The 113,268-nt window shown below is 66.4% G+C and carries 106 protein-coding genes and 3 tRNA genes; 50 read left to right on the top strand and 59 right to left on the bottom strand.

Going from position 1 to position 113,268, the window contains the following annotated elements:
• The first annotated feature begins 328 nt into the window (after positions 1-328).
• Positions 329-763 carry an Rrf2 family transcriptional regulator gene (locus CRO07_RS09085; RefSeq protein ID WP_097030431.1) on the top strand — a complete coding sequence of 145 codons (435 nt, stop codon included), beginning with the start codon at positions 329-331 and terminating at the stop codon, positions 761-763.
• Between the two features lie 31 nt (positions 764-794).
• Here CRO07_RS09085 and cueR read toward each other — a convergent pair whose 3' ends face one another.
• Complete coding sequence (cueR, locus tag CRO07_RS09080) at positions 795-1,223, bottom strand: Cu(I)-responsive transcriptional regulator (protein ID WP_097030379.1); 429 nt, start codon at positions 1,221-1,223, stop codon at positions 795-797.
• On the bottom strand, positions 1,220-3,658 hold the full coding sequence (locus CRO07_RS09075) for a heavy metal translocating P-type ATPase (protein WP_097030378.1): 2,439 nt from the start codon (positions 3,656-3,658) through the stop codon (positions 1,220-1,222). The genes cueR and CRO07_RS09075 overlap by 4 nt, the downstream gene beginning before the upstream one ends.
• A 128-nt stretch (positions 3,659-3,786) precedes the next feature.
• On the opposite strand from CRO07_RS09075, the gene CRO07_RS09070 reads away from it, so the two are divergent.
• Entirely contained in the window at positions 3,787-3,987 is a 201-nt protein-coding gene (locus CRO07_RS09070) for a heavy-metal-associated domain-containing protein (protein ID WP_097030377.1), read from the top strand.
• A gap of 236 nt (positions 3,988-4,223) precedes the next feature.
• A complete protein-coding gene (locus CRO07_RS19315) occupies positions 4,224-4,355 on the top strand; it encodes a hypothetical protein (protein WP_097030376.1) in 132 nt (43 codons plus the stop codon).
• 75 nt (positions 4,356-4,430) lie between these two features.
• Here CRO07_RS19315 and ndk read toward each other — a convergent pair whose 3' ends face one another.
• The gene (gene ndk, locus CRO07_RS09060) at positions 4,431-4,853 is read right to left on the bottom strand and encodes a nucleoside-diphosphate kinase (protein WP_097030375.1); all 423 of its coding nucleotides are present in this window, start codon (positions 4,851-4,853) and stop codon (positions 4,431-4,433) included.
• Positions 4,854-4,981: 128 nt separating this feature from the next.
• Here ndk and CRO07_RS09055 point away from each other — a divergent pair, with 128 nt between their 5' ends.
• The 3 genes from CRO07_RS09055 (at position 4,982) to CRO07_RS09045 (ending at position 8,115) form a co-directional block, all read left to right on the top strand.
• Positions 4,982-6,829: an ABC-F family ATP-binding cassette domain-containing protein gene (locus CRO07_RS09055; RefSeq protein WP_097030374.1), complete on the top strand. Its 1,848-nt coding sequence runs from the start codon at positions 4,982-4,984 to the stop codon at positions 6,827-6,829.
• A complete protein-coding gene (locus tag CRO07_RS09050) occupies positions 6,829-7,449 on the top strand; it encodes a MarC family protein (protein ID WP_407919623.1) in 621 nt (206 codons plus the stop codon). The genes CRO07_RS09055 and CRO07_RS09050 overlap by 1 nt, the downstream gene beginning before the upstream one ends.
• Before the next feature lie 90 nt (positions 7,450-7,539).
• On the top strand, positions 7,540-8,115 hold the full coding sequence (locus tag CRO07_RS09045) for a retropepsin-like aspartic protease family protein (RefSeq protein WP_097030372.1): 576 nt from the start codon (positions 7,540-7,542) through the stop codon (positions 8,113-8,115).
• Here the strand turns inward: CRO07_RS09045 and CRO07_RS09040 are convergent.
• Positions 8,107-8,571 (bottom strand): DNA polymerase III subunit chi, encoded by a 465-nt coding sequence (locus tag CRO07_RS09040; protein WP_097030371.1) that lies wholly within the window; start codon positions 8,569-8,571, stop codon positions 8,107-8,109. The two genes, CRO07_RS09045 and CRO07_RS09040, sit on opposite strands and share 9 nt — an antisense overlap.
• Before the next feature lie 109 nt (positions 8,572-8,680).
• Entirely contained in the window at positions 8,681-10,150 is a 1,470-nt protein-coding gene (locus CRO07_RS09035) for a leucyl aminopeptidase (RefSeq protein ID WP_097030370.1), read from the bottom strand.
• 155 nt (positions 10,151-10,305) lie between these two features.
• Between CRO07_RS09035 and lptF the strand changes: the two genes are divergently transcribed.
• The 6 genes from lptF (at position 10,306) to rsmA (ending at position 17,864) form a co-directional block, all read left to right on the top strand.
• Positions 10,306-11,436 carry an LPS export ABC transporter permease LptF gene (gene lptF / locus CRO07_RS09030; protein ID WP_097030369.1) on the top strand — a complete coding sequence of 377 codons (1,131 nt, stop codon included), beginning with the start codon at positions 10,306-10,308 and terminating at the stop codon, positions 11,434-11,436.
• A complete protein-coding gene (gene lptG / locus CRO07_RS09025) occupies positions 11,433-12,527 on the top strand; it encodes an LPS export ABC transporter permease LptG (protein WP_097030368.1) in 1,095 nt (364 codons plus the stop codon). Before lptF ends, lptG begins: the two co-directional genes overlap by 4 nt.
• The gene (locus tag CRO07_RS09020; protein WP_097030367.1) at positions 12,527-14,671 is read left to right on the top strand and encodes an LPS-assembly protein LptD; all 2,145 of its coding nucleotides are present in this window, start codon (positions 12,527-12,529) and stop codon (positions 14,669-14,671) included. Before lptG ends, CRO07_RS09020 begins: the two co-directional genes overlap by 1 nt.
• Before the next feature lie 90 nt (positions 14,672-14,761).
• On the top strand, positions 14,762-15,976 hold the full coding sequence (locus CRO07_RS09015; protein ID WP_097030366.1) for a peptidylprolyl isomerase: 1,215 nt from the start codon (positions 14,762-14,764) through the stop codon (positions 15,974-15,976).
• Entirely contained in the window at positions 15,973-16,941 is a 969-nt protein-coding gene (gene pdxA, locus CRO07_RS09010) for a 4-hydroxythreonine-4-phosphate dehydrogenase PdxA (protein ID WP_097030365.1), read from the top strand. The genes CRO07_RS09015 and pdxA overlap by 4 nt, the downstream gene beginning before the upstream one ends.
• An 86-nt stretch (positions 16,942-17,027) precedes the next feature.
• A complete protein-coding gene (gene rsmA, locus CRO07_RS09005) occupies positions 17,028-17,864 on the top strand; it encodes a 16S rRNA (adenine(1518)-N(6)/adenine(1519)-N(6))-dimethyltransferase RsmA (RefSeq protein ID WP_097030430.1) in 837 nt (278 codons plus the stop codon).
• A gap of 37 nt (positions 17,865-17,901) precedes the next feature.
• Here the strand turns inward: rsmA and CRO07_RS09000 are convergent, their stop codons facing one another.
• From CRO07_RS09000 to CRO07_RS08975, 6 genes are all read right to left on the bottom strand, one after another.
• Positions 17,902-18,690: a DUF4167 domain-containing protein gene (locus tag CRO07_RS09000; protein ID WP_097030364.1), complete on the bottom strand. Its 789-nt coding sequence runs from the start codon at positions 18,688-18,690 to the stop codon at positions 17,902-17,904.
• A gap of 258 nt (positions 18,691-18,948) precedes the next feature.
• Positions 18,949-19,779 (bottom strand): peptide chain release factor N(5)-glutamine methyltransferase, encoded by an 831-nt coding sequence (gene prmC, locus CRO07_RS08995; RefSeq protein ID WP_097030363.1) that lies wholly within the window; start codon positions 19,777-19,779, stop codon positions 18,949-18,951.
• Complete coding sequence (prfA, locus tag CRO07_RS08990; protein WP_097030429.1) at positions 19,776-20,831, bottom strand: peptide chain release factor 1; 1,056 nt, start codon at positions 20,829-20,831, stop codon at positions 19,776-19,778. The genes prmC and prfA overlap by 4 nt, the downstream gene beginning before the upstream one ends.
• A 131-nt stretch (positions 20,832-20,962) precedes the next feature.
• Complete coding sequence (locus tag CRO07_RS08985; RefSeq protein ID WP_097030362.1) at positions 20,963-21,415, bottom strand: DUF1499 domain-containing protein; 453 nt, start codon at positions 21,413-21,415, stop codon at positions 20,963-20,965.
• Positions 21,412-22,386: an agmatinase gene (gene speB / locus CRO07_RS08980; protein WP_097030361.1), complete on the bottom strand. Its 975-nt coding sequence runs from the start codon at positions 22,384-22,386 to the stop codon at positions 21,412-21,414. Before speB ends, CRO07_RS08985 begins: the two co-directional genes overlap by 4 nt.
• Before the next feature lie 63 nt (positions 22,387-22,449).
• A complete protein-coding gene (locus tag CRO07_RS08975) occupies positions 22,450-23,610 on the bottom strand; it encodes a M20 aminoacylase family protein (RefSeq protein ID WP_097030428.1) in 1,161 nt (386 codons plus the stop codon).
• A 124-nt stretch (positions 23,611-23,734) separates the two neighbouring features.
• Here CRO07_RS08975 and mazG point away from each other — a divergent pair, with 124 nt between their 5' ends.
• The 3 genes from mazG (at position 23,735) to CRO07_RS08960 (ending at position 26,754) form a co-directional block, all read left to right on the top strand.
• Positions 23,735-24,568 (top strand): nucleoside triphosphate pyrophosphohydrolase, encoded by an 834-nt coding sequence (gene mazG / locus CRO07_RS08970; protein WP_097030360.1) that lies wholly within the window; start codon positions 23,735-23,737, stop codon positions 24,566-24,568.
• A gap of 60 nt (positions 24,569-24,628) precedes the next feature.
• Entirely contained in the window at positions 24,629-25,636 is a 1,008-nt protein-coding gene (locus CRO07_RS08965; RefSeq protein WP_097030359.1) for a Fe(3+) ABC transporter substrate-binding protein, read from the top strand.
• A gap of 170 nt (positions 25,637-25,806) precedes the next feature.
• On the top strand, positions 25,807-26,754 hold the full coding sequence (locus tag CRO07_RS08960; protein ID WP_097030358.1) for a nucleoside hydrolase: 948 nt from the start codon (positions 25,807-25,809) through the stop codon (positions 26,752-26,754).
• A 40-nt stretch (positions 26,755-26,794) separates the two neighbouring features.
• On the opposite strand, the gene CRO07_RS08955 is transcribed toward CRO07_RS08960, so the two are convergent.
• Positions 26,795-27,862, bottom strand: a complete 1,068-nt coding sequence (locus CRO07_RS08955) for an ATP-binding protein (protein WP_097030357.1) — start codon at positions 27,860-27,862, stop codon at positions 26,795-26,797.
• 301 nt (positions 27,863-28,163) lie between these two features.
• Here CRO07_RS08955 and CRO07_RS19055 point away from each other — a divergent pair, with 301 nt between their 5' ends.
• Positions 28,164-28,499 (top strand): hypothetical protein, encoded by a 336-nt coding sequence (locus CRO07_RS19055; protein WP_235840960.1) that lies wholly within the window; start codon positions 28,164-28,166, stop codon positions 28,497-28,499.
• Between the two features lie 267 nt (positions 28,500-28,766).
• Here CRO07_RS19055 and CRO07_RS08945 read toward each other — a convergent pair whose 3' ends face one another.
• Genes CRO07_RS08945 through CRO07_RS08935 form a run of 3 tightly spaced genes read right to left on the bottom strand, consistent with a single transcriptional unit; the run spans position 28,767 to position 30,812 of the window.
• Positions 28,767-29,285 carry a gamma carbonic anhydrase family protein gene (locus tag CRO07_RS08945; protein WP_097030356.1) on the bottom strand — a complete coding sequence of 173 codons (519 nt, stop codon included), beginning with the start codon at positions 29,283-29,285 and terminating at the stop codon, positions 28,767-28,769.
• Positions 29,282-29,917, bottom strand: a complete 636-nt coding sequence (gmk, locus tag CRO07_RS08940) for a guanylate kinase (RefSeq protein WP_097030355.1) — start codon at positions 29,915-29,917, stop codon at positions 29,282-29,284. The genes CRO07_RS08945 and gmk overlap by 4 nt, the downstream gene beginning before the upstream one ends.
• Before the next feature lie 4 nt (positions 29,918-29,921).
• Positions 29,922-30,812, bottom strand: a complete 891-nt coding sequence (locus tag CRO07_RS08935; protein ID WP_097030354.1) for a YicC/YloC family endoribonuclease — start codon at positions 30,810-30,812, stop codon at positions 29,922-29,924.
• Between the two features lie 190 nt (positions 30,813-31,002).
• On the opposite strand from CRO07_RS08935, the gene CRO07_RS08930 reads away from it, so the two are divergent.
• Complete coding sequence (locus tag CRO07_RS08930) at positions 31,003-31,695, top strand: PAS domain-containing protein (RefSeq protein WP_097030353.1); 693 nt, start codon at positions 31,003-31,005, stop codon at positions 31,693-31,695.
• Positions 31,696-31,761: 66 nt separating this feature from the next.
• On the opposite strand, the gene CRO07_RS08925 is transcribed toward CRO07_RS08930, so the two are convergent.
• The gene (locus tag CRO07_RS08925; protein WP_097030352.1) at positions 31,762-33,132 is read right to left on the bottom strand and encodes a class II 3-deoxy-7-phosphoheptulonate synthase; all 1,371 of its coding nucleotides are present in this window, start codon (positions 33,130-33,132) and stop codon (positions 31,762-31,764) included.
• A gap of 145 nt (positions 33,133-33,277) precedes the next feature.
• Between CRO07_RS08925 and CRO07_RS08920 the strand changes: the two genes are divergently transcribed.
• The 7 genes from CRO07_RS08920 to CRO07_RS08890 all read left to right on the top strand — a co-directional run bounded on the left by CRO07_RS08920 (position 33,278) and on the right by CRO07_RS08890 (position 40,292).
• A complete protein-coding gene (locus CRO07_RS08920) occupies positions 33,278-34,294 on the top strand; it encodes a GlxA family transcriptional regulator (RefSeq protein WP_097030351.1) in 1,017 nt (338 codons plus the stop codon).
• Positions 34,295-34,489: 195 nt separating this feature from the next.
• Complete coding sequence (locus CRO07_RS08915; protein WP_097030350.1) at positions 34,490-35,674, top strand: ABC transporter substrate-binding protein; 1,185 nt, start codon at positions 34,490-34,492, stop codon at positions 35,672-35,674.
• A 122-nt stretch (positions 35,675-35,796) separates the two neighbouring features.
• Complete coding sequence (locus tag CRO07_RS08910; RefSeq protein WP_097030349.1) at positions 35,797-36,579, top strand: ABC transporter ATP-binding protein; 783 nt, start codon at positions 35,797-35,799, stop codon at positions 36,577-36,579.
• 83 nt (positions 36,580-36,662) lie between these two features.
• Positions 36,663-37,373 carry an ABC transporter ATP-binding protein gene (locus tag CRO07_RS08905; protein WP_097030348.1) on the top strand — a complete coding sequence of 237 codons (711 nt, stop codon included), beginning with the start codon at positions 36,663-36,665 and terminating at the stop codon, positions 37,371-37,373.
• A 3-nt stretch (positions 37,374-37,376) separates the two neighbouring features.
• Complete coding sequence (locus tag CRO07_RS08900; protein ID WP_097030347.1) at positions 37,377-38,387, top strand: branched-chain amino acid ABC transporter permease; 1,011 nt, start codon at positions 37,377-37,379, stop codon at positions 38,385-38,387.
• Entirely contained in the window at positions 38,384-39,679 is a 1,296-nt protein-coding gene (locus CRO07_RS08895; RefSeq protein WP_097030346.1) for a branched-chain amino acid ABC transporter permease, read from the top strand. Before CRO07_RS08900 ends, CRO07_RS08895 begins: the two co-directional genes overlap by 4 nt.
• Position 39,680: 1 nt before the next feature.
• Complete coding sequence (locus CRO07_RS08890; protein WP_097030345.1) at positions 39,681-40,292, top strand: nucleotidyltransferase family protein; 612 nt, start codon at positions 39,681-39,683, stop codon at positions 40,290-40,292.
• A gap of 57 nt (positions 40,293-40,349) precedes the next feature.
• Here the strand turns inward: CRO07_RS08890 and CRO07_RS08885 are convergent, their stop codons facing one another.
• Both CRO07_RS08885 and CRO07_RS08880 read right to left on the bottom strand, forming a co-directional pair.
• Positions 40,350-41,003, bottom strand: a complete 654-nt coding sequence (locus tag CRO07_RS08885) for a Hint domain-containing protein (protein WP_235840959.1) — start codon at positions 41,001-41,003, stop codon at positions 40,350-40,352.
• Positions 41,004-41,542: 539 nt separating this feature from the next.
• Positions 41,543-41,626 (bottom strand) — tRNA-Leu (locus tag CRO07_RS08880).
• A 240-nt stretch (positions 41,627-41,866) separates the two neighbouring features.
• On the opposite strand from CRO07_RS08880, the gene CRO07_RS08875 reads away from it, so the two are divergent.
• A complete protein-coding gene (locus CRO07_RS08875) occupies positions 41,867-42,331 on the top strand; it encodes a disulfide bond formation protein B (RefSeq protein WP_097030344.1) in 465 nt (154 codons plus the stop codon).
• Positions 42,332-42,335: 4 nt separating this feature from the next.
• Here CRO07_RS08875 and CRO07_RS08870 read toward each other — a convergent pair whose 3' ends face one another.
• On the bottom strand, positions 42,336-43,262 hold the full coding sequence (locus CRO07_RS08870) for a CehA/McbA family metallohydrolase (protein WP_097030343.1): 927 nt from the start codon (positions 43,260-43,262) through the stop codon (positions 42,336-42,338).
• Positions 43,263-43,384: 122 nt separating this feature from the next.
• On the opposite strand from CRO07_RS08870, the gene CRO07_RS08865 reads away from it, so the two are divergent.
• Positions 43,385-44,074 (top strand): DUF1045 domain-containing protein, encoded by a 690-nt coding sequence (locus CRO07_RS08865; protein WP_097030342.1) that lies wholly within the window; start codon positions 43,385-43,387, stop codon positions 44,072-44,074.
• 79 nt (positions 44,075-44,153) lie between these two features.
• Here the strand turns inward: CRO07_RS08865 and CRO07_RS18660 are convergent, their stop codons facing one another.
• From CRO07_RS18660 to CRO07_RS08810, 12 genes are all read right to left on the bottom strand, one after another.
• On the bottom strand, positions 44,154-44,327 hold the full coding sequence (locus CRO07_RS18660) for a hypothetical protein (RefSeq protein ID WP_176504529.1): 174 nt from the start codon (positions 44,325-44,327) through the stop codon (positions 44,154-44,156).
• A gap of 2 nt (positions 44,328-44,329) precedes the next feature.
• Positions 44,330-44,965 (bottom strand): SMC-Scp complex subunit ScpB, encoded by a 636-nt coding sequence (scpB, locus tag CRO07_RS08860; RefSeq protein WP_097030341.1) that lies wholly within the window; start codon positions 44,963-44,965, stop codon positions 44,330-44,332.
• Positions 44,965-45,750, bottom strand: a complete 786-nt coding sequence (locus tag CRO07_RS08855) for a segregation and condensation protein A (protein WP_097030340.1) — start codon at positions 45,748-45,750, stop codon at positions 44,965-44,967. The genes scpB and CRO07_RS08855 overlap by 1 nt, the downstream gene beginning before the upstream one ends.
• The gene (gene nagZ / locus CRO07_RS08850; protein WP_097030339.1) at positions 45,743-46,759 is read right to left on the bottom strand and encodes a beta-N-acetylhexosaminidase; all 1,017 of its coding nucleotides are present in this window, start codon (positions 46,757-46,759) and stop codon (positions 45,743-45,745) included. Before nagZ ends, CRO07_RS08855 begins: the two co-directional genes overlap by 8 nt.
• Positions 46,756-47,706, bottom strand: coding sequence for an SPOR domain-containing protein (locus CRO07_RS08845; RefSeq protein WP_097030338.1), 951 nt, complete (start codon positions 47,704-47,706; stop codon positions 46,756-46,758). Before CRO07_RS08845 ends, nagZ begins: the two co-directional genes overlap by 4 nt.
• Positions 47,707-47,775: 69 nt before the next feature.
• Positions 47,776-49,518, bottom strand: a complete 1,743-nt coding sequence (gene argS, locus CRO07_RS08840; protein ID WP_097030337.1) for an arginine--tRNA ligase — start codon at positions 49,516-49,518, stop codon at positions 47,776-47,778.
• Positions 49,519-49,597: 79 nt separating this feature from the next.
• Positions 49,598-50,086, bottom strand: coding sequence for a holin family protein (locus CRO07_RS08835; protein WP_097030336.1), 489 nt, complete (start codon positions 50,084-50,086; stop codon positions 49,598-49,600).
• Positions 50,077-50,688, bottom strand: coding sequence for a holin-associated N-acetylmuramidase (locus tag CRO07_RS08830; protein ID WP_097030335.1), 612 nt, complete (start codon positions 50,686-50,688; stop codon positions 50,077-50,079). The genes CRO07_RS08835 and CRO07_RS08830 overlap by 10 nt, the downstream gene beginning before the upstream one ends.
• 61 nt (positions 50,689-50,749) lie before the next feature.
• Entirely contained in the window at positions 50,750-51,202 is a 453-nt protein-coding gene (ccmE, locus tag CRO07_RS08825; protein ID WP_097030334.1) for a cytochrome c maturation protein CcmE, read from the bottom strand.
• A gap of 23 nt (positions 51,203-51,225) precedes the next feature.
• Positions 51,226-52,254, bottom strand: a complete 1,029-nt coding sequence (gene argC / locus CRO07_RS08820) for an N-acetyl-gamma-glutamyl-phosphate reductase (protein WP_097030333.1) — start codon at positions 52,252-52,254, stop codon at positions 51,226-51,228.
• Between the two features lie 25 nt (positions 52,255-52,279).
• Positions 52,280-53,092, bottom strand: coding sequence for a glutamate racemase (gene murI / locus CRO07_RS08815; protein WP_097030332.1), 813 nt, complete (start codon positions 53,090-53,092; stop codon positions 52,280-52,282).
• A gap of 88 nt (positions 53,093-53,180) precedes the next feature.
• Entirely contained in the window at positions 53,181-56,567 is a 3,387-nt protein-coding gene (locus tag CRO07_RS08810; protein ID WP_097030331.1) for an indolepyruvate ferredoxin oxidoreductase family protein, read from the bottom strand.
• Positions 56,568-56,722: 155 nt separating this feature from the next.
• Between CRO07_RS08810 and CRO07_RS08805 the strand changes: the two genes are divergently transcribed.
• From CRO07_RS08805 to grxD, 4 genes are all read left to right on the top strand, one after another.
• Positions 56,723-57,616, top strand: coding sequence for a LysR family transcriptional regulator (locus tag CRO07_RS08805; protein ID WP_097030330.1), 894 nt, complete (start codon positions 56,723-56,725; stop codon positions 57,614-57,616).
• A gap of 434 nt (positions 57,617-58,050) precedes the next feature.
• A complete protein-coding gene (gene purL, locus CRO07_RS08795) occupies positions 58,051-60,210 on the top strand; it encodes a phosphoribosylformylglycinamidine synthase subunit PurL (protein WP_097030329.1) in 2,160 nt (719 codons plus the stop codon).
• Positions 60,211-60,321: 111 nt separating this feature from the next.
• Complete coding sequence (locus tag CRO07_RS08790) at positions 60,322-60,564, top strand: BolA/IbaG family iron-sulfur metabolism protein (protein WP_097030328.1); 243 nt, start codon at positions 60,322-60,324, stop codon at positions 60,562-60,564.
• A gap of 68 nt (positions 60,565-60,632) precedes the next feature.
• The gene (grxD, locus tag CRO07_RS08785) at positions 60,633-60,998 is read left to right on the top strand and encodes a Grx4 family monothiol glutaredoxin (protein WP_097030327.1); all 366 of its coding nucleotides are present in this window, start codon (positions 60,633-60,635) and stop codon (positions 60,996-60,998) included.
• A 203-nt stretch (positions 60,999-61,201) separates the two neighbouring features.
• Here grxD and zapA read toward each other — a convergent pair whose 3' ends face one another.
• Together zapA and CRO07_RS08775 are read right to left on the bottom strand one after the other, a co-directional pair.
• The gene (zapA, locus tag CRO07_RS08780; RefSeq protein ID WP_097030326.1) at positions 61,202-61,576 is read right to left on the bottom strand and encodes a cell division protein ZapA; all 375 of its coding nucleotides are present in this window, start codon (positions 61,574-61,576) and stop codon (positions 61,202-61,204) included.
• Positions 61,569-62,036 carry a hypothetical protein gene (locus tag CRO07_RS08775; protein WP_097030325.1) on the bottom strand — a complete coding sequence of 156 codons (468 nt, stop codon included), beginning with the start codon at positions 62,034-62,036 and terminating at the stop codon, positions 61,569-61,571. The genes zapA and CRO07_RS08775 overlap by 8 nt, the downstream gene beginning before the upstream one ends.
• 247 nt (positions 62,037-62,283) lie before the next feature.
• Between CRO07_RS08775 and tkt the strand changes: the two genes are divergently transcribed.
• On the top strand, positions 62,284-64,302 hold the full coding sequence (gene tkt, locus CRO07_RS08770; protein WP_097030324.1) for a transketolase: 2,019 nt from the start codon (positions 62,284-62,286) through the stop codon (positions 64,300-64,302).
• Between the two features lie 91 nt (positions 64,303-64,393).
• Here the strand turns inward: tkt and CRO07_RS08765 are convergent, their stop codons facing one another.
• Positions 64,394-65,368, bottom strand: a complete 975-nt coding sequence (locus CRO07_RS08765; RefSeq protein WP_097030323.1) for a DUF808 domain-containing protein — start codon at positions 65,366-65,368, stop codon at positions 64,394-64,396.
• Positions 65,369-65,623: 255 nt separating this feature from the next.
• On the opposite strand from CRO07_RS08765, the gene CRO07_RS18655 reads away from it, so the two are divergent.
• Together CRO07_RS18655 and gap are read left to right on the top strand one after the other, a co-directional pair.
• Positions 65,624-65,767 (top strand): hypothetical protein, encoded by a 144-nt coding sequence (locus CRO07_RS18655; RefSeq protein WP_176504528.1) that lies wholly within the window; start codon positions 65,624-65,626, stop codon positions 65,765-65,767.
• Positions 65,768-65,876: 109 nt separating this feature from the next.
• On the top strand, positions 65,877-66,878 hold the full coding sequence (gene gap / locus CRO07_RS08760) for a type I glyceraldehyde-3-phosphate dehydrogenase (RefSeq protein ID WP_097030322.1): 1,002 nt from the start codon (positions 65,877-65,879) through the stop codon (positions 66,876-66,878).
• A gap of 79 nt (positions 66,879-66,957) precedes the next feature.
• Here gap and coaD read toward each other — a convergent pair whose 3' ends face one another.
• From coaD to CRO07_RS08745, 3 genes are all read right to left on the bottom strand, one after another.
• A complete protein-coding gene (coaD, locus tag CRO07_RS08755; RefSeq protein WP_097030321.1) occupies positions 66,958-67,449 on the bottom strand; it encodes a pantetheine-phosphate adenylyltransferase in 492 nt (163 codons plus the stop codon).
• Between the two features lie 68 nt (positions 67,450-67,517).
• Entirely contained in the window at positions 67,518-67,952 is a 435-nt protein-coding gene (locus CRO07_RS08750) for a CBS domain-containing protein (protein WP_097030320.1), read from the bottom strand.
• Between the two features lie 34 nt (positions 67,953-67,986).
• On the bottom strand, positions 67,987-68,895 hold the full coding sequence (locus tag CRO07_RS08745) for a LysR family transcriptional regulator (RefSeq protein WP_097030319.1): 909 nt from the start codon (positions 68,893-68,895) through the stop codon (positions 67,987-67,989).
• 90 nt (positions 68,896-68,985) lie between these two features.
• On the opposite strand from CRO07_RS08745, the gene CRO07_RS08740 reads away from it, so the two are divergent.
• A complete protein-coding gene (locus tag CRO07_RS08740; RefSeq protein WP_097030318.1) occupies positions 68,986-70,485 on the top strand; it encodes a CoA-acylating methylmalonate-semialdehyde dehydrogenase in 1,500 nt (499 codons plus the stop codon).
• A 54-nt stretch (positions 70,486-70,539) separates the two neighbouring features.
• Here the strand turns inward: CRO07_RS08740 and CRO07_RS08735 are convergent, their stop codons facing one another.
• Positions 70,540-71,019: a VPLPA-CTERM sorting domain-containing protein gene (locus tag CRO07_RS08735; RefSeq protein ID WP_176504527.1), complete on the bottom strand. Its 480-nt coding sequence runs from the start codon at positions 71,017-71,019 to the stop codon at positions 70,540-70,542.
• Positions 71,020-71,493: 474 nt separating this feature from the next.
• Here CRO07_RS08735 and CRO07_RS08730 point away from each other — a divergent pair, with 474 nt between their 5' ends.
• Both CRO07_RS08730 and CRO07_RS08725 read left to right on the top strand, forming a co-directional pair.
• Positions 71,494-72,150 carry a Crp/Fnr family transcriptional regulator gene (locus tag CRO07_RS08730; protein WP_097030316.1) on the top strand — a complete coding sequence of 219 codons (657 nt, stop codon included), beginning with the start codon at positions 71,494-71,496 and terminating at the stop codon, positions 72,148-72,150.
• Positions 72,151-72,245: 95 nt separating this feature from the next.
• On the top strand, positions 72,246-72,449 hold the full coding sequence (locus CRO07_RS08725; RefSeq protein ID WP_097030315.1) for a YgaP family membrane protein: 204 nt from the start codon (positions 72,246-72,248) through the stop codon (positions 72,447-72,449).
• A 150-nt stretch (positions 72,450-72,599) separates the two neighbouring features.
• On the opposite strand, the gene uvrA is transcribed toward CRO07_RS08725, so the two are convergent.
• From uvrA to CRO07_RS08690, 6 genes are all read right to left on the bottom strand, one after another.
• Complete coding sequence (uvrA, locus tag CRO07_RS08720) at positions 72,600-75,458, bottom strand: excinuclease ABC subunit UvrA (RefSeq protein ID WP_097030314.1); 2,859 nt, start codon at positions 75,456-75,458, stop codon at positions 72,600-72,602.
• 144 nt (positions 75,459-75,602) lie between these two features.
• Positions 75,603-76,997: a dihydrolipoyl dehydrogenase gene (lpdA, locus tag CRO07_RS08715; RefSeq protein ID WP_097030313.1), complete on the bottom strand. Its 1,395-nt coding sequence runs from the start codon at positions 76,995-76,997 to the stop codon at positions 75,603-75,605.
• Between the two features lie 63 nt (positions 76,998-77,060).
• A complete protein-coding gene (locus CRO07_RS08710; RefSeq protein ID WP_097030312.1) occupies positions 77,061-77,636 on the bottom strand; it encodes a DUF924 family protein in 576 nt (191 codons plus the stop codon).
• 57 nt (positions 77,637-77,693) lie between these two features.
• Positions 77,694-78,932: an MFS transporter gene (locus CRO07_RS08705; RefSeq protein WP_097030311.1), complete on the bottom strand. Its 1,239-nt coding sequence runs from the start codon at positions 78,930-78,932 to the stop codon at positions 77,694-77,696.
• A gap of 308 nt (positions 78,933-79,240) precedes the next feature.
• A complete protein-coding gene (queA, locus tag CRO07_RS08695; protein WP_097030309.1) occupies positions 79,241-80,278 on the bottom strand; it encodes a tRNA preQ1(34) S-adenosylmethionine ribosyltransferase-isomerase QueA in 1,038 nt (345 codons plus the stop codon).
• 21 nt (positions 80,279-80,299) lie between these two features.
• Positions 80,300-83,584, bottom strand: coding sequence for a YhdP family protein (locus CRO07_RS08690; protein ID WP_097030308.1), 3,285 nt, complete (start codon positions 83,582-83,584; stop codon positions 80,300-80,302).
• Positions 83,585-83,677: 93 nt separating this feature from the next.
• Between CRO07_RS08690 and CRO07_RS08685 the strand changes: the two genes are divergently transcribed.
• The 3 genes from CRO07_RS08685 (at position 83,678) to CRO07_RS08675 (ending at position 86,204) form a co-directional block, all read left to right on the top strand.
• On the top strand, positions 83,678-84,139 hold the full coding sequence (locus tag CRO07_RS08685; protein ID WP_097030307.1) for a peroxiredoxin: 462 nt from the start codon (positions 83,678-83,680) through the stop codon (positions 84,137-84,139).
• A 231-nt stretch (positions 84,140-84,370) separates the two neighbouring features.
• Positions 84,371-85,708 carry a M23 family metallopeptidase gene (locus tag CRO07_RS08680; RefSeq protein WP_097030306.1) on the top strand — a complete coding sequence of 446 codons (1,338 nt, stop codon included), beginning with the start codon at positions 84,371-84,373 and terminating at the stop codon, positions 85,706-85,708.
• A complete protein-coding gene (locus tag CRO07_RS08675) occupies positions 85,698-86,204 on the top strand; it encodes a bactofilin family protein (protein ID WP_097030305.1) in 507 nt (168 codons plus the stop codon). The genes CRO07_RS08680 and CRO07_RS08675 overlap by 11 nt, the downstream gene beginning before the upstream one ends.
• A 76-nt stretch (positions 86,205-86,280) precedes the next feature.
• On the opposite strand, the gene CRO07_RS08670 is transcribed toward CRO07_RS08675, so the two are convergent.
• From CRO07_RS08670 to CRO07_RS08650, 5 genes are all read right to left on the bottom strand, one after another.
• Positions 86,281-87,057, bottom strand: a complete 777-nt coding sequence (locus CRO07_RS08670) for a DUF2189 domain-containing protein (RefSeq protein ID WP_097030304.1) — start codon at positions 87,055-87,057, stop codon at positions 86,281-86,283.
• A 106-nt stretch (positions 87,058-87,163) separates the two neighbouring features.
• On the bottom strand, positions 87,164-88,291 hold the full coding sequence (gene prfB / locus CRO07_RS08665) for a peptide chain release factor 2 (RefSeq protein ID WP_097030303.1): 1,128 nt from the start codon (positions 88,289-88,291) through the stop codon (positions 87,164-87,166).
• 92 nt (positions 88,292-88,383) lie between these two features.
• On the bottom strand, positions 88,384-90,933 hold the full coding sequence (locus CRO07_RS08660) for a penicillin-binding protein 1A (protein ID WP_097030302.1): 2,550 nt from the start codon (positions 90,931-90,933) through the stop codon (positions 88,384-88,386).
• Between the two features lie 91 nt (positions 90,934-91,024).
• Positions 91,025-92,236 (bottom strand): N-acetylmuramoyl-L-alanine amidase, encoded by a 1,212-nt coding sequence (locus tag CRO07_RS08655; protein WP_097030301.1) that lies wholly within the window; start codon positions 92,234-92,236, stop codon positions 91,025-91,027.
• The gene (locus tag CRO07_RS08650; RefSeq protein ID WP_097030300.1) at positions 92,233-93,423 is read right to left on the bottom strand and encodes a pyridoxal phosphate-dependent aminotransferase; all 1,191 of its coding nucleotides are present in this window, start codon (positions 93,421-93,423) and stop codon (positions 92,233-92,235) included. Before CRO07_RS08650 ends, CRO07_RS08655 begins: the two co-directional genes overlap by 4 nt.
• 144 nt (positions 93,424-93,567) lie before the next feature.
• Between CRO07_RS08650 and CRO07_RS08645 the strand changes: the two genes are divergently transcribed.
• Complete coding sequence (locus CRO07_RS08645; RefSeq protein WP_097030299.1) at positions 93,568-94,305, top strand: DsbA family protein; 738 nt, start codon at positions 93,568-93,570, stop codon at positions 94,303-94,305.
• Positions 94,306-94,393: 88 nt separating this feature from the next.
• Here the strand turns inward: CRO07_RS08645 and ispG are convergent, their stop codons facing one another.
• The 4 genes from ispG to CRO07_RS08625 all read right to left on the bottom strand — a co-directional run bounded on the left by ispG (position 94,394) and on the right by CRO07_RS08625 (position 98,882).
• Positions 94,394-95,527: a flavodoxin-dependent (E)-4-hydroxy-3-methylbut-2-enyl-diphosphate synthase gene (gene ispG, locus CRO07_RS08640; protein ID WP_097030298.1), complete on the bottom strand. Its 1,134-nt coding sequence runs from the start codon at positions 95,525-95,527 to the stop codon at positions 94,394-94,396.
• A gap of 96 nt (positions 95,528-95,623) precedes the next feature.
• The gene (locus CRO07_RS08635) at positions 95,624-96,832 is read right to left on the bottom strand and encodes a helix-turn-helix domain-containing protein (RefSeq protein WP_097030297.1); all 1,209 of its coding nucleotides are present in this window, start codon (positions 96,830-96,832) and stop codon (positions 95,624-95,626) included.
• A 114-nt stretch (positions 96,833-96,946) separates the two neighbouring features.
• Complete coding sequence (gene hemA, locus CRO07_RS08630) at positions 96,947-98,167, bottom strand: 5-aminolevulinate synthase (protein WP_097030296.1); 1,221 nt, start codon at positions 98,165-98,167, stop codon at positions 96,947-96,949.
• A gap of 148 nt (positions 98,168-98,315) precedes the next feature.
• The gene (locus CRO07_RS08625; protein ID WP_097030295.1) at positions 98,316-98,882 is read right to left on the bottom strand and encodes a 5-aminolevulic acid synthase; all 567 of its coding nucleotides are present in this window, start codon (positions 98,880-98,882) and stop codon (positions 98,316-98,318) included.
• Between the two features lie 113 nt (positions 98,883-98,995).
• Between CRO07_RS08625 and CRO07_RS08620 the strand changes: the two genes are divergently transcribed.
• Positions 98,996-100,369: a M20/M25/M40 family metallo-hydrolase gene (locus CRO07_RS08620; RefSeq protein WP_097030294.1), complete on the top strand. Its 1,374-nt coding sequence runs from the start codon at positions 98,996-98,998 to the stop codon at positions 100,367-100,369.
• Positions 100,366-100,809 (top strand): GNAT family N-acetyltransferase, encoded by a 444-nt coding sequence (locus tag CRO07_RS08615; RefSeq protein WP_097030293.1) that lies wholly within the window; start codon positions 100,366-100,368, stop codon positions 100,807-100,809. The genes CRO07_RS08620 and CRO07_RS08615 overlap by 4 nt, the downstream gene beginning before the upstream one ends.
• A 211-nt stretch (positions 100,810-101,020) precedes the next feature.
• Here the strand turns inward: CRO07_RS08615 and CRO07_RS08610 are convergent.
• Together CRO07_RS08610 and CRO07_RS08605 are read right to left on the bottom strand one after the other, a co-directional pair.
• Positions 101,021-101,097: transfer RNA gene (locus CRO07_RS08610), tRNA-Asp, on the bottom strand.
• Between the two features lie 32 nt (positions 101,098-101,129).
• Positions 101,130-101,206 (bottom strand) — tRNA-Asp (locus CRO07_RS08605).
• Positions 101,207-101,504: 298 nt separating this feature from the next.
• Between CRO07_RS08605 and guaA the strand changes: the two genes are divergently transcribed.
• From guaA to CRO07_RS08570, 7 genes are all read left to right on the top strand, one after another.
• A complete protein-coding gene (gene guaA, locus CRO07_RS08600) occupies positions 101,505-103,061 on the top strand; it encodes a glutamine-hydrolyzing GMP synthase (RefSeq protein ID WP_097030292.1) in 1,557 nt (518 codons plus the stop codon).
• 395 nt (positions 103,062-103,456) lie between these two features.
• The gene (locus CRO07_RS08595; protein ID WP_097030291.1) at positions 103,457-104,344 is read left to right on the top strand and encodes a DMT family transporter; all 888 of its coding nucleotides are present in this window, start codon (positions 103,457-103,459) and stop codon (positions 104,342-104,344) included.
• An 85-nt stretch (positions 104,345-104,429) separates the two neighbouring features.
• Positions 104,430-105,527: an outer membrane protein transport protein gene (locus tag CRO07_RS08590; protein WP_176504526.1), complete on the top strand. Its 1,098-nt coding sequence runs from the start codon at positions 104,430-104,432 to the stop codon at positions 105,525-105,527.
• A 123-nt stretch (positions 105,528-105,650) separates the two neighbouring features.
• On the top strand, positions 105,651-106,520 hold the full coding sequence (locus tag CRO07_RS08585) for an ATPase (RefSeq protein ID WP_097030289.1): 870 nt from the start codon (positions 105,651-105,653) through the stop codon (positions 106,518-106,520).
• 28 nt (positions 106,521-106,548) lie between these two features.
• Entirely contained in the window at positions 106,549-107,466 is a 918-nt protein-coding gene (gene metA / locus CRO07_RS08580; RefSeq protein ID WP_097030288.1) for a homoserine O-acetyltransferase MetA, read from the top strand.
• Positions 107,456-108,409, top strand: coding sequence for an alpha/beta fold hydrolase (locus tag CRO07_RS08575; protein WP_176504525.1), 954 nt, complete (start codon positions 107,456-107,458; stop codon positions 108,407-108,409). Before metA ends, CRO07_RS08575 begins: the two co-directional genes overlap by 11 nt.
• Positions 108,410-108,491: 82 nt before the next feature.
• Positions 108,492-109,109, top strand: a complete 618-nt coding sequence (locus CRO07_RS08570; protein WP_097030286.1) for a TetR/AcrR family transcriptional regulator — start codon at positions 108,492-108,494, stop codon at positions 109,107-109,109.
• A gap of 114 nt (positions 109,110-109,223) precedes the next feature.
• Here the strand turns inward: CRO07_RS08570 and CRO07_RS08565 are convergent, their stop codons facing one another.
• From CRO07_RS08565 to CRO07_RS08550, 4 genes are all read right to left on the bottom strand, one after another.
• A complete protein-coding gene (locus CRO07_RS08565) occupies positions 109,224-110,321 on the bottom strand; it encodes an ABC transporter ATP-binding protein (RefSeq protein WP_097030285.1) in 1,098 nt (365 codons plus the stop codon).
• The gene (locus CRO07_RS08560) at positions 110,318-111,124 is read right to left on the bottom strand and encodes an ABC transporter permease (RefSeq protein WP_097030284.1); all 807 of its coding nucleotides are present in this window, start codon (positions 111,122-111,124) and stop codon (positions 110,318-110,320) included. The genes CRO07_RS08565 and CRO07_RS08560 overlap by 4 nt, the downstream gene beginning before the upstream one ends.
• Positions 111,121-112,008, bottom strand: a complete 888-nt coding sequence (locus CRO07_RS08555) for an ABC transporter permease (RefSeq protein ID WP_097030283.1) — start codon at positions 112,006-112,008, stop codon at positions 111,121-111,123. Before CRO07_RS08555 ends, CRO07_RS08560 begins: the two co-directional genes overlap by 4 nt.
• Before the next feature lie 224 nt (positions 112,009-112,232).
• Positions 112,233-112,493, bottom strand: coding sequence for a hypothetical protein (locus tag CRO07_RS08550; RefSeq protein ID WP_097030282.1), 261 nt, complete (start codon positions 112,491-112,493; stop codon positions 112,233-112,235).
• Between the two features lie 544 nt (positions 112,494-113,037).
• Here CRO07_RS08550 and CRO07_RS18885 point away from each other — a divergent pair.
• On the top strand, positions 113,038-113,268 hold a 231-nt coding region (locus tag CRO07_RS18885; protein ID WP_204839999.1), incomplete at its 3' end, for a hypothetical protein.

The raw sequence follows: 113,268 nt of genomic DNA, 5'->3' as shown, positions 1-113,268 counted from the left end.
TTCACGAGGCCATGCAAGGAATTTGCCAACATGGTGCCTGATCGCGATCCAAGCCGCTGCCATTGTCCCTTGATGCCGCGCGGTCGCGCCTTGCGCGCCCATCCCCCGCAGCAGGCCGGCGCCGATGCCGCGAAATCTGCGCCGATGCCGCCAAAACGGGCGCTTTTCCCCGATCCGGCACGGTTCAGGGCAGCCATGGAAGGGCTGCGACAAATTGCTTGTGCTGGATATGACTTTTCCTCTCCCCCGCGGGGCGGATCATCTGGATCATGTTGGCGCGGATGCCATGGGGATTCGCGGCGAAGGATTCACCGGCAAAGGCAGGCACATGCGATTGACCACCCGCACCAATCTGGCGATGCGCACGCTGATGTTCTGCGCGATCAACGATGGCCGCGTCGTCCGCAAGGCCGAGGTGGCGGCGGCCTGCAACGCATCGGAAAACCATCTGGCGCAGGTCATTCACGGGCTGGCGCAGAAGGGCTTTCTGCGCACCGTGCGCGGGCGTTGCGGCGGGCTGGCGCTGGGGCGGCCGGCGGAAAAGATCGTGGTGGGCGATGTGTTCCGAACCTTTGAATCGAACCTGCCCTTTACCGAGTGTTTCTCGAAAAAGGAAAACACCTGCCCGCTGACGCCATCCTGCCGGCTGAAATGCGCGCTCAACGATGCGCTGGCGGCGTTCTATGGCTCGCTTGACAAGCTGTCACTGCGCGACATGGTGCAGGAAAACACCGAACTTGAAGATCTGCTGAAGGTCGCCTGACCGCGACACCGCGCCGATTTTCCGGCTTGCGTCAGGCCGATGGCCCATGGGGCGGCCCGCCCGTCCGGTGGCAGCAGCCGGGCGCCAGCCCTTCAAGGATCGGACAATCGGGCCGGTCGTCGCCCGCGCAGGCCTGCACCAGATGTGACAGCGTGGCCTGCATCGCCTGGAGTTCGGCGATCTTGTCGGAGATCCGGACAAGGTGGCGTTCGGCCAACTGCTTCACGTCGGCGCTGGCGCGGGCGCGGTCCTCCCACAGCGCCAGCAGCGTGCGGCATTCCTCGATGGTGAAGCCAAGCGAGCGGGCCCGGCCCAGAAAACCCAGCTTGTGCAGATCGGCATCGCGGAACCTGCGGTAGCCGTTCGGGCCGCGCAGCGGGCGCACAAGGCCGATGTCCTCGTAATAGCGGATGGTCTTGGCCGGCAGGCCGGAACGGGCGGCCGCTTCCTTGATGTTCATGGGCGCACCTTTTCCGGGCCGATGCGGCGCAGCCGCAAGGCATTGGTCAACACAAAGACCGACGAAAACGCCATCGCGCCCGCCGCCAGCATCGGCGACAGCATCGGCCCGCCGAAGGGCGCCAGCACCCCCGCCGCCACCGGGATCAGCGCCACATTGTAGCCAAAGGCCCAGGCCAGATTCTGGCGGATGTTGCGCATGGTGCGCCGCGACAGCGCGACCGCCGTCGCCACCCCCATCGGATCGCCCGAGATCAGCACCACATCGGCCGCCTCGATCGCCACATCGGTGCCGGTGCCGATGGCCACGCCCACATCCGCCGCCGCCAGCGCCGGCGCGTCGTTGATCCCGTCGCCCACGAAAGCCACCCGGCCCATGCGGGCGACCTCGTCCAGCTTGCCGCTGGGCAGCACGCCGGCATGAATGTCGGTGATCCCCAACTCGGCCCCGATGGCCCGCGCCACCCCCGGCGCATCGCCCGTGACCATGGCCGAGGGCAACCCAAGCGCCGACAGCCCCGCCACCGCCGCCCGCGCCGTGGGCTTTACCCGGTCGGCCACCGCCAGAAGCCCGGCAAGCCGGCCCCCTGCCGCGACAAAGACCGGCGTGCGCCCCTGCCCGGCCAACTGGTCGGCCGCCGCCGCCAGCGGGGCAAGATCGATCCCGGCCATCATCCGCGCGCTACCCACCCGCACCGGCTGCCCCTCGACCAGCGCCTCGGCGCCATGACCGGCCGAGGCCACAAAGCCCGTCGCCTCGGGCAGCGCGATCCCCTTTGCCGCCCGCAGGATCGCGCCGGCCAGCGGATGTTCCGACCGCGCCTCGACCGCGGCGGCAAGGCGCAGCAGCGTGTCGGCATCAAAGCCGTTGACCGGACGGATGTCGGTCACCTGCGGGCGGCCCTCGGTCAGGGTGCCGGTCTTGTCGAAGGCCACCCGCTCGACCTCGGCCAGCCGTTGCAGCGCATCGCCCTTGCGAAACAACACCCCCAGTTCCGCCGCGCGCCCCGTCGCCACCATGATCGAGACCGGCGTGGCCAGCCCCATCGCGCAGGGACAGGCGATGATCAGCACCGACACCCCCGCCACCAGCGCCGCACCCAGACCGGGGCCAAGCGCCAGCCAGACCAGCACCGTCAGCCCAGCCGCCGCCATCACCGCCGGCACGAACCACAGCGTGATCCGATCGACCAGCGCCTGCACCGGCAACTTGGCGCCCTGCGCCTCTTCGACCATGGCGATGATGCGGGCCAGAACGGTTTCGGCGCCGACCTTGGTCGCCCGCATCACCAGCGCGCCGCGGCCGTTCATGCTGCCGCCCACCAGCACGGCGCCGGCCGTCTTGGCCACCGGCAGCGGCTCGCCGGTCAACATGCTTTCATCGACCGCGCTTTCGCCCGAGACGACCACACCATCCAGCGGGATACGCTCGCCCGGCCGGATATGCAGCACGGCACCCGAGGTGATACTCTCGATCGGCACTTCGATCAGCGCGCCCTCGCGCTCGATGCGGGCGGTGCGGGGCTGAAGCCGCATCAGACTGGCAATCGCCGCACCGGCCTGCCCGCGTGCCCGCGCCTCCATCACCCGGCCTGTCAGGATCAGCACGACGATCACCGCCGCGGCCTCGAAATAGACCGCGCGCTGGCCTTCGGGCAGCAGGGCGGGCGCAAAGGTGGCCACGGTGGAAAAGGCCCAGGCCGCCAGCGTGCCCACCGCGACAAGGCTGTTCATGTCCGGCGCCCCGCGGCGCAATACCGGCAGGCCCTTCAGGAAGAACCGCCGCCCCGGCCCCGCCAGAACCAGCGTCGCCAGCACGAACTGCACCATCCAGAAGGCGTCGGTGCCGATGGTCGCCGCGATCCAGTGGTGCAGCGCCGGGATCAGATGGCCGCCCATCTCGACCAGAACCACCGGCAGCGCCAGCACCGCCGCCACCAGCGCATCGCGCTTCAGCCGGCGGTAATCCTCGGCACGGCGGTCGGGCGCCTGACTGTCCAGCGGCGCGGAGGCAAAGCCCGCGCGCGTCACCGCCTGCACCAGCGCCTGCGCGGTGACCGCACCTTCCCACGCCACGACCTGCGCGCGGCGGCTGGCAAGGTTCGCGCTGGCCGAGACCACGCCCGGCTGCGCCGCCAGCACCCGTTCCACCCGCCCGGTGCAGGCCGCGCAGGTCATGCCCTCGACCGACAGCGTCACCCGTTCCTGCCGCGCGGGATAGCCCGCCCGCGCCAGCGCCTCGGCCAGCGCGCCCGGCGTCGCGGGGGCGGCATAGCGGATCTCGGCGCTTTCGTCGGCAAGGCTGACCCGGGCCTCGGCCACCCCCGGAACGGCGCTCAGGGCGCGTTCGGTCCGCGCCACGCACGAGGCGCAACTCATCCCCTCGGGGCGCAGGCGCAGCGAGTTCAGGCCGGCAGGCGGGGCGTTCGGCGTCATGGCGATCTCCTTCAAGGGGAAGATGGGCCCTCCCGACACTGGAAGGTCAAGGCCCGCGCGAAACTTTCGCGTGAGGCTTGACCTTCCCGCACGGGAAGCCCCTCATCTGAGCGGAAAAGGAGACCACCATGACCCGACTTTCCATTCCCGACATGTCCTGCGGCCATTGCCGCGCCGCGATTCAGGGGGCGCTGGCCCCGTTGCCGGGCTTCGACGGCATCAGCTTCGATCAGGAGGCCCGCACCGCCACTGTCGAAGGCACCATCCCCGCGGCAATGCTGATCTCGGCGCTTGATGTGATCGGCTTTCCCGCATCGGTGATCGACTGAGGCCGGACACGGCTTGCGGGCGCAATTCGGACAGGGCGTGACAAATCTGACGCAATGTCCGGCGACTTCGGTATTCGGCGGCATACAATCTTCTTGCCCGACTCGGGGATGAAGCATACACAAAGGGGAATGTGTCATCTTGCCGCCATCGCACCCGCCCAAGGCGCTGCATGGCGGGGGGATACAGACCGACGCAGACAGACTTTGTAACCCGTAGCCCGACCCGGAGCAGTCACATGGCCAAGGAAGCCTCGATCCCGCAACCGCAACAAGGCACCGCGCCGGCCTCGTCCCAGATGGGCGGCGCCGAAACCGTGCGCCAGCCCGTGCCCGCGCGGCCGGTGTTCAACGACTGGGCCTCGATCTGATCGGTCGCGGCGGCAGTTCGACATGAAAAAGGCCGGCGGAAACGCCGGCCTTTTCACTGTCTGACGGGTGGGCGATCAGCCGACCAGTTCAAGACCCGAGAAGAAGAAGGCGATTTCTTCCGCCGCGGTTTCCGGCGCATCCGAGCCGTGAACCGAGTTCTCGCCGACCGACAGGGCAAATTCCTTGCGGATCGTGCCGGCATCGGCGTTGGCAGGGTTGGTCGCGCCCATCACTTCGCGGTTCTTGGCAATCGCGCCTTCGCCTTCCAGAACCTGAACCACCACCGGCTCGGACGCCATGAACTCGGTCAGTTCGGCAAAGAAGGGGCGCTCGGCGTGGACGGCATAGAACTTCTGCGCCTGCGCCAGCGACAGGTGGATGCGCTTTTGCGCGACGATGCGCAGGCCGGCATCCTCGAACTTGGCGTTGATCTTGCCGGTCAGGTTGCGGCGGGTCGCGTCGGGCTTGATGATCGACAGGGTGCGTTCGATGGCCATTTCGGCGTCTCCTCGAAGGGGTGAAACTCTGCGCGTGGGCCTTAGCACGCGGCCGGTTGCGACAAAAGGGGGCAATCGGGGCCCGGCCCGCGTTGACAGCCGGGGCGGCGCAGTCCATCACCCGGCCCATGCTGCGCATTTCCGACATCTCTTATTCGGTTGAAGGCCGGCCGCTGTTCGCGGGCGCCTCGGCCACGATTCCCACCGGCCACAAGGTCGGCCTTGTCGGCCGCAACGGCACCGGCAAGACCACCTTGTTCCGCCTGATCCGGGGCGAACTGGCGCTGGAAGGCGGCGAGATCGCCCTGCCGGCCCGCTCGCGGATCGGGGGCGTGGCGCAAGAGGTGCCGTCGTCGGCGACCTCGCTTCTGGATACGGTGCTGGCCGCCGATACCGAACGCGCCGAGCTTATGGCCGAGGCCGAACACGCCACCGATCCCCACCGCATCGCCGATATCCAGCACCGTCTGGCCGATATCGACGCATGGTCGGCCGAGGGGCGGGCCTCGGCCATCCTCAAGGGGCTGGGCTTTGACGATGCGGCACAGCGGCGCCCCTGTTCGGACTTCTCGGGCGGCTGGCGGATGCGGGTGGCGCTGGCGGGGGTGCTGTTCGCGCAACCCGACCTGCTGCTGCTGGACGAGCCGACGAACTACCTCGACCTTGAAGGCGCGTTGTGGCTGGAAAGCTACTTGCAGAAATATCCCCACACCGTCCTGATCATCTCGCATGATCGCGGGCTTCTGAACCGCGCGGTGCAGGGCATCCTGCATCTGGACCAGAAAAAGCTGACCTACTGGACCGGCCCCTACGACCAGTTCGCCCGCCAGATGGCGGAAAAGCGCGCCGTGCAGGCCGCCGAGGCCAAGAAACAAGAGGCACGCCGCGCCCATCTACAAAGCTTTGTCGACCGCTTCAAGGCCAAGGCATCGAAAGCCGTGCAGGCGCAAAGCCGCGTGAAGATGCTCGAGAAGATGACCCCGATCACGCCCCCCGAAGAGGCGAAACGGCAGGTCTTCACCTTCCCCAAGCCCGAGGAACTGCCCCCCCCCATCATCACGATGGACGGCGTCTCGGTCGGCTATGACGGCAAGGCGATCCTGAAGCGGCTGTCGCTGCGCATCGATCAGGATGACCGGATCGCGCTTCTGGGCCGCAACGGCGAAGGAAAATCCACGCTGTCCAAGCTGCTGGCCGGCAAACTTCACCCGATGGACGGCAGGCTGGTCCGCTCGTCAAAACTGCGCATCGGCTATTTCGCCCAGCATCAGGTCGATGAGCTGCACATTGACGAGACGCCCCTGCAACATGTGATGCGCCTGCGCCCCGACGAAGGCCAGCCCCGCCTGCGCGCCCGACTGGCCGGCTTCGGGCTGATGGCCGATCAGGCGGAAACCGCGGTGGGGCGGCTTTCGGGCGGGCAGAAGGCGCGGCTTTCGCTGCTTCTGGCCACCATCGACGCGCCGCATCTGCTGATCCTGGACGAACCCACCAACCACCTCGACATGGAAAGCCGCGAGGCACTGGTCGAGGCGCTGACGGAATATGCCGGCGCTGTCGTGCTTGTCAGCCATGACATGCATCTTCTGGGACTGGTGGCCGACCGGCTCTGGCTGGTCAAGGGCGGCGCCGTCACGCCCTATTCCGAGGATCTCGACGCCTACCGCCGCCAGCTTCTGGCCGGGGACGACCCCCCGCCCGAGAAGAAGCCGGAAAAGCCCGCGCCCAGAAAGGCCGGCCGAGACGAGATGATGGCCCTGCGCGCCGATGTCCGCAAATGCGAGGATCGGCTGGAAAAGCTGACCGACATGCGCGACCGGCTGTCGGCAAAACTGGCCGACCCTGCGCTTTACGAACCGGAACGGGTGGCGGAAATGGCGGAGTGGCAGAAGAAATTCGCCGAAGTGGCCCAGGCGATCGACCGCGCCGAAGCACTCTGGCTTGAGGCGCAGGAACGGCTCGAGGCGGCTGGCTGATGGACCCGACCTTCATCGTCACCGCTTTCGCGACGCTGTTCGTGGTCATCGACCCGCTGGGCCTGGTGCCGCTGTTCATCGCACTGACGCCGGGCATGACGCGCGAACGCCGGCTTGCCATCGGCATCCGCGCCTGCCTTGTGGCGGCCGGCGTGCTGACCCTGTTCGGGCTGGTGGGTGAGGCCGCGCTGAACTTCATCGGCATCTCGATGCCCGCCTTCCGCATCGCGGGCGGGATCTTGCTGTTTCTGACCGCGCTCGACATGCTGTTCGAACGCCGCACCCAGCGCCGCGAAGGCCAGACCGCAGCCGAGCCGCACGATCACGACCCTTCGGTGTTCCCGCTGGGTATCCCGCTGATGGCCGGCCCCGGCGCGATCGCCTCGATGATCCTGCTGGTCGGCTCGGCCGGCGACTGGACCGGCACGCTGGCGGTGCATCTGGTGATGCTGGCCACGATTCTCACGGCGTTTTTGCTGTTTCTGGTGGCAAGCCCGCTGGAACGGCTGCTGGGCCGCACCGGAACGCTGGTCATCACCCGGCTGCTGGGGATGCTTCTCGCCGCTCTGTCGGTGCAGTTCGTGATCGACGGGATCCGCGGCTCGGGCCTGCTGGGCTGAAGATCCCGTGTCACCCCGACCGACAGGCACAATCCCGCTGGACGCGAAGGCCCTCCCGCCCCATATCGGACCGACACGCAGGAGAGCGCGATGGACGGGGATCTGATCGGCAGGCTGGCCTACCTTGGACTTCTGCTGATGGCCGTGGCCACATGGGTCATCGTGGAATACCGCAACCGCCTCGGCGCGGCCCTGCGGGCGGCGCTCGCCTGGGGCCTGATTTTCCTTGGCGCGGTGGCGGGCTATGGGCTCTGGCAGGACATCCGCAGCGATCTGATCCCCAGCCAGGCGATGATGCAGGACGGCCGGATCGAGATCCAGCGCGCGCCCGACGGCCACTTCTACCTGACGCTCGACATCGCCGGCACGCCGATCCGCTTCATGGCCGACACCGGCGCAAGCTCGGTCGTGCTGTCACAGGCCGACGCACAAAAGATCGGCATCGACCCGGCCGGCCTCGCCTATCTCGGGCAAGCCAATACCGCCAACGGCCCGGTCCGCACCGCCCGCACCCGCCTGCCCGAGGTGACGCTCGGCCCCTTCACAGACAGGAACCTCCCCGCCTGGGTCAACGAAGGCCGGATGGAGATGTCGCTTCTCGGCATGGATTACCTGCGACGCTTCCGGATCGAGATCGCCGACGACCGCATGGTGCTCTCACGCTGACCCGGTCTCGGCCTTCATCTCCCAGCGCCCCGAGTCTTCCGACCAGTATTGCGCCGCCAACCCCGCCCCGGTCAGCTCTTTCCACTGCCCCCGCGCCCGCTGAAGCTGAACCTCGTCCAGCCCGTCAAACAGCACCCATACCCGCTCCAATGGCCGCGCCTCCTCGGGCGAAACCGCGGCCCCATCGATCAGCATCAGCGCCTGCGCCGCATTGCCGATCGCGCCCAGCCCCAGCAACACCGGCTGCACCGCATCATGCGGCCCCCCTTCCAGCCCGTGCGGCAGAAACCCGTCCTCCGGCTCACGCCACAACGCCAGATCCAACGCCTCCAGCCGCAGCCGGTCAGTCCCGCGCAGCATGACCCGCCACTCGCGCGCCAAGGCACGCGACAACAGCAGACGCGCCGTCTCCTCCGCGCGCGACCGGGTCAGATGATAGAACATCACACACCCCATCGCCTGCCCGACCCCCCGCTTGCTGCTTTCAGTCTGGCCCAAATATCCTCGGGGGCGCGGGGGCAGACAGCCCCCGCTCCGACACGGGCCACAGCCGCCCGCCTCTGCGTCACTTCTCCAGCATCTCGCGCACCAGCCGGTCCAGCGCCAGCACCCCCCAGCCGGTCGCCCCCTTCGGCGCCAGCGCCGTATCGGCCTTCAGCAGCGCCGTCCCCGCAATATCCAGATGGATCCACGGCACTTCGGGCTTCACGAACCGCTTCAGGAAATGCGCCGCCGTGATCGAGCCCGCCTCGCGCCCGCAGGAATTGCGCATGTCCGCAATCCGCGACTTCAGCTTCTCGTCATAGGCCTCGCCCATCGGCATCCGCCAGGCGCCCTCACCCTCGGCATGGGCAGCCTTCAGGAACGCGTTGCAGAACGCATCGTTGTTGGAAAAGACGCCCGCATTCTCATGCCCCAGCGCCACGATGATCGCCCCGGTCAGCGTCGCCAGATCCACCATCGCCTGTGGCTGGAAGCGGTCCTGCGCATACCAAAGCACATCGGCCAGCACCAACCGCCCCTCGGCATCGGTGTTGATGACCTCGATCGTGTCGCCCTTCATGGACCGCACCACGTCGCCCGGCCGCTGCGCTTTGCCGTCGGGCATGTTCTCGACGATGCCCACCAGCCCCACGACATTGGCCTTTGCCTTCCGCATCGCCAACGTCCGCATGACCCCCGACACCACGGCCGCGCCGCCCATGTCCATCGTCATCTCTTCCATGCCGGCGGCGGGCTTGATCGAGATCCCCCCGGTGTCGAACACCACCCCCTTGCCCACAAGCGCCAGCGGCGCCTGATCGGCCGGCCCTCCCTTCCACTGCATCACCACCAGCTTTGACGGGTGTTCGGACCCCTGGCCCACGCCCAGAAGCGCGCCCATCCCCAGCTTTTCCATCTCTTCTTCTTCCAGGATCTCGACCTCGAGTCCCAGTTCGTGCATCGCCGCCAGCCGTGCGGCGAAATCGAAGGTGGACAGGATGTTGGCTGGCTCGTTCACCAGATCGCGGGTGAAAAAGATGCCTTCGGCCAGCGCGGCCATCGGGCCGGCCTCGGCCGCCACCGCCTCGGGCGCCGTCACCATCATCGTGACCGGGCCGGGCAGGGTTTTCTCGCCGCTCTTGTGCACGGCAAAGTCATAGGCCCGCAGCGCGATCCCGAACGAAACCTCGGCGGCGCGCTGGATCGTGTCGGCCAGCACCAGCGTGGCCAGTTTCGACAGCCCCCGCCCGATCGCGCCGCCCGCCTTGCGCGCGGTGGCCACATCGGCGCGGCGGTCCAGCTTCACCAGCAGCACCGCATCGGCCGCCAGCCCCACGGGAAACGCCAGTTCCATCGCCTCGCCCGGCTTCAGCTTGCCGAACGCCTCGGACGCCGCCGCCCGTTCCAGCGCCCCGCGGGTCAGGCGGTTCACACGCTTGGCCGTCGGTCCCATCGCGCCGCCGTCGCCGGCGAAGGCAACGATGCGGCCCGGTGCCGCGGCGAGCGCATCAAGATCAAGCGCCTGAAACTGGATCGGAACGGGATGGGTCATGGCGAAACTCCGCTTGAGACGTCCGGCGCTTCGGCGCCGTCTTCGGCGAGAGGCTAGCCCCGGTCCCGGCCGAAGGCCAGATAGCAGTTTTCCCGGCCCGCGATTTCCGCTAGCGTCACGATCAACGGGGCAGAAACAAGAAGGACGGGCGGGCGGTGTCGAAATTCGACAGATATCTTCTGTCGCAACTGGTTGCGCTGTTCGGGTTCTTCTCGCTGGTGCTGGTGCTGGTCTACTGGATCAACCGCGCGGTGGGTCTGTTCGACGAACTGATCTCGGACGGCCAGTCCGCGCTGGTGTTTGTGGAATTTTCGCTGCTGACGCTGCCCAACGTGATCCGGCTGGTGCTGCCGATCTCGGCCTTTGCGGCCACGGTCCATGTCGTCAACCGGCTCAGTCAGGAATCCGAACTCGTGGTGATGCAGGCCACCGGCTTTTCGGGCTTCCGGCTGGCGCGGCCGGTCGTGTTCTTCGGGCTGATCGTGGCGCTGATGATGCTGGCGCTGACCAACTATCTGGTGCCGGCCAGCCGCGCGGTCTACAGCGACCGCTCGGCCGAGATTGCCGACAACACCACCCAGCGTTTCCTGCGCGAGGGCGAGTTCCTGCATCCGGCGCGCGGCGTCACGCTTTACATCCGCGAGGTGTCCGAAGCGGGCGAATTGAGCGACCTGTTCCTGTCCGACGAACGGCAGGGCGTGCGCCCGACGATCTACAGCGCGCGGCGCGGTGTTCTGGTGCGCAGCGGGGATGCGCCGAAGCTGGTGATGATCGACGGCTCGATTCAGGGCCTGTCGCCCCAGACCCGGCGGCTTGAGGTGACGCAGTTTCAGGACTTCACCTTTGACCTCAGTTCCTTCGTGAAGAAACGCCGGAACCAGGGCCGCAGCCTGGACGAGATATCGACGCTGGAACTGGTGGCACCGACCAAGGCGCTGATCGACGAAACCCGCGAAAGCCGGGCCGCGTTGCTGTATGAGGGCCACAACCGGATCGCACAGCCCTTCCTTGGGCTGGCCGCCGCGCTGATCGGTTTTGGCGCACTGATCATGGGCAGTTTCAGCCGCTTCGGTCTGTGGTGGCAGATCCTGTTTGCCGTGGGGCTGCTGATCGTGGTGCAGACCGCCAATGTCGCGGCCTCGGGGCTGGCGGTGACCGACGACACACTTTGGCCGCTGGCCTATGGCGCGCCGGCTCTGGGGATCGGGATCGGACTGGCGCTGATCTGGATCTCGCAGCGGCCACGTCGGCTGCGGCGTGCCGTGCGGGGGGCGTTCGCGTCATGATCCTGTCCCGCTACATCGCCCGGCGCTTCCTGCGGATGGTGTTCATCGTCTTCGTCATCTTCCTGTGGCTGATGATGCTGATCGACATGCTTGATCAGATGCGCCGCTTTGCCAAGGACGGGATCACCGTCGGGCAGGCGGCCGTCCTGTCGGCCTTGCGGGTGCCCGAGTCGCTTTACACCATTTTGCCGTTGATCGTGATCCTTGGCGCGGTCGCGCTGTTTCTGGGCCTTGCGCGGTCAAGCGAACTGGTGGTGGTGCGCGCCGCCGGCCGATCTGGATTGCGCTTTCTGGTGGCGCCGGTGGTGACGGCGCTGCTGCTGGGCCTGTTTGCGGTCGCGGTGCTGAACCCGATGGTGGCCGGAACCTCACAGCGATACGAGGCCATGGCCGGGCGGCTGAAGCACAGTGGCGAGGATGTCCTTTCAATCTCGCGCGAGGGGCTTTGGCTGCGGCAGGGCACGGGGGCCGGACAGATGGTGATCCATGCCGAACGCTCGAATCCCGACGGCACCCGGCTTTTCGACGTTACCTTCCTGACCTTCGACGAAGGCGGTCGCCCCGCCACCCGGATCGAGGCCCCCGAAGCGCAGCTTGGCCGCGGGCACTGGCAACTGGTGCGCGCCAAGCAGTGGAACCTGACGCTGGCCAACCCCGAGGCCGCCGCCCGCCCCGAAGACAGCATCCGCCTGCCATCAGACCTGACGCGCGACCGCATCCGCGCCAGTTTCGGTGCGCCCTCGGCCATTCCCATCTGGAAGCTTCCCGAGTATATCGCCGGCCTTGAACGCGCCGGGTTTTCGGCGCGACAACACCGGATCTGGATGCAGATGGAGCTTGCCCTGCCGTTCATGCTGGCCTCGATGGTGCTGGTGGCCGCGGGCTTTACCATGCGTCATACCCGCTTTGGCGGCACCGGGCGGATGGTGCTTTACGCGCTTCTTGCCGGCTTTGGTCTGTTCTTCCTGCGCAGCTTCGCGCAGGTTCTGGGCGAGAACGGCCAGATCCCGATCCTTCTTGCCGCATGGAGCCCGCCGCTGATCGCGGCGATGGGTGCTTTGGGGCTTCTCTTGCATCTGGAGGACGGCTGATGCGCGTGCTGCGGCGGCTTCTGCTTTGCGCCACCATCCTTGTCCCCCTGCCGGTCGCCGCGCAGGAAAAGGCGGCACTGGTGGCCGACAGCGTTGCGATCACCGGCGATACGACGCTGGTGGCCGAAGGCCATGTCGAGGTGTTCTACAAGGGCACCCGGCTTACGGCCTCGCGTATCCTTTACGATCAGCCGACCGACCGGCTGACCATCGACGGGCCGATCGTGCTGGACGATGGCCGCGGCCAGATCGTGCTGGCCGATCAGGGCGCGCTGTCGGGCGATCTGGCCAATGGCGTGCTGACCAGCGCGCGGCTGGTGCTGAACCAGCAATTGCAGCTGTCCGCAACCGAACTGCGCCGGGTGGGCGACCGCTATACCGCACTGGGCCGCACCGTGGCCTCGTCCTGTCAGGTCTGCGACGACAATCCCACGCCGCTGTGGGAGATCCGCGCCGCCCGCGTCGTCCATGACGAACAGGAACGCCAGATCCATTTCGACCATGCCTCGCTTCGGATCGCGGGCGTGCCGGTGGCCTATATCCCGCGGCTGCGGATGCCTGATCCGACGGTGGACCGCGCCGACGGCATCCTGCGGCCCAGCTTCCGCACCACCAGCGCATTGGGTTTCGGTGTCAGCCTGCCCTATTTCGTCACGCTGGGCGACAGTCGCGACCTGACCTTTTCGCCGCTTCTGACCACCAAGGGCGGGCGCTCGCTGGGCCTGCGCTATCGTCAGGCCTTCACCACCGGCGCGATCGAGATCGAGGGCGCCTTTTCCCGCGACGACATCCGCCCCGACGACAACCGCGGCTATATCGACGCCCGCGGCACATTTGCACTGCCGCAGGATTTCACCCTGTCGTTCCAGTTCGAGGACGTCAGCGACCGCGCCTATTACCTGGACTATGGCCTTGGCGATCAGGACCGGCTGGCCAGCGGATTCGAGATCACCCGCACCCGGCGCGACGAACATATCGCGGGGCGGGTGCTGAAGTTCCGCTCGCTGCGCGAGGATGAAAACAACGACACCCTGCCCTCGCTGGTGCTGGATGCGACATGGGACCGGCGGCTGGATTTCGGCCGGCTGGGTGGCGAAGGCGGGCTGAACTTCAGCACCCACAGCCATTGGCGCGACTCGGGCGACGATCAGGACAGCGATCTGGACATCGATACGATCCCCGACGGGCGCGACATGGCGCGGCTGTCCGTGCTTCTCGACTGGCGGCGGAACTGGCTGCTGCCGGGCGGGGTGGTGGGTTCGGCACTGGCCGAGATCGGCGCCGACGCCTACCATGTCGCCGACGACCGGGCAGCGGCGGGTTCCGACACCCGGTTGCATGGCGCGGCGGGGGTCGAATTGCGCTGGCCATGGGTGCGTGCCGCGGCCAGCGGCGCCAGCGACGTGATCCAGCCGGTATTGCAACTGGTCTGGGCCGAGGCCGGCAACAGCAACGTCCCCAACGAAGATTCGGTGCTGGCCGAATTCGACGAAGGGAACCTGTTCTCGCTCAGCCGTTTTCCGGGGGCGGATGCGCTGGAGGACGGTGGTCGCGCCACATTGGGCATGAACTGGACCCGGATCGATCCCGCAGGCTGGAGCCTTGGCGCCACCCTTGGCCGCGTGTTCTGGCAAGAGGCCAACGCCGGCTATTCCTCGGCCTCGGGGCTGGACGGGACACGGTCGGACTGGCTGACGGCGCTGGACCTGTCACTGCCGGGCGGCATGACCGTGGGTCAGCGCGCCATCATCGACGAGGAATTCGGCGTGACGAAAGCCGAATGGCGTGTGGATTACCAGCAGGACCGCTACGGCATCACCTCGCGCTATGTGCGCTTCCGCGAAAGCGAGGAAGAGGACCGCCCCGACCCGCTGGCGGAACTGACGCTGAACGGCCGCTATCGGATCACCGACAACTGGACCGCCTCGGCCGGTGCCCGCTATGATTTCGAAAGCAACCACACCACCCGCGCCAGCGCGGGGCTGGTCTACCTGAACGAGTGCATGAAGGTGGATCTTTCCCTCTCGCGTCGGTTCTCGACCTCGACTAGTGTGACCGAAAGCACCGATGTCGGCCTTTGGGTCGATCTGATCGGCTTCGGCAGCAGCGTGAAACCCGGCCCCGCGCGCGTGTGCCGCAGATAGGCGGGCGGGCCGGACAAGTCACGACAATGGCCGCGCGCACCCGCGCGGCCGGACCAACGGGACCAAGAGCAGAAAACGGCTGACGGACAGATGAAGACCCTCGTTTCCCCTTGCCTCGCCCTTGTTGTGGCGACCGGCCTTTCGCTCTCGGTGCCCGGCGCTGCCCCGGCGCAGAGCCTGTTCGCGCCCTATCTGGTCGTGAACGACAAGGTCATCACCCAATATGAACTGGCGCAACGCACCCGGTTCCTGACCCTTCTCGGTGCCCCCGGCGATGTGGCCGAACAGGCGCGCAAGGCGCTGATCGACGACAAGCTGCGGCTGGATGCGGCGGAACTGGTGGGCATCAAGGCCACCGACAAGCAGATCCGCGACGGGATGGACGAATTTGCCAGCCGCGCCGACATGACCGGCGAACAATTCGTGGCCGAACTGGGCAAGGCCGGCGTCGATGCCGAAACCTTCCGCGACTTCGTCGAGGCCGGGCTGATCTGGCGCGAACTGGTGCGGGCGAAGTTCGGCGATCAGGCCCGGCCGACCGAAGTGGCGGTGGACCGTGCGATCACCAACCAGACCCGCCGCGCCGCGGTGAAGGTGTTGCTGTCGGAACTGATCATCCCCGCCCCGCCCGGACAAGAGGCCGAGGCGATGGCGCTGGCCGAACGCCTGCAACGCGAAGCCCGCGGCGAGACCGCCTTTGCGCAGGCCGCCCGCACCTATTCCGCGGCCCCTTCCGCCGAACGCGGCGGGCGCATCGAATGGCTGCCGCTTCAAAACCTGCCGCCGACGCTGGGGCCGATCCTGTTGACCCTTCAGCCGGGCGAAGTCTCTGATCCGCTGAAGATCCCCAATGCGGTGGCGATCTTCCAGCTTCGTGCTCTCGACGAGACGACCGAGCCCGCGCCGGATGGGGTCGAGGTGGATTATGCCGAACTGCGCCTGCCGAACGATGACGATTTCGCCGCGCAGGTGGCGCGGGTGCGCAGTGAAACCGACAATTGCGACGACCTTTACACCCTGTTCAAGGGCAGCGCGCCCGATCAGTTGCGCCGGGTGACCGCGCCGATGGCGTCGGTTGCGCAGGATGTGGCGCTGGATCTGGCAAAGCTCGATGCGGGCGAGGTGTCGGCCGGGCTGCAAGGCGCGTCGGGGCGAGTGCTGATGCTGTGCGCCCGCCGCCCGATCAGCGCCGAGCCGATCGACCGCGGCCGCATCGCGCAGGTTCTGGTGAACCAGTCGCTGGGCGCGCTGGCCGAGAGCTATCTGGCCGATCTGCGCGCCAACGCCATCATCCGCGAGCCGTGACCGCACCGATTGCCCTGACCTGCGGCGAGCCCGCAGGCATCGGCCCCGAGATCGCCGTCAAGGCGCGGCTTGCGTTGGGGCGGCGGCTGGATTTCTTCTGGATCGGCGATCCCGCGCATCTGCCCGCAGGCAGCGCGTGGCAGGCCATTCAGGCCCCGTTCGACGCGGCCAGCCTGCCCGAGGACGTCTTACCGGTGCTGGTCCATCCCTTCCCCGACCCTGCCGTGCCGGGCGCCCCCACCGCCGGCAATGCTGCCGAAGTGGTGGCGGTGATCGCGCGGGCGGTGTCGCTGGTGCAATCGGGCGCGGCCTCGGCGATCTGCACCGGGCCGATCCACAAGAAGGCGCTGAAGGACGGCGCGGGATTCGCCTTTCCCGGCCATACTGAATATCTGGCCGAACTGGCCGGCGGTGCGGCGGTGGTGATGATGCTGGCCTGCCCCGGTCTGCGGGTGGTGCCGGCGACGATCCACATTCCGCTGGCCGAAGTGCCCCGGACCCTGACGGCGGGCCTGCTGGAACAGGTGCTGCGGATCACCGAGGCCGCGCTGCGGCGCGACTTTGGCCTTGCGGCGCCGCGGATCTGGGTGACGGGGCTGAACCCTCATGCCGGCGAGGGCGGCGCGATGGGGCATGAGGAGGAGGCGGTGATCCAGCCGGTGCTGGATCGGTTGCGCGCCGAAGGCATGCGGCTGACCGGGCCGCTGCCCGCCGACACGATGTTTCATGCCGCGGCGCGGGCGCGCTACGATTGCGCGGTGGCGATGTATCACGATCAGGCGTTGATCCCGATCAAGACCATCGATTTCGCGGGCGGGGTGAATGTGACGCTGGGCTTGCCGTTCATCCGCACCTCGCCCGATCATGGCACGGCCTTCGATATTGCCGGCCGCGGGCTGGCCGATCCGGCCAGTCTGGTGGCGGCGCTGGAAATGGCGGCCGGAATGGCCGCGTCGCGCGGGTAAGCGATCGCGGAGCGGGGGTTTTGCACCCCCGCACCCCCGCAGGATATTTGAGCCAGAATGAAAAGGGATGGGCGGAGGAATGGTCTTTGGCCACGATTGACGGGCTGCCGCCGCTGCGCGAGGTGATCCGGGCGCATGGGTTGTCGGCGAAGAAACAACTGGGGCAGAACTTTCTGCTGGATCTGAACCTGACAGCGAAGATCGCGCGGTTGGCGGGCGATCTGAAGGGGGCGGACGTGCTGGAGGTGGGGCCGGGTCCGGGCGGGTTGACGCGCGGGCTTCTGGCCGAGGGCGCGCGGCGGGTTCTGGCGGTGGAGAAGGATGCGCGCTGTCTGCCGGCGCTGGCGGAGGTGGCGGCGGCCTGGCCGGGGCGGCTTGAGGTTCTGAACGCCGATGCGCTGGAGGTGGATGTAGCGGCGCGGTTGACGCCGCCGATCCGGATCGTCGCGAATCTGCCCTACAATGTCGGGACCGAGCTGCTGGTGCGCTGGCTGTCTTTGGACTGGCCGCCGTTCTGGGAGAGTCTGACGCTGATGTTCCAGAAGGAGGTGGCCGAGCGGATCGTGGCGAAGCCGGGATCGAAGGCCTATGGTCGGCTGGCGTTGCTGGCGCAGTGGCGGACCGATCCGAAGATCGTGCTGACGCTGCCGCCGGAAGCCTTCACGCCTCCGCCGGCGATCCATTCGGCGGTTGTGCATTTCACCCGGCTGGAGGTGCCGCGGTATCCGGCCGATGCCGCGGTTCTATCGCGGCTGACGGCTGCGGCCTTCAACCAGCGGCGCAAGATGTTGCGGTCGAGCCTGAAGGGGTTGGCGCCGGATATCGAGGCAATGCTGCGCGACTGTGGCATCGAGCCGACCCAGCGGGCCGAGGAGATATCGCTGGAACAATTCTGCGCGCTGGCCCGAAGGTTGGCGGGCTGAGGGACGCTGCGGGGCCGAAGGCGGCCCCGCAGCCGGATCATTCGGCCGCTTCTCGCGGGCCGTCGCCGTCGGGCGTTCCGTTCTCGTCGCGCGGTTTGGGTTTGCGCGGGCCGCGCGGGCGGCGGGGGCGGTCAGCCTTGGGCTGGTCTTCCGCGGCGGGTGCGGCGGCCGGCTCATCGGCCGTGGGCTCGGGGGGCTGGGGGGGGGCGGGCTCGGCAGCGGGCTCGGGGCGGCGGCGCGGGGCCGGCCGATGACGCGGGCGCGTCTCGGGCGTCTCGACAAGTCCGCTGTCGTCATCCGAACGCTCGTCGAGGTCGATCACTTCGTGCGAACTGGTTGGCGGCTCGGACGGGGGAGCGGAGTCGTGCTGGCGCGGCTCACGCTCGGCCCGGGGCTGTTCGGCGCGGTCATCACGCGGGCGATCGTCGCGGCGGTCTTCGCGCGGGCGGTCATCGCGGGGACGGTCATCGCGTGGGCGGTCGTCACGGCGATCCTGACGCTGGTTGCCATGCTGGGGTTGACCGCCGCCGTTCTGGCCCTGCGGGTGTTCAACCCGGCGTTGTTCCTGCTCGGCCGCAAGCTCGCGCTGCGCTTCGCCCAGCATCCGGGTGTAATGCTCGGCATGCTGAAGGAAGTTCTCGGCGGCCACCCGGTCGTTCGACAGCTGGGCGTCACGCGCCAGGAACAGGTATTTCTCGATGATCTGGGCAGGCGTGCCGCGAACCTTGCCTTCGGGGCCGGAGCTGTCGAAGACGCGGTTGACGATGTTGCCGAGGCTGCGCGGGCGGTTCGATTTCGAACGCGAGCGGGACTTGGAGGATCTCATCTTGTCCTTGTATCCAGATGAACTGGCCCTGCCGGTATGCCAGCAACTCGGAACGAGTCGCTCCCGGTTGCGGAGGATTGCACCGGGGCATATCGTGCATTTCATGCTTGGCCGCGCGGAGAACGATCCCGGACTGTCGGACCATCCCCTCGGCGCATGTCCGAGTAATCACGGCGCCGCACGAGTGGCAAGGGAAAAATGGGGCGCATCCCGGCTTTCGGCAAGGGCGCGACCAATTGACCGGCAAAGGACCGCCGGCTAGCCGGCACTGGCGGCCACGACGCGGTCGCGGCCATCGAGATCGGGAAGAATCCGGATCTGCGTCAACCCCGCCTGCGCAAACAGGTCTGCCACTGCCGCGCCCTGGGTCGGGCCGATCTCGACCAGAAGCCGGCCGGATGGTGCGAGATGGGCGGCGGCCCCGGCGGCGATGGCCCGGTAGGGGGCAAGACCGTCGCCGCCCGGGGTCAGGGCCAGGTGCGGCTCCCATTCGCGGACCTCGGGCGAGAGGTCGGCCATTTCGGCCGCGGCGATATAGGGCGGGTTCGAGACGATCAGGTCGAAGCGGCCGCGAACGTCGGAAAACCAGTCTGACTGGCGCAGGGTCAGCCGCTGGTCAAGGCCCAGCGACCGGGCATTGCCGCGGGCCACCTCGATCGCTTGCGGCGAAAGGTCGGTGGCAAGGCCCTTTGCGCCGGGGCGTTCGGCCAGCAGCGTCAGCGCAATGCAGCCGGTGCCGGTGCCCAGATCGAGAAGCGTGGCGAAGGGCTGGGCCAGCGCCGTCTCGATCAGGCATTCGGTTTCGGGGCGGGGGTCAAGCGTGTCGCGGGTGACCCGGAACGGCCGGCCCCAGAACAGCCGCTCGCCGACGATCTGCGAGACCGGCTGCCGGCTTTCGCGTTGGGTCAGCGCGCGGTCGAAGCGCGTCTGCGCTTCCGGCGGAATCGGATCGGCCAGATGCAGCGTCAGCCGTTCGGGCGAGATCTGAAGCGCATGGGCCAGAAGGCGACGGGCGTCGCGGGCGGAATCCTCGATCCCGGCCGCGGCAAGGCGCAGGATCGCGGCGCGCAGGGCGGCCTGCACGATCATGTCTCGATCTCGGCCAGACGGGCGGCCTGATCATGTGCGGTCAGGGCGGCGATCACCTCGGACAGGTCGCCCGCCATGATCTGCGGCAGCGAATAGAGCGTCAGGTTGATGCGGTGATCGGTCATCCGGCCTTGCGGGAAGTTGTAGGTTCGGATGCGTTCCGAGCGGTCGCCGCTGCCCACCTGCGCCCGGCGGTCGGCCGAGCGCGCATCCGCCAACCGCTGGCGTTCCATGTCGTAAAGCCGCGCCCGCAGCACCTGCATCGCGATCTCGCGGTTGCGGTGCTGGGATTTTTGCGACGAGGTGACGACAATCCCGCTGGGAAGGTGGGTGATGCGCACCGCAGAGTCGGTGGTGTTGACATGCTGGCCGCCTGCGCCGGATGAGCGCATGGTATCGATGCGGATATCCGAAGCGGGGATATCGATATCGACTTCCTCGGCCTCGGGCAGGACGGCCACGGTGGCGGCCGAGGTATGGATGCGGCCTTGCGCTTCGGTTTCGGGCACGCGCTGCACGCGGTGAACGCCGGATTCGTATTTCAGCCGGGCAAAGGCGCCCTCGCCTTCAACCCGGGCGGTGACGTCGCGGATGCCGCCAAGATCAGAGGCGGCAAATTCCAGGATCTCGAACCGCCAGCCCTGGGCTTCGGCGTAACGCTGATACATGCGCAAGAGATCGGCCGCGAACAGGGCGGCCTCTTCCCCGCCGGTGCCGGGGCGGATTTCCAGAATGGCGGGGCGGGCGTCAGCCGCATCGCGTGGCAGCAGCGCCACCCGAAGCGCCTGTTCCATCATCGGGATGCGGGCGCGCAGGCTGGGCAGTTCGTCCTCGGCCAGGGCGCGCATTTCCGGGTCATTCAGCAGCGCCTCGGCCTCGGCCAGATCGGCGAGTGCGCGGCGGTAGGCGGCGATTTCGGCCACGACAGGCTTGAGGTCGGCATATTCGCGGCTGAGGGCGGCGATGTCTGCGGGCGCGGCCCCGGCCGAAAGCCGCGCCTCGACGAATTCGAAGCGGGCGACGATCTGAAGAAGGCGGTCCATGGGCACCATGGCCGGGGTTTGGCCCATGGTGCGGATGCGGTCAAGAGGCTGGCGGTTGGCCGTGGTCGGGCGGCCGGTGTGGACGGGGGGCTGTCTGCCCCCCGAGCCGGCAGGGCCGGCCTCCCCCCGAGGATATTTGATCAGAGTGAAGGGGATTGCAGGCGGGCAAGCCAATCCTCGACCCGGGCGCGATTCACGCCGAGGTCGCTGTGGCCGAAGCGGGCGCGGGCGAAGATGGTGACGAAGGTGCCGCCGTCGGGGGCGGGGATCAGGCGGACCGAGGTGAAATCCGGGAACCCCCAGAGCCGGGTTCGGGTCAGCCATGTGCGGTGCAGCCCTTCGCCGGCGAAGGGGGAGGTGCGGGAGGTGGCCGCGGCCACGGTGTCGAGCCGGGCTGCGACCTGATCGGCGGGGAGCGGCAGGTGGAGTGGCGGCAGGTCGCCGCCGTCGGCGACGAGGATGCTGTTTGCGGTGTTGCGGCCGGCGACCGTGGCGGGATCGGCATGCCAGCGGGCGGGATCGTTCGGCGCCAGCCGGACATAGGCCGCGGCAGCGCCCGTCAGAAGGACGAGGGCCAGAAGCAGGGTGGTCATGCGGGACATTCCTTGCGCCTTTTCCATGCAAAGAGACAGATCAGTTCCTGGGCCACATGGGCAGCGGCGATGGCCGTGGCGCCGGTGGTGTCGTAGGCGGGGGCGACCTCGACCACATCGCCGCCGACGAGGGTGATGCCCGCAATGTCGCGCAGGATCGCCGCTGCCTGCCAGGAGGCCAGCCCGCCCCAGACCGGCGTGCCGGTTCCGGGCGCGAAGGCAGGGTCGAGAGCGTCGATGTCGAAGGTGAGATAGGTCGGATGGGGGCCCACGATCGTCCTGATCCGGGCAGCGGTGGCGGCGGGGCCGTTTTCATGCACCTGCCGGGCGTCGATCACGTTCATGCCTAGCCAGTCGGGCGTGTCGGTGCGGATGCCCACCTGCACCGAGCGCGCGGGATCGACCAGCCCTTCCTTCACCGCCTTGTACATGAAGGTTCCATGGTCGATGCGGGTGGGATCGTCATCGGCCCAGAGGTCGGAATGGGCATCGAACTGAATCACCGAAAGCGGGCCCGCATGTTCGGCATGGGCGCGCAGGATCGGCAGCGTGATCGAATGATCGCCCCCCAGGGTCAGCGTGCCCGCGCCGGCGGCAAGGATGGAGCGGATATGGCCCGTCAGCCGGTCGGGGAAATCGGCCACCTTCGCATAGTCGAAGGCGAGATCGCCGGTATCGACGACCGAGATCTCTTCCAGCGGATCAAAGCCCCAGCCGAAGGGGCGGTCGCAGGCTTGCAGCGCCGACGCCTCGCGGATCGCGCGCGGGCCGAAACGGGCGCCGGGGCGGTTCGTCACCGCCTGATCGAAGGCGATGCCGGTCACCGCCAGATCGACGCCGGCCAGATCCTTGGTATAGCGGCGGCGCAGGAAACTGGTGGCGCCGGCAAAGGTGTTCTCGAACGCATAGCCGCGCGGATCGGGGCGCGTGAAGGCGCCATCCACCTCATGTGCCGCATCTGCCAGTGCCATCCCTGCCCCCTGCCCCTTGGCGTTACTTCACGTCAGCCGCGTCTGTCCCTTGTGCCCGCCCTGTCAGAGCGGATGCGCCCGTTCCACCAGCCGCGCGAAGAAGCTGGCTCCGATGGGGGCGGCCTCGTCGTTGAAATCATAGGCCGGATGATGCAGCCCCGCGCCGGGGCCGGTTCCAAGGAACAGATAGGCCCCCGGCCGCGCCTCGAGCATATAGGCGAAATCTTCCGAGCCCATCTCGCGGTTGGCATTGGCCTCGACGCCGGCGGCACCGGCGATCTCGGCCGCCACCTCGATGGCAAAGGCGGCCTTTTCGGGATCGTTCACCGTGGGCGGATAGCCCAGTTCATAGTCGATCAGGGTCTCGACGCCATAGGCTGCGGCATGGCCCTCGACGATCTCGTGGAAGCGGCGGCGGACCATCTCGCGCACGTCGGGGGTGAAGGTGCGGATCGTGGCGCAGAACCAGCCGTCCTCGGGGATGATGTTCGAAGCGGTGCCGGTGTGGATCTGCGTGACCGACAGCACCAGCTCGTCCAGCGGATAGAGGTTGCGGCTGATGATGGTTTGCAGCGCCTGAACCATGCCGACGATGGCCACCACCGGGTCGACCGTCTCGTGCGGGGTGGCGCCGTGGCCGCCGCGGCCGATCACGCGGACGGTCGCGGTATCGACCGCTGCCATCAGCGGCCCCGGGGCGGTGACGAACCGGCCCAGGGGCACGTTCGGCGCATTGTGGATGCCATAGACCTGCGTGATGCCGAAACGCTCCATCACGCCTTCCTGCACCATGACCTCGCCGCCGCCACCGTCTTCTTCGGCGGGCTGGAACATCAGCGCCACCCGGCCCGAGAAGCGCCGCGTTTCCGCCAGATAGCGCGCAGCGCCCAGCAGCATGGTCACATGGCCGTCGTGGCCGCAGGCATGCATCCGCCCCGGTCGGGTCGAGGCATGGTCGGCCCCCGTCGCCTCGGTGATCGGCAGTGCGTCCATGTCGGCGCGCAGGCCGATGGTCGGCCCCTCGGCCTGCCCTTCGATGATCGCGACCAGACCCGAGGTGGCAATGCCCTGATGGATCTGGTCCACGCCGAACTCTTGCAGGCGCCGCGCGATGAAATCCGCGGTCTCATGGCAGTCGAATCGCAGTTCGGGGTGGCGGTGCAGGTGACGGCGCCAGTCCCTCATCTCGGCCGCGTAATCGGCGATGCGGTTCAGGACGGGCATGGTCGTGTGCTCCTGCTGGATCGGGCGGAAGGTCGCAGAGAAGCCGAAATTCCCCCCGCCCGCAAGACCATGGACCACCGCCCGCGCGGCGGCTATGCCGGGGGCATCCAGCAGCGGAGGGATCATGTCCGACAGCGCCTTCACCACCGGCCCCGGCCTTGCGCGCCTTCTGGCGATCATGGCCCGCCTGCGCGACCCCGAACGCGGCTGCCCGTGGGATGTGGAGCAGACCTTCGCCAGCATCGCCCCCTATACGCTGGAAGAGGCCCACGAAGTCGCCGATGCCATCGCCCGCGAGGACTGGGCCGAGTTGCGCAGCGAGTTGGGCGACCTGCTGTTGCAGACGGTCTTTCACGCCCGCATGGCCGAGGAACAGGGGCTGTTCGACTTCGAGGCGGTGGCCACGGGCATCGCCGACAAGATGATCGCGCGCCACCCGCATGTGTTCGGGGGCGAATCGCGCGACAAGACCGCCGAGCAGCAGACCGCCGACTGGGAAGCGATCAAGGCCGCCGAGCGGGCGGGACGGGCGCAGGCGGGCGTGCTGGACGGGGTGGCGCTGGGGCTTCCGGCGCTGACACGGGCGGTCAAACTGCAAAAGCGCGCGGCACGGGTGGGATTTGACTGGCCCTCGACCGATCAGGTGGTCGAAAAGATCATCGAAGAGGCGCAGGAACTGGTCGAGGCCCGCGACACCCTGACCGAGGCCGAAACCTTCGAGGAATTCGGCGATCTGCTGTTTGTCATCGCCAATCTGGCGCGGCATCTGAAGGTGGACCCCGAGGCCGCCCTGCGCGCGGCCAACGCCAAGTTCACCCGCCGCTTTGCCCGGATCGAGGCTCTGCTGGCCGAGGACGGCCGCCGCCCCGACGACAGCGATCTGGCCGAGATGGACGCGCTGTGGAACCGCGCCAAGGCCGAGGAACGCGGGCAATTTCCTGACAACAAGAGTCAGTGATTGACGGGGGCGCCGGACTGGCCTAGGGGTTGGACATATTTCCGACTAAAGAGGTCAACCATGCGCCCCAGCCTTCCGCTTCTCGCCCTCGCCCTCGGCTCGACCGCGCTTCCGGCCCTGGCCGATGAAGTGAACGTCTATTCCCACCGCCAGCCCGAGCTGATCCAGCCGCTGGTGGACGCCTTTACCGCCGAAACCGGGATCGATGTGAACGTGGCCTTCGTCGACAAGGGCATGGCCGAACGGCTGGTGGCCGAGGGCGACCGCTCGCCGGCCGATCTGGTGCTGACGGTGGATATCGCGCGGCTGATGCAGGTGGTCGATGCGGGCGTGACGCAGGCCGTCACCTCGGACGTGCTGGCCGCCAACATTCCGGCCGAATTCCGTGATCCCGCCGGCCAGTGGTTCGGCCTGACCACCCGCGCCCGCATCGTCTATGCCTCGAAAGAGCGCGTGGCGGATGGCGAGGTCACGACCTATGAAGATCTTGCCTCGGACAAGTGGAAGGGGCGGATCTGCACCCGGTCAGGAACCAACGATTACAACGTGGCGCTGGTCGGCGCGGTGATCGCCCACAAGGGCGAGGACGCGGCGAAGGGCTGGCTGGAAGGCGTGAAAGCCAACCTTGCCAAGAAGCCCGACGGCGGCGACCGCGATCAGGTCAAGGCGATCTGGGCCGGCGAATGTGACATCAGCCTGGGCAACACCTATTACATGGGCCAGATGGTCAGTGACCCGGAACAGAAGGCCTGGGCAGATTCGGTCCGCATCGTGTTCCCGACCTTCGAGGGCGGCGGCACGCATATGAACATCTCGGGTGTGGCGATGACCAAGGCCGCCCCCAACCGCGAGGCGGCGCTGAAGCTGATGGAATGGCTGTCCTCGGACGAGGCGCAGCGGATCTATGCCGAAACCAACCACGAATTCCCGGTCAAGCCGGGCGTCGCGCGCTCGGCGCTGGTGCAGGGCTGGGGCGAGTTCACGCCTGACAGCCTGAATCTGGCCGAGATCGCGGCGCAGCGCGCAGCGGCGCTGAAGCTGGTGGAAACCGTCGATTTCGACGGCTGAGCCCCCCGCGGCGGCGGGTGACACGGCGCACGCCGGCCCACACCGCGCCTGCGGGCGGTGGACAAGGTGCGCCGTGTGGGGTTTGCTGACCGGCAGGGCGAACGGGCCTGTCCCGGACCGGGGCAGCCCCCCGCGCGCCCTGTCCCAGCCCCATCTCGCAAGGAGACGCCATGACCACCCAGCCCCGCCGCATCATCATCGACACCGATCCCGGGCAGGACGATGCGGTGGCGATCCTGCTGGCGCTGGCCAGCCCGGACCTTGAGGTGCTGGGGATCACGGCGGTCGCGGGCAACGTGCCGCTGGCACTGACACAAAGAAACGCCCGCATCGTCTGCGAGATCGCCGGCCGCCCGGATATTCCGGTCTTTGCCGGCTGCGACGCGCCACTGGCCCGCCCGCTGGTCACGGCCGAACATGTCCACGGCAAGACCGGGTTGGACGGCCCCGCCCTGCCCGATCCGGTGATGCCGCTTCAGGATCGCCATGCCGTCGATTTCATCATCGACACCCTGCGGGCCGAACCCGCGGGCACCGTGACGCTGTGCCCCTTGGGGCCGCTGACCAACATCGCCGCCGCCTTCCGCCGCGCCCCCGACATCATCCCCCGCCTGCAACAGGTGGTGCTGATGGGCGGCGCCTATTTCGAGGTGGGCAACATCACCCCCGCAGCCGAGTTCAACATCTTTGTCGATCCCGAAGCCGCGGCCATCGTTTTTGCCTCGGGCGTGCCGCTGGTGGTGCTGCCGCTGGACGTGACCCACAAGGCGCTGACCACCCCGGCCCGCGTCGCCCGCTTTCGCGCGATGGGCAACCGCGCCGGGACCATGGTCGCGGAATGGGCCGATTTCTTCGAACGCCACGACCGCGAGAAATACGGCACCGAAGGCGCGCCGCTGCACGACCCCTGCGTGATCGGCTGGCTTTTGAACGCCGACCTGTTCCTTGGCCGCCACATCAACGTCGAGATCGAGACCGAGGGCCGCTTCACCACCGGCATGACCGTGGCCGACTGGTGGCGCGTCAGCGACCGTGCGCCGAATGCGCTGTTCATCCGCGATGTCGATGCCGACGGCTTCTTCGATCTGCTGACCGATCGCATCGCCCGGCTGGCATGATCCCGAGGCGTCCGGCGCGGACCCCGCGCAGGGCATACGGTCAGGATGCGACGGGCGTCTCGGCAGCACTTTCAACCGGCAGGATCACGGTGAACCGGCTGCCCTTGCCCGGCTCGCTTTCGATGCGGAAGCGGCCACGGTGCCGGTTCACGATATGCTTGACGATGGCCAGCCCCAGTCCGGTGCCGCCCTTCTCGCGCGAGCGGTGGGTGTCGACGCGGTAGAACCGCTCGGTCAGGCGCGGCAGGTGGATCGCGTCGATCCCCTCGCCGCGGTCGATCACCTCGATCCGCACCGCCGGACCCAGACGCGCGATGCCGTCGGGATCGTGCAACACCGCCACCGTCACCGGCTTGCCCGCACCGCCGTATTTCACCGCATTCTCGATCAGGTTGTGAAACACCTGCGTCAACTGATCGGCATCGCCCGGCAGCAGCACCGGCCCGGTCTCGCCCTCGCGCAGGATCTCTACGCCCGCCGCCTCGGCCAGCGGCTTCAGTGCCGCGATCGCCTGCCCGATCACAAGGTTCACGTCGATCCGCGCGGTGGGGCGCACACGCTCGTCCGCCTCGACCCGGCTCAGGGACAGCAGATCCTGCACCAGCCGGTTCATCCGTCCCGCCTCGCGCGCCATGATGCCAAGAAAGCGGGCGCGGGCGGCCGGATCGTCCTTGGCCGCGCCCTGCAACGTCTCGATGAAGCCCAGAAGCGCGGTCAGCGGCGTGCGCAGTTCATGGCTGACATTGGCCACGAAATCGCGACGGATCGCGCCCATCTGTTCCTGTTCGGTAATGTCCTCGAAGGCGCAGAGCGCGGCCCGCCCCTCGTCGCGGGAAAGCGGGGTGACGGTGACGCGAAAGATCGCCTCGCGCGAGGGGCCGGTGATCGACAGCCGCGCCCGGCCCTGCCGGTCTTGCCGCAGCGCCGCATCGACCGCATCCAGCAACGCGGGCTGGCGCATCGCCATGACATAGTGCCGGCCCACCGCGCCCGGCCCCAGCAAGCGGATCGCGGGTTGGTTCGCCGCGATCAGACGTTCGTCGCCATCGATCAGCATCAGGGGCAGCGGCACCCCTTCCAGCATCTGCGCGATCGTATACGACCCCATGGCGTCCCCCCAACCGTTGCCCCTTTCCTGCCATGCGCCGCAGCGCAGGGCCAGCCGCGCCTTTTGCGCAACAGCGACATTTCCGCGCAGGCAATCCCTTGGCAGCCCCCCTCATATCGACTAGGTAAGAATCACCATTTGACATCGACCGAACGAGGCTGACCGAGTGAAAAGGCAGGTGCCGGCGCGGGGTGCGCACCCTCATGTCAGGCTTGTTTGGTGCGCGGGGCAGACCGTTCCTGCCGCTTCAGCGCCGTTTGCCGACGACAGCGACAGCCTTCCGGTGCATGGAACGCTGGCATTGCGCCCCGCTCCGCAGTCCGGGCCGAACCTGTTGCTGATCGGCCTTGAGGGCGACGAGCCGCAGCTGGGGCGCTATCTTCCCGGCCGCCGGACCCGAAGCGACCTGTCGGATGTGACAGCAAGCCTGCTGCGCAAGCTGATGCCCGATGCGGTGGCGCTGCCGCTGATGGGGCTGCACTTCGACGCGACCGAGGCTCTGCGCCGCCTTTCCCGGCAAGGGTTTGCCGGCCCGGTTCTGGTTCTTTGCCCGCCCCTGCCAGAGCCGCGGATCGTCGAGCAGGAACTGTCGGAAGCCGGTGGCGAGATCCCGGTCTCGCTGCTGTTTGCGGCCTAGCTTCATCCCACGCCGCCTGACAGACCACGGCCCAACGGGGGCTGCATCAAGATGGCGGAGCAGGTCTTGTCTCACGCACGCCCCCCGCCACACGACGGCCCGGCAGTTTGATCCCGAGACGCCTGACGCCTTGACCGCGACGCCACAGCCGGGCGGCAGTCGCACGCTGAATGTCACGATTTCGACGCCCTGCACGCGGCATCACCACCGGGCGGCAATGGCAGACGGGTCACGGGCTTGGATCTGACGGCCCTGCCCGCGGCTTCGTCAAAGAGCCGTCAGCCCGGCCCGATAGCGCCGCGCATTGGCCTGATAGCCCTCGGCCGAGGCCAGCAACCGGGCGCGTTCTTCCTCGGTCAATTCGCGCACCACCTTGCCGGGCGTGCCCTTGACCAGCGAGAAATCCGGGATCTCCTTGCCTTCCGTCACCAGCGCGCAGGCGCCGATCAGACAGAACCGGCCGATCCTGGCGCCGTTCAGAATGGTGGCCCCCATGCCGATCAGCGTGCCCTCGCCGATGGTGCAGCCATGCAGCATCGCCTTGTGACCGATGGTGCAATTGGGCCCAACCGTCAGCGGATAGCCCCAGTCGGTGTGCAGGACCGAATTTTCCTGAACATTGGTGCCGGCGCCGATCACGATGTCTTCGTTGTCGCCGCGCAGGGTGGCGTTGAACCAGACCGAACTGCCGGCCTCGAGCACCACCTTGCCGATCACATTGGCATCAGGCGCAACCCATGCGTCCGGATCGATCCGCGGCGCCACCCCGTCCAGTGCATAGATCATCGCTTGTCGAACTCTCCGTTCAGGCCGCGCACGAAATCCGGCAGGTCGGGTTGCCGGTCGCGGCGCAGGCGTTCCGCCACAAGGATCATTTTCAACTGTTCCTCGGCAAGGTCCAGATCCTTGTTGATCAGCACATAGTCATATTCGGCCCAATGGCTGATCTCATCCCGGCTTTTCGCCATGCGGCCGGCGATCACCTCGTCGCTGTCCTGCGCCCGTTCGCGCAAGCGGCGGTCCAGTTCCGCGATCGAGGGCGGCAGCACAAAGACCGAGACCACATCGCGTCCAAGACTGGAGTTGCGGATCTGCTGCCCGCCCTGCCAGTCGATGTCAAACAGCGTGTCGCGCCCTTCACGCATCGCCTGTTCGACGGGCGCCTTGGGCGAGCCGTAGAAATTGCCGAACACCTCGGCATGTTCCAGCATCTCGCCGCCGCGGACCGCGGCCAGAAACTCGTCACGGGTGCGAAAGTAATAGTCGCGCCCGTCCACCTCGCCGGGGCGCGGCGCGCGGGTGGTGGCGGAAACCGAAAAGCGCAACGTCGGGTCCCACGCCATCAGCCGCTTGGACAGGGTGGATTTCCCAGCCCCCGAGGGCGAAGAGAGAATAAGAAGAAGTCCGCGCCGCGCCATGGGGTTATTCCACGTTCTGGATCTGCTCTCGCATCTGATCGATCACCGTCTTCAGGTCAAGGCCAAGCCGCGTCAGAGCCATCGACTGCGCCTTGGAACACAGGGTGTTCGCCTCGCGCATGAATTCCTGCACCAGGAAATCCAGCCGCCGCCCCACCGGCGCGCGGTCGTCCAGCAGCGCGCGGGCGGCGCTGACATGGGCGCGCAGGCGATCGATTTCCTCGGTCACGTCCTGCTTCACCGCCAACATCGCCAGTTCCTGCGCGACCCGCGTCTCGTCCAGCCCGTCCGAGGCCCCCAGCAACCGCGCCAGATTTTCGCGAAGCGTGACTGACGCGGTGGCGCGGCGGGCCTCGGCCTCGGTCGCGGCATCGGCCGTCAGCGCCTCGATCCGGTCCAGTTGCGCGCGGATCAGCCGTTCCAGCGCCTCGCCTTCGGACCGGCGCATGGCGGCGAACGAGGTCAGCAGGTCAGGCAGGTCTTCCAGCAGGGCCGCACGCAGGGGGGCGGTGTCTTCCTGCCCCGCGCCCTGTTCCAGCACGCCGCGCAGGCCCAGCACATCGGCCGCCGTGGCAGGCGCCAGTGCGACGCCGGTGCCCCGCGCCGCGGCCTCGACCTCGGCCATGCCGCGCAGCACCGCCTGAAGCGTCGAGACATTCACCCGCAGCCCTTCCGCCCCGCCTTCGGCCGCGACCTTCAGCGACAGGCTGACGCTGCCGCGTTGAATAGCCCGGCCCAGTTCGGCCCGCAATGCGGGTTCCAGGCCCTCGATCCAGTCGGGCACCCGAAGACGCAGGTCCAGCCCCTTGCCGTTCACGGAACGGATCTCCCACGTCCAGAGGTGGCCCACCGCCTGCCCCCGCCGCGTCGCAAATCCCGTCATCGAACTGATCATGCCTGCCTTCTCCGTTCCCGGGGCCGTTTACCAAACTGTCAGATTTTCCACCCGCGGATACGAAAGGAGGGGTAGATTAATCCTTGGGTAACCATTGCGGCCGGAGTCGGATCTCCGGGCCGGCGGGGAATAGCAGAGCGGGCCAGACGCGGCAAGTCGCGCCCCCGCCGAAGGAAACGGGAGTAGGGTCATGGGGCTTGGGATCGGTCATCCCGGCGGCGATCGGCCGGGGGCGAATGCTGCGGTGCTGGCGCAGGTGCGGGGCTACTGGCATACCTTGCGCAGCCAGCGCCGGGGGGCGCTGCCGCATCGGTCGGACATCGATCCGCGCGGCATCGCCAACGCGCTGACCTGCGCCTTTCTGGCCGAGCGGATCGCGCCCGGAATGGCGCGCTTCCGGCTGGCGGGCACGCATCTGGCCGATCTGATGGGGATGGATGTGCGCGGAATGCCGGTCGCCTCACTGTTCGACCTTGATGCCCGGCCGCGGCTGACCGAGGTGCTGCAACAGGTTCTGGCCATGCCGGGGATCGGCGATCTGTGGCTGGAATCGCCGCGAGGTCTGGGGCGCGGGCCGCTGCTGGGGCGGATGGTGTTCCTGCCGGTCGAGGGCGACGGCGAGGCGCCGCTGGTGTTCGGCTGTCTGGTGACGGATGGCGCCATCGGCCGCGCGCCGCGGCGCCTGACGATCACCCGTGCGGTGGTCGAGGCGCTGGACAGCGCACCTGCCAGACAGGTGAGCCGCCCCTATCTGCCCGACCTTGCCGAAAGCCCGGCCGCCTATACGCCCAACCGGCCGCATGAGCTGTTCAGCGCCCCGATGACCCCGCCGCCACGCGCCAAACCCGGGCGGGCACATCTGCGGCTGGTGAAATCGGACTGAGCCACCCGTAAACGCAAAGGCCGCCCCCCTGCGGGGGCGGCCCTGTTCATGCGGCAAAGGCCCGGATCAGAGGGCGATGCGCCGTGACGCTTCGCGCATCGCGCTGAGTTCCTCGGCCACAAGGAAGGCCAGTTCCAGCGATTGCGAGGCGTTCAGCCGCGGATCGCAGGCGGTATGATAGCGGCTGGACAGATCCTCGTCCGTCACCGCACGCAGGCCGCCGGTGCATTCGGTCACGTCCTGCCCGGTCATCTCGAAATGGACGCCGCCGGGGATCGTGCCCTCGGCCTTGTGGATCGAGAAGAACTCGCGCACTTCGCGCAGCACGGAATCGAAGGGGCGGGTCTTGTAGCCCGAAGCCGCCTTGATCGTGTTGCCATGCATCGGATCGCAGCACCACAGCACATTGGCGCCTTCCTCGCGGACGGTGCGGATCAGGCGCGGCAGATGCTCGCCCACCGTGCCCGCGCCAAAGCGCGCGATCAGGGTCAGGCGCCCGGCCTCGTTCTGCGGGTTCAGTTTCGCCATCAGGATCTTCAGGTCCTCGGCCGTGGTGGTGGGGCCGCATTTCAGCCCGATCGGGTTCAGCACGCCACGGCAGAATTCGACATGCGCGCCATCGACCTGCCGCGTCCGGTCCCCGATCCAGAGCATGTGCCCCGAACCCGCCACCGGCTGGCCGGTGATCGAGTCGATCCGGCACAGGGATTCTTCGTATTCCAGCAGAAGCGCCTCGTGCGAGGTGTAGAAATCCACCGTCGACAGGTTGTGCGAGGTCGAACCATTGACCCCTGCCGCGGTCATGAAATCCAGCGCGTCGGAAATCCGGTTCGACAGTTCGCGGTAGCGTTCGGCCTTGTCCTGCTCTGAAAAGCCCAGCGTCCAGGAATGGACGCGGTGGATGTCGGCAAAGCCCCCAGTCGAGAAGGCCCGGAGCAGATTCAACGACGCGGCGGCCTGGGTATAGGCCTGAAGCATCCGGTTCGGATCGGGGATCCGCGCGCCCGGCGTGGGATCGAATCCATTGATGATGTCGCCGCGGTAGGACGGCAGTTCCACCCCGCCGATCACTTCGGTCGGCGCCGAGCGCGGCTTGGCGAACTGGCCCGCCATCCGGCCCACCTTCACCACCGGCACCTTGGCGCCATAGGTCAGCACGACCGACATCTGCAACAGCACCCGGAAGGTGTCGCGGATGTTGTCGGCGGAAAATTCGGCAAAGCTTTCGGCGCAGTCGCCGCCCTGAAGCAGGAAGGCCCGGCCCTCGGCGGCCTCGGCCAGCGCCTTCTTCAGTTTGCGCGCCTCGCCGGCGAAGACCAGCGGGGGATATTTGGCAAGCTGCGCCTCGACCGCGGCGACCGCCCCGGCGTCGGGATAGTCGGGCATCTGGATGCGCGGCTTGGCGCGCCAGTCGGATTTGGTCCAGCCCCTGGTCATGAGGGTTCCTCCGGGCAGTTTGCTCTGTCGCGGGCGGTATACGGAAAGCCGCGACCGATGCAAAGGAGAATTGCCCAAATGAGCCGCTTGAAGGCCGGCTGGATTCCTGTTTCACAGGACGGTAAACGACACAAAAGGTCGCATCATGACCAGCACCCCACAGCGCGCGCCCCTTTCCGACAAAAGCAACCGTCCGCGCCGCTTCGTCTTTCTTCTGCTTGACCGCTTCACGATGATCTCGTTTGCGGGCGCGATCGAGCCGTTGCGCATCGCCAACCGCGTGGCGGGGCGCACGCTTTACACCTGGGCGCTGGCCGGCGAAAACGGCACCGAGGCGGTCTGTTCCAACGGGGCGGCCTTCCGGCTGGACATGGGGCTGGGAGAGATCGACCGCGAGGATGTGCTGCTGGTCTGCGGCGGGATCGATGTGCAGAAGGCCACGACCCGGGCGGTGGTGAACTGGCTGCGGCGCGAGGCGCGGCGCGGGGTGACCGTGGGCGGGCTGTGCACCGGGGCCTATGCGCTGGCCAAGGCGGGGTTGCTGGACGGCAGGAAAGCCACGATCCACTGGGAAAATCAGGATGGATTCACCGAGGAATTCGAAGAAGTGCGCCTGACGAAATCGGTGTTCGTGATGGATGGCAACCGTCTGACCACCGCCGGGGGCACCGCCTCGATCGACATGATGCTGAAGATCATCGCCCGCGATCATGGCGACGGGATCGCCAACACCGTGGCGGATCAGTTGATCTATTCCGCGATCCGCACCGATGTGGACACGCAGCGCCTGTCGATCCCGACGCGGATCGGGGTGCGGCATCCGAAACTGGCCCAGGTGATCCAGATGATGGAAACCGCGATCGAAGACCCGATCAGCCCGGCCGATCTGGCCGAGGAGGTGGGCATGTCGACCCGCCAGCTGGAGCGGCTGTTCCGCCGCTACCTCGACCGCTCACCCAAGCGATACTACATGGAGTTGCGGCTTCAGAAGGCGCGCAACCTGCTGATGCAGACCGACATGAGCGTGATCAACGTGGCGCTGGCCTGCGGCTTTGCCAGCCCGTCGCATTTCTCGAAATGCTACCGGGCGCATTACAACACCACCCCCTATCGCGAACGCGGGACGCAAGGGGAAACCGCGCCGGCCAGTCTGTCGGAGTGAGAGCCTTGGGCCGCGCGACGGGGGGCTTTCCGCCCCCCGCACCCCCCGAGGATATTTGTGCCAGAATGAAGAGAACGGGGCCGGAGTGGCGCGGGCTGGGGATCTGCGACGCGTTGGGCGCTTTGATCCCTTTTCTTTTGGCGCGGCGCAAAATAGGCTGAACGGCAGGATTTCGATCCAACATGGGAGTTTTCAATGAAAAAGCTGCTACTGGCCAGCGTGGCCACGCTGGCCCTTGGCGGAGCCGCGGGCGCGGAAGACGTCAAGATCGGCATCATCCTCGGCTTTACCGGACCGCTCGAATCGATCACGCCGAGCATGGCGGCGGGTGCGGAACTGGCGATCAACGAGGTGAATGCGGCGGGCACGCTGCTTGACGGGTCGAAGGTCACCGCGGTGCGCGGCGACTCGACCTGTGTCGATGCCGCCGCCGCCACCGCCGCGGCCGAGCGTCTTGTCACCTCGGACAAGGTGGTTGCGATCTTCGGCGCCGACTGCTCGGGGGTGACCGGGGCGATCCTTCAGGCCGTGTCGCGGCCGAACGGGATCGTGCAGATCTCGCCCTCGTCGACCTCGCCGGCGCTGTCGACCGTCGAGGATGACGGGCTGTTCTTCCGCACCGCGCCGTCGGATGCCCGTCAGGGCGAAGTGATCGCCGAAGTGCTGAAAGACCGCGCGATCAGCTCGGTCGCCATTACCTTCACCAACAACGACTATGGCAAGGGTCTGGCCGAAGCGATCCAGACCGCCTTTGAGGCGGCGGGCGGCAAGGTCACGATCTCGGCCGCGCATGAGGACGGCAAGGCCGACTATTCCGCCGAAGTCGCGGCACTTGCTGCGGCGGGTGGCGAGGTGCTGGTGGTGGCGGGCTATGTCGACCAGGGCGGCAAGGGGGTGATCCAGGCCGCGGTCGACACGGGCGCGTTCTCGACCTTCCTGCTGCCTGACGGCATGTATGGCGAGTCGCTGGTGCAGGCGATCGGATCCGCGATCGACGGCTCGTTCGGGACCATGCCGGGGACCTACAGCGATGGCGCGGCCAAGATTGTCGAAATGGCCAAGGCGGCCGGGTTCGACGGCACCTCGACCTATGTCGGGGAAAGCTATGACGCGGCCTCGCTGATGCTGCTGGCGATGCAGGCGGCGGGCTCGTCGGCCTCGGCCGATTTCAAGGGCAAGATCGAGGAAGTGGCGAACGCGCCTGGGGAAAAGATCTATCCCGGCGATCTGGCGAAGGCGATCGAGCTGATCAAGGCGGGGACTGACATCGACTATGTCGGCGCGACCAATGTCGAACTGATCGGCCCCGGTGAAAGCGCGGGCAGCTTCCGCGAATACACCATCAAGGACGGTCAGTTCGTCACGGACCGCTTCCGCTGACGGCAAGGAGCGTATAAGGGACCGGCACGGCCCGGGGCGAAAGCTGCGCCCTGGGCCGTTGCCTATTGAGAAAGACCCGGCGGCGCGCGGGAGGTCGCGGTGCGGCGGGCGAAGGGGAAGACATGATTGCAGTCGAAAACCTGCACCGGCATTTCGGCGGCTTCCGGGCCGTCGATGGCGCCTCGTTGAAGATCGCGACCGGATCGATCACCGGGCTGATCGGGCCGAATGGCGCGGGAAAGACCACGCTTTTCAACGTGATCGCCGGGCGGCTGAAGCCGACTTCGGGGCGGGTCATGATGGCGGGCGAGGATATCACCGGGCTTGCGCCGCACGAGCTGTTCCACAAGGGGCTGCTGCGGACATTCCAGATCGCGCATGAGTTCGGCTCGATGACGGTTCGGGAAAATCTCATGATGGTTCCGGCGCGGCAGTCGGGCGAAACCCTGTGGAACGCCTGGTTCCGCCGCAAGGCGGTGGCGGCCGAGGAACGGCGGCTGCGCGACAAGGCCGACGAGGTGCTGGAATTCCTGACGATCTCGCATCTGGCGGATGAGAAGGCGGCCAACATCTCGGGCGGGCAGAAGAAGCTGCTGGAGCTGGGCCGGACCATGATGGTGGATGCGCGCATCGTGTTCCTGGACGAGGTGGGCGCCGGGGTGAACCGGACGCTGCTGAACACCATCGGCGATGCCATCGTGCGGCTGAACCAGGAGCGCGGATACACCTTCTGCGTGATCGAGCATGACATGGATTTCATCGCCCGGCTTTGCAATCCGGTGATCTGCATGGCCGAGGGCAAGGTTCTGGCGGAAGGCACGGTCGAGGACGTGAAGAATGACGAGCGGGTGATCGAAGCCTATCTGGGCACCGGGCTGAAGAACAAGGTGGTCGGTCATGCGTGAGTGTGAGGCCGTGACGCATGGAGGATCGGTCGGAGCCTCCGGCGGGGATATTTGGTCCAGAATGAAAGGGCGGGAGGTGCGGCATGGCTGAGCCTTTCCTGATCGGCGAGGGAATGACCGGCGGCTATGGGGCGGCCGACATCCTGCATGGCTGCACGCTGGCGGTGGAGAAGGGCCAGATCGCGGTGATCGTGGGCCCGAACGGCGCCGGCAAGTCCACCGCGATGAAGGCGGTGTTCGGGATGCTGCGGCTGCGGGCGGGTCATGTGCGGCTGGAGGGCGAGGACATCACCGCGCTTTCGCCGCAGGCGCGCGTTGCCAAGGGCATGGCCTTCGTGCCGCAGACCCACAATATCTTTACCTCGATGACGGTCGAGGAAAACCTGGAGATGGGGGCGTTCCTGCGCCGCGACGACATCCGCGGCACGATGGAGCAGGTTTATGAGTTGTTCCCGATCCTGAAGGACAAGCGGCGGCAGGCGGCGGGCGAGTTGTCGGGCGGGCAGCGTCAGCAGGTGGCCGTGGGCCGCGCGCTGATGACCCAGCCCAAGGTTCTGATGCTGGATGAGCCGACGGCGGGTGTCAGCCCCATTGTGATGGACGAATTGTTCGATCGCATCATCGAGGTGGCGCGGACCGGGATCTCGATCCTGATGGTCGAACAGAATGCCCGGCAGGCGCTGATGATTGCCGACCGGGGGTATGTTCTGGTTCAGGGCGCCAACCGCTTCACCGACACGGGGGCGGCATTGATGGCCGATCCCGAGGTGCGCCGTTCGTTCCTGGGGGGGTGAAAGATGGATATCCTGAACGCCCTTGTGGCATTTCTTAATTTCGTTTTCGTGCCGGGGCTGGCCTATGGCGCGCAGCTGGCGCTGGGCGCGCTGGGTGTCACGCTGATCTATGGCATCCTGCGGTTTTCCAACTTTGCCCATGGCGATACCATGGCCTTCGGGACCATGGTGACCATTCTGGTCACCTGGGCGCTGCAATCGGCCGGAATCGGCGCGGGGCCGTTGCCGACGGCGCTGATCGCCCTGCCCTTCGGGATTGCGGCGACGGCTGCGCTGGTGCTGGGCACCGACCGGGCTGTCTATCGCTTTTACCGCAAGCAGAAGGCGGCGCCGACCATTCTGGTCATCGTCTCGCTGGGGGTGATGTTCGTGATGAACGGCATCGTGCGCTTCATCATCGGCGTCGAGGAGATCAGCTTTGCCGATGGCGAGCGGTTTCTGGTCACGGCGGGCGAGTTCCGCGCCATGACCGGCCTGCAGGAGGGGCTGGCGATCCGCACCACGCAGGCAATCACTGTGGTCACGGCGATTGTGGTGATGGTGGCGTTGTTCTGGTTCCTGAACCGCACCCGCACAGGCAAGTCGATGAGGGCCTTTTCCGACAACGAGGATCTGGCACTGCTGTCGGGGATCAATCCCGAGCGGGTGGTGGCCGTTACCTGGATCCTGGCTGCGGCGCTGGCGACCACGGCGGGGGTGCTTTACGGCCTGGACAAAAGTTTCAAGGCCTTCACCTTCTTCCAGCTTCTGTTGCCGATCTTTGCCGCGGCCATCGTTGGCGGGCTTGGCAGCCCGATCGGCGCCATTGCGGGGGGATTTGTCGTCGCCTTTTCCGAGGTCACGGTGACCTATGCCTGGAAGAAGGTGCTGACCTATCTGGTTCCGGCGGACTGGGCGCCTGATGGACTCGTGCAGTTGATGTCGACCGACTACAAGTTCGCGGTCAGCTTCGCGATCCTGATCCTTGTGTTGCTGTTCATGCCCACCGGGCTTTTCAAGGGGAAATCGGTATGAACCGGACGCTCCTGCTATTTGCCTTCGTGGCGGTGCTGTTTCTGGGCACGGGGATGCTGCAAAGCTGGAACTCGGCGCTGGGCATCCTGAACATGGCGCTGATCTCGGCGATCATGGCTTTGGGCGTGAACATGCAATGGGGCTATGCGGGCCTGTTCAATGTGGGCGTCATGGGCTTTGTCGCGCTGGGGGGGCTGGCCGTGGTGCTGACCTCTGCGCCGCCGGTGCCGGGTGCGTTCGCCGCGGGTGGCTGGGGGGTTTTGGGCGCGCTGGTGCTGGGGGCTGCGACCATTGCCGCCGCCATCCAGGTCTGGCGCCGGCTACCGAAGGGTGCGGTCAGGACGCTGGCGCTGCTGGCGGTGCTGGTGGTCGGCTTCTTTGCATTCCGTACGGTCTTCGACCCGGCCGTTGCCGCGATCGAGGCGATCAACCCTGCCCTGTTCGGCAATATCGGCGGGCTGGGCCTGCCGGTTCTTCTGGCCTGGCCCGCGGGCGGGCTTCTGGCTGCGGCCGCGGCCTGGGCCATCGGCAAGACCGCACTGGGGCTGCGGTCGGACTATCTGGCCATTGCGACGCTGGGCATTGCCGAAATCATCATCGCCGTGATGAAGAACGAAGATTGGCTGGCGCGCGGGGTGAAGAACATGATCTCGCTGCCGCGTCCGGTGCCCTATGAGGTCGACCTTCAGCGCAGCGCCGCCTTCGTGGACTGGGCGCAGACCTGGGGCTTCGATCCGATGACGGCCTCGGCCATCGTGGTAAAGCTGTGTTATGCCGGGTTGTTCGGGCTGGTGCTGGTTGCCATCGTCGCGCTGACCGAGCTGGCGCTGAATTCGCCCTGGGGCCGGATGATGCGCGCGATCCGCGACAACGAGGTGGCCGCCGAGGCGATGGGCAAGAACGTCACCCGCCGGCATTTGCAGATCTTCGTTCTGGGGGCTGCGGTGATCGGCATCGCCGGGGCGATGATGACCACGCTGGACAGCCAGTTGACGCCGGGCACCTATCAACCCCTGCGGTTCACCTTCCTGATCTGGGTGATGGTGATCGTCGGCGGGTCGGGCAGCAACTGGGGCGCGGTGCTGGGCGGCTTCCTGATCTGGTGGCTGTGGGTCATGGTCGAGCCGATCGGGCTGACGCTGATCGGGACGGTTACGGCCGGCATGGCGGACGGATCCTGGCTGAAGACGCATTTGCAGGATTCGGCGGCGCATATGCGGCTTTTGACCATGGGGCTGATCCTGCTTCTGGTGCTGCGCTTCTCGCCGCGGGGCCTGATCCCTGGGCGCTGACATGGCGGCGCCGCTGGTCCTGCTGGTGCTGGCGGCCGGCGCCTCGTCGCGGATGCGGGGCGCCGACAAGCTGCTGGGGCAGGTCGGCGGCGCCCCGCTGATTGCGGCGCAGGTTGCCAAGGGGCTGGCGTCGGGCTTGCCGGTCATTGTCACGCTGCCTCCTGACCGGCCACAGCGCGGCACCGCGCTGGACGGGGTGGCGGTGCAGCGCCTGATCGTGGCCGAGGTCGCCGAGGGGCTTGGCGCCTCGATCCGCGCCGGGGTGGCGGCCGCACCCGAAGGCGCTGCGGTGATGATCCTGCTGGCCGACCTGCCAGAGATCACCGCCAACGATCTGGTCCGCATGGTGAAGGCCCATCGTGCCGACCCAAAGTCCATCCTGCGGGCCACCGCCGAGGACGGGCGCCCTGGCCATCCCATCGTGTTTCCGGTCTGGGCGCGGCCGGAACTCGTCAGCCTTCAGGGCGACAACGGCGGGCGCGACATCCTGCGCCGTCACGCGGCGCGGGTGCGGCCGGTGGCGCTGCCGGGCCGCCATGCGGTGACCGACCTTGACACGCCAGAGGACTGGGCGGCATGGCGCGCCGGCCAGCAAAAGGAAAGGGGCCGCTAGAGGCCCCTTTCCCCATCGGTTTTCTCCTTGGGGGAACTTGCACCGATGAAAAGGCGTCTATCGCAAAAGCGCCTGCAACTCCTCGGGCACCGGCGCGGGACGCGCGGCGCCATAGGCGGCCAGCCCCTCGGGGCTGCGCAGATCGGGGAACAGATCGAACAGTTCCTGCCGCTGGGCATTGCCCATCGCGTCCAGAAGCTGCGCCGTGGGCCGGTAGCTTTCGGTCCAGCAGCCATTGGCCAGCACCACCTGATGGCGGTCGAACATGACATGCAGATAGGTGATGCCGGCGCAGTCCACCTGATGGATGCCGCGGCCACCGACCAGATGCTTGGCCGCCACCAGCGCCTCGGGTGTCTGCACATGCAGGCGCGACAGGTTGCGCGCCACCAGCATCCGGTGGTTGGGGCTGACCATCATGTCCCGCTCGGGCAGGCCGCGACCAAGACTGCCCTGCCGGATCGCGATCGGCTTCAGATGCGGATGGGCAGTCAGCAGCGCAGGGTCAATCCGGCGCGAGGCTGTCCAGCGCAGTTCCTGCAACCCGTCGTCACGGGTGATGACCCGGTCGCCCACGCGCAGATCTTCGACCGGCACTTCGCCTTTCGGAGTTGCGATCAGCGTGCCGGGAGTGAAGCAGGCCACCACCGGCGATCCAGCCAGCCCGCCCGGCCCGGCGGCGGAGCCAAGCGCCGGCGCCTTGCCCGGCACGCCGGATTGCCGGCCCGCGGCGGCGGACCGGCAACCGGACCAATCACAGGATGTCAAACGCATGATGCACAATTCATCTTCGGCCAAAGCCTGCACTTCGTCAAAATACCCGCCCCTTCGCATGGCCCCGAACGGCAACCGAAAGAGCGTGCCCACCATGGCGGGATAAGAAAAAGTTTAGCTTTGACGCGATGTTGGCGGAAGCGAAATTGCCGTATCGCTGTGTCGATCGGGCCCGAATCCACGCCGTCTGCGCTGCATTTGACAACCAAGTGGCGAAAAGCCTCTCAACAACCCAAAGCTGCGCCGCGCCGCCCGAAACGTGAGATCAGCCACAGGGCAGATACTTATGCATCACAGCACCATACCAAAGATACTCTCCGGGCACGGCCTGCGCACAATTCACAACTTTGCGCTGAATTATCTTACACCCCTCGCCCAGCGGCGGGACGACCGCTCTGCAAAGGCGTTTTTGCCGCCTGAAAGCCCGCCAAACGCCGCATCCGCAACGAATCGCCTGTCTTTGAAGCCGGGATTTCTGGTGCGGGTGGTCGGACTCGAACCGACATTCCGTGAGGAGGAGGTGTTTGAGACCTCTGCGTCTACCATTCCGCCACACCCGCAAGCGAGGAACCGTTTATCCCGCAGCCCGCGGCCCGTCAATCGGCCGCTGACGCCTGTCGGAGCGGAAACGGCCGAAATCTGACGACACGCGGTCACGGGGGCCGGGATCGATGCGGGCGCGCCGCCACAGGCCCCGGACCCATCCGGGGCGACACGGGCACCGCCGGGCACGGTCGAGGCTTGACCGCAGGCCGGGCGCGTGATGCAACGCGCACCGGCACAGGAAGGCGGAGGCGGGAATGACGCGCAGGTTTGCGATGCTTGTGGCGGCGGCGGGCTCGGCCGGATTGCTGATCGGGGCGCTGGGGTTTCAGTATCTGGTCAGCCTGCCACCCTGCCCGCTTTGCATCTGGCAACGCTGGCCGCATCTTCTGGCGGTGCTGGCCGGGGCGGTGGCGCTGGTCTGGCCGGTGCGGGGCGTGGCTCTTGCGGGGGCGCTTGGCGCGGCCGGGTCGGCCGCCATCGCGGTGTTTCACGCTGGCGTCGAGCAGAAATGGTGGGAAGGCTTCGCCTTCTGCTCGACCGGATCGATCGAGGGAATATCGTCTTCGGATCTACTGAACCCGGCGGTCGATGTGGGCCGCGTCGTGCGCTGCGACGAGATCGCCTGGCAAATGGCCGGCATCTCGATGGCGGGCTGGAACGCGATCATTTCGGCGGCGCTGGTGGCGATCTGGCTTTTCGCCGCCTTCCGGCGCGCCTGATCGATCACAGGAAGATCGGGTTCGACCACGCCCGCCGCCCGCCCGCATCGCGGATGGTGACACGGACGAAGGGGCTGGCGCGGAACCGGGCCAAGGGCATCCGCGCCCGGGTCATCGACAGCCCGTGCACCGCCGTGGCCGCGGTGCCCGCACCTTGCAGGGTGATGGCCGTGACCGCGGAACACTCGATCTCGATCATGTCGCCGTCGATGGCGACCTGACGCAGCTCTGGCCCCTGACTGGAATAGAACGCGCCGCATTTCAGCGCAGCAAGCAGGGCCTCGGGGTCGTTTTCCTCGGCCTTCACCATCACCCAGCCCCCGAAATGGTCGGGTTCGGTGAAATGGGCGTCATCGGTGGCGATCAGCGTCGGGCGCCGCCCCTCGGTCAGCAGAAGATCGGCAAGAGCCGCGCCATCGGGCCGCTCGCAGCCCATGGCACAACCGTGGTTGTAGATCTCGACCGCATGGGCGGCCGAAAGCGCGCGGGCATCGGCCAGCGTCAGCCCCGACCATTGCGGATGCGCAATCGCGACAAAGGCCCCGGCTGCCACCGCGCGGGCCGCAAGATCCGGCCCGCTTTCCTGCGCGGGATCGGCACGAAAATCGGCCACGGCGGGCGGAACGAAATCATCAGGCAGGCCGACGGCAAGGATATGCCAAAGCTCGCCATTGGCCATCGCGCCGGAATGCAGCTCGGCCCCCGGAAGGGTGGTGAAACGGGCAGAGCGAAACGGCCGGGTATCGACGATGGGAAAGCCGTAACGGCCGATGAAATGATCGGTCAGCGACAGGAAGTCATAGCCCTCGTCGGCATAGCGCCGGCAGACCTCGGCCGGATCAAGTGCCCCGTCCGATCGATTGGAATGGGTGTGCAGGTTGCCGCGCCAGAAGCGGCCAGGAGCGGTAAAGGCAGGCAGGGTGCGGGGCATGGCGTCCTCTTGTCGTCGGCCCAGCCTAGCGGCGATCCGTCGGCCTGGGAATGCCCTGCGGCGGGTCTTCCTTCACCAGCAGGCTTCGCTATGCTGGGGCTGCGCAGGCGGAAAGGTCAGGGATGGAAGGCTTCACGCGATATGCGATCTACTGGACGCCAGAGCCGGGACCGCTGGCCCGCTTTGGCGCGGCGTGGCTGGGATGGGATCCGACCACAGCCCAGCCGGTCGAGCATCCGCCGCTTGCCGACCTGCCGCGCGACATCGCGCTGCTGACGCAGGCACCGCGGAAATACGGGCTGCATGGCACGCTGAAAGCGCCGTTCCGGCTGGCCGACGGGCTGGATGTCACCGATCTGCATGCGGCGGTGGTCGCACTTTGCCCCTATCTGGCGCCGGTCACGCTGCCCGGCCTGCGGCTGGGGCGGATCGGCAGCTTCCTTGCGCTGGTGCCCGCGGGCGAGGATGCGGCGCTGTCGGAACTGGCGGCCGAGGTGGTTCGCGCACTGGACGGCTTCCGCGCCCCCCTGACCGCGGCCGAGCACACCCGCCGCCGCCCCGACCGCCTGACCCCGCGCCAGCGCGGCTATCTGGCCGACTGGGGCTATCCCTATGTGTTCGACGACTTCAATTTCCACCTGACCCTGACCGGCGAGTTGCCAGAGGCCGAACTGGCGCAGGTCGCGACTGTGCTGGCGCCCGTGATGGACCCGCTGGTGTCGCAGCCGATCCGGGTGGCAAGCCTGTGCCTGTTCGGCGAGACCACCGACGGCCGGTTCCGGATGCTGGAACGTCTGCCGCTGCTGCGATAACGGCGCCATCACGCGCACGCAGCCCAGCATCCGGCGCGGATCAGGCGCCATACCCCGGACGATCGCCTGCGACTTGGTCTCAGCGACCGCCGCGGCGGTGCATCAGCGCGGCCTTGCGCGCACGCTTGGCTGCGGCACGGCCGGGCTTGGCCTGTGGCTGCGACACCGCCGCCTGTGGCGCGGGGCGGGCCGAAGGGCTGCCGCCTTTGCCAAACAGGTTCATAATTCGGGTGAAGAACCCAGTCTTTGCCATTCTCAATCCTCGAAAAGTTCGCTTTGGCCCGTAACGGGCTCGTCGTCGTCAGGCTGTCGGATGCTCCCCGGAAGCGGTCTGTTGTCCAGAAGCCCCGCGGCCCGCAATTCCTTGATCCCCGGCAGATCGCGGGCGGATTCCAGCCCGAAATGATCCAGAAAGTGATCCGTCACCACAAAGGTCACCGGCCGGCCGGGCGTCATGCGCCGACGCCCGAAGCGGATCCAGTCCATTTCCAGAAGCTGGTCGATGGTGCCGCGGCTGACGGCCACGCCGCGGATCTCCTCGATCTCGGCCCGCGTCACCGGCTGGTGATAGGCGACGATGGCCAGCGTCTCGATCGCGGCGCGCGACAGTTTCTTCTGCTCGACCGTTTCCTTGCGCATCAGGAAACCCAGATCGGCCGCGGTGCGGAAGGCCCAGGCGTCGCCCACCCGCACCAGATGCACGCCGCGGCCCTCATAGCGGCTGCGCAGATGCATCAGCGCCTCGGCCGGGTCGCAGCCATGCGGCATCCGGGCCGAAAGCTCGGCCACCGTCACCGGATCGGCCGAGGCGAACAGGATCGCCTCGACCATGCGTTCCTGTTCGGCCATCACCGGCGCATCGAACAGGCTTTTCTCGGGGCGCTCGTTCATCAGCACTCCTTACGGCGGATCTGGATCGGGGCGAAGGTCTCGCCCTGTCGAACCTCGATCTGGCCCCGTTTCGCCATTTCGAGGATGGCCGCGAAATGCGCCGCGGTAGCAGACCGGCGGCGCATCGGGTGGCCGTCCCAGCCTTCGGGCAGATAGCCGTTCAGGTCGGCCCAGTCACCGAACCAGTTCAGCATTCCACGCATCCGTTCAAGGGCTTGTTCCATGGTGTAGACGTGGTGGCGGTCCATCACGAAGGGGCGGAACTCGTCCTTGGTGCGGATGCGGGCATAGGCGCGCATCAGATCGACCAGTGTCGCGGTCCAGGTCACCTTGCGCTGGAGGGTCACATCTTCGGGCAGGCCGCGAACGAAAAAGTCGCGCCCCCTCTGGTCGCGGGCCATCAGCCGGGCGGCCGCATCGCGCATCGCCTCAAGCCGTTCCAGCTGAAACGCCAGATGGGCGGCCAGATCCTCGGCCGAGGGGCCTTCCTCGGTCGGATCGGGGGGCAGAAGAAGCCGACTTTTCAGATAGGCGAGCCAGGCGGCCATCACCAGATAATCGGCCGCAAGTTCGATCCGCAACTGTTTGGCCTGATTGACGAAAATCATATACTGCTCGGCCAGTTTCAGGACCGAGATCCGGCGAAGGTCCACCTTTTGCGTCCGCGACAGCGTCAGCAGCAGGTCCAGCGGGCCTTCGAACCCCTCGACATCGACGATCAGCGCCTCGGCCGCCAGCCGGTCGGCGACACTGAGCGATCGCCCCTCATCCCAGTCGTCAGCCATGACCATGCCCGGCAAGAAGGCGCGCATGTTCGGCCAGAAGGGCAGCGGTATCCACAGGTTCGGGCGCGCGACGGGCGGCAAGCGCGGCCCGCGCGCGGGCCTCGGCCGCGGGCGTCATCGCGCCGGATGCATCCAGAACGGCCCCCATTTCGGCCAGATCGCCGTTGCAGTGCAGCACCACATCGCAGCCCGCAGCCAAGGCCGCCGCGGCCCGCACACTGATCGGACCGGCAAGCGCCTCCATCGACAGATCATCCGTCATCAGAAGACCCTGAAAGCCGATGGTGCGGCGGATCACCCCGATCATCGCCGGCGAACAGGTCGCGGGACGGGTATCACCCCAAGCCGAAAACACCACATGCGCCGTCATGGCCAGCGGAAGGTCGGCCAGCGCGCGGAAGGGCGCGAAATCGGTGGCCGTCAGCACATCAGCCGCGATCGCGACCGTCGGTAACTGGTGGTGGGTGTCGGCGGCGGCGCGGCCATGGCCCGGAAGATGCTTGACCACCGGCAGAACGCCGCCCGCCAGATGCGCCTCGGCCACGGCCCGCGCCAAAGCCGCCACCTGCGCCGGATCATCCGAGAGGCAGCGGTTGGCCAGAAACGGATGCGTGTCGGGGCCCAGCAGATCGGCCACCGGCGCGCAATTGCCATCGATGCCCACGGCGCGCAATTCCTGCGCGATCAGCCGATAGCGCAGCCACAGCATCCGCGCCGCATCCGGCCCCGCCGTGCGCACCGCCTGAAGCGGCGGCAGCCAGTCATGCCAGAACGGGGGGCGCAGGCGTTGCACGCGGCCGCCTTCCTGATCGACGAAGACCGGCACATCCCGCCCGACCACCACGCGGATTTCCGCAGTCAAAGCAGAAAGTTGCACGGGGTTTTCAATGTTCCGCGCGAACAGGATGAATCCGAACGGGTCGGCCTCGCGGAAAAAGCGACGCTCGGCTTCGGTCAGGCGGGGGCCGGAGCAGCCGAAGATGCAGGCCGACCGGCCGGCCTCGCTCATCGCACGGCGACCGGAATGCAGGCGGTATCTTCGGCCAGAAGCGCCGAGCAGAACCGGCGGGCGTCCGCTTCATCGGCAAAGCCCGAGGCGCGCAGCCGGTAGAAGGTGCGCCCGCCGCTTTGCGCCGAAACCACCACGCGGCCCTTTTCCGACAGCAGCGGACCAAAACGGCCCACCAGCCGGTCCCATTCGCGCCGCGCCGATTCGGCATCGTCGAAGGCGCCAAGCTGGACAAGACGGGTGCCCGCCGGAAGCGAGGCGGAATCGACATCGCGGCTGCTGGCCGCGGCCGGGGCAGCGGCCGCAGCGGGTGCCGGGGCCGCGCGGGTGGCCAGCCGCGCCGGGCGCGGCGGCGGCACCGGCGAGCGTGTGACCGCACCCGGGGGGGCAGGCTCGACCACCGGCATTGCGGTCTCGGGCTCTGGCAGGACGGGCGCGGACATGGTCGGTTCGGGCTCGACCGTATCGGCCAATGCCTCTGCCAGCGCAAGTTTGGTCGCGTCGGCATCGGGGGCGGGAAGGTCAGCCTCGACCGTGGTTTCGGGCGCCACCGTTGCCGCAACAGGCGCCTCAACCGGCGCGGCAGAGGGCGCTTCAAGACCGGGCCCATCCTCCAACGCCAGTTCCACCGGCTTTGGCGCCAGAACCAGCCGCTCGGGCGGGGGCGCGGCCGTGCCCACGGCCGGCACGTCGTTCACCGCCAGGCCCTGATGGGCCGCGATCTCGCCGCCGGGATTGTCGGGGGCGATCCGCATCGGCCCCTCGATCGCGCGCACCACCGGAATTCCGTGCACATCGCGCACCGCCAACCGATAGCCCCAGATCGCCAGCCCAAGGATCAGCGCGATCGACGACACGCCGCCCGCGATGTTGATCAGACGCTGCACCTTTGCAGGCCGCCGCGGGGCATAATAGCCCTCGAAATCGTCGAAATCCACGTCCGCCATGCCCTGCCTCACTGCGCGCGGGGTGAACCCCGGCGCTGCTTGCCTGTTATGCCCCGGCGGATGCATTTTTCAGCGCATTTCTTCGACCGGAGTGACGCCCAAGATACCCAAACCGGCGCAAATCACAACGCCCACGGCCCGGGCAAGGGCGATTTTCGCCTGGGAAGTGGCGGAATCGTCCTGAAGGAAGCGCAAGCCGGGCTCGTCATTGCCGCGGTTCCACAGACCATGCAGGTCCGAGGCCAGTTCGTGCAGATAGAACGCCACCCGGTGCGGCTCGTTCGTGCGGGCGGCGATCTCGACCAGACGGGGCCATTCGGCCAGTTTTCCGATCAGCGAAAGTTCGGCCGGGTGATCCAGCCGGGCCAGATCGGCGGCGGCAAGGGCGGCATCCGACACGTCGATCCCCGCCTCGCGCGCCTTGCGCAGCACCGAGTTGATCCGGGCATTGGCATATTGGACGTAGAAAACCGGGTTCTCCTTCGACTGCTCGAGAACCTTGTCAAAGTCGAAATCCAGCGCCGCGTCGTTCTTGCGCGTCAGCATGACAAAGCGGGTCACATCGGCGCCGACCTGTTCCACCACGTCGCGCAGCGTGACATAGGTGCCGGCGCGCTTCGACATCTTGAAGGGCTCGCCGTTCTTCCACAGCTTCACCAACTGGATCAGCTTGACATCCAGCGGCACGCGACCATCGGACAAGGCCGCGACCGCCGCCTTCATCCGTTTGACGTAACCGCCGTGATCGGCGCCGAAGATGTCGATCAACTGATCGAAGCCGCGGGTCACCTTGTCATAATGGTAGGCGATGTCGGGGGCGAAATAGGTCCAGCTGCCATCGGACTTCTTCACCGGCCGATCCACGTCGTCGCCATGCGCGGTCGAACGGAACAGCGTCTGCTCGCGCGGTTCCCAATCCTCGGGCAGCTTGCCCTTGGGCGGCTCCAGCACGCCTTCGTAGATCAGGCCCATGCCTTCCAGCCGGGCCAGCGCGGCCTCGATCTTGCCGGTGCCGTAAAGCGCCTTTTCGGACGAATAGACATCCATCGTCACGCCAAGCGCGGCCAGATCCTCGCGGATCATCTGCATCATCATTCCGGCCGCAAAATCGCGGACATCGGCCAGCCAGACCGCTTCGGGCTGATCCAGCAGACTGGCGCCGTATTTCGCTTTCAACGCCTCGCCCACCGGGATCAGATAGTCGCCGGGATACAGGCCTTCGCGGATCTCGGGCTCCAGCCCATGCGCCTCGCGGTAGCGTTCAAAGGCCGAGCGCGCCAGCACATCGACCTGCGCACCGCCGTCGTTGATGTAATATTCCCGCGTCACGTTCCAGCCGGCAAAGGCCAGCAGCCGCGCCAGCGCATCACCCACCACCGCGCCCCGCACATGGCCCACATGCATCGGACCCGTGGGGTTGGCCGAGACGAATTCGACGTTCACCTTCTGACCCGCGCCGATGGACGAGCGGCCGTAATCCGCGCCCTGCCCCAGCACATCGGCCACCAGCCCCTGCCAGACCGCAGGCTTCAGCCGCAGATTGAGAAAGCCCGGCCCGGCCACCTCGGCGCCTGCAAGGCGCGGATCGGCCGCCAGACGGGCGGCCAGCACCTCGGCAATGGCGCGCGGCGGCTTGCCCGCGGGCTTGGCCAGCACCATCGCGGCATTGGTCGCCATGTCGCCATGCGCCGGATCGCGCGGAGGCTCGACCGTGACGGCAGAAAGGTCGAGACCTGCGGGAAGATCCCCCGCGGCCGTCATCGCGCCAAGTTCGGCCGTCACGAGATTGCGGATTTCGGTAAAAAGGTTCATTCCGGGACTTGTCCTGACTGTTGCCCCGGCTTTGCCAGAGGCGGGCGCACAGGTCAATGGCGCCCGCCGGACCTGGGGGTCAGGACCGCTCGGCCCGCCATTCCTCGATTGCGGCGTTGGTGTCCTGCCCCGGCGATGTCTGAGCGGCGTGAGCCGCCATGACCGCGGGGGCGCGGGTGCGGAAATAATGCGCCTCGCGCGAGCCGAAGTAGAAGCCCACGATCGCCGCCAACAGCCACCACAGCGGATCGGGCACCAGCGCCAGCCCCGACATGCGGGTGCCGAAACTTTCCGGGTCCACCATCGCATAGGTGAACAGCGCCAACGTGCCAAACGCCAGCATCGGCCGCGGCAGCCGGTTCACCCCGTTCACGATCCGATCAAACAGGCTGTTGCCACCATTGGCAAATTCTTCGGAAAACTGCTGCAAAGCCTCGCTTTGCGCCTGCGCCGACAACTCCATCTCGCGCGTGGCATTGGGGCGGAACACCTCGGCCACGTCCTTCACGGTCTGCCCGAAGGCCGCCACCCCCTCGCTTCCGCCGACGATCCGTCCGATCAAGCCCATTTTTCCACCCTCGCCTTGTGCTGCTCGTCGCTCAACCGATAGCGCGCGGCCATGAACTCCTCGGCGCGGGTGATCCAGCCGCCCTTGCCGCCATCGCGCCGGCAGGCGTATTTGCGCGACGCCGGCCGGGCGTCGGCCAGCGAATAGTAATAATTGCGCCGGGCAATGGCATAGGCATCAGCCAGATGGCCCGAGGCGGCTTCCCACGCCGACTGGGCGGCGCGGATGGTGATCGGGCCAATCAGGCCATCGGCGGTGCAGGGAAAGCCCATGTCGGTCAACAGGCGCTGCAACACCATCACCGCATTGGCGCCGGCATTCACATACATGTCGAACACCGAGGGCTGGATCGCCTCGGGCAGGTTGCCGACACCCGGGCGGCGGAAGTAATGTTCGATGAAGATCTGCTCGGCCTGCGCGCGGGTCAGTTTGCGCACATCCTCGACCTCGACCTTGCCATCGCCCGTGGTGTCGAAACCCAGCCGGCGCAGCGTGCCGATGGTCACGCCATAGTTGGTGGCACCGCCCGGATCGTCGGGGTCGTTGACGAAGCCGCCCTCGCGGGCGACGATCTCTTTTGCAATCTGCTGAACGGTCCGCATGGCATCCCCAAAGCCGTTGTCCGGGGCGCAGCCTGTCAGAGCCGGTTCAAACCGTGGTTAATCAGCCGTTCGGCGGGGTCTCGTGCTGGAACACGCCCTGCTCTTTCAGCGCATCCACGACTTCCTTGGGCATGTAGGATTCGTCATGCTTGGCAAGGATCTCGGTGGCGACGAAGGTGCCGTCCACCAGCCGCCCGGTGCCGACCATGCCGGCATTCTCGGCAAACAGGTCGGGCAGGACGCCCTTGTAGCTGACGGGAACGGTGGCGTTGGTGTCGGTCACGCGGAAGGTGACGGTTTCACCCTGACCCCGGGTCAGGCTGCCCTTCTCGACCAGACCGCCGATGCGGAACACCTCGGTCGCGGGCGGCGGCGCCTCGACCACCTGGCTGGGCGAGCGGAAGAAGTTGATCCCGTCACGCATCCCAAAGCCGATCAGCGCCGTCGACCCCGCCAGCGCCACGAATGCCAGCGCGATGATCTGGATACGGCGTTTCTTCTTCAGACCCTTCATCGGTTCCTCATCCTGCGGTCACGTCACGGGAACAGCGGTGCAAGCATCAGGCCGGTCGCCTCGTCCAGCCCCAGCATCAGATTGGCATTCTGCATCGCCTGCCCAGAGCTGCCCTTGCACAGATTGTCCAGCGCCACGACCACCATGGCGCGCCCCGGGATGCGATCCCCGATCACGCCGACATGAACGAAATTCGAACCCCGGATATCCCGGGTCGAGGGAAGCGCGCCGAACGGCAGCACTTCAAGAAACGTTTCCGTGAGATAGCGATCAAACAACGCCTTGTGCACCGCCCGCGGGTCGCCCTTGACATAGACATTGGCCAGAATCCCGCGGTTCATCGGCGTCAGATGCGGTGTGAACTGCACCCGCACCGGGCGCCCTGCGGCGCGCGAGAACTCTTGATCGAATTCGCCAAGATGGCGGTGCTTGCCGCCCGCGGAATAGGGATGCGTGCCTTCCGACAGCTCGGCGTGCAGCAGGTTTTCCTTCAGGCTGCGCCCCGCCCCCGAGACCCCGGCCTTCAGGTCGATCAGGATATCGTCAAGGTCGATCACCCCCGCCTCGATCAGCGGCCGGATCGCATATTGCCCCGCGGCGGCGTTGCAGCCGGTGCCCGCCACCAGCCGGGCCGAGCGGATCTCGGCGCGGTAGAACTCGGTCAGGCCATAGACCGCTTCGGCCTGAAGATCGGGCGCGGCATGAGGCTTGCCATACCATGTCTCGTAATCCGCAGGATCGCGCAGCCGGAAATCGGCCGACAGATCCACCACCTTCAGATCGCGCGGCAAACGGGCGATCACCTCTTGCGACGTCGCATGAGGAAGCGCGCAGAAGGCAAGGTCCACGCGGGAAAAATCGATATCTTCGATCTTTTGCAGCTGCGGCAGGTCCAGATGGCGCAGGAACGGAAACACCTCGGCCATGGCCATCCCGGCCTTGCGGTCGCCCGACAGCGCGACGATGCGCATCTTCGGATGGGTGGCAATCAGCCGGACCAACTCGGCCCCGGTATAGCCCGAGGCGCCAAGAATGGCGATTTTGTGTTCCATATCCGTATCTTCCGTTGGGTTCCCGTTACGCGGCCTGAAATTCGATCCGCCGTTTCAGGAACTGCGTCGCCTTGTTCGAGACCGACTTCGGATCGCCCGTGGTCAGGAACTTCGACTCTGTGCCACGGCCAAGGAATTCCGGCCTGCGCGCCAGATAATCCGCAAGGCTTTCGGCCACAAGGTTCGCCTGCGAATAGACCGTCACCCCGGCCCCCAGCGCATCCTGGAACACCGGCTCCATCAGTGGATAATGGGTGCAGCCAAGGATCGCGGCCTGCGGATGCGGCATCCGCCGTTTCAGCGCCTCGACATGGCTTCGCACAAGGGCCTCGGCCAGAATCTCGTCGCCCTGCTCGATCGCATCGACCACACCGCCGCAGGGCTGGGCTTCGACATCCACGCCGATCGCGCGATAGGCCAGTTCGCGCTGGAAGGCGCGGCTGGCCACCGTCGCCGGCGTGGCAAACAGTGCCACATGCTTCACCGCCACCTCGCGCGGGGGGCTGTTGTCGCCCCACTGGCGTTCGGTCAGTGCCTCGATCAGCGGGACGAACACCCCCAGCACGCGCTTGTCGCGGGGAATCCAGCTTTCCTGCATCCGTTTCAACGCCGCCGCCGAAGCGGTGTTGCAGGCAAGGATCACCAGATCGCAACCTTCAGCCCACAGCCGTTCCGTCGCGGCACAGGTCAGTTGAAAGATATCCTCGGCGTCGCGCACGCCATAGGGCGCGTGGGCGTTGTCGCCAAAGTAGACAAACGGCACATCGGGCAGCCGCCGCTGCACCGCATCCAGCACCGTGAGGCCACCCAGCCCCGAATCGAACACACCAACCGCCATGCCTGCCCCCGCCCCTCAGGGTTTGTCTGCTGCGGCCAGCATAGGATCATGCCGCAGCAGACGGAAGCGCCTAGGTGATCGCGGCCCGCTATTGTGCGGCCATCGGCAGCGGTGCCCCGCCCGCGCGGATCGCGGCCAGCAGATCGGCACGCCGCAGCGCGGCCTGTGCGGCACTGGCCTCTTTCACCGGGCCATAGCCCCGGATCGACAGCGGCAGGCGGGTCAGGTCGCGGGCAAGCTCTATCGTCTCGGGGCGCAGCTTTGGCAGGATCTCGGCCATGTCGGCCTCGAACTCGGCGATCAGCCGACGCTCCAACCGGCGTTCGGGGTTCCAGCCGAACGGGTCCAGCGGCGTGCCGCGCAGCGACTTTAGCGCCGCCAGCAGCCGGAACGCCGGGATCACCCATGGCCCGAACTGGCGCTTTTTCGGCCGCTCTTGCCCCTTGCCGGCCAGAAACGGCGGCGCAAGGTGGAAGGTCGGGCGGAAATCACCGTCGAACTCGGCCCGGGCGCGGTCCATCGTTTCCAGATGCAGCCGCGCGACCTCATATTCGTCCTTGTAGGCCAGCAACTGATAATACCCGCGCGCCACGTCCTCGCGCAGCTCGGGCGGGGCACTGTCGACCAGCCGCCGGAACCGCCGGGCCAGCCGGCGAGATTGATAGGCCACCAGACGCGCCTCGCGCCAGGTCACCGGATCGATCGGCGCGGGCGGAACCGGGCAAAGAATGCGTGCGGCATCATTGGGATGCAGCACCGCCCAGCGACCCAGCGCGAAGGCGCGGGCGTTCTGCGCCACGGCTGCGCCGTTCAATTCGATCGCCCGCAGGATCGCCGCCTCGGTCAACGGGATCAGCCCCTTCTGCCATGCTGCGCCAAAGACCAGCATGTTGGAATAGATCGAATCCCCCATAAGCACCCGCGCCAGTTCGGTGGCATCCAGAAACGCCACCCGATCCTGCAACCGCGCCTCAAGAGCGACCTGCATCCTATCTGAAGGCACTCGGAAATCTGTGTTCCGGGTGAACTCTCCGGTCACGATGTCATGGCTGTTGACCACCGCGCCGGTGCGACCCGTGGCCATCAACCCCAAGGTCTTTGCCCCCGCCGTCACCACCAGATCGCCGCCGATCACCGCGTCAGCCTCGCCCACGGCGACCCGGATCGCGCTGATATCCTGCGGGTTTTCGGCAATCCGACAGTGGATGTGAACCGCACCGCCCTTTTGCGCCAAGCCCGCCATCTCGATCATCGCGGCGCCCTTGCCGTCAAGATGGGCCGCCATCGACAGGATCGCCCCCACCGTCACCACGCCTGTGCCGCCGACGCCGGTGACCAGCACGTTATGCGTGCCGCGGATCGGCGGCAGATCGGGTACCGGCAGATGCGGCAAATCGATCTGTGCGGTTGCGGCCTTTTTGGGCCGCGCGCCGTCCAACGTCACAAACGACGGACAAAACCCTGCCAGACAAGAGAAATCCTTGTTGCAGGATGACTGATCGATGGCGCGCTTGCGGCCCAGTTCGGTTTCAACCGGCACGATCGAGACGCAGTTCGACTGCACCCCGCAATCGCCGCAGCCCTCGCAGACATCGGTGTTGATGAACACCCGGCGGTCCATGTCCGGAAAGGTGCCGCGCTTGCGGCGCCGGCGCTTTTCGGCGGCACAGGTCTGGATGTAAACAATGGCCGAAACACCGCTGATCTTGCTGAACCTTTCCTGAACCGCCATCAGGCCGGCGCGTTCGTGGATCTCGATCCCCTTGGGAAAGCGCGACAGGTCCACCCCTTCTTTTGCGTCATGGACCACGGCGATGTGCTGCACGCCCATGGCCTGAGTCTCGCGCACGATCCGGTCTGCGGACAGATTGCCTTCGTTGTGCTGGCCCCCGGTCATCGCCACGGCATCGTTGAACAGGATCTTGTAGGTGATCGTGGTTCCTGCTGCCAGCGCCGCCCGGATCGCCTGAACGCCGGAATGGTTATAGGTGCCGTCGCCCAGATTCTGGAACACATGCGGACGCTTGGAGAACGAAGCTTCCCCGATCCAGTTAGCGCCCTCGCCGCCCATCTGGGTGAAGCCGACCGTCTGGCGGTCCATCCACTGCACCATGTAGTGACAGCCGATCCCGGCATAGGCGCGGCTGCCTTCTGGCACCCGGGTCGAGGTGTTGTGCGGGCAACCCGAACAGAAATACGGCAGCCGCGCCGCCAGATCCTGCGCATTGTCCGCCCGCCGCGCCTCGGCCAGACGGGTCAGACCCGCCTTGACCGCTTCGGTGGCGCGGCCTTCCTCGATCAGGATATTACCGATCTTTTCTGCGATTCCAACGGGATCAAGCGCGAACCTTGTCGGGAACAACTCCTCGCCGCGGTCGTTCTGCCAGCCGTAGATGCGCCGGCCGCGGCGGTCGTTGAAGATCGCCTCTTTCGCCTGCACCTCGATCAGCTTGCGCTTTTCCTCGATGCAGACGATCAGATCCAGCCCCTCGGCCCAGTCCTGAAAGCCCCGGAAATCCAGCGGCCAGACCTGCCCGACCTTGTAGGTGGTGATACCCAACCGCTCGGCCTCGGTCGCGCCGATCCCCAGCAGTTGCAGGGCATGGACCAGATCCAGCCAGCTTTTCCCCGCCGAGACAAAGCCCAGCTTCGCCCCCGGCTTGCCCCAGACCCGGCGATCCATCCGGTTGGCATGGGAAAATGCTTCGGCGGCAAAGCGTTTGTGGTCGATCATCCGCGCTTCCTGCGCCACCGGCGTATCGGCAAGGCGGATGTTCAGCCCGCCCGCCGGCATCGGAAAATCGGGCAGGACGAAGGACAGCCGGTCGGGGCGGCCATCCACCACCGCCGTCGCCTCGACGGTGTCCTTCATGGTCTTCAGCCCCACCCAGACCCCGGCGAACCGCGACAGCGCCCAGCCGTAAAGCCCGTAGTCCAGGATTTCCTGCACGCCTGCGGGCGACAGCACCGGGATATAGGCATCGACCAGCGCCCAGTCCGACTGATGCAGCGTGGTCGAGCTTTCGCCGGTGTGATCGTCGCCCATCGCCATCAGCACCCCACCATGGCGCGAGGTGCCGGCCATGTTGGCGTGCCGCATCACGTCGCCGGTGCGGTCCACCCCCGGCCCCTTGCCATACCAAAGCGCGAAGACCCCGTCGAAACGCCCCTCGCCGCGCAGTTCGGCCTGCTGGCTGCCCCAGATCGCGGTGGCGGCCAGATCCTCGTTCAGCCCCGGCTGGAACAGCACGTCGGCGGCGCGAAGCTCCGCTTCAGCCCGCTCCATCGTCAGATCCACCGCCCCCAAGGGCGAGCCGCGATAGCCGGTGACATAACCGGCCGTGTTCAGCCCCGCCGCCCGGTCGCGCGCCTTCTGCATCAGCATCAGCCGCACCAGCGCCTGCGTTCCGTTCAGAAGAACCGGCGACCGGTCCAGATCATAGCGGTCGGAAAGTCTTACATCCTGCCTGCCCATCGGTCCCCTCCCAGCGACGTTGAACATGCATCCAGTTTAGGTCAAAACGGCTGACCTACAAAGCCGTTTCCAAGCCATGTTTCGATTGCAACCCCGATATGCGATCCGTTAGGGATCATTGCGTAGGGGCCGCCGTCGCGGCGGAGAGTTGCCAGATGGATTGGGACAAGCTTAGAATCTTCCACGCGGTGGCCGATGCCGGCAGCCTGACCCACGCGGGAGACACGCTTCACCTGTCCCAGTCGGCGGTCAGCCGGCAGATCCGCGCGCTGGAAGAAAGTCTGAACACGACGCTTTTCCACCGCCACGCAAGGGGTCTGATTCTCACCGAGCAGGGAGAGCTGCTGTTTGACGCGACCAGCGCCATGGTCAAGCGTCTGGATGCCGCGGCCGCCCGCATCCGCGACAGCGAAGACGAGGTGTTCGGTGAATTGCGCATCACCACGACGACCGGCTTCGGGACGCTCTGGCTTGCGCCGCGGCTGGTGGGGCTTTACAAGGAATACCCCGCGCTCAAGATCGATCTGATGCTTGAGGAACGCGTTCTCGACCTGCCCATGCGCGAGGCCGACGTGGCGATCCGCATGAAGGAACCCAGTCAGGCCGATCTGATCCGCAAGCGGCTGATGTCGATCCGCATGAGGCTTTACGCCTCGCCCGAGTATCTGGCCGAAAATGGCACGCCCGAACGGATGGAGGATTTCTCGCGCCATCGGCTGATCTGCCAGCTTCCCGGTGCGCCGCAGGTGGCGGCCGGCGCCACGCTGGTGCAGGAACTGATGGGGCATGACATCCCCTCGATGCTGACGGTGAACAACTATTACGGCGTGCTTCAGGCGGTGCTGAACAATCTGGGCATCGGGGTGATGCCGGATTATCTGGCAGTGGCCTTTCCCAAGCTGGTCCGCGTGCTGCCCGACGTCGAGTCGGGCGACGTTCCGGTGTTTCTGGCCTACCCCGAAGAGTTGCGCCATTCAAAGCGGGTCGCCGCCTTCCGCGAGTTCGTGATGGAAGAGATCGCACTTTACCGCCGCGCGCAGCAGACCTGACCCCGCCCCCGGCGGGCCACGTTCCATCAAAGCCGCGAACCGTCTGTCAGGGATCAGGAAAACCGCCACAAAGCGACAGCCATGCAGCCCGCGCATGGCGGCAATGCTGCAAGTGCAGCATGATCGTGCTTGAACGCGACGACTCGCGGCCCTAAATCGCTTCTCGAAGCCAGTGATCGAGAGTTTCTCTTGGTGGCTTCATACCTCCCTGTTGGACTTGGGCCGAGCTTCTGCTCGGCCTTTTTTTTGCTTTCCGGTCAGGATTTCATTTTCGTCCAACAGGAAGGCGCATTTTGCGGGCTTCTGTGGCATTTCCGGGCGGATTGCGCGGGGCGCGGCGAAATTTCTTCGGGCCGGAATCCGCGCTCCACCTTCCCCTGATGCGCGTTCCGTCTTAATGAGGCGCCAAAGCCCACGCCGCGGAGACATGCGCCATGACCGAGCCCGTCATCACCCCCGAGCTGATCGCGGCCCACGGCCTCAAACCTGATGAGTATCAGCGTATCCTTGACATCATCGGGCGAGAGCCGACGTTCACAGAGCTTGGTATCTTCTCGGCGATGTGGAACGAGCATTGTTCCTACAAATCGTCGAAGAAATGGCTGCGCACCCTGCCCACCACCGGCCCGCAGGTGATCTGCGGCCCCGGCGAGAACGCAGGCGTTGTGGATATCGGCGACGGTCAGGCCGTGATCTTCAAGATGGAAAGCCACAACCACCCCTCCTACATCGAACCCTATCAGGGCGCGGCGACCGGCGTGGGCGGCATCCTGCGCGATGTCTTCACCATGGGCGCGCGGCCCATCGCCGCGATGAACGCGCTGTCCTTCGGCGAGCCGAAGCACCCCAAGACCGCCCATATCGTCAAAGGCGTGGTGGAAGGCATCGGCGGCTATGGCAATGCCTTCGGCGTGCCGACGGTGGGCGGCGAAGTCCGCTTTCACCGCGCCTATAACGGCAACTGTCTGGTCAACGCCTTTGCGGCGGGCCTCGCGGACGCCGACAAGATCTTCTACTCGGCCGCCTCGGGTGTCGGCATGCCGGTGGTTTATCTCGGCGCCAAGACGGGGCGTGATGGCGTGGGCGGCGCCACCATGGCCTCGGCCGAGTTCGACGACACGATCGAGGAAAAGCGCCCCACCGTTCAGGTCGGTGACCCCTTCACCGAAAAGCGGCTGCTGGAAGCCTGTCTTGAACTGATGGCCTCGGATTCGGTCATCTCGATTCAGGACATGGGCGCCGCGGGCCTTACATGCTCGGCGGTCGAGATGGGCGACAAGGGCGATCTGGGCATCAAGCTGCAACTGGATGCCGTGCCCCAGCGCGAAGCCAACATGACCGCCTATGAGATGATGCTGTCCGAAAGCCAGGAACGCATGCTCATGGTGCTGAAGCCCGAGAAAGAGGCCGAGGCCCGCGCGATCTTCCAGAAATGGGATCTGGATTTCGCCATCGTCGGCGAAACCATCCCCGAAGACCGTTTCCTGATCCTGCACGGGAATGAGGTCAAGGCCGACCTGCCGCTGAAGGCGCTGTCGGGCAACGCGCCCGAATATGACCGCCCGTGGATCGAAACGCCGCCCGCGGCGCCCATGGCCGAGGTGCCCGAGATCGACGCCATCGACGGGCTGAAGGCGCTGATCGGCTCGCCCTCTTATGCGCACAAGGCCTGGGTCTGGGAACAATATGACAGTCAGGTGATGGCCGACACCGTGCGCGCCCCCGGTCTTGGCGCGGGCGTCGTGCGCGTGCATGGGACGCCCAAGGCACTGGCCTTCACCTCGGACGTGACGCCGCGCTACGTCAAGGCCAACCCGTTCGAGGGCGGCAAACAGGCGGTGGCCGAGGCCTACCGCAACCTGACCGCCGTGGGCGCAACGCCGCTTGCGACCACCGACAACATGAACTTCGGCAACCCGGAAAAGCCGGAAATCATGGGCCAGTTCGTCGGCGCGATCAAAGGCATCGGCGCAGCGGTGGCCGCACTCGACATGCCGATCGTGTCGGGCAACGTCTCGCTTTACAATGAAACCGACGGCGTGGCGATCCTGCCCACCCCCACCATTGGCGCCGTGGGCCTGCTGAACACGCTGGACGAGATGATCGCCGGCCAGCCCGAAGAAGGCGACGTAGCGCTGGTGATCGGCGAGACCATGGGCCATCTTGGTCAATCCGCCCTTCTGGCCGAACTCCTCGGCCGCGAAGATGGCGACGCCCCCCATGTCGACCTCGAAGCCGAGCGTCGCCACGGCGACTTCCTGCGCGCCAACCGCAAACATGTGACCGCCGCCACGGACCTCTCGGATGGGGGCCTTGCGCTGGCCGCCTTCAAAATGGCGGAAGGTGCGGGCCTGGGGTTGACGCTGACGGTCACCGGCACCGCGAACCTCTTCGGCGAGGATCAGGCCCGCTATCTGGTTGCCTGCCACCCCGACCAGACCAAGGCGCTTCAGGCCGCGGCCGAAGCCGCCGGCGTGCCTCTGGCGCAGGTGGGCCAGTTCGGCGGCGACTGGGTGACGTTGGGCACCGCCTCTGCCCCGCTGGTCGAACTTTCACGCCTCTATCGCGCGGCGTTCGCCACCGCCATCGTCTGACGCTTTTGTGGGCAGAGGCCGAACCCCGGCCCCTGCCCGTCTGGCCCCGCTTGCGCGCGTCCTGCACCCGTCCTACATCTTCAAAGAACTTGACCGCACAGGATCTCACGCATGGCCATGGAAGCCCAGGACATCGAAAATCTCATCCGCGCCAGTTTCCCGCAGGCAAAGATCACCATCACTGACCTCGCAGGCGACGGGAACCACTGGGCGGCCGAAGTGATCGACGAAAGCTTCCGCGGCCTGAACCGGGTACAGCAGCAGCGCGCGGTCTATGCCTCGCTCAAGGGAAAGATGGACGGCGCGCATGGCGAGCTCCATGCCCTGGCGCTGACCACAAAGGTTCCCGACTGACCGCCGCGCCCGACCGCCCACCCGTCAGCCCCCCCGACCGATCCCCTCGCAACCAAGGACGATCCGCAATGACCACCACCGCCGAAGAACAGATCCGTGACATGGTCACCACGAACGACGTGGTGCTGTTCATGAAGGGCACGGCCTCGATGCCCCAGTGCGGCTTTTCCAGCCGCGTGGCGGGTGTGCTGAATTACATGAAGGTCACCTACAAGGATGTGAACGTCCTCGAAGACGCCGACATCCGCCAGGGGATCAAGGATTTCTCCGACTGGCCCACCATCCCGCAACTCTACGTCAAAGGAGAGTTCATCGGCGGCTGTGACATCGTCACCGAGATGACCCTGTCGGGCGAACTCGACCAGCTGTTCGCCAAGCAGGGCGTGACCTTCGACAAGGACGCCGCCGACAAGATCCGCGAAGCCAACGCCTGACGACCACACCCGGGCGCGCCCACCCCGGCGCGCCCTTGGCCGCCACAGCCCTGCGCGCCCTCAGGTCAGGGCGCACCGTTCCCGCAGGGCACGGCAAGCCGACACGGCCTTTCCCATTCATTCTGGCCCAAATATCCTCGGGGGGAGTCGCCCCTTCAGGGGCGACCGGGGGGCAGACAGCCCCCCGCGCCTCCGGATGAAGGTCACGCCCGGGCACGCTCCTCAAGACCCGCCGCCAATGCCTCGGCCCGCGCGGCCAGTTCCGCCATCGCTTCCTTGACCGAAGGCGGGATCACCGGAACCTCGATCCGCTCCGGCTCTGGCAAGGGGCGCGCCTCAAGCGCCGCCACCTCGGCGCGCAGACGCCGCAGTTCGTCCTCCAGGCCCGCCATGCGGTCGGCCAGCATCAGCCCCGCCATCAGCAACAGGCGCGACTCGGTCATGCGCCCCATTTGCTGCACCACGGGCGCCGCTTCGGCATCCAGAAGCGCCGCGGCGGCGCGCAGGAAATCCTCTTCACCGGGCTGGCAGACCACTTCGAAGGTCTTGCCGCCGATCATGATCGACAATTCAGGCATCCTGACGGCCCTCCGCGATCAGGGGTTCCAGCGCGGTCAGAATCTCTTCGACCTCGGCGGTCTCGGCGGCCCGTGCCGCCCGCAACGCCTCAAGCTCGACCACCATGCTGCGGTTCAGCAGCTGCGGATCGGCCACGCCTTCGGCCTGCGCCTCGCGCAGGCTGCGCAGCGCCTCGCGCAGGTGGCCGGTGGTCTTCTTCATCCGCTGAAGCTCCAGCCCCTGCACATCCAGATGGCGCGTCAGCGCCTCGACCTGTTCCTCAAGCGCCCCGATACGCGACGCATCGCGATCCTTCACCGCCTTCAACCGCTCGGCAAGCTGGGCATTGACCATCCGCTCTTCCTCCAACGCGGCCTGAAGCGGGTTTTCCGCCGGCATGGTCGGGATCGCGTCGATCCCGGCGCCGATCCGTTCCAGAGCGGCCGAGATCCGGCGCTCGAGTTCCTCCAGTTCCTGCATGCGGTCTGCCTTTCCGTTCCGTTCCTGCCGGGCCGTCCGCAACTGCCCTGCGGCGGCACATTGTCGCGCGAATCGTATCCGCCCGGCCATTTCCGCGATCTTAGCGCATCCGTCCGCCCCCTTGCGCCCCCCTTTGGCATCAGAAGCAGGCCGGCGCGCTTGATCTTGCCGGTCGGGCTGATATGCAGCCCCAGAGCGGTGCGTGCAAGGATGTCGCGCCGGGGGGATCATCAGCCGGAGAATTGCCGTGGACATTTCGAGCCTGCGCCAGCAGCATCCCGATCACTGGAAGAAAGCCTGCGCCATCCGCACCCTGACGCTCGACGCCGTCGCGGCGGCGAACTCGGGCCACTCCGGTATGCCGATGGGCATGGCCGATGTGGCCACGGTGCTTTACGAAAAGCACATGGTGTTTGACGCCAAGGCCCCCGACTGGCCGAACCGCGACCGGTTCGTGCTGTCGGCCGGCCATGGCTCGATGCTGGTCTATTCGCTGCTTCACCTGACCGGAGACCCGGAATTCCCGATCGAGGAATTGAAGAACTTCCGCCAATGGGGCGCCCGGACCGCCGGCCACCCCGAGAATTTCCTTGCCAAAGGCATCGAGACCACGACCGGCCCGCTGGGTCAGGGCCTGTCGATGGCGGTGGGCCTTGCCATGGCGGAAGAGTCGCTGCGCGCCCGCTGGGGTGCGAAGATCATCGATCACTACACCTATTGCATCGCCGGCGACGGCTGCCTGATGGAAGGCGTCAGCCAGGAGGCCATCGGCCTTGCCGGCCGGCACGAACTGTCGCGGCTGATCGTGCTGTGGGACAACAACGGCATCACCATCGATGGCAAGGTGTCGCTGTCGGATCGCACCGACCAGAAGGCACGTTTCGCCGCCTCGGGCTGGGATGTGTTCGAATGTGACGGCCACGATCCCGTCGACATCGACCGGGCGATCACCGCGGCCAAGGCGTCCAAAGGCCCGGCCTTCGTCGCCTGCACCACCCATATCGCGCTGGGGTCTTCGGCACAGGACACGTCGAAAGGCCATGGCGCGCTGACCGACGCCAAGCTGATAGCCGACACCAAGGCCGCCTATGGCTGGACCCACGGCGCCTTCGAGATCCCGTCGGACGTGAAACAGGCGTGGGAGGCGATCGGCTCGCGCGGGGCCGAGGCCCGCAAGGCGTGGGAAGACCGTCTGGCGGCACTGTCGGATGCCAAGCGCGCCCTGTTCGAACAGCAGTTCTCGGGCGATGTGCCGAAGAAGCTGTCGGCCACCATCCGCAACGTGAAAAAGCAGGCCGCCGAAACCGCGCCCAAGGTCGCGACCCGGCGCGCCTCGGAAATCGTGCTGGAAGCGGTCAACCCGATCGCGACCGAAACCCTTGGCGGCTCGGCCGACCTGACGGGTTCCAACAACACCAAGACCGCCGATCTGGGCGTGTTCGACCCGATCAACCGCAAGGGTCGCTACGTCTATTACGGCATCCGTGAACATGGCATGGCCGCGGCGATGAACGGCATGGCGCTGCACGGCGGCCTGCGCCCCTATGGCGGCACCTTCATGTGCTTTGCCGACTACTGCCGCCCGGCGGTGCGTCTGTCGGCGCTGATGCATGTGCCGGTGGTCTATGTCTTCACCCATGACTCGATCGGTCTGGGCGAGGACGGCCCGACCCACCAGCCGGTGGAACATCTGGCCAGCCTGCGGGCGATGCCCAACATGCTGGTGTTCCGCCCGGCCGACCTGACCGAAACCGCCGAAGCCTGGGAAATCGCGCTGTCCCAGAAGGCCACCCCGTCGGTTCTGGCGCTGTCGCGGCAAAACCTGCCCGCCGTGCGCAAGACCCACACCAACAAGAACCTTGTCGCGCAGGGCGCCTATGTCCTTGAAGAAGCGACCGGCAAGCGTCAGGTGATCCTGATCGCCTCGGGGTCCGAGGTCGAGGTGGCGCTGAAAGCCCGCGAGGCGCTTGAGGCCGAAGGCATCGGCACCCGCGTCGTCTCGATGCCCTGCATGGAACTGTTTGCCGCGCAGGACGAAGCCTACCGCCGCAAGGTTCTGCCCCCCGGCGCCGTCCGCATCGCCATCGAGGCCGGCGTCCGCATGGGCTGGGACCGATGGCTTCTGGGCGAGCGTGGCCGCGAGGGCAAGGACGGCTTCATCGGCATGACCGGCTTTGGCGCCTCGGCCCCGGCCGAGCGGCTGTATCAGGAATTCGGGATCACCCCCGAAGCGACCGTCGCCAAGGCCAAGGCACTGCTGGGCTGACCTTCGATCCAGAAACAGGAACGCCGCGTCCCGAAAGGGGCGCGGCGTTTTCCGGTGCCCCGCCTGCAAGGGCAGGCGCCGGCCGCGGTGATCAGAGGCGGCCGCCCGCGCGCTTCGGCAGCAGCCGCGACACCAGCCCCCAGACCGGCGCAATGACCCGTGTCGCCACCGGGATCAGTGCCGCGCCCAGCAACAGCCCGAACAGCCCGTCCAGCCCGGCCGTCACCGCCCAGTCCAAGACCCCCTGCGCACCCGGCACCAGTGCCGAAACGGCATGGGCGATGTTGTGGATCTGGTGGTAAAGCCAGCCCCAGCCCATCTGATCCAGCCCATGGATCACGATGGCACCGCCGACCCAGATCATCGCCGCCGTGCCCACCACGGTCAGCGCCGACAGGAACTTCGGCATCCCATGCACGATTCCCCGTCCCAGTGCCCGCGTCGGCGCAAACCGGCCTTTCAGGCTCAGGAACACCCCCACATCGTCGGCCTTCACGATCATCGCCACGCCACCATAGACCAGCGCGGTGATCCCCACCCCGGCCGCCGCCAGTGCCGCGGCCTGCATGACGATGCTGCCCTGCGGCAGTGCGGCCAGCGCGATGGTCATGATCTCGGCCGACAGGATGAAATCGGTCTTGATCGCCCCCGCGACCTTTTCTTCTTCCAGATGCGCAGGATCGCCGTCGGGGGCGGCCTCGCCCGGATGGTGGGGGGCAAAGGCGTGGATGACCTTTTCGGCGCCCTCAAAGCACAGATAGGCCCCGCCCAGCATCAAAAGCGGCGCGATCGCCCAAGGCGCAAAGGCCGACAGCAGAAGCGCCGCCGGCAACAGCACCACCAGCTTGTTGAACAGCGACCCCTTGGCGATGCGCCAGACGATCGGCAATTCGCGCGAGGCATCGAAGCCGTGGACATATTTCGGCGTCACCGCCGCATCGTCGATCACCGCGCCCGCGGCCTTGGCCCCGGCCTTGGTGGCCTGCCCGATCACATCATCCACCGAAGCCGCCGCCACCTTGGCAATCGAGGCGACATCGTCGAGAAGCGCGAGCAAACCGCTCATGTCCTGATCCTTCCGAAACCCTGCCCGAACCTTCTGGCAGATGCGGGGCCGGTTTCGCAAGCGTGGCCCATGGCTTTGCCCAGGCATGACTTGCCGCCCGCCGCTGTGATGCAGCCGCGGGGCATCACAGCCGGCTTTCACCCCGGGCAACCTGCCGCCACCCGCCGCTGTGATGCGGGCGCGGGGCACCGCCACCGGCTTTCCCTGCGCGCGAACTGCCGCTAGCCTGCGCCCGCCCAGCCGGAGTCCGCCGCCATGACCGACCGCGTCGCCCTTGTTCTTGCCGCCCTGATCCTTGCGGCGCTTGCGCTGGACTTCTGGCTGTTCGGGGCGGCGGGCGGGCTGATCGTGCTGCGCAAACTGTCACAGCTTGTGGATTATCTGATCTTCTGGCGTTGAATCGCGCCAGTCTTTGGTTGAATTGCGCGCCATTCTGGGATGGTTAGCCTACAGACCGTCCGGAGGCGCGCGACTCGCACGGCGCCCCCGCAAATCCTGGGAGAGCTCTATGACCGTGAAAGTGGCAATCAACGGCTTTGGCCGCATCGGACGCAACGTGCTGCGCGCCATCGTCGAATCGGGCCGGACCGATATCGAGGTGGTGGCGATCAACGACCTTGGCCCGGTCGAAACCAACGCCCACCTGCTGCGCTTTGACAGCGTCCATGGCCGCTTCCCCGCGACGGTCACCACCACCGAAACCACCATCGACGTGGGCCGCGGCCCGATCATGGTGACCGCGATCCGCAACCCGGCCGAGCTTCCCTGGGGCCATGTCGACATCGTGATGGAATGCACCGGCATCTTCACCGACAAGGACAAGGCCAAGATCCATCTGGAAAACGGCGCCAAGCGCGTTCTGGTCTCGGCTCCCTCGACCGGCGCAGACAAGACCATCGTCTATGGCGTCAACCATGACACGCTGACGGCCGCGGATCTGGTGGTCTCGAACGCCTCGTGCACGACCAACTGCCTGTCGCCGGTGGCGCAGGTGCTGCACCAGGCCGTGGGCATCACCAAAGGCTTCATGACCACGATCCACAGCTACACCGGCGACCAGCCGACGCTGGACACGATGCACAAGGATCTCTACCGCGCCCGCGCCGCGGCACTGTCGATGATCCCGACCTCGACCGGGGCGGCGAAGGCGGTGGGCCTTGTGCTGCCGGAACTGAAGGGCAAGCTGGACGGTGTGGCGATCCGGGTGCCGACGCCGAACGTCTCGGTGGTCGATCTGGTGTTCGAAGCCAGCCGCGCCACCACCGTCGAAGAAGTGAACGCCGCGATCCGCGCCGCCGCCGATGGCCGCCTGAACGGCATCCTTGGCTATACCGACGCGCCGAACGTCTCGTCCGACTTCAACCACGATCCGCACTCGTCGATCTTCCACATGGACCAGACCAAGGTCATGGAAGGCAACATGGTCCGCATCCTGACCTGGTATGACAACGAATGGGGCTTCTCGAACCGCATGGCTGACACCGCCGTGGCGATGGGCAAGCTGATCTGACCGCGACAGTCAAAAGGGCCGGCGAAGACGCCGGCCCCTTCGGATATCGGGGCCGGCGTCTTCGTCGGCCTTTGACATTTCAGCGGAATTTGGTGGCCAGCGCCTCTTGCACCGCAGGCGTCACAAAGCTGGAGACATCGCCGCCCAGCCGGGCGATCTCTTTCACCAGCTTCGAGGCGATGGCCTGCCGACGCGCATCCGCCATCAGGAACACCGTCTCGATACTGGCATCAAGGGCGCGGTTCATCCCCACCATCTGAAACTCGTATTCGAAATCGGCCACCGCCCGCAGACCGCGCAGGATCACGGTGGCGCCCACGTCGCGGGCACAGTCGATCAACAGATTCTCGAACGGATGCACGACGATCTCGCCGCCACAGGCGGCGGCGATGCAGCGGCACTCGGCCTCGACCATCTGCACCCGTTCTTCCAGACGGAACAGCGGACCCTTGTCCCGGTTGATCGCGACGCCGATCACCAGCCGGTCCACCAACGCCATCGCGCGCTGGATGATGTCGACATGCCCGAGGGTGATCGGGTCGAAGGTGCCGGGATAAAGACCGATGCGCATACTGCCCCCTTTTGCTCGACAGGCACGCAAACCCATCGCGCTTCGGGATGCAAGAGCCAAAAGCCGCGTCAGAATCCCTTGATCATGCCCTCAAGGGCATCATTCTCCATCGACAGTTCCGACAGCCGCGCCTTGACCACATCGCCGATCGAGATCAGCCCCACCATCTCGCCCTCGGCCATCACCGGCAGGTGGCGAAAGCGGCCCTCGGTCATCAGTTGCATGATGCCATGCGCCTCGTCGGTGCAGGTGCAGGTGACGATACGGGCGGTCATGATCGTCTCGACCGTCTCGGTCAGGATCGCAGGGCCGCGCCGGCCCAGTTCGCGCACGATGTCGCGTTCGGACACCATGCCCTCGGGGCGCTTGCCATCGCGCGAGACGACCACCGCGCCGATCCGGCGGGCCGACAGCACCTCGACCACCTTCGCCACACTCAACCCCGGCGGAACCGTCACTATACCGTCGTCCGACTTCGCTTTCAGGATCTGCTGAACCAGCATGGCGGATCTCCTCCCGATTTTCTCTGTCCGGGAATCAATGTAACGCAATTTCCGCGCGAGTCATGCCCTCGAGTCGCGCGACCTCGCGGCGTATCCCCTGCACCAGCGCATCGGCAAACCGGGTCATCCGCTCGGTCCGGGCATCGTCCTGATGCCGGATCAGCCAGAACGTCCGCGTCAGACTGAGCAGTTCGGGCAGCACCTTCACCAGTTCGGGTGCCGCCGGCAGCGCGAAATCATGCACGATCCCGACCCCGGCGCCGGCCCGAAGCCAGTTCAACTGAACCGAGACCGAGTTCGACGCGAAGGGCACCGCCCCCGCGCCGATGCCCTTCAGATAGTCCAGTTCCTTGTCGAAGATCATGTCGGGGATATAACCCACCAGCCGATGCGCCCGCAGATCCTCCAACGTGCGGATTGGCTTGTGCTGCGCCAGATATGCGCGGTGGGCGGCCAGATGCAGCCGATAATCCGCCAGCTTCTGCACCCGCAGCCGTCCGGCCTCGGGGCGGCTGACGCCGATGGCCATATCGGCCTCGCGCTTGGACAGGTTGAAGACCCGCGGCAGGGCCACGATCTGCACCTCAAGCCCCGGATTGGCATCGCAGATCGCGGTCAGCACCTGCGGCAGCAGATAGTTGGCACATCCATCCGGCGCCCCGATCCGGATCTGCCCCGACAGGCCAAAGGCGCCCTGCACCTCCTCGACCGCGGCGGCCATGGCTTGCTCGGCCCGCTCGGCATGGGCGCGCACCCGCTGGCCTTCCTCGGTCAGCGCATAGCCCTGCGGGCTTTTGGCAAACAGCCGCGCCCCCACCGCCTGTTCCAGCCGCGCAATGCGCCGCCCGACCGTCGCCGGGTCCAGTTTCAACACCTTGCCCGCCCCCGACAGGCTTTCCGCCCGCGCCACCGCAAGGAACACGCGCAGATCGTCCCAGTCCATCCATGCAATCCTGCAAAACCTTTTTGGAAACTTGCGGCTTTATCGGGCAAAAACGCAAGCCTATCCTGCCGCCACATCAGGGAGGATTCCATGGAAGAGCTTAGCCACTGGATCGACGGCAAACACACCCGCGGCACGTCGGGCCGCTTTGCCGATGTCTTCAACCCGGCCACCGGCGAGGTGCAGGCCCGCGTGCCGCTGGCCTCAAAGGCCGAGCTGGACGCCGCCGTGGCCTCGGCCGCCGCAGCGCAGGTGAAATGGGGCGCCACCAACCCCCAGCGCCGCGCCCGCGTGATGATGGAGGTCGTCCGCCTGCTGAACCGCGACATGGACAAGCTGGCCGAGGCGCTTTCCCGCGAACACGGCAAGACCCTGCCCGACGCCAAGGGCGACGTGCAGCGCGGGCTTGAGGTGATCGAGTTCTGCATCGGCGCCCCCCATCTGCTGAAGGGCGAGTTCACCGACAGCGCCGGCCCCGGCATCGACATGTATTCGATGCGCCAACCGCTGGGCGTGGCCGCCGGCATCACGCCGTTCAACTTCCCCGCCATGATCCCGCTGTGGAAGATGGGCCCGGCCCTTGCCGCCGGCAACGCCTTCATCCTGAAGCCGTCCGAGCGCGACCCCTCGGTGCCCCTGATGCTGGCCGAAATCTTCCAGGAGGCCGGCCTGCCCGACGGCGTGCTGCAAGTGGTGAACGGCGACAAGGAAGCGGTGGATGCGATCCTTGACAACCCGACCATTCAGGCGGTGGGTTTCGTCGGCTCGACCCCGATCGCGGAATACATCTATTCGCGCGGCTGTGCGAACGGCAAGCGCGTGCAATGCTTCGGCGGCGCCAAGAACCACATGATCATCATGCCCGACGCCGACATGGATCAGGCTGCCGATGCGCTGGTGGGCGCCGGCTATGGCGCGGCGGGCGAACGCTGCATGGCGATCTCGGTCGCGGTGCCGGTGGGCGATGCCACCGCCGACGCGCTGATCGAACGGCTGATCCCGCGGATCGAAAAGCTGAAAGTCGGCCCCTACACCGCCGGCAATGATGTGGACTACGGTCCCGTTGTCACGGCTGCGGCGCGCGAAAACATCCTGCGCCTCGTCAATTCCGGCATCGAGCAGGGCGCGAAACTGGTGGTCGACGGCCGCAACTTCTCGCTTCAGGGCTACGAGACCGGCTTTTTCGTCGGCCCGCACCTGTTCGACCACGTCACCCCGCAGATGGACATCTACCGCAAGGAAATCTTCGGCCCCGTCCTGTCGACCGTCCGCGCCGCCTCTTACGAGGAAGCCCTTGGCCTTGCCATGGACCACGAATACGGCAACGGCACTGCGATCTTCACCCGCGACGGCGATACCGCCCGCGATTTCGCCAACCGGGTGAACGTGGGCATGATCGGGATCAACGTGCCGATCCCGGTGCCGCTGGCCTATCACACCTTCGGCGGCTGGAAGAAATCGGCCTTTGGCGACCTGAACCAGCACGGCCCCGACGCCTTCCGCTTCTACACGCGGACAAAAACCATCACCTCGCGCTGGCCCTCGGGGATCCGCGAAGGCTCGGCCTTCAACTTCAAGGCGATGGACTGAAACGGAAAGGGGCGGCCACATCGGCCGCCCCATCCCATTCTGACAGGGTGCCTGTCAGGCGTCCTTGCGCTTCCGGCGCATCGCCACAAGCCCACCAACACCGGCCAGCAGCAGCCAGCCCGCAGCCGGCAGCGGAACGACCGGCGGCTCGCCTTCCTGTGCATAAAGGCTGATGTGCGAGACGTCCTTCGGACCGCCACGGATGCCGGGAGCATCGGGGAAGTTATCCGCGGTAAAGGGCGACTGCCACATACCCGCCGTCTCGGTCACAAGAAACCCGACCAAGGTCGTGCCGCTACCATCCTTGAAGACCAGCATCAGCTTGTCAACGCTGTAAGACAGCGCCTCGACGGCCGCGGTGAAATCGAACGTGCCGGATTGGCCCTCCATTTTGCCCTTTTTGTCCTTGCCCACGAACATCCAGTCGGTGACATCGAAGAAGCCCGGCGCCATGTTGACCGTCAACGGATCCGTGTTCAGAAAATCTTGATCGAAATTGTCCGAGATCGTGCAGTCGTAGGCCGAATCGACCATTTCAAGCGTTCCGGTCGCACATTCGCTGAAGGTCGCGGCGCCGGCACCGGCAGATGCCATGACCGAAAAGGCGATGGCAGCCCCCGCGCTAAGCAATATTCGTCTCATGAAAAATTCCCCTTACAGTCAAATTATCACCACTTTGATAACACATTTTCGGGTTTTCTCAATAAAAATTGGCACCTTTGCGCAACTCGCGCGTGCATGCGGTGATCGGCACAGCCAACCGTCCACCCGCCCCGCCCGCCACACACACCCTTCTCGGAACAGGCATCGAGCGGCCACTTCGCCCCGACGGCGTCCGCCCGGCCAACAAGCAAGGCTCGGCAGAAAGTGCCGCGAAATCATCGCACAAACACATGCGACTCCACTCCACCCGGATCCGCCCCGCCGAAAAGGTCCGCACCGCCGCACCGATCGTCTTGACCCCGCGCCCCGAAAGCCGTCCAGTCAGCCCAACATGATGGAGCTTCCATGAGTTGGATCGACCTTGCCGGCCTGACCGGCCTCCTGCCCGAATCCCGCACACGGCTTGATGCGCTGCGCCAGACCCGAATCCCGCAAGGGACTGCGCTGTTCCATCCGGGCGACGCCGCACAGGGCTTCCTTGTCGTCCTGTCCGGCCGGGTCGAGGTGTTCCTGACCGGCCCCACCGGGCGCGAGATCCTGCTCTATGCGGTCGAACCTGGCCAGTCCTGCGTGCAGACCACCCTCGGCCTGATGGGCGGCGAGGACTACACAGGCGAGGCGATCGCCGCCACCGACGTCACCGCCGTCATCATTCCAAAAGCCACCTTCCTGCGGCTGATGGACGAGTCTGCCACCTTCCGCGGCTTCGTCTTCACCGCCTTCGCCACCCGGATGCAAAGCATGATGCATCTTCTCGAACGCGTGGCCTTCCAGCGCGTCGAAAGCCGCCTCGCCAGCACATTGATTGCCATGGCCTCGCAAGACGAGGTCACCGCCACCCAGGCCGAACTCGCAACCCGCATCGGCTCCGCGCGCGAGGTGGTCTCGCGCCGCCTCGACCAGTTCGCCCGCCGCGGATGGGTGCGGACAGACCGCGGCCGGGTGCATCTGCTCAACCCCGCCGCGCTGCGACGGGTCGCCGCAGCCGACAGCGCCGACTGACCCAAGGTGACCTCGTCACAGACCGAACCCACCCCTGTCCCTACAGTCGCGACATTCCCCGCCCGGCGGGGTGACTCAGGGTAAAGGGACATACCATGTTCAAGACCAACGTCGGCGGCATCGACCGCATTCTTCGCATCGTCGTGGGCCTCGCGCTGCTGGCAGGCTTCTTCCTGCTGCCCGAAGCCAGCTACCGCATGTTCCTGCTGATCGGCATCGTGCCGCTGGCCACCGGCCTGCTGTCGACCTGCCCGCTCTATTCGATCGTCGGCATCAACACCTGCCCGACCAAGAACTGACACAGACCGAGGCGGCGCCCCCGCCGCCTCACCGCTTTCATTCTGGCCCAAATATCCCCGCCGGAGGCTCGACAGCAGCCCCCGGCACCGCCACCTCGACCCATTCCGCGGCAGCGCGGCGCAAGCGGGGCTCGATGCCCCCGAGCGGCGCTACTCCGCCGCTAGCCGCTTCGGCTTCAGCATGTCGCGCAGATAGCGCCCGGTATGCGACGCCTCGACCTCGGCCACCGTCTCGGGCGTGCCTTCGGCCACCACCGTGCCGCCGCCATCGCCGCCCTCGGGACCGATATCGATGATCCAGTCCGCGGTCTTCACCACGTCCAGATTGTGCTCGATCACCACGACCGTATTGCCCTGATCGACCAGTTCGTGCAGCACTTCCAGAAGCTTCTTCACATCCTCGAAATGCAGACCCGTCGTCGGCTCGTCCAGGATGTAAAGCGTCCGCCCGGTGGCCCGCCGGGCCAGCTCCTTCGACAGCTTCACCCGCTGCGCCTCGCCGCCCGACAGCGTTGTCGCCTGCTGTCCCACCTTGATATAACCAAGGCCAACCCGCATCAGCGCATCCATCTTCTCGCGGATGCTGGGCACCGCCTGGAAGAATTCCTGCGCATCTTCCACCGTCATCTCAAGCACATCGGCAATGCTCTTGCCCTTGAACCTGATTTCCAGCGTCTCGCGGTTGTAGCGATGCCCCTTGCAGGTCTCGCAGGTCACATAGACATCGGGCAGGAAGTGCATCTCGATCTTGATGACACCGTCGCCCTGACAGGCCTCGCAGCGCCCACCCTTGACGTTGAACGAAAACCGCCCCGGCTGATAGCCGCGCGCCTTGGATTCGGGCAGCCCCGCGAACCAGTCGCGGATCGGCGTGAAGGCCCCGGTGTAAGTCGCCGGGTTTGAACGCGGCGTGCGACCGATGGGCCGCTGGTCGATGTCGATCACCTTGTCGAGATGCTCGAACCCCTTGATCGTCTCGCAGGGCGCCGGCGTCTCGCGCGCGCCGTTCAGCCGCATCGCCGCGGTCTTGTAAAGCGTCTCGATGGTCAGGGTCGATTTCCCGCCGCCCGAGACCCCGGTCACGCAGACGAATTTGCCCAGCGGGAAATCCACCGTCACATCCCGCAGGTTGTTGCCGCTGGCCTTGACCACCGTCAGCTGCTTGCCGTTGCCCGGCCGCCGCTCGGCCGAAACCGGGATCGCGCGCGCGCCCGACAGATACTGCCCGGTCAGGCTGGCCGGATCGGCCGCAATCTCGGCGGGGGTGCCCTGCGCCACCACCTGCCCGCCATGCACACCCGCGCCGGGGCCGATGTCAAAGACGTAATCCGCCTCGCGGATCGCATCCTCGTCATGTTCCACCACCAGCACCGAATTGCCCTGATCGCGCAGGTTTTTCAGCGTGCCCAGCAGCCGGTCGTTGTCGCGCTGATGCAGGCCGATCGACGGCTCGTCCAGCACATAAAGCACCCCCGTCAGGCCCGATCCGATCTGGCTTGCCAGCCGAATACGCTGGCTTTCGCCGCCCGACAGGGTACCGGCGGCGCGGCTCATCGACAGATAGTCAAGGCCGACATTGACCAGAAAACCCAGACGTTCGCGGATTTCCTTCAGGATCGCGCGGGCGATCTCGTTCTTCTGCGCGGTCAGGCTGGCGGGCACGGTCTCGACCCAGGCATGGGCCTCGCGGATCGACATCTGCACCACCTGCCCGATATGCAGGCCACCGATCCTGACCGCCAGCGCCTCGGGTTTCAGGCGATAGCCGCCGCAGGTATGGCAGGGCCGGTTGTTCTGATAACGCTCGAACTCCTCGCGGACCCAAGCCGAGTCGGTCTCGCGGTAGCGGCGCTCCATGTTCGGGATCACACCTTCGAAGCTGCGGCTGACCTGATAGATCCGCCCGCCCTCGTCATAGCGGAAGGTGATCTCCTCGTCGCCCGAGCCCCGCAGGAACACCTCGCGCGCCTTTTCCGGCAGGTCTTTCCATTTCTTCTTCGGATCAAAGCCATAGTGCTTTGCCAACGCCTCGATGGTCTGGGCGTAATAGGGCGATTTCGACTTGGCCCAAGGCGCGATGGCCCCCAGTTTCAGGGTCAGGCCCTGATCCGGCACCACAAGGCGTTCGTCAAAGAACAGCTCGACCCCCAGCCCGTCACAGTCCGGGCAGGCCCCGAAGGGCGCGTTGAAGGAAAACAGCCGCGGCTCGATTTCGGGGATGGTAAAGCCCGAAACCGGACAGGCGAACTTTTCGGAGAAGGTGGTGCGCAGCGGCTCGCCCTCGGCCGGGGCGGTCTCGAAGATCGCGATGCCATCGGCAAGGTTCAGCGCGGTTCGGAAGCTGTCGGCCAGCCGGGTCTCGATCCCTTCGCGGACGATGATCCGGTCCACCACCACGTCGATGTCATGGCGGAACTTCTTGTCCAGCGTCGGCGGCTCGTCCAGTTCGTAAAACGCGCCATTCACCTTCACGCGCTGAAAGCCCTGCTTGCGAAGGTCCAGAAATTCCTTGCGATACTCGCCCTTGCGGTCGCGAACGATGGGGGCCAGCAGATAGCCGCGGGTGCCGTCCTCCATTGCCATCACCGCATCGACCATGTCCTGCACCTGCTGCGCCGCGATGGGCAGGCCGGTCGCGGGGCTGTAGGGCGTGCCGACCCGCGCCCACAGAAGGCGCATGTAGTCGTAGATCTCGGTCACCGTGCCGACGGTTGAGCGCGGGTTCTTCGAGGTCGTCTTCTGCTCGATGGAAATGGCCGGCGACAGGCCCGAGATATGGTCCACATCCGGCTTGCCCATCATGTCAAGGAACTGCCGGGCATAGGCCGACAGGCTTTCGACATAGCGGCGCTGACCTTCGGCGTAGATCGTGTCAAAGGCAAGGCTGGACTTGCCCGACCCCGACAGGCCGGTGATGACCACCAGCTGATCCCGCGGGATGTCGATATCGACACCCTTGAGGTTGTGTTCGCGGGCGCCCCGCACCGAGATGAACTTCTGTTCGGCCATGGCCTTGCCCCCGACTGTCTGGACGGCAGAGATAGTGGAACGCGGCCGAGTCTCCAACCGCCAGAAGTGAACAATAGATGAACTTCTGGCGGATGGCAGGGATTATTTCACGGCCCTGCCCCATAGCAGGCAGGAACGCGCCACCTAGAAATGAAGGGCGCGGCCATAGGCGTCCAGGACCGACTCGTGCATCATTTCCGACAGCGTGGGATGCGGGAAGATCGTCTCCATCAGGTCGGCCTCGGTGGTTTCCAGCGCGCGGCCGATGACAAAGCCCTGAATCAGTTCCGTCACCTCGGCGCCGACCATATGCGCGCCCAGAAGTTCGCCGGTTTTGGCGTCAAAGACGGTTTTCACGAAACCCTCGGCCTCCCCCAGTGCGATGGCCTTGCCGTTGCCGATGAAGGGGAAACGGCCAACCTTGACCTCATAGCCCTTTTCCCGGGCACGCGCCTCGGTCAGCCCGACACTCGCCACCTGTGGCTGGCAATAGGTGCAACCGGCGATCGAGCCCGGCTTGATCGGATGCGGATGGCCGCCCGCGATCAGTTCGGCCACCATCACGCCTTCATGGCTGGCCTTGTGCGCCAGCCACGGCGCACCGGCGATGTCGCCGATGGCATAAAGCCCCGGCACACCCGTCCGGCAGAATTCATCCGTCACCACATGGGTGCGGTCGATCCGCACCCCCAGCGCCTCAAGCCCCAGCCCCTCGACATTGCCGACGATCCCCACGGCGGAAATCACGGTATCGAACTCCGTCACCTCGGTCTTGCCGCCGCTTTCGATATGGGCCGAGACCTTGCCCGGCGCGCGGTCCAGCTTGCGCACCGTGGCCCCTTCAAGGATTTTCATCCCCTGCTTCAGGAACTGCTTTTTCGCAAAGGCCGAGATTTCGGCATCCTCGACCGGCAGGATGCGGTCCATCACCTCGACCACCGTGGTATCGGCGCCCAGCGTGTTGAAGAAGCTGGCAAATTCGATCCCGATGGCGCCGGACCCGATCACCAGCAGCTTTTTCGGCATCCGTTTCGGTTGCAGCGCATGGCGATAGGTCCAGACCAGATCGCCATCGGCCTCAAGCCCCGGCAATTCGCGCGCCCGCGCGCCGGTGGCGATGACGATGGATGCCGCCTGAAGATCCTCGGTGCCCGTGTCGGTCCTGACGCTGACACGGCCGGGGGCGGACAGGGTCGCCGCGCCCATGACCACCGTCACCTTGTTCTTCTTCATCAGATGCGCCACGCCCGACGACAGCTGCTTTGCCACCCCGCGCGAGCGTTTGACGACCGCATCAAGGTCGTAGCCGATCCCTTCGGCCTTCAGGCCGAATTCTTTCGCGCGGTGCATCAGGTGGAACACCTCGGCCGAGCGCAGCATCGCCTTGGTCGGGATGCAGCCCCAGTTCAGGCAGATCCCGCCAAGGTTTTCCCGCTCGACGATGGCCACGTTCAGCCCAAGCTGCGCCGCCCGGATCGCGCTGACATACCCGCCCGGACCGGCACCGATCACGATCACGTCGAAGGACTTTGCGGGCATTCTCGCCTCCCTGGAAAAAGTAGTTTGGCCCTAAACCATTTTCGGCACCCACGCAACGCCAGCCTAGCCACGCAGGCGGCGAACCTCGGCGGCATAGGCGCCCTCGGTCAGGAACGCCTGTTCCTCGGGCGTCGAGTCGCGCCCCAGCGCGGCATTGCGGAACGGAAACCGGCCAAAGCGGGCGATGATCGCGGCATGGGCATGGGCATGAAGCAACCCTTCGGCGCCGGTCTCGGGCATCCGTTCGGAAAACAGGCGAACGGCTTCGGCCTGATCGGCGGCATCCTCGGAATGTTCCAGCGGAAGATAGAAGAACTGCCGTTCCGGCTCGGGGGCGCCCAGATCCCAATCGGCCGCCACCGCCCGTTTCGCGGCCTCGCGCGCCAGCGGGTCGGTGGCGAAAGCCTCGGGTCGGCCGCGGAACATGTTGCGCGGGAACTGGTCGGTCAGGATCAGGAAGGCAAGGCTGCCCACCGTGCCCTCGCACCAGTGATCCAGCCCGCCATCGCGCGCCGCCTGCCACAGATCGCCGAAACGATCGCGGATCGCCTCGTCCACCGCCTCGTCCACGGCATACCAGCCCTCGGGGCCGACCTCGCCCAGCCAGAAGTCAAGCACCGCCACCGGATCGTCCGCCATCTCTGTCTCCTGACCGCCACGGCGTCAGCCTGACATCTCGGGCCGGGGGCGGCAAGGTCAGTCGGTGCTGTCCTGCCCCTTGGCCATCACCCGGCCCACCGCCAGCGCCGAGGCGGTCGGCGCCACGCTGGCGAAGGCGCCGGTATCGGCCACCGCGGGGGCCGCGCGCCGCGTCATCCGCCAGCCGGCATAAAGCGCAAGGCCCGCGTAAAGCAGACCGATGAACAGGAAAAATCCCTGCGGGCCCGTCTGTTCCATGATCCAGCCCGTCACCAGCGGGCCACCGATCGCCCCCAGCCCGTTCATGAACAAAAGCCCGGCCGAGGCCGCGGCCATATCCTCGTGGCCAAGGAAGTCGTTGGTATAGGCAATCAGCAGCGAATAGACTGGGTTGGTGATCCCGCCCAGCAGCAGCGCCACCACGATCAGCCCCCCGAAGCCCGGCTGAAGCAGCACCGTCACCGCCATCAGCGCGCCCGCCACCACCGCAAGGCCAAGGATCAGTTGCCGCCGGTCCATCCGGTCCGACGCCCAGCCCACCGGATATTGCAACAACAGCCCGCCCACATAGAGCGCCCCGATGAAGATCGAGATTTCGCGCACCGAAAGCCCTTCCAGCGTGCCCCAGACCGAGGCCATGCCGAACATGGCCGAGAAGATCCCCCCCGCCAGCAGCATCCCCACCACCCCCAGCGGCGAGATCCGGAACAGCTCGGCAAAGGACAGCCGGCGCGAGGTCTCGAACCGCGGGGCCGGCATCGCCGTCAGCAGGATCGGCATGAAGGCCAGCGACACCAGCACCGAAGGAATGACGAAGATCGCAAACCCCGATGGATCGCCCGCGTTCAGCAGCGCCTGACTGGCGATGATGCCGATCATCTGCACGATCATGTAGGCCGACATCGCCTGCCCCCGCGTATCGTTCGATGCGGTGTTGTTCAGCCAGCTTTCGGCGGTGATGTAGACCCCGGAAAAGCTGAAGCCGATCACCACCCGAAGCGCGGTCCAGACCGTCCATTCCGGCAGAACCGGATACATCACCAGCACCGCCGAGATCATCGCCCCCAGCGCCGCGAACACCCGCACATGGCCCACGCGCCGGATCATCCCCGGCACCGTGCGCGAGCCGATCAGAAACCCCAGAAAATAGGCCGAGGTGACCACCGAAAGCTCGGTGGTCGAAAAGCCCTCGATCGCGCCGCGGATCCCCAGCAGCGAGGCCTGAAGGCCGTTGCCCACCATCAACAGCATCACCCCCAGCAACAGGGGCCAGGTGCCGGCAAGAACCTTCAACATGAGACGCTCCGCGATTCGGGCACCCAAGCTAACACGCGTCACCGCGGGCTGCTGCAGGAAGGCGACATGTTTCGTGCCGTTTCAGCCGTTTGGCGTATTTCGCCCCATCCGGTCGGTCGGCAGATCAAAGCTCAAGATGCTGGCGGCGCAGATGTTTCGGCCGTTTGGCGTATTTCGCCCCATCGCATCGATCCGCCGTGCCAGTGAGCAGCCGACACCGATGTTTCGGCCGTTTGGCGTATTTCGCCCCTTCCGGTCGGTCGGCGCCTGCCGGCGGCCGTGGCGCGGCCCGCGCAGCATCCGCCGCGTCACCCCTTCGGGATCAGCAGCGAGGCATCGCCATAGGAAAAGAACCGATAGCCCTCGTGCAGCGCATGATCATAGATCCGCCGGATGCGATCGGGCCCCATCAGCGCCGAGACCAGCATCAGCAGCGTCGATTTCGGCAGGTGGAAATTGGTCATCAGCGCATCCGCCACCCGGAAGCGGTAGCCGGGATAGATGAAGATATCGGTCTTGCCGCGCCACGGGCGGATCTGGCCATCGGCGGCGGCACTTTCGATCAGCCGCAGCGCGGTGGTGCCCACCGGGATCACCCGCCCGCCCGCGGCCTTGGTCGCCGCGATCTCGGCCGCGGCCTGTTCGGTCACCTCGCCCCATTCGGCATGCATCCGGTGCGTGGTCACATCCTCGACCTTGACCGGCAGAAAGGTGCCCGCGCCGACATGCAGGGTCACTTCGGTAAAGCCGATCCCCTTCGCCGCCAGCGCCGCCAGCAACTCGCGGTCAAAGTGCAACGAGGCGGTGGGCGCCGCCACCGCCCCCGCATGGCGGGCAAAGACGGTCTGGTAATCCTTATGATCCTGCGCGTCAGGGGCGCGCTTGGCCGCGATATAGGGCGGCAAGGGCATCGCGCCCGCCTGCGCCAGTGCGGTGTCGAAATCCTCGCCCGTCAGGTTGAAGACCAGCCGCAGATCGGTATCGCCCTTCTCGGCCACGGTGGCGGACAGATCGGGCGAGAACCGGATCTCTTCGCCCGGTTTCAGCTTGCGCAGCGGTTTGGCCAGGGCGCGCCAGCCCTGTGCGGCGGGCTCCAGAAGCGTCACCTCGACCCGCGCCACCGCATCGCCGCGGCAGCGCGTGCCCGACAGCCGCGCCGGGATCACCTTGGTATTGTTCAGAACCAGACGGTCGCCGGGGCGAAAGATGTCCAGCAGATCGCGCACATGCAGGTCGCGGATGGTGTCGCCCTCGGCCAGCAGCAGCCGTGCGGCGGTGCGGGGGCGCGCGGGGCGGGTCGCGATCAGCGACTCGGGCAGATCGAAATCGAAATCGGAAAGTTTCATCGGTTCATCGCGAAGGGGGTGTCATTGCAGAACGGGGGCCGGCCGGCGGAAGATCTCGCGGAACATGCCGGGCGTCAGGATGGACAGCGGGTTGACCGAAACCGCGGGCCGGTCGGCCGATCCGCGCACGGTATAGTTGAAGCCGAACAGCCCCTCGCCGCGGCGGGTCAGGAACGATCCGATACCGTTCAGCAGATAGATCGGCGAGATCACCCCCTGCAAGTCCAGCATCCGGTCCGATGCGCGATAGACGCCGGCCAGCGACACCCCCATCGAGGCCCCCACCGCGGCCGCCTGCCCGATCTCGACCGCGCCGCGGGTGATGCGGAACTCGGCGTCCCCGTCCGAGAACAGCAACCCCTCGCCATTCAGCTGTTCCAGCAGCCCCACCACCGACACCGCATTCAGAAGCGCCGCCAGAACCGGCGCGTTGGTCACGCGGAACTGCGCCACCTGCGCCCGGCCGATGTAATCTGACGCCCCCGAAGGCGTCAGATGCAGATCCAGCCGCCCCCCCCGCGCATCGGGGAAGATCCCGGCCGAGGCGAGCACCCCGCCCGCATCCGCCGACGTCAGCCGGACGGCACTGCGCCCGTGCATCGGCACCACCATGCCCTCGACCGCGGCGCGCCCGTTCACCTGCGCGCGGAAGGTGCCGTTAAAGCCGCCCTGCGTGCCAAAGCGGCCCTCGAATCCGGTCAGCGCGATCCCGCCGGTGACCTGAACCCGATCCAGCCGCGCAAGGATCGGAACCGGCGCGCCGCCACCCGCCCCGCCGCCACCGCCCGGCTTCAGCCGTGTCAGATCCACCGTCCCGCCCTGAACCCGCACCTCGGGCGCCTTGCCGGCACCGCGACCTGCCAGCGTCACCGGCGCATCAAGCCAGCCGTTCAGCCGAACCCGGTCCAGCCGCACCGCATCCAGCGTGCCGTCGCCGCGCATCGCCACCCGGCCCGAGGCGGAAAGCCCACCGCCTTCCAGCACCAGCCGATCCACCGACACAGGCTTGCCCAGCGTGGCCTGCACCTCAAGCCGGCCCGCGCCCCCGGCCGGTTTCGACCAGCCAAGCGCGGGCAGCCCAAGGGCCAGCCCCGCCAGATCGGATGTCAGGGTCAGCCTTGACGGCCCCCCCTTCTGCATCGCGACCGAAACCTGCGCCGGCGCGCTGCCGCTGACCGCGCCTGCGGGAAGCCCAAGGCGGAACTCGTCCGCGGCCTCGGCCGTCAGCGTGACGCGGCCATCCAGCGCCGCCCGTCCCTTGGCCTCGGGGCCAAAGGCCATCCGCCATGTCGCCTCGAACGGCACCCGGCCAAGGCGGCCCGCGCCCGCCACTTCCAGCCCCTTGCGGTCGGCCGCAAGCGACAGCCGCGGCGCCACGATGGTCCGGCCCGGCACCAGCCGATCCGAACGGAAATCGGACACCACGCCTTTTACTGTAAAATCAACCTCTTGCGGTGCGACCTTCGGCTTCAGCGGCAAGTGCAGTTCGGTTTCCATCACCGCACGCCCTTCGCCCAGATCGACCGGGCGGCCGGCCTTTTCCAGAAAGCGGAACGGCGGCTGATCCAGCAGCGACAGCGCCGCGGTGACGCCACTTTCGCTGTTGATGCGGACATGCGCGAGCGCCGGGCGCTGCGTCACATCGGGCACATCGAACAGGCCGCGGGTGACGCGGATCGGGCCGCCCTGTGGCGGGGTGACATGGCCCTCTTCCAGCACCATCAGATAGCGGCGATCCTCGATCACGGCATAACCCGACCCCTCTTCGATCGGCGGCAGCGTCTTCAGGAAGCGCACGTCGCCCCGGCGGAATTCATAGCCCAGCGACAGGTGCGGTTCGGTGCCCGGCGCCATGCGCAGGCCGGCCTTCACCTCGAAAAGCTGGCCTTCCTGCACGTTCTGGCTGACCCATTTCCGCGTCTTGGGCACCAGAGACAGCGGCCACAGCGCCAGCAGATCGCCATGCGCGATCCGGTTCAGCCCCATATCGAAAGCCACGCGCCAGCCATCGGCGTCGGCCGAGACGCTGCCCCGCCCCCACAGCCTGCGCCCCTGCTCGACCAGCGCCAGCTGGCCGATCTCGACCCGGAACGGATCAAGCCGCATCCGCAGATCCAGCGCGCCTTCCGAGAAGTGAACCGGGCTTTCAAACAGCCCCTCGGGGTCGGCGCTGGCATCCTGAAACCGGATCTGCGCCAGCAGCGCATCGGGCAGGCCGGCGGAAACCCCGGGCAGATAGGCGTGACCGGATGCCTTCAGCCGCAGCGACGGCCCCTGCACCGCAAGCCGTGTCAGGTTGATCCGCTCAATCGCGGGATCATAGGCAAAGGCCAGCCCCGCACGGTCAAAGCCGATGGGCCGGGCTTCGGGCGTCGGGCGCAGCGCGCCGGCATCGCTGTCAAGCTCGGCCTCCAACCGGGTCAGCCGTCCCTCGCCATCCAGCGCCGCGGCAAAGCGGCCCGACAGCGCGGCATCGAGAACCTCAAGCCAGGCGATCGGCAGCGCCTGCGCCGCAATGTCAGCGGCGGCCACGCGGACCACCTGCGCCGACAGCCGCGCCTCGGGGCTGTTGGGCGTGGTGACGAAGGTCAGAACCGCCTGCGCCGGCGCCCGACCCGGCCCGCCATGCAGCGTCAGCGCCAGTTCCAGCGCCCGCCGGTCGGGTCCGTTCGCCAGCGCCAGCCGGCCGTCGCCCACCTGCCACCTGCGCCCCGCGCGCCGATCATCCAGCGTCAGCGTCATCGCCTCGGCCTCGATCCGGCGCAGGTCTGCCAGCACCGGCAGGGCAAAGATCCGGTCGGTCGCGGCGCGCAACTCGGCATAGCTCGACACCGGCAGGTCGCCACCCTGCCCGCCAAGCGCAAGATCGAACCGCCCGTCCGGCAGCCGCCGCAGCGTGACCCGCGCCCCCGACAGCACGATGCTGCGCGGGTTCACCCGCCCCCGCATCAACGCCCCCGGATCGAAGGACACCCGCGCCTCGGGCAGGCTGAGAAGCGTGCGCCCGTCGCGCTGCAACAGCCGCATGTCGTCCAGTCGCACCCGCGGCACCCAGTCGGTGCCGACCGTCACCACCACGCCCCCCAGAGAGACCGACAAAGCAGGCGCCAGCGCACGGTTCAGCCGCGCCTCGGCCTCGGCCACCGCCCAGACCGGAAGCGTCAGGGGCCGCCCCGTCACCGCCAGCAGCCCGAAGCCAGACGCCGCCGCCAGCAGCGCCAGACTGAGCAACAGCCACAGCGACGCCCGGCCCCTGCGGGTCCGCCCGCCGGCCTCTGTCCCCGCCCGGTTGCCGTCCTCGGTCATGCGCCCCCTGCTTTCGTCAACCCGGGCTTGCCTTTATCGGTGCCCGAAGGCAACTAAAACAGGCGTGACCCCACCCTCAGCAAGGAGCCGCCCATGACCAGCCCCGGCCAGCCCGCCCCCGACTTCACCCTGCCGCGCGATGGCGGGACAAGCGTCTCGCTGGCCTCGTTCCGGCCCGGCAAGGTGGTGGTCTATTTCTACCCGAAAGACGACACCTCGGGCTGCACGCTGGAGGCGCAGGAATTCACCGCGCTGGCCGCCGATTTTGCCGCCGCCGGCACCACCGTCATCGGCATCTCGAAGGACAGCGTGAAGTCGCACGACAGGTTCTGTGCCAAACACGGCCTTGGCATCATCCTTGCGTCGGACGAAGGCACCACCACCGCCGAGGATTACGGCGTGTGGAAAGAGAAAAGCATGTATGGCAAGACCTATATGGGCATCGAACGATCGACCTTCCTGATCGACGGCGAAGGCAAGGTGGCGCAGGTCTGGCGCAAGGTGACCGCGCGCGGCCACGCCGCGCAGGTTCTGGCCGCGGCGCAAGCCCTTTGACCGGGGCGGTCTGCGGCGGAATGTCGCCGCAGACCACCCCAAGACCCCGCCGGCCGATCGATCTCGGCGGTTTTTTGCCCGGACGGGCGGGGTTTCGCCTGTCGCTTCATCCGAAGGGCCAAACGGGTTGCAGCATGGCCGGCCGATGGCTAGTCACTGGCCCGGGGACAGGAAGGCCGGCCCCGCGCCGGCAAAGGATCGTCACCGCGCAACAACGAACGGGGCCGACCGGTGCTGACGCGACTTCACTATCGGATCAACTCGACGCTTGAACGCATCCTGCCGGAACGCCGGCTGTTCCTGAAATCCGATAGCGATACGCGTTTCATCCGGCTTCGACCGATGACACAGGCCGCGGCCCTCGCCGGCGGCACCGTTCTGGTCAGCTGGACCATCGTCGCCACCTCGATCCTGTTGATGGATTCGATCTCGAACGGGACCGCGCGCGACCAGACACAGCGTCAGCAGGCGCTTTACGAATCTCGTCTGAACGCGTTGTCGGCCGACCGGGACCGCCGCGCCGAAGAAGCCGTCCGCGCGCAGGAACGCTTCAACCTTGCGCTGGCCGAAGTCTCGAAGATGCAGACCGCGCTGCTGGCGACCGAGGACCGCAGGACGGAACTGGAAACCGGGATCGACGTGATTCAGGACACCCTGCTGCGCACGATCAAGGAACGCGACGAAGCCCGCGCAACGGCCGAACGCATGACGCTTGCGCTGGCCGAGCAGACCGGCTCGACCCGCACCGACGGTTCGCGCGCAGCCGACACGCTGGCCACGCTTGACCATCTGACCGGCACGCTGGCCGCCACCGCCCGCCAGCGCGACGACATGGCCCATGCCGTGCTGATGGCGAAAGAGGAAACCGATGCCGTCCGTCAGGAAAAGGCCGAACTGATCGCGCGGAACGATGCGATTTTCACCCGGCTGGAAGAAGCCGTCACCGTCTCGATGGAGCCGCTGGACAAGATGTTCCGGGCGGCGGGCCTGTCGACGAATGACCTGCTGAAGCGGGTGCGCAGCGGCTATTCCGGTCAGGGCGGGCCGATGGGGCTGACGATCTCGACCAAGGGTGGCGACCTGACCGAGGAAGAGCGCCGCGCGAACGAGATCCTGACCGGCCTTGACCGGATGAACCTGTATCGGCTGGCCGCGGCCAAGGCGCCCTTTGCCATGCCGGTTGATGGCCGGTTCCGGTATACGTCGGGTTTTGGCGGACGCAGCGACCCGTTCGGTCGCGGCAGTCGCAGCCATGAAGGGATCGACATGGCCGGATCGACCGGGACGGCGATCGTCACGACCGGCGACGGTGTGGTGACGGAAGCCGGCTGGGCCAACGGCTACGGCCGCATGGTCAAGGTGAAACACGACTTCGGGATCGAGACCGTCTATGGTCATCTGTCCCAGATCCGCGTGAAGGTGGGACAAAGGGTATCGCGTGGCGACCGGATCGGTGATATGGGCAACACAGGCCGGTCTACCGGCACCCATCTTCACTACGAGGTTCGGGTCAGCGGCAAGCCCGTCAACCCGATGACCTTCATCAAGGCGGCGAAAGATGTTTTCTAAGAGCAGAATCAACGAGCCGGGCCCCAAACAGGGCGAAGGCGACCGTCCCAGGAATCAGGAAGCACCCGTGCAGAAGCCCTCGACCGAGTTTGCGCCCGGCGCGCCGAAACCGAAGCCGTCCGCCTCGGTCCTGTCGTCGGACCTGACGGTGGTCGGAAACCTGCGCACCACCGGCGATATTCAGGTCGAAGGCACGGTTGAGGGCGATATCCGCGCCCATCTGCTGACCGTGGGCGAAAGCGCCACGATTCGCGGCGAAATCGTGGCTGATGACATCGTGGTGAATGGCCGTGTGATCGGCCGCGTCCGCGGTCTGAAGGTGCGGCTGACCTCGACCGCGCGGGTCGAGGGCGACATCATTCACAAGACCATCGCCATCGAATCGGGTGCCCATTTCGAAGGTTCGGTCCAGCGTCAGGAAGACCCGCTGCAAAGCGGCAAGCCTGCCGCCCCGGCCGCTGCTGCCCCGCAGGCGGCCAAGCCCGCCGACGTCTGATCCGGTTTCGCCGTCGGATCGACACAGGGCGCCCCTTCGGGCGCCCTTTCTGTTGGCCCGGCGAGATCCCGCCGCGTCAGTCCAGCGCCCGGCGATACAGATGCCAGCTTGCATGGCCCAGCACCGGCAGCACCACCAGCAGCCCCAGGAAGGCCGGCAGCATCGCAAAGAACAGCGCGCCGCCGATGGTGATGCCCCAGGACAACATCAGAACCGGATTGGCCCGCACCACGTCTGTGCTGGTCAGCATCGCAGTGACAAAATCCACCTCGCGGTCAAGCAGCAGCGGCAGGCTGACCACGGTCAGCGAGAACAGGACCGAAACGAACACCGCCCCCACCAGAATCTCGACCGCCAGCAGCGTCAGGCCATTTGCTGTCATGAAAATCTCGAATGAATTCGAGATGTTGACCATGGGCTGCGTTCCCATGAACAGCGCAAAGACCATATGCGAGACGATGTTCCAGAACAGAAAGAAGATGACCACCACCGCGGCCATCGACGGGATCTGCCGATCCTTCTGGCGCCGGATGACGCCCAGAACCTCGGACCAGATCAGCGGCTCTCCGACCTCACGCCGCCGGCTGACCTCGTAAAGACCGCAGGCGATGAACGGGCCAAGGATGGGAAAGCCCGCCGCCGCCGGCAGGATCCACCAGAAATTTCCGGTGGACATCAGCGCATAGGCGATGATCCAGCCACAAAGAACATAGACGGCGGCGAAAAACAGACCGAATGCCGGGGCGCGGGCAAAATCCCGCATTCCAGCCACAAGCACAAAGCGCAGATCGTCCGGGGATAGGATGCGCACCCCGGGAACCACGGCTTCGGGTTCAGAATAGCCCTGTGACATGCCGAGACCCCTCCTTCTCGAAGCGAGAAGAATAGTCCAGCCGCCACCCACCATCCAAGATGATTCTCCATCTCATCTTTTAGTCGTGAGCGGCCTGCCCCGCGCGTCAGTCGCCGGCGTTGGCCTCGGCCCGGCTTTTGCCGGCCACATCCTGCGCCAGCGTCGCCGCCATGAAGCGGTCCAGATCGCCATCCAGAACGCCCTGCGTGTCCGAGGTTTCGACCCCGGTGCGCAGATCCTTCACCATCTGGTAGGGTTGCAGCACATAGGATCTGATCTGATTGCCCCAGCCCGCTTCGCCTTTGGCGGCGTGCTGGGCGTTGATCTCGGCGTTCCGCTTGTCCAGTTCCAACTGGTAAAGCCGCGCCTTCAGCGCGTTCATCGCCGCCTCGCGGTTCTGGTGCTGCGACTTCATCGACGAGGTCACGACGATATTGGTGGGCAGGTGGGTGATCCGCACCGCCGAGTCGGTGGTGTTGACGTGCTGCCCGCCCGCCCCGGAAGACCGATAGGTGTCGATACGGATGTCGTTGGCCGGGATGTCGATCTCGATATTGTCATCGACCACCGGATAGACCCAGACCGAACTGAACGAGGTGTGCCGCCGCGCCGCCGAATCATAAGGCGAGATCCGCACCAGACGGTGCACGCCGCTTTCCGATTTCAGCCAGCCATAGGCGTTCGGCCCGCTGATCTTGTAGGCCGCCGACTTGATCCCGGCTTCCTCGCCCGCGTTTTCCGACTGAAGCTCGACCTTGTAGCCCTTCTTCTCGGCCCAGCGGACATACATCCGCGCCAGCATCGAGGCCCAGTCGCAGCTTTCCGTGCCCCCCGCGCCGGCGTTGATTTCAAGGAAGGTGTCGTTGCGGTCGGCCTCGCCGTCCAGCAGCGCCTCAAGTTCCTTGGCACGGGCGGTTTCCACCAGCGCGCGGATCGCGGCTTCGGCCTCGGTCACGATTTCCTCGTCGCCCTCGGCCTCGCCCAACTCGATCAACTCGACATTGTCGCGCAATCCGCTGTCGATCAGCCGATAGGTCGACAACTGGTCCATCAGCGCCTGACGTTCCCGCATCAGCTTTTGCGCGCGGGCCGGGTCGTTCCACAGGTTGCCGTCTTCGATCATCGCATCGAATTCTTCCAGCCGATGCGGCGCGGTCTCAAGGTCCATGCGCTGCGCCAGCAATTCCAGCGAACGCTTGATGGCCTCGACTTGATACTGGGTCTCGGTGCGCATGAGAGGGATCCTCGGAACGGTTCAGGCGCGGGTGATAGCGCGAAGGCGACAGGCGGGCAAGGCCGGCTGCCGGACGGAAGGAAGCAGGTGGGTCAGTAGAGGCCGCCCGAACTGAGCGTGCCGAAATCGGCCTTCTTCGGGATCACCTTGCGCTCGCCGGTGGCGGTGGTGACGGTCGCGGCTTCCGCGCCCTCATCTTCGCCATAGGCGAACAGCGGCAGGTTCGCCCCCATGGCAAAGCCGCCATCCACCATCGCGCCAAGGCCGAAGACCGGATCTTCGCCCTGCCGGAAATATTCCGCGACGACATTCGGCCCGGTCGCATCGTCGGGCAGCCGCGATCCGGTGAAGCGGTCGATCTTGATGAAATAGCCGCCCGGAGGCACCCGGAACTCGGACCCGCCATAGGTCTTGACCGCCTTTGCCATGAAGCTCTGGAAGACCGGCCCGCAGAAGCCGCCCCCCGAAGCCGACCCCATGCTGCGCGGCTGGTCATAGCCGATGTAGCAGCCCGCCACGATGTTCGAGGTATAGCCGATGAACCACACGTCCTTGGCATCGTTGGTGGTGCCGGTCTTGCCAGCCACCGGCACCGGCAGATTGATGCCGCGGCCGGTGCCGCGCTGCACCACGCCCTGCATCATCGAGGTCAACTGATAGGCGGTGATCGCATCCATCACCCGCTCGCGCTTTGATGCGATATGCGGCGCCCGGCCATTGGGCAGGCTGGGCTGGGTGCAATCCTCGCAGATCCGGCGGTCATGGCGATAGATGGTGCGGCCAAAGCGGTCCTGCACCCGGTCGACCAGCGTCGGTTCCACCCGTTCGCCACCGTTGGCGAACATGGCATAGGCCGCCACCATCTTGAACAGCGTGGTCTCTTCCGCCCCCAGCGAGTTGGCAAGGAACTGGCCCATCCGGTCATAGACCCCGAAGCGTTCGGCATAGGCGGCGACGGTCTCCATCCCGATTTCCTGCGCGATCCGCACCGTCATCAGGTTGCGCGACTGCTCGATCCCCGTGCGCAGCGGCGTCGGACCATAGAACTTGCCCGAGGCGTTCTTGGGCGTCCAAAGACCCTGCGCCGTCTGCACCTCGATCGGGGCATCGATCACGATGGTGGCAGGAGTAAAGCCCGAATCCAGCGCCGCGGCATAGACGAAGGGCTTGAAGCTGGACCCCGGCTGGCGCGTGGCCTGCGTGGCACGGTTGAACACCGAAGACTGATAGCTGAACCCGCCCTGCATCGCCAGAACCCGGCCCGAGTTCACATCCATCGCCATGAAGGCGCCCTGAACATCGGGCACCTGCCGCAACGACCAGCGCCGGAAACTGCCATCCTCGGCGGTGACGGCGCGCACAAGCACCACCTCGCCCACCTCGACCAGATCGCCCGCACGCCGCGCCTTCGGCCCCAGCTTGCCATTGGCCAGCCGCTTGCGCGCCCATGAGACATCCTCGGCCGGGATGAAATGGCCATCCTCATCCTCGGCCACACCCTCGATGCCGATGCGGGCGGCATTGTCGCCCAGCGACAGCACCACCGCCGGATGCCAGCCCGGCACGTCGCGCGGCGCCGACACCTCGGCCAGCGCCGCGCGCCAGTCGGCTTCCTTGCCCAGCTGCTCGGCCGCAATCGTCAGACGCGTGCCGCGCCAGATCCCCTGCCCGCGGTCGAACTTCTCCAACCCGTCGCGCAGCGCGGCGGCGGCTTCGGCCTGCAATTCCCGGTCGATGGTGGCGCGGATGGTCAAACCGCCGCCGAAGAACTCCTGCTCGCCGAACTCGGACGACAACTGGCGCCGGATCTCGTCGGTGAAATAATCGCGCGGCGGCAGCGCCTCGCGGAAGGCGGGATAGTCGCCATTCTGCACCGATTTCAGCGGCTCGTTCAACGAGGCCATCAGCGTGGCTTCATCCAGATGGCCATTCTCGAACATCTCGCGCAGGACATAGTTGCGCCGTTCCGTCACCCGCTCCTTGGCGCGAACCGGGTGATACTGGCTGGGCGCCTGCGGCATGGCGGCCAGCGTCGCGGCCTCGGCCGGGGTCAGCTGCGCCAGCGTCTTGTTGAAATAGGTCTGCGCCGCGGCAGCCACACCATAGCTGTTCTGACCCAGAAAGATCTCGTTCAGGTAAAGTTCAAGGATCTTGTCCTTGGACAGCGTCTCCTCGATCCGGGTGGCAAGGATGATCTCCTTGATCTTGCGCTCCCCTGTGCGGTCGCCCGACAGCAGAAAGTTCTTCATCACCTGCTGCGTGATGGTCGAGGCGCCACGCACGTTCTTTCCGCGCGACCGGATGGCCTCGATCGCGGCCGCGGCAATCCCCCGCGCATCGTAACCGTGGTGGGTGTAGAAGTTCTTGTCCTCGGCCGAGATGAATGCCTGCTTCACCAGATCGGGGATTTCCTCGATCGGGGCAAAGATCCGCCGCTCCTGGGCGAACTCGTCGATGATGCGCCCCTCGCCGGAATAGATCCGGCTGATGGTGGGAGGCGAATATTGCGCAAGGCTTTCGTGGCTGGGCAAGTCGCGGGAATACATCCAGAACACCGCGCCAATGGTCAGGGCCAGCGCCAGCAATCCCAACGTCAGCGCCGTGAAGATCGCCCCGAAGAATGACCCGATGAACCTGAACAATGGCTGTGCCCCCTCTGGTTGGCCGCCTTATACACACGCAAACCCCAAAGGGCAAAACCTGCCCTGCCGTCCACGCTTCGCGATTTCGCGATCACCGCCGCAGCAGATCCTTCAGCGCGGCATCCTCTTTCGCCCAGACCTTCAGCCCCTCGACCAGCGCCCCCGCCATCACCGCCCGCCAGACCGGATCGCGCAACCGTGCCAGATCGGCATCGCTCGACATGAACCCGGTCTCGACCAGGATTGAGGGCAGATCGGGCGACTTCAACACCGAAAACCCCGCCGCCTGCCGCGGATGACGATGCATCGCCAACCCCTCGGCCTTGATCGCGGCTTCCAGCGCCAGCGCCAACCGTTCATTCCGCGGCCCGGTCTCGGTCCGCGCCATGTCCATCAACACCGTCGCCACCAGATCGTCATGCCCGGTCAGATCCACACCGGACAACAGATCGTCCCGGTCGTGCCGCTCGGCCAGCGTCGCCGCCGCGGCCTCCGATGCGTCCTCGGCCAGCGTGTAAAGCGTGGCGCCCACCGCCTCACCCTCGGCCAGCGCATCGGCATGAAGCGAGAGCAACACCTGCCCCCCCGCCTCGCGCGCCAGCGTAATCCGGGTCTCCAGCGGCACAAAGATATCCTCGTCGCGGGTCATCACCACCCGAAACCCGCCATCCCGCAACAAAGCCTCGCGCAACTCGCGCGCAAAGGTCAGCATCAAGCCGGCCTCGCTGACCCCCGCCCGCTCGGCGCCGGGATCGATCCCACCATGCCCCGGATCCAGCACCACCGTCAGCGGCCCCGCGCCCTGCGGCACCACCGCACCGACAGCCTTCGGCAAAACCCAACCCGCAGGTTCGGGCGCCGCCACCGCCGCGGCGAATTCCTCGGCCGATGCCTTGCGCAACCCGACCGAAATCCGCGCCCCGTCAACAGTCCGCATCCCGGCCTGCTCGACCACGAAAGGTCGATCCAACATCAACACCAACCGCGACCAGCCGGCCCGGAACGCCCCGGCGCGCACGCCCGTCACCCGGTCGCTCTCCTCGCGCATCCGCGCCACGCCGGCAAAATCGACCTCACGGAAATCCATCACCAGCCGCGGCGGTCCGTCCAGCACCCGCACACGCCAGGGCACCGGCTGCGACAGTTGCAACTCGATCCCGACCCCGCTCCAGCCGCGATCGACCACCTCCGACCGCTCGGCATCCAGCCGCGCCAAAGCCGTCAACTCCTGCGCCACACCGGCCCCCGCCAGCACCGCCGCCGCCAGCAGTGCCGCCGCCCCTGTTCCCGCCCGCGCTTTCATTCTGGCCCAAATATCCCCGCCGGAGGCTCCGACACCGGCCGCCGGCGCCGCGCCATGAAATCGCAAAGCCGCCGCAAGCCCTCGACGATGTCCTCGGTCGCCCGCGCATAGGAAAACCGCAAGGTCCGCGCCCCGCGAACCGGATCGAAATCCAGCCCCGGCGTCACCGCAACCCCCGCCTCGCGCAGGATTTCAGCCGCGAAAGCCAGGCTGTCGTCGGTCAGATCCGACACATCGGCATAGACATAGAACGCCCCGTCCGGCGGCGCGAATTTCGTGAACCCCGCCTTCGGCAGCCCCTCCAGCACCAGCCGGCGGTTCTCGGCATAAATCGCGCGGTTCGCGTCCAACTCCTGCTGGCAATCCAGCGCCGCCAACGCCGCGATCTGGCTGGCGTGCGGCGGGCAGATGAACATGTTTGCCGCCAGCCGCTCGATCAGCCGCACATGCGCCTCGGGCACCACCAGCCAGCCCAGCCGCCATCCCGTCATCGAAAAATACTTCGAAAACGAGTTCACCACATAAACATCGTCCGAGATCTCCAGCGCAGAGACCGCAGGCGTGCCATAATCCAGCCCGTGATAGATCTCGTCCGAGATAAAGGCGATATCGCGGGCCTGCGCATAGTTGATCAGCGCCGACAGCGCCTCGCGCGACAGCATCGTGCCCGACGGATTGCCCGGCGAGGCGACGATCAGCCCCGCCAGATCCGGCACCCCTTCCAGATCGGCCGGCACCGGCTGAAGCCGGTTCGCCTCGGCGGTGGGAATGCCCACGGGCTCCAGCGACAGCGCCCGCAGGATCTGACGGTAGCTCGGATAGCCCGGCTCTCCCAGCGCCACCCGCTCGCCCGCATCGAACAGCGCCGAAAAAGCCAGCAGAAAGGCCGCGGATGATCCCGCCGTCACCACAACGCGGGCCGGGTCCAGATCGATACCATACCAGCGCCGGTAAAGGCCGGCGATGCCCGCGCGCAATTCAGGCAGGCCAAGCGCCACGGTATAGCCCAACGGCCCCGTCTCCATCGCCTGCGCAAGCGCCGCCCGCGCCCCCGCCGGCGCCGCTGTGCCGGGCTGGCCCACCTCCATATGGATGATCGACCGCCCCGCAGCCTCCAGCGCCCGCGCCTGCTCCATCACATCCATCACAATGAAGGGGTCGACCGCCCCACGCCTTGAAACCCGCATGTTCCGCCTCTTGGACTTCTCATGCGTTCCTGAAACGTCGAGGGAGGAAGGTCAATGGCGGCCCGCCGCCCATGCGCCGCTTCCGGCTTGCCAACCGGCCCGGATCGGTGTTCCTGAACCCCTGTCCGCCAACCGGAGTCCCATATGAAACTGATCCCCCTCGGTGCCGCCGCCCTGACCCTTGCGCTGACCCTGCCGGCCCAGGCCGAAATGAGCGATTCCGAACGCAAGGCTTTCCGCAATGAGGTGCGCGCCTATCTGCTCGAACATCCCGAAGTGTTGATGGAGGCGTTCACCGCGCTGGAAGAACGCCAGCAGGCCGATCAGGTGAATGCCGATCTGGAACGCCTTGCCACCCACGCGGACGAGATCTTCCGCGACCCGGCAAGCTGGGTCGGCGGCAATCCGGACGGCGACATCACCGTGGTCGAGTTCATCGACTATCGCTGCGGCTATTGCCGCAAGGCGAACGAGGAGGTCGAGGAACTGGTGAAATCCGACGGCAACATCCGCTTCGTGCTGAAGGAATATCCAATTCTGGGCGAGGAGTCGGTAACCGCCTCGCGCTTTGCCATCGCGGTGCTGCAACTGGCCGGGGCTGACGCCTACAAGCTGGCACATGACCGACTGCTTGCGCTGCGCGGTGCCGTCACGACCGACACGCTTGGCCGGCTGGCCGACGACATGAAGCTGGATCGCACCGCGATCCTCGACCGGATGAACGCCGACGAGGTGACACGGGTAATCGCCGCCAACCACGACCTTGCGACAACGCTGGAAATCTCGGGCACGCCGACCTTCGTGATCGACCGGACGATGGTGCGGGGCTATGTTCCGCTGGACGGGATGCGCCAGATCGTGGCTGGCCAGCGCGCGGACTGAGCGGTGCGCCGCACGCTGCATTCCACGAAGCGCGAATGACAAAGGCGCCCCGCGGGGCGCCTTTTGCTTGGCGATGGGGGGATGGGCTTTACTCGGCCGCTTCGGCCGAGGCGGCCTTTTCGGCCTCGATCTCGGCGGCCTTGGCCTCGACCATGGCCACGATCTCGTCCACCATGCGGTCGTTGCCCAGCTTGTGGACCTGCTTGCCCGCCAGATAGACCATGCCCGATCCGTTCCCGCCTCCGGTAAAGCCGATGTCGGTCATCAGCGCCTCGCCCGGGCCGTTCACCACGCAGCCGATGATCGACAGACTCATCGAGGTGGTGACATGCGCCAAGCGATCCTCAAGCGCGGCCACGGTCTTGATGACATCGAAGCCCTGCCGCGCGCAGGACGGGCAGGAAATGATCGTGACGCCGCGGTGGCGCAGCCCGAGCGACTTCAGAATCTCGTAGCCGACCTTCACTTCTTCGACCGGATCGGCGGACAGCGACACCCGCAGCGTATCACCGATGCCCGACCACAGCAGATTGCCAAGACCCACCGCCGATTTCACCGTGCCCGCGGTCAGACCACCCGCCTCGGTGATGCCCAGATGGATCGGGGCATCCGTCACCTCGGCCAGCGCCTGATAGGCAGCGGCCGACAGGAACACATCCGACGCCTTCACCGAAATCTTGAATTCGTGGAAATCGTTGTCCTGAAGGATCTTGATGTGATCCATACCGGAATCGACCATCGCTTCGGGACAGGGTTCGCCATATTTGTCCAGCAGATGCTTTTCCAGCGAGCCGGCGTTCACCCCGATGCGGATCGAACAGCCATGGTCCTTCGCGGCCTTGATGACCTCGCGCACGCGGCTTTCGTCACCGATATTGCCCGGGTTGATCCGCAGGCAGGCGGCGCCGGCTTCGGCGGCCTCGATCGCACGTTTGTAGTGGAAATGGATGTCGGCCACCAAGGGGACCGGGCTGGCCGCCACGATCGCTTTGAGAGCTTTGGTCGACGCCTCGTCCGGCACCGAGACCCGCACGATATCGGCCCCGGCGGCGGCACAGCGCAGCACCTGATCGATGGTGGCCTGGGCATCGGCGGTGATGGTGTTGGTCATCGTCTGCACCGAGATCGGCGCGTCCCCGCCCACCGGAACATTCCCCACCATGATCTGCCGCGACGGGCGGCGGTGGATGTTGCGCCAGGGGCGGACGTGATTCAGCGACATGGGGCAAACCTCGGGTGATGGTCGGCGACAATCTAGACCCGTGACGCGGGCGGCACAACCGCCTGCGCCCAAATGCCCCTGCCGCCCACGGCTGTGTCAGTTGGTGTCGTTCTGCGCCACGGTGGTGTAGCGTGCCAGATCGGTGTCGCGCGAAAGGTCCGCCACAGCGTATTTCCCGGTCAGCGCCTCGGGCGAAAGCGGAACGTTCTTCACCACCTGCGCCCCGGGTGCCGCCGGACCATAGGTCTGGCCATTCACCGCGAAATAGACCGAGCCCGAATTGCCGGCCCGCAGCAGCGGCGCCTGTTCCATCTGCGGCACGCTGTAGCGTTCGCCCGCGTTCAGGATCTTCTCGAACAGAACGGTTCCGTCGGCGGCCTGCACCCGGACCCAGGACGGGCGGACGGCCAGAAGCTCCAACGACGGGGGCGCCGCTTCGGCCACCTGAACGGCCGCCTCGACGACCTCGGCCGCGGACGGGGCGGCAGATTCCATCTGAAGGCTGGCCTGCTGCACGCCCTCGGGGCGGCGCGGGTCGATTGCCGCGATGGGTCCATCACGCGACACCAGCACCGGCACATCCAGCGCCTGTGCCTGCGGACGGTACAGCCGGCCCATCAGATCCGGGTGCTGGGCCGGATCGGCTTCTGCCAGTTCAAGTTCCGTCGAGGCCGGCGCGGAGCGAACCAAGGGCGCGACGCCGGTGACATTGCCCAGCGGATCGATCTCGGCCACGACACGGGGGGCCTGATCCACCGGCGCCACCTGAACGCGCTGCACCTGTTGCAGCACGGACCAGCCGCCGTAGCCAATCCCGCCGATCAGCGCCAGAAGCACCGCGACAGACCCGACGGCCCCCGGCTCGATGTTGTTCAGGAAACTTTCGCCGCGCGGGATGAACAGCGCGTTGGGGTCGGCAAACGGATCGCGCAGTTCGGATGCCGGGCGACCGGGGCTGTCGCGCCGGACGCTGGAAACCGAGACTTCCATCCCGTGCATGGTGGTGAAATTCGCCTCGACGCAAAAGCGCCGGAACGCTTCGTCCGGGTCCATGCCCAGATAGCGCGCATAAGAGCGCACATAGCCGGCGATGAAGCCCTGAGTCTCGAACGCCGACACATCGGCATTCTCGATCGCGGCGATATAGGTCGCCTTGATCTTCAACTCGCGCTGGACGTCCAGAAGCGATTTGCCAAGCGTCGCACGCTCGCCTCGCATCAGATCGCCCAGCCGGATCTCGAAATCATCAAACCCTTTGGGTTTATCGACTTCGGCCGTCGAAGGTTGAGTCCTCCGCCAGATCATGCGTTTTGCCCGTCCCTGCCCCGTTTCACCCGCGCCGGTTTCTACGCCGACTCAAGGATGCCCTGTATCGAAAGAACTAACACAGGGCAGAGACCTTTGCATCCGCAGAAGAGATCAGGCCACGACCTCGGCGCGATTCAGCGCACAGTGCTGCCACAGCACATCCATCGCCTTCACCAGATCGTCGATCATGGCCGAATCATGCACCGGCGAGGGCGTGAAGCGCAGACGCTCGGTCCCGCGCGGCACCGTCGGGAAGTTGATCGGCTGCACATAGATGCCGAAATGTTCCAACAGCATGTCCGAGATCATCTTGCAGTGCACCGGATCGCCGACGTGAACCGGCACGATATGCGAGCCGTGATCGATGATCGGCAGGCCAAGGCCCTTCAGCCGCATCTTCAGGATCTTCGCCGAGGTCTGGTGCTTTTCGCGCAGTTCGACATCGCCCTTCAGATGCCGGACCGAGGCCGCGGCACCGGCCGCCACCACCGGCGGCAGCGAGGTCGAGAAGATGAAGCCCGGCGCGTAAGACCGCACGGCGTCACACAATTTCGCCGAAGCGGCGATATAGCCACCGAACACGCCGTAGGCTTTGCCCAGCGTGCCGTTGATGATGTCGATCCGATCCATCAGGTTGTCGCGCTCGGCCACGCCGCCGCCGCGCGGGCCATACATGCCGACCGCGTGAACCTCGTCGATGTATTTCAGCGCGCCAAACTCATCCGCGATGTCGCAGATTTCCTTGATGCGGCCAAAGTCGCCATCCATCGAATAGACCGACTCGAAGGCCACAAGGATCGGCCGCCCCTTCAGGCCGGTCAGGATGCGACGCAGATCATCCAGATCATTGTGTTTGAAGATGTGCTTCTCGGTGCCCGAACGGCGGATGCCTTCGATCATCGAGGCGTGGTTCAGCTTGTCCGAGACGATCACCAGCCCGGGGATCAGAACCGGCAGCGTCGAAAGCGTGGCATCGTTGGCGATATAGGCCGACGAGAACACCAGCGCCGCTTCCTTGCCGTGCAGGTCGGCCAGCTCGGCCTCAAGCCGCTTGTGGTAGACCGTGGTGCCCGAAATGTTGCGGGTGCCGCCCGACCCTGCGCCGGTCGCGTCCAGCGCCTCGTGCATGGCCTGCAACACCACCGGATGCTGGCCCATGCCAAGATAGTCGTTGCCGCACCAGACGACGATTTCCTTTTCGCTGCCGTCCGGCTTGCGCCACAGGGCTTTCGGATAGGCACCCTTGCGCCGCTCGATATCGATGAAGGTCCGGTACCGACCTTCGGTATGGAGCCGGTTCAGCGCAGTGTCGAATGCCTGGTTATAGTCCATCTGTGTCTCCCTGACGCCCGGACTGGCGGGCAAGCTGGGTTGCGATGTTGAGGTTTTGTCGGGCCGCGACCTTGATGCGGATCAAATGCTCTGGCCAAATCCTAAATCTTGAACCGGCCTATTTGAAACCCGTTCCTTCGTCCCTGCGTCAATCGGCCACCGCGATCGCACAGTCTTGCGCGCCGGATGCCGCACAGGCCGACAGCGCCGCATCGGCCGCGCCCTCGCCCTTGCCCAGCCCCCAACGCCCCGTCAGGGCCGAAACGGCCAGCGCCCGCGCCCCCCGCGTCCCGTAATCGTCGCGCAACCCCTTTGTCGCATCCGCTGACAGGCTGATCGGCCGCGGCTCCCATCCGGCAGGGCGGATGTGGGCCACGATCTCGCAGGGGCGCTTGCCCTTGCGCTTGGCCTCGCAGGCCGCCCGCGCCGCGTCCGAGGCCGCGGTCACATCATGGTGATTGGCGGCAGCCACCGTGGCCTCGGAGGCCAGGCCCTCGTCGGGCGAAACCGCGACGGCACCGTAATAGGGCTGCTCGGCCACCACCATCTTCAGGATCTTCACATCGTTCTCGGTCAGAAAATCCACCGGCACGATCGCAACTTCGGCCTTGGCGGGGGGAAAGACCGCCCGTTTGGCCTCGGCCCCGCCGATCGGCTCGGCAAAAGCCACCCCGGACAGGGAAAGGCTGCAAGCTGCAAGGATCGCCAGACGCATCGAAGGCTCCGCAAGAAATAGGCTTTTGCAGGTTTCTTAGCGCATCGGCGCGGCTCTGGACAGTCCCGGCGTGGCTGCTAGGCTCTGGCCGCCATCAGAAAAAGGACATCAAGATGACGCTCGACGCGGTGCTCTCCCGGATCGATACCACGCTGCCTGAATCCGTGGACCGGCTGATGGCGCTTCTGCGCATCCCGTCGATCTCGACCGATCCGGCCCATGCCGCCGATTGCGACCGGGCCGCCGACTGGCTGGTGACGGAATTGCAGGATCTGGGGTTCGAGGCCTCGAAACGCCCGACGCCCGGGCATCCGATGGTGGTGGCACAGGGCAAGGGCCCCGGCCCGCATCTGCTGTTTTATGGCCACTATGACGTGCAGCCGGTCGATCCGCTGACGCTGTGGGACCGCAACCCGTTCGACCCGGAACTTCAGGACACACCGCAGGGCCGCGTGATCCGCGCCCGCGGCGCCTCTGACGACAAGGGCCAGCTGATGACATTTCTGGAAGCCTGCCGGGCATGGAAGACCGAACACGGCAGCCTTCCCTGCCGGCTGACGATCTTCCTTGAAGGCGAGGAGGAATCGGGCTCGCCCTCTCTCGTGCCCTTCATGCAGGAAAACGCGGCCGAGCTTTCCGCCGACCTCGCGCTGATCTGCGACACGGGGCTGTTCGAATCGCGCACCCCCGCCATCGTCACCCGCCTGCGCGGCCTGCTGGGCGAGGAACTGACAATCCGCGGCCCGGCCAAGGATCTGCACTCGGGCATGTATGGCGGCATCGCGATCAACCCGGTCCGGGTGCTGACGCGCATCCTGGCCAGCCTGCATGACGACACCGGCCGCGTCACCCTGCCCGGCTTTTACGACGGCGTGACCGAACTGCCCGAAGACATCCGCGCCCAGTGGCAGGGGCTGGCCTTCGACCATGCCCGCTTCCTGGCCGAGGTCGGCCTGTCACAGCCCGCCGGCGAACAGGACCGCACACCGCTGGAAATGATCTGGTCGCGCCCGACCTGCGAGATCAACGGCATCTGGGGCGGCTATACCGGCGAAGGCTTCAAGACCGTTCTTCCGGCCGAAGCCCATGCCAAGGTCAGCTTCCGCCTTGTGGGCGAACAAGACCCCCATACGATCCGCGAGGCGTTCCGCGCCCATGTCCGCGCTCAATTGCCACCCGACTGCACGGCCGAATTTCATGGCCACGGCAATTCCCGCGCAGGCCACATGCAAACCACCCACCCGGCCTTCGAACAGGCCCGCGCGGCTCTGACCGAGGAATGGGGCCTCTCGGCGGCCTATGTCGGCTGCGGCGGCTCGATCCCGGTTGCGGGATTCTTCCAGACCATTCTGGGCATGGATGCGATGCTGGTGGGCTTTGGCAAGGACACCGACCAGATCCACTCGCCGAACGAGAAATACGACCTCGAAAGCTTCCATAAAGGCGTCCGATCCTGGGCGCGATTCCTTGCCCGGGTCGCAGCATGAGCCTCACGATCCGCACCGCGGAGGCGGCCGACGAGGCCGCCTTCCGCACGCTCTGGCAGGGCTACCTCGACTTCTTCCGCACCACCCTCGCTCCCGGGATCACCGACACCACCTGGGCGCGCATCCTTGATCCGGCCTCGCCGCTGACCGCGCGCCTCGCAGTGACAGGCGACGGCGTCCGCGGCTTCGCGCTGCACCACACCCATCTCAGCACATGGAGCATCGCCCCCGACTGCACCCTCGAAGACCTCTTCATCGCCCCCGAAACCCGCGGCCAGGGCATCGGCCGCGCCCTGATCGACGACCTGATCAGCCTTTGCCGACAGAACGGCTGGCCCCGCCTCTACTGGCACACCCATGAAACCAACGCGACCGCCCGCCGCCTCTACAACCGCTACAGCCAGGCCGACGGCTTTGTGCGCTACCGAATCCCGCTCTGACCGGCGGCGCACACCTCCCAGGCCCCCACCAAAACCACATGGCCAACCGGGGTATCCCGCGGCGGCAACCCGCCTCGCCCGTTTCATTCTGGCAAAAATATCCTCGGGGGAATCGGCCCGTCAGGGCCGATGGGGGCAGAAAGCCCCCGCAACGACAACAACCAGAAACAGGCTGGCTATGCTGAAAGAGATTTGGGAAACAGGACAAGAATGGCGCGGTTGACGGGGCTCGAACCCGCGACCCCCGGCGTGACAGGCCGGTACTCTAACCGACTGAGCTACAACCGCGCGATCTTTTCACGTTCGACGGCAGCGGACGGTGGCGCGGTTGACGGGGCTCGAACCCGCGACCCCCGGCGTGACAGGCCGGTACTCTAACCGACTGAGCTACAACCGCGTGCGCCGTCCGGTCTGCCGCCGAACGTGAGGCGGGTATTACGCAGCCTCTCGGGCGGCGTCAAGCGCCCGCCGCGGAAAAAAGTGAAAGCCCTGCATCAAGCCCCGCGCCCAGGCCGCGATCCCGCCACGGGATCCAGGCCCAGGCTTCCCGCGCGGCGCCCTTGCCGCAGGCCCCTCCTTCACAGGGCCAGCCCGGGATCGCACGGCGCCCTTTCCGCAGGCCAACCACGAGGCCCCATCGCTCTGAATCCCCCAAGCCCTCTTGCACGGCGCCCCCTCGCCGCCTATGGCAAGCCATGACCCAGCACGACCGTCTCCTCATCATCGATTTCGGGTCGCAGGTGACCCAGCTCATCGCGCGCCGCCTGCGCGAGCTGAACGTCTACTGCGAGATCCACCCTTATCAGAACGTGACCGAAGCCTTCCTGCAGGGCTTCGCTCCGAAGGCCGTGATCTTCTCCGGCGGGCCTTCCTCTGTCTTTGCCGAGGGCGCGCCGATGCCGCCCGCAGCCGTCTTCACCCTTGGCGTGCCGATTCTCGGCATCTGCTACGGCCAGCAGGTGATGATGCATTGCCTTGGCGGCAAGGTCGAACGCGGCCACGGCACCGCCGAATTCGGCCGCGCCTTCGTGACCCCGGCCGGGGGTCGCCTTGCCATTCTTGACGGCTGGTTCGACGACGGCCGCGAACAGGTCTGGATGAGCCATGGCGACCATGTCTCGCAGATTGCGCCAGGCTTTCAGGTGTTCGGCACCTCGCCCAACGCGCCTTTCGCCATCACCGCCGATCCTGCGCGCCACTTCTATGCCGTCCAGTTCCACCCCGAGGTGCATCACACCCCCAAGGGTGCGAAACTCTACGAAAATTTCGTCCGCCTCGCAGGGTTCAAGGGCGATTGGACCATGGGCGCCTACCGCGAAGAGGCGATTGCCAAGATCCGTGCGCAGGTGGGCGATGCCAAGGTGATCTGCGGACTGTCGGGCGGCGTCGATTCGTCGGTGGCCGCGGTGCTGATCCATGAGGCGATCGGCGACCAGTTGACCTGCGTCTTCGTCGACCACGGCCTTCTACGGCAGGGCGAGGCCGAACAGGTCGTCACCATGTTCCGCGACAACTACAACATGGCGCTGATTCACGCGGACGAATCCGAACTGTTCCTTGGCGCGCTGGAAGGCGTCAGCGACCCGGAAGTGAAGCGCAAGACCATCGGCCGGCTGTTCATCGACGTGTTCCAGAAACACGCGGCCGACGTGGGCGGCGCCACGTTCCTTGCGCAGGGCACTCTTTACCCCGACGTGATCGAATCGGTCAGCTTCTCGGGCGGACCCTCGGTCACCATCAAGTCGCATCACAACGTGGGCGGCCTGCCGGAAAAGATGGGCCTGAAACTGGTCGAGCCGCTGCGCGAACTGTTCAAGGATGAGGTCCGCGCGCTTGGCCGCGAACTTGGCCTGCCCGACAGCTTCATCGGCCGCCATCCCTTCCCCGGCCCCGGCCTTGCGATCCGTTGCCCGGGCGAGATCACCCGCGACAAGCTGGAAATCCTGCGCCGCGCAGATGCGGTCTATATCGACCAGATCCGCCGCCACGGGCTTTATGACGAGATCTGGCAGGCGTTCGTCGCGCTCTTGCCGGTGCGCACCGTGGGCGTGATGGGGGATGGGCGCACCTACGATTACGCCTGCGCCCTGCGTGCGGTGACAAGCGTCGACGGCATGACCGCCGACTATTACCCCTTCACCCACGACTTCCTGGGCGAGACCGCCACGCGGATCATCAACGAGGTGCCGGGCATCAACCGGGTGACCTACGACATCACCTCGAAGCCCCCGGGCACGATCGAATGGGAATGACCGGCCAGTACCGACCGGCAAGCTGATCCCCCCTCGCGTCGGTCCGAAAGGGCCGGCGCGTAACCGCGGCGGCGGCCCTTTATGGCGTGCCGCCGCAGCAACACGCGCGCCACAAGATCGACAAGCGCCGCGCGGTCCCCAAGCACCCATCCGATGGCTTCGCTTCATCCGCAGCAAGGACGCGGTCCTGTTGCCAAGGGCGGCGCGGCCTCCTGCATCCATCCGATGACTTGCACCCGTAGCGGCAGGCACGCCATCGTTTGGCCAAGGGCGGCGCGCGCCCATGGCTCTGACGGCTTTCGGACATCGGCGACACGATCCCGGCCGGCCTTCAGTCTGGACATCCGCCGCCCTCCGGGTCAGAACGCGGCTTTCCCCGAAAGAGTGTCCGCAACATGCCCCTTTCCCGGACCCCGATTGCTGCCACCCTCTGGATGGGCGGCGCCATCGTTTCGTTCTCGGCCATGGCGGTCGCGGGGCGCATGGTCTCGGGGCAGCATGACACGTTCGAGATCATGGCCTGGCGGTCCCTGGTGGGGCTGGCGGTGGTGCTGGTCTGGGCCGCAACCGCGAACCGGCTGGCCGAGATCCGCACCCGGCGACTGAAGGGGCACCTGCTGCGCAACCTGTGCCATTTCACCGGGCAGAACCTGTGGTTCTGGGCGCTGGGGATCATCCCCTTGGCGCAGGTGATCGCGCTGGAATTCACCTCGCCGATCTGGGTGATCCTGCTGTCGCCACTGCTGCTGGGCGAACGCATCACGCTGGTGCGGGCGGTCTCGACCGTGCTGGGGTTTGCGGGCATCCTGATTGTCGCGAGGCCGGATTTCGGCCAGATCGATCTTGGCGTGCTGGCGGCCGCGGGTTCGGCTGTCTTCTTTGCCGGCTCGATCATCCTGACCAAGCGGCTGACCCGACACGACGGCATCGTGGCGATCATGTTCTGGCTGACGCTGATCCAGTCGGCGCTGGGGATCCTTTGCACCTTCGCCGATGGCCAGACCACCTGGCCCACGCCGACCTCGGCCGGGTGGCTGGTTCTGATCGGGCTTTCGGGGCTGGCTGCGCATCTGTGCCTGACGCAGGCGCTGTCGCTCGCCTCGGCGGGGTTCGTGGTGACGGTGGATTTCCTGCGCCTGCCGGTATTCGCGATCCTTGGCATGGCGCTGTTTTCCGAACCGCTCGACGCGCTGGTGATCCTTGGCGGGGGCGTCATCCTGCTGGCGAACTGGATCAGCATCCGCGCCGCGAAAGCGGCGCCGCGGCCACAGGACGCAAGGTGACGCCCCCCTTCCGCGGCGTCAGAGATTGACCGAAGCCGGGCCGCCCTGAAAGATGCCAGCCAATAAGGCGAGGGGAGGAATGCCAATGAAAAAAATCATTCTGGCGCTGGGGGGGCTTGCACTTGGCGCCGGCAGTGCCGCTGCGGGCGACATCGAACGATCGCAGCAAAGTGTAGGTATCCTGTTCGAGAAAGGCCGCTATGCGGAGTTGAGCTTCGGGTTTGTGAATCCGGATGTCACTGGCGTCATCAAGGGCTCGCCTTTCGAGTCGCAAGGCATGGCCGGCAATTTCAACATCGCCTCTTTCTCTTACAAGCAGGCCATCGGCCCCAACATGGATGTCGCGCTGATTCTGGATCAGCCGATCGGCGCCGACGTGGATTATCCCGCCGATGCGTTCTATCCGTTGGCGGGCACCACGGCAAAACTGCGGTCCAAGGCTGTCACCGGCCTTGTGCGCTACAAATTCGAGAACAATGTTTCGGTCTATGGCGGCCTGCGCGCCGAGACGGTCGAGGGCCAGGCGAATATCCTTGTCCCGGGCGCCGCCTACCTGCTGAAAGCCGATGGCGACTGGAACTTGGGCTATGTCGTGGGCGTGGCATGGGAAAAGCCTGAAATCGCCGCCCGCGTGGCGCTGACCTACAATTCCGCCATCGATCACGAAATGTCGAACAGCGAAAGCATCAACGGCTTTACCCCGCCGGACAATCCGACCTCGTTCGAGACCACGGTGCCGCAATCAATCAGCCTTGAAGCCCAGACCGGTATTGCCAAGGACACGCTGCTGTTCGGCTCGATCCGCTGGGTGGACTGGACGGAATTCGTGATCGCGCCGCCGCTTTACGAAAGCCTTGCCGCCTTCGGCAATGAACCCATCGTCTATTACGACTCGGACCGGATCACCTACACGCTGGGTCTGGGGCGCAAGTTCAACGACAACTGGTCGGGCGCGGTCACCGTCTCGTATGAGCCGTCAAATGGCGATCCGACCGGCAACCTTGGGCCGAACGACGGCTACCGCTCGATCGGGCTTGGGGCGACCTATACCGAAGGCCCGATGAAGATTACCGGCGGCATCCGCTATGTCGAACTTGGCAACGCCACCACACGCCGGGTCGGCGCCCGATTCGAGGATAACGACGCGATCGCCGTGGGCGTCCGGATCGGCTATTCCTTCTGATCCGGCCGGCGCCGGGGCATCCGGCGCCGCGCAGCGCCCCGCCGTCGCAGCCGCCAGTTTTCGCGTGAACTGGCCCGCGCCCCGCGCTAACAGGGGCGCAATCCGAGGCAGGGGACGCAAGGCATGATCTACAGATCCGGGGCGGAATGGCGCGAGGCGCAGGCCAAGCGGGTGCTGCTGTTCGGTATGTCCGGGCTGGGGAAAACCCATGTCTCGAACCTGTTGCGCGACAACGGCGAGTGGTTCCATTACTCGGTCGATTACCGCATCGGCACCCGCTACATGGGCGAACATATCGCCGACAACTTCAAGCGCGAGGCGATGAAGGTGCCGTTCCTGCGCGAACTGCTGCGCACCGACTCGGTCTATATCGGCTCGAACATCACCTTCAACAATCTCGCACCGCTTTCGACCTATCTGGGCAAGCCGGGCAATCCCGATCTGGGCGGCCTGCGGTTCTCGGATTATCTGGAACGGCAGGCCCAGCACCGCGAGGCCGAGGTGGCGGCGCTGCACGATACCCAGCGGTTCATCCGCAGGGCGCAGGAAATCTACGGCTACCAGAATTTCGTCTGCGACTCGGGCGGCTCGATCTGCGAGGTGGTGGACCCCGACAATCCGAACGATCCGCTGATGTCGGATCTGGCCGGCAACCTGCTGATGGTCTGGATCAAGGGGTCAGAGGCCCATACCGACGAGCTGATCCGCCGTTTCGACAAAGCGCCGAAGCCGATGTATTATCAGCCGGCCTTCCTGCACCATGCCTGGGCCGACTACCGCGCCGAGACCGGCCAGCCCGAGGAACAGGTAAACCCCGACGCCTTCATCCGCTGGACCTATGCCCGCGCGCTGGCCCACCGCCAGCCGCGCTATCAGGCGATGGCGCGCTGGGGCGTGACGGTAACCGCCGAAGAGGTGGCCCAGGCCCGGACCGCCGAAGCCTTCGTCGAGTTGATCGCCCACGCGCTGGACAGGCGCCCCGCCGGGGCCTAGACAGATCCTTCGCCAGAGAGACGACGCCATGCCCATCACCCTGCCCGCCACCCTGCCCGCCTTTGACGTGCTGACGCGCGAAGGGGTGATGGTGATGTCGCCGGAACGGGCGGCGCGGCAGGACATCCGGCCGCTGCGGATCGGGCTTCTGAACCTGATGCCGAAGAAGATCCAGACCGAAAACCAGTTCGCGCGTCTGATCGGGGCCACGCCGTTGCAGATCGACTTTCAGTTGATCCGCATGACCGAACATCAGACCAAGAACACCGCGGCCGAACACATGGCCGCCTTCTACCGCCCCTTCCAGGAGGTGAAGGCGGAAAAATTCGACGGGCTGATCGTCACCGGCGCGCCGATCGAGCATCTGGATTTTGCCGACGTCACCTACTGGGACGAGCTGCGCGAGGTGATGGACTGGACCCAGACCCATGTCCATTCCACCTTCGGCGTCTGCTGGGGTGGCATGGCGATGATCTACCATTTTCATGGCGTGCAGAAACACATGCTGCCCGCCAAGGCCTTCGGCTGCTTCCGCCACCGGAATGTGGTGCCGACCTCGCCCTATCTGCGCGGCTTTTCCGACGATTGCGTGATCCCCGTCAGCCGCTGGACCGAGATGCGCCAGGATGAGATCGACACCGCACCCGGCCTGCGCACACTGCTGGCATCGGACGAGGTCGGCCCCTGTCTGGTCGAGGATACAGACCACCGCGCGCTATATATCTTCAACCATTTCGAATATGACAGCGACACTCTGAAACAGGAATACGATCGCGACGTGGCAGCCGGCAAGGCGATCAACGTGCCGCGGAACTACTACCCCGACGACGATCCGTCGAAACCGCCGCTGAACCGCTGGAGAAGTCACGCGCACCTTCTATATGGGAACTGGATCAACGAGATCTATCAGTCCACCCCATATGACAGTGCAGAGATTGGCCGTTAGCGTCATCATCGCCGGAACTCTTGCCCTTGGGGGCTGCGGCGCGGCGGTCGCCAAGCGGGCCGCCGACCGCGAGGCGGTGGCCGAAGCCTCTTATCCGCCGACAGGGCGGCTGCTGAGGGTGGACGGCCGCAGCATCCACGCCCATGTCGAAGGCCATGGCCCCGACCTTGTGCTGATCCATGGCGCCTCGGGATCGACCCGCGACTTCACCTTTTCCTTCGTGGACCGGATGAAGGGCCGCTATCGCGTGATCGCCTTTGACCGGCCCGGTCTGGGCTGGTCTGAGCCGCTTGGGGCCGAGGGCACAAGCCCGCTGGTTCAGGCCGATCTGCTGCGCAAGGCGGCAGCGCAACTGGGTGTTCACCGGCCGGTCGTGCTGGGCCATTCCTACGGCGGCGCGGTGGCGCTGGCCTGGGGCCTGCGCGATCCGGGCGGCACCGCGGCCATCGTCACCGTCTCGGGGGCGGCGATGCCCTGGCCCGGCGGGTTGGGCCCGGTCTATGCGATGACGGCCTCGGGTCTGGGGCAGCGGGCGTTGGTTCCGCTGGTATCGGCCTTTGTTTCAGAGGCCCGCGCCGACCGGGTGGTGGCGCAGATCTTCGCGCCACAGACCCCACCGGCAGGCTATTCTGAATACTTCGGCGTGGGTCTCTCGCTGCGTCGCGACACCTTTCGCGAAAACACGCGGCAGGTGAACGGGCTGAAGCCGCACCTGCGACTGATGCAAGCGCATTATCCCCGACTGCCGATGCCGGTCGAGATCCTGCATGGCGATGCCGACACCATCGTGCCCCACCACATTCACGCTGAACCGCTGGCAAAACTGGTGCCGGGGGCTACGTTGACCATCCTTCCCGGCATCGGCCACATGCCACACCATTCCGCCCCCGATGCGGTCGCGGCCGCGATCGACCGCGCCGCCCACCGCGCCGGATTGCGCTGACCGCGCGCTTCGCCATACTGGCCCCAGCCAAGGAGAAGCCGATGTCCAGCCCTGCCGCCACCACCGTCGCACCCGACCGGGGATGAGCAAGCGCGGCTATCACCACGGCAATCTGCGGCAGGCGCTGGTCGAGGCGGCGCTGGCGCTGATCGCGGAAAAGGGTCCGCAGGGGTTCACTCTGTCCGAAGCCGCCAAGGCCGCCGACGTAACCCCGGCCGCGGTCTACCGCCATTTCGCCGGCCGGGACGAGCTGATGGCCGAAGTGGCGCGTCAGGGCTATGACATCTTCGCCGCGCTGATGGATTACGCCTATGATTCCGGCCGACCCTCGGCGCTTGCGGCGTTCGAGGCGACGGGGCGGGCCTATCTGGCCTTTGCCCGGAAATATCCCGGCCACTACATGGCGATGTTCGAAAGCGGGATCTCGCTTCAGGCCAATCCCGATCTGGCGGCAGCGGCACAGAAGGCGCGCGACGTGCTGGAACGGGCGGCGGCGCAACTGTCGCAGCACATCCCGCCCGCGAAACGCCCACCGGCCGCGATGTTCTCGGCCCATATCTGGGCGCTGAGTCACGGGGTTGTCGAACTGTTCGCCCGCGGCGAGCCGGGGGCGAAATCGCCCTTCGCGCCGGAAGACCTGCTGGAAGCAGGCATCGGGATCTATCTGCGCGGGCTAGGCCTGTTGCCGCAGGACGCCTGACGCCCCCTGTCCCGCGGGGTGCCTGCGGGAAACAGGCAAACCCGCGCGCTGTGGCCCGCCCCTTTCCATGGCCGACACCCGCACAGGGCTGGCAAGGATGCGTGTCGCCGGACCTTAGCGGAACAGCACCACGGCCCCCGGACTCCAGGCGATGCGGGCGCGGGCGCCGATGTCCAGCACCGGCCGGCCAAAGACGTTGCGCATCGAGATACGGATCGGCGCCTCGGTCCCATCAAGGCGGACGTCATAATAGGTCATGTCGCCGAAATAAACCACCTCGTCGATGGTGCCCATCGCTTCACGCTCGGCCTTCTGGCCCTCGAACAGGATGGTGGCGGTTTCGGGGCGGAAGCCCGCGGTCGTCCCCGTCCCCGAGGCCGCACCCGGCGCCTGCGAGGCATCCAGCAGCATCCGGCCAAGCCCTTGGGCCTCGACCTCAATGCCTTGCGCGTCCTCACGCAGGATACGCGCCGACAGGAAGTTCATCGTGCCGATGAAATCCGCCACCTTGCGCGAGGTCGGCCGACGATACAGCGTTTCGGGATCGGCCAGTTGCGCGATCTCGCCCTCGAACATGACGGCGATCCGGTCGGACATGACCAGCGCCTCTTCCTGATCGTGGGTCACAAGGATGAAGGTGATCCCCACCTGCCGTTGCAGCTTGATCAGTTCGACCTGCATCTGTTCGCGCATCTTCTTGTCCAGCGCCGACAGCGGCTCGTCCAGCAGCAGCACCTTGGGCTTCAGGATCAGCGCGCGGGCCAGCGCCACGCGCTGCCGCTGCCCACCCGACAGCGCATGGGCCGCCCGTGCGCCAAGCCCGCGCAGCCCTACCATTTCCAGCGCCTCACCGACGCGGCGGGTCAGTTCCTCTTTCGGAAGCCGCGCGCGGCGCAGGCCAAAGCCCACATTCTCGGCCACCGTCAGATGCGGGAAAATGGCATAGCTCTGGAACACCATGTTGGTGGGCCGCTTGTTCGCGGGCACCCCTTCCATGTTGCGCCCGTCGATCATCACGGCGCCCGACGAGATTTCCTCGAACCCCGCGATGGTGCGCAAAAGCGTGGTCTTGCCGCAGCCTGACGGCCCCAGAAGCGAGAAGAACTCGCCTGCGCGGATGGTCGCGGTGATGCCGCGCAGCGCGTGATAATCGCCGTAATATTTGTGGACGTCGCGGAACTCGATCATCGTGGGTTTCGCGGCAACGGTCACAGGAAGCCTCCGGTATCCTTGGCACCGGACCGGGCAAGACCCCTGCGGCGCAAATATTCGGCGATGGTGAGAAGGACGATGGAACAGGCCACCAGCACCGTGCCAAGCGCCATGATGATCGGCACCGACTGCGGGAAGCGGAACTGCGAGAAGATGTAGATCGGCAGCGTGGTCTGCGTGCCGGCCAGGAAGAAGGCGATGATGAACTCGTCAAGGCTGATGGTGAAGGAAATCAGCAAGGACGAGATGATCCCCGGCATCACCAGCGGCAGGATGATGAGACGGAAGGTCGAAAGGCCGGTCTCGCCCAGATCGTAGGCGGCTTCCTCAAGCGAGCGGTCCAGCGACTGAAACGCCGAGGTCAGGATCGCGATGGCAAAGGGCGTGCAGATCAGGACATGGCCCAGGATCACCGTCAGGATCGACAGGTTCACCCCCAGCCCCAGCAACACCACCAGCAGCGAGACCGCGACGATGATCTCGGGCAGGACCAGCGGCAGCATGATCAGCCCCATCACCCCGCCCTTCAGCGGGAATTCGTAACGCGTCGAGGCGCGGGCGGCAAAGATTCCCAGCGCGGTCGAAATCGCCGCCGACGCCGCGGCAATGATCAGGCTGTTCTTCACCGCAAGCCAAAGCGACGGCTGTTCCGCCGCGGCGGCAAACCACTTGGTGGTAAAGCCCGACAGCGGGAAGGCGATCACCGTGCCGTCGTTGAAGGCAAACAGCGGCAAAAGCAGGATCGGGGCGTAAAGAAAGACCAGATACGCCAGCACATAGATGCGGAATCCCCCGCCCTTCATTTCGGCCCCCTCAGGAAGCGACGGTTCAGGAACAGGAAGATCAGGCTGACCACTGTCACGATGGACATGGCCGACACCGCGATGGCCGAGCCCAGCGGATAGTTGTCCAGTTTCAGATACTGAAGCTGGATCAGGTTCGCCACCATCCGCCCCTCGGGTCCGCCGACCAGCGCCGGCGTCACATAATCTCCGATGGTCGGGATGAACACGATCAGCACCGAGGCGATCACCCCCGGCATGGCAAGCGGCAGTGTCACCCGCCAGAAGGTCATCACTTTGGATTCGCCCAGATCCTGCCCCGCTTCCAGCAGCGAGCGGTCGATCTTTTCCAGTGCGACAAAGATCGGCAGGATCGCGAAGGGCGCATAGGCATGGGCCAGCGTGATGACCACCGCATTGACGTTGTAAAGGATGAAGGTCAGCGGCTCGTCGATGATGCCAAGGCCCATCAGCCCGGAATTGACCACACCGTTGAAGCCAAGGATCACCTTCCACAGAAACACCCGGATCAGGTAACTGGTCCAGAACGGGATGGTAATCAGAAACAGCCACAAGGACTTGCGGTCCGGCGCGACATGAAACGACACGAAATAGGCCACCGGGAACGCCAAAAGCACCGTGACCGCCGTCACCGCTGCCGCCACCCAAAGCGATCGCAGCATCACCGAGCGGTAAAGCTCGTTCGTCCAGGCCTCGCGGTAGTTGGCAAAGGTGAAATCGCGGATGATCTCAAGATATCCGTCGGTCAGGAAGCTGTAGAGGATGATCGTGGCCAGCGGCGCCCCAAGCAGCAGGATCGCGTAAAGCGCCGGAGTGCCCACCATAAGGTAGCCCTGCGCCGCCTCAGATCGCCTGAAGCGACCCCACCGCGTTTCCTGCTCCATCTCGCCCCCACTGTGCAAGTGCCCGGACCTTCTGGCACAGGTCAGAGCGCATGAAAAGACTGTCGCCAACGGCAGGCCGGCGCAACGCCCCAAGGTTGAGCAGCGCGGAACGGCAGGAAAACAGGCACCCCCTTGCGCGAACTCCCAAGAAAATTCGCCTTAAATCAGCCAGTTGACGGCTCAATCCCGGTCCTTACCGGCGCGATGCCGGCAAAGATGGCGGATCAGACCGCCACACTCTCGATCGCGATTGCCCGTTTCTTCAGCTCCTGGTAAAGCGCGGGCAGCACCCGGATCTGCCCCACCGCGACCTGCAACGCATCCGACAGCATCTGCGCATCCGCGCTTTCGGGCGCAACGCGCCAGATCAGCCGCCGCGCACCACCATCGTCATAAACGATCTCGGTCGCGCCCTGACGGTTGGTGCGGTAGCCAAGGAACTGGGCACCCCCGTGCGGGGCATGAAAGCCTGCCTGGTGTCCCATGAAGGGCCTCTGTTTCTGTTTGCCGTCTTACGGAACGAATCGTGTCACCCAAGGCAGCATGGGTCAATCCGCGCACAGCGAAGCAACAGGTTGCGCGGCAATCCTGCAACAGGTCAGGCTGCCAGTTCCGACGACGGCGAGGCCACAGACGCACCCGCCGCCTCAAGCTGCGCCAGAGGCACATGGCCAGCCCGATAGCATTGGGCGAGCGGCCATGGATCACCGTATATTCATTAGCTGAGCGAACCAGAACGCGCTCGGTCTCGGCCATGCGGGCGAAGCTCGCGGCCCGCCACTTCGGCCCGCGCCAACCGCGCGGCATGGCGAAAGCCCGGATGGGACGGGTCTTCGGCCAGCCCCACCGGCCGGTCGCCCCGCTGGCAGCACAGCATCACCAAGCCAATGGCACTTCGCCCGCCGTGGATCCCTGCGCTGACGCCCACGGCTCTGGCGCAGGTTCTGGCCCCGCGGGACGAGGTTCCTGCGGCGACAGCGGGCGGGGTCGGGGGCCCTGCCGAAACCGGCGACACGCTGGTCGCGAAGCTTGTGGCACTGGGCGACAACGCCCACCCATGTCTGGCAGATCCTGGCCTCGGACGAGGATCCCGAGACCGGCAACGGCTCGGCGGATCTGGGGCTGGACCACACACCGACGATCGATGCGGCGGCGATCACCCCGGTCACCCGCTGCACCGGGAAACGCTGCAGGACGGTGGTCAGCATGGCCTGCAGCGTCTTCGTCTCGGCCACATTGCCTGGGTGGACGGTGTGCATG

The sequence above is a fragment of the Cereibacter ovatus genome (assembly GCF_900207575.1).
GTDB classification, from domain to species: Bacteria; Pseudomonadota; Alphaproteobacteria; order Rhodobacterales; family Rhodobacteraceae; genus Cereibacter_A; species Cereibacter_A ovatus.
Note: the sequence above shows the minus strand (reverse complement) of the source record. Positions and strands in the feature narration are given on the sequence as shown.

Bases quoted from the DNA above. Each gene is read 5' to 3' on its own strand.
- CRO07_RS08570 (WP_097030286.1), top strand. From the start codon at position 108,492: ATGAGCAAGCGCGGCTATCACCACGGCAATCTGCGGCAGGCGCTGGTC.
- CRO07_RS08550 (WP_097030282.1), bottom strand. From the start codon at position 112,493: ATGGGACACCAGGCAGGCTTTCATGCCCCGCACGGGGGTGCCCAGTTC.
- CRO07_RS08775 (WP_097030325.1), bottom strand. From the start codon at position 62,036: ATGCAGGAACTGGAGGAACTCGAGCGCCGGATCTCGGCCGCTCTGGAA.
- CRO07_RS08740 (WP_097030318.1), top strand. From the start codon at position 68,986: ATGGAAGAGCTTAGCCACTGGATCGACGGCAAACACACCCGCGGCACG.
- CRO07_RS09000 (WP_097030364.1), bottom strand. From the start codon at position 18,690: ATGAGATCCTCCAAGTCCCGCTCGCGTTCGAAATCGAACCGCCCGCGC.
- purL (WP_097030329.1), top strand. From the start codon at position 58,051: ATGACCGAGCCCGTCATCACCCCCGAGCTGATCGCGGCCCACGGCCTC.
- cueR (WP_097030379.1), bottom strand. From the start codon at position 1,223: ATGAACATCAAGGAAGCGGCCGCCCGTTCCGGCCTGCCGGCCAAGACC.
- CRO07_RS08920 (WP_097030351.1), top strand. From the start codon at position 33,278: ATGACCAGCACCCCACAGCGCGCGCCCCTTTCCGACAAAAGCAACCGT.
- CRO07_RS08725 (WP_097030315.1), top strand. From the start codon at position 72,246: ATGTTCAAGACCAACGTCGGCGGCATCGACCGCATTCTTCGCATCGTC.
- gap (WP_097030322.1), top strand. From the start codon at position 65,877: ATGACCGTGAAAGTGGCAATCAACGGCTTTGGCCGCATCGGACGCAAC.
- CRO07_RS09045 (WP_097030372.1), top strand. From the start codon at position 7,540: ATGGACGGGGATCTGATCGGCAGGCTGGCCTACCTTGGACTTCTGCTG.
- CRO07_RS08650 (WP_097030300.1), bottom strand. From the start codon at position 93,423: ATGCGGGTTTCAAGGCGTGGGGCGGTCGACCCCTTCATTGTGATGGAT.
- CRO07_RS08895 (WP_097030346.1), top strand. From the start codon at position 38,384: ATGAACCGGACGCTCCTGCTATTTGCCTTCGTGGCGGTGCTGTTTCTG.
- lpdA (WP_097030313.1), bottom strand. From the start codon at position 76,997: ATGCCCGCAAAGTCCTTCGACGTGATCGTGATCGGTGCCGGTCCGGGC.
- CRO07_RS08985 (WP_097030362.1), bottom strand. From the start codon at position 21,415: ATGACCACCCTGCTTCTGGCCCTCGTCCTTCTGACGGGCGCTGCCGCG.
- CRO07_RS08875 (WP_097030344.1), top strand. From the start codon at position 41,867: ATGACGCGCAGGTTTGCGATGCTTGTGGCGGCGGCGGGCTCGGCCGGA.
- CRO07_RS08960 (WP_097030358.1), top strand. From the start codon at position 25,807: ATGACCACCCAGCCCCGCCGCATCATCATCGACACCGATCCCGGGCAG.
- nagZ (WP_097030339.1), bottom strand. From the start codon at position 46,759: ATGAGCGAGGCCGGCCGGTCGGCCTGCATCTTCGGCTGCTCCGGCCCC.
- CRO07_RS08730 (WP_097030316.1), top strand. From the start codon at position 71,494: ATGAGTTGGATCGACCTTGCCGGCCTGACCGGCCTCCTGCCCGAATCC.
- CRO07_RS19315 (WP_097030376.1), top strand. From the start codon at position 4,224: ATGGCCAAGGAAGCCTCGATCCCGCAACCGCAACAAGGCACCGCGCCG.
- prmC (WP_097030363.1), bottom strand. From the start codon at position 19,779: ATGATCGTGCAGGCCGCCCTGCGCGCCGCGATCCTGCGCCTTGCCGCG.
- CRO07_RS08590 (WP_176504526.1), top strand. From the start codon at position 104,430: ATGAAAAAAATCATTCTGGCGCTGGGGGGGCTTGCACTTGGCGCCGGC.
- CRO07_RS08765 (WP_097030323.1), bottom strand. From the start codon at position 65,368: ATGAGCGGTTTGCTCGCGCTTCTCGACGATGTCGCCTCGATTGCCAAG.
- CRO07_RS08905 (WP_097030348.1), top strand. From the start codon at position 36,663: ATGGCTGAGCCTTTCCTGATCGGCGAGGGAATGACCGGCGGCTATGGG.
- CRO07_RS09055 (WP_097030374.1), top strand. From the start codon at position 4,982: ATGCTGCGCATTTCCGACATCTCTTATTCGGTTGAAGGCCGGCCGCTG.
- CRO07_RS08635 (WP_097030297.1), bottom strand. From the start codon at position 96,832: ATGATCTGGCGGAGGACTCAACCTTCGACGGCCGAAGTCGATAAACCC.
- CRO07_RS08870 (WP_097030343.1), bottom strand. From the start codon at position 43,262: ATGCCCCGCACCCTGCCTGCCTTTACCGCTCCTGGCCGCTTCTGGCGC.
- CRO07_RS08585 (WP_097030289.1), top strand. From the start codon at position 105,651: ATGATCTACAGATCCGGGGCGGAATGGCGCGAGGCGCAGGCCAAGCGG.
- CRO07_RS08865 (WP_097030342.1), top strand. From the start codon at position 43,385: ATGGAAGGCTTCACGCGATATGCGATCTACTGGACGCCAGAGCCGGGA.
- CRO07_RS08810 (WP_097030331.1), bottom strand. From the start codon at position 56,567: ATGGGCAGGCAGGATGTAAGACTTTCCGACCGCTATGATCTGGACCGG.
- murI (WP_097030332.1), bottom strand. From the start codon at position 53,092: ATGGCGGTTGGTGTGTTCGATTCGGGGCTGGGTGGCCTCACGGTGCTG.
- CRO07_RS08835 (WP_097030336.1), bottom strand. From the start codon at position 50,086: ATGGGCTTGATCGGACGGATCGTCGGCGGAAGCGAGGGGGTGGCGGCC.
- zapA (WP_097030326.1), bottom strand. From the start codon at position 61,576: ATGCCTGAATTGTCGATCATGATCGGCGGCAAGACCTTCGAAGTGGTC.
- CRO07_RS08555 (WP_097030283.1), bottom strand. From the start codon at position 112,008: ATGGAGCAGGAAACGCGGTGGGGTCGCTTCAGGCGATCTGAGGCGGCG.
- metA (WP_097030288.1), top strand. From the start codon at position 106,549: ATGCCCATCACCCTGCCCGCCACCCTGCCCGCCTTTGACGTGCTGACG.
- CRO07_RS08735 (WP_176504527.1), bottom strand. From the start codon at position 71,019: ATGGTCGATTCGGCCTACGACTGCACGATCTCGGACAATTTCGATCAA.
- queA (WP_097030309.1), bottom strand. From the start codon at position 80,278: ATGAAACTTTCCGATTTCGATTTCGATCTGCCCGAGTCGCTGATCGCG.
- CRO07_RS08945 (WP_097030356.1), bottom strand. From the start codon at position 29,285: ATGATCTATGCACTGGACGGGGTGGCGCCGCGGATCGATCCGGACGCA.
- mazG (WP_097030360.1), top strand. From the start codon at position 23,735: ATGTCCGACAGCGCCTTCACCACCGGCCCCGGCCTTGCGCGCCTTCTG.
- ispG (WP_097030298.1), bottom strand. From the start codon at position 95,527: ATGTCGCTGAATCACGTCCGCCCCTGGCGCAACATCCACCGCCGCCCG.
- CRO07_RS08845 (WP_097030338.1), bottom strand. From the start codon at position 47,706: ATGGCGGACGTGGATTTCGACGATTTCGAGGGCTATTATGCCCCGCGG.
- CRO07_RS08955 (WP_097030357.1), bottom strand. From the start codon at position 27,862: ATGGGGTCGTATACGATCGCGCAGATGCTGGAAGGGGTGCCGCTGCCC.
- uvrA (WP_097030314.1), bottom strand. From the start codon at position 75,458: ATGGCCGAACAGAAGTTCATCTCGGTGCGGGGCGCCCGCGAACACAAC.
- CRO07_RS08595 (WP_097030291.1), top strand. From the start codon at position 103,457: ATGCCCCTTTCCCGGACCCCGATTGCTGCCACCCTCTGGATGGGCGGC.
- CRO07_RS08685 (WP_097030307.1), top strand. From the start codon at position 83,678: ATGACCAGCCCCGGCCAGCCCGCCCCCGACTTCACCCTGCCGCGCGAT.
- grxD (WP_097030327.1), top strand. From the start codon at position 60,633: ATGACCACCACCGCCGAAGAACAGATCCGTGACATGGTCACCACGAAC.
- lptG (WP_097030368.1), top strand. From the start codon at position 11,433: ATGATCCTGTCCCGCTACATCGCCCGGCGCTTCCTGCGGATGGTGTTC.
- CRO07_RS18660 (WP_176504529.1), bottom strand. From the start codon at position 44,327: ATGGCAAAGACTGGGTTCTTCACCCGAATTATGAACCTGTTTGGCAAA.
- coaD (WP_097030321.1), bottom strand. From the start codon at position 67,449: ATGCGCATCGGTCTTTATCCCGGCACCTTCGACCCGATCACCCTCGGG.
- CRO07_RS09040 (WP_097030371.1), bottom strand. From the start codon at position 8,571: ATGGGGTGTGTGATGTTCTATCATCTGACCCGGTCGCGCGCGGAGGAG.
- CRO07_RS08890 (WP_097030345.1), top strand. From the start codon at position 39,681: ATGGCGGCGCCGCTGGTCCTGCTGGTGCTGGCGGCCGGCGCCTCGTCG.
- CRO07_RS08915 (WP_097030350.1), top strand. From the start codon at position 34,490: ATGAAAAAGCTGCTACTGGCCAGCGTGGCCACGCTGGCCCTTGGCGGA.
- CRO07_RS08830 (WP_097030335.1), bottom strand. From the start codon at position 50,688: ATGCGGACCGTTCAGCAGATTGCAAAAGAGATCGTCGCCCGCGAGGGC.
- CRO07_RS08745 (WP_097030319.1), bottom strand. From the start codon at position 68,895: ATGGACTGGGACGATCTGCGCGTGTTCCTTGCGGTGGCGCGGGCGGAA.
- CRO07_RS08705 (WP_097030311.1), bottom strand. From the start codon at position 78,932: ATGTTGAAGGTTCTTGCCGGCACCTGGCCCCTGTTGCTGGGGGTGATG.
- CRO07_RS09075 (WP_097030378.1), bottom strand. From the start codon at position 3,658: ATGACGCCGAACGCCCCGCCTGCCGGCCTGAACTCGCTGCGCCTGCGC.
- CRO07_RS08560 (WP_097030284.1), bottom strand. From the start codon at position 111,124: ATGAAGGGCGGGGGATTCCGCATCTATGTGCTGGCGTATCTGGTCTTT.
- CRO07_RS08670 (WP_097030304.1), bottom strand. From the start codon at position 87,057: ATGTCACAGGGCTATTCTGAACCCGAAGCCGTGGTTCCCGGGGTGCGC.
- CRO07_RS08690 (WP_097030308.1), bottom strand. From the start codon at position 83,584: ATGACCGAGGACGGCAACCGGGCGGGGACAGAGGCCGGCGGGCGGACC.
- argS (WP_097030337.1), bottom strand. From the start codon at position 49,518: ATGAACCTTTTTACCGAAATCCGCAATCTCGTGACGGCCGAACTTGGC.
- CRO07_RS09020 (WP_097030367.1), top strand. From the start codon at position 12,527: ATGCGCGTGCTGCGGCGGCTTCTGCTTTGCGCCACCATCCTTGTCCCC.
- speB (WP_097030361.1), bottom strand. From the start codon at position 22,386: ATGGCACTGGCAGATGCGGCACATGAGGTGGATGGCGCCTTCACGCGC.
- prfA (WP_097030429.1), bottom strand. From the start codon at position 20,831: ATGGTGCCCATGGACCGCCTTCTTCAGATCGTCGCCCGCTTCGAATTC.
- ccmE (WP_097030334.1), bottom strand. From the start codon at position 51,202: ATGAAGGGTCTGAAGAAGAAACGCCGTATCCAGATCATCGCGCTGGCA.
- CRO07_RS09085 (WP_097030431.1), top strand. From the start codon at position 329: ATGCGATTGACCACCCGCACCAATCTGGCGATGCGCACGCTGATGTTC.
- hemA (WP_097030296.1), bottom strand. From the start codon at position 98,167: ATGGACTATAACCAGGCATTCGACACTGCGCTGAACCGGCTCCATACC.
- ndk (WP_097030375.1), bottom strand. From the start codon at position 4,853: ATGGCCATCGAACGCACCCTGTCGATCATCAAGCCCGACGCGACCCGC.
- CRO07_RS08805 (WP_097030330.1), top strand. From the start codon at position 56,723: ATGGATTGGGACAAGCTTAGAATCTTCCACGCGGTGGCCGATGCCGGC.
- CRO07_RS08935 (WP_097030354.1), bottom strand. From the start codon at position 30,812: ATGATCAGTTCGATGACGGGATTTGCGACGCGGCGGGGGCAGGCGGTG.
- CRO07_RS08620 (WP_097030294.1), top strand. From the start codon at position 98,996: ATGACGCTCGACGCGGTGCTCTCCCGGATCGATACCACGCTGCCTGAA.
- CRO07_RS08750 (WP_097030320.1), bottom strand. From the start codon at position 67,952: ATGCTGGTTCAGCAGATCCTGAAAGCGAAGTCGGACGACGGTATAGTG.
- argC (WP_097030333.1), bottom strand. From the start codon at position 52,254: ATGGAACACAAAATCGCCATTCTTGGCGCCTCGGGCTATACCGGGGCC.
- CRO07_RS08930 (WP_097030353.1), top strand. From the start codon at position 31,003: ATGGGGCTTGGGATCGGTCATCCCGGCGGCGATCGGCCGGGGGCGAAT.
- CRO07_RS08710 (WP_097030312.1), bottom strand. From the start codon at position 77,636: ATGGCGGACGATCCGGTGGCGGTGCTTGACTTCTGGCTGGGCGAGGTC.
- CRO07_RS08645 (WP_097030299.1), top strand. From the start codon at position 93,568: ATGAAACTGATCCCCCTCGGTGCCGCCGCCCTGACCCTTGCGCTGACC.
- CRO07_RS09050 (WP_407919623.1), top strand. From the start codon at position 6,829: ATGGACCCGACCTTCATCGTCACCGCTTTCGCGACGCTGTTCGTGGTC.
- CRO07_RS08975 (WP_097030428.1), bottom strand. From the start codon at position 23,610: ATGCCCGTCCTGAACCGCATCGCCGATTACGCGGCCGAGATGAGGGAC.
- CRO07_RS08965 (WP_097030359.1), top strand. From the start codon at position 24,629: ATGCGCCCCAGCCTTCCGCTTCTCGCCCTCGCCCTCGGCTCGACCGCG.
- CRO07_RS08655 (WP_097030301.1), bottom strand. From the start codon at position 92,236: ATGAAAGCGCGGGCGGGAACAGGGGCGGCGGCACTGCTGGCGGCGGCG.
- CRO07_RS08900 (WP_097030347.1), top strand. From the start codon at position 37,377: ATGGATATCCTGAACGCCCTTGTGGCATTTCTTAATTTCGTTTTCGTG.
- CRO07_RS09070 (WP_097030377.1), top strand. From the start codon at position 3,787: ATGACCCGACTTTCCATTCCCGACATGTCCTGCGGCCATTGCCGCGCC.
- scpB (WP_097030341.1), bottom strand. From the start codon at position 44,965: ATGAACGAGCGCCCCGAGAAAAGCCTGTTCGATGCGCCGGTGATGGCC.
- CRO07_RS18655 (WP_176504528.1), top strand. From the start codon at position 65,624: ATGACCGACCGCGTCGCCCTTGTTCTTGCCGCCCTGATCCTTGCGGCG.
- CRO07_RS08910 (WP_097030349.1), top strand. From the start codon at position 35,797: ATGATTGCAGTCGAAAACCTGCACCGGCATTTCGGCGGCTTCCGGGCC.
- CRO07_RS08675 (WP_097030305.1), top strand. From the start codon at position 85,698: ATGTTTTCTAAGAGCAGAATCAACGAGCCGGGCCCCAAACAGGGCGAA.
- guaA (WP_097030292.1), top strand. From the start codon at position 101,505: ATGACCCAGCACGACCGTCTCCTCATCATCGATTTCGGGTCGCAGGTG.
- CRO07_RS08855 (WP_097030340.1), bottom strand. From the start codon at position 45,750: ATGGCTGACGACTGGGATGAGGGGCGATCGCTCAGTGTCGCCGACCGG.
- CRO07_RS08790 (WP_097030328.1), top strand. From the start codon at position 60,322: ATGGCCATGGAAGCCCAGGACATCGAAAATCTCATCCGCGCCAGTTTC.
- CRO07_RS08615 (WP_097030293.1), top strand. From the start codon at position 100,366: ATGAGCCTCACGATCCGCACCGCGGAGGCGGCCGACGAGGCCGCCTTC.
- prfB (WP_097030303.1), bottom strand. From the start codon at position 88,291: ATGCGCACCGAGACCCAGTATCAAGTCGAGGCCATCAAGCGTTCGCTG.
- CRO07_RS08625 (WP_097030295.1), bottom strand. From the start codon at position 98,882: ATGCGTCTGGCGATCCTTGCAGCTTGCAGCCTTTCCCTGTCCGGGGTG.
- CRO07_RS09015 (WP_097030366.1), top strand. From the start codon at position 14,762: ATGAAGACCCTCGTTTCCCCTTGCCTCGCCCTTGTTGTGGCGACCGGC.
- CRO07_RS08925 (WP_097030352.1), bottom strand. From the start codon at position 33,132: ATGACCAGGGGCTGGACCAAATCCGACTGGCGCGCCAAGCCGCGCATC.
- CRO07_RS09035 (WP_097030370.1), bottom strand. From the start codon at position 10,150: ATGACCCATCCCGTTCCGATCCAGTTTCAGGCGCTTGATCTTGATGCG.
- gmk (WP_097030355.1), bottom strand. From the start codon at position 29,917: ATGGCGCGGCGCGGACTTCTTCTTATTCTCTCTTCGCCCTCGGGGGCT.